Origin of the sequence: Enterobacter sp. PTB, from assembly GCF_051130085.1 — a bacterium.
Taxonomy (GTDB): Bacteria; Pseudomonadota; Gammaproteobacteria; order Enterobacterales; family Enterobacteriaceae; genus Enterobacter; species Enterobacter ludwigii.
The window spans coordinates 57,672-170,916 of sequence record NZ_JBDKEE010000003.1; the positions used below are offsets into that span (position 1 = coordinate 57,672).

Below are 113,245 nucleotides of genomic sequence, written 5' to 3' on the forward strand. Positions count from 1 at the left end.
CGGTCATTTTACAAGCAATATCCACACGCGCAACACCAATTTGACTTAAGGCGCAAATAACCCAATATGCTCAAATTACATATAAAGTCCATATCTGGCATCAACAATCGAACGTTTTACGACACCAGTAAATCATATGCAAAATAGGGGTCAAAAAATTAGCATATTGATTTTATGATACCATTATGACATTATGATACCGTTTTTGATACCAATCGAGGGAATGTTATGAGTCGTGTTTTTGCCTACTGTCGTGTTTCGACCAGCGAACAAACAACAGATAATCAGATTCTGGCAATTCGTCAGGCCGGGTATGAGGTCACTGATAATCGTGTAATCTCTGAAATCGTTTCTGGTGGAGTTCAGGCTATGCAGCGCCAGGCCTTCGCTGATATGGTTAATCATAAGCTCGAAGCTGGTGATCAACTGGTTGTGCTGAAACTGGACCGTCTGGGCCGCGACAACATCGATGTACAGCAAACCATCTCAATGCTGGTTGAAAAAGGGATTGACGTAGTATCGCTCGATCTTCCCGTCCGTAATCTTGCAAACGCTGAAGGGAAGCTAATGTTGCAAATGTTTTCCGCTTTCGCTGAGTTTGAAAAATCACGCATTACCGAGAGAACTAAAGAAGGACTTGAACGAGCAAGGAAGGAAGGTAAAAAGTTAGGTCGTCCGGTTGCAACAGATACTCGTAAGCGAGTTCAGGAAGCGAGGAGCAGAGGTCTTAGCCAGTCAAAAGCGGCTGCTGAATTAGGGTTGAGTCTTCCAACCATCAAACGGAACTGGAACCTACAGCAAGCCTGATGCAGCCACTCCCAGCGACCTCGCCAACATAGGAGGTCGCTATGTGTTATACTGAAAAATAATGTGACACAACCCACAAATCAGAAACGCATTAATGAAAAACCAAAATCAATCAGTGATAATGGAAGGATTATCAAACAAATATTGAAAGCTGTTCTAAAACAGCCTGTATGAAGCTATAAGAGGTTTAAATCACGCAGGTAATGCGAACGTACTATAGCAGCCTTAGAAAGGCTTAGAATGCGTTACAGGAAGGATTTTTATTTTCTGTTCAAACTGACCTACACGAAAGATTTTACCACCTGCGTTAATTACTCTCTTTCATTCTGAGCTTAGACGTTGAAAAGATCCTCTGCCCTTCCCCAGATGAAAACTTACCGCTGTTTTTCGCGAGGTACGATATACGCTCAACAAAATCCACAAGACTATCGTGATCACCCCTTACAATAGAGTATCGACTATTCTCGGCTAAATGCACGCGACTGATATTGTCTGTTAATTCATCCCAAAGCTCACTTATCAACCCAATCATGCCTGTGTTACCAAAGCCAGCAGTTTGAACCTGGAAGTAAGGTAATGCAATCCAGCAGTGGTAATGAACCTGGTTAGCCACTTTCTTTTCTCGAACCCAGCCATAAGCAAATTTTTTGATCGGCTGTTCATTCCACGCCTTCTTTTTGAAACGACCTCTCAGCCGCTCAAAAAGATTACTCACTAAGACATTACTTTCCGCAACGGACATTCCTTCCGGCACCGATAAGTCGAATCGGAAAGCAAAAATCTTACTGTAGTGCGATTGCATAGCCTGTAACTGCTTAATGAATGCATCAATGATTTCTTTCCTGATCGGATGGTAGCCCTCCTTCAAAGGGTCATAATTCAAACGATACATTAGCCCATCAAGCACATATTCAGAGCTATGGATAAGCGAGTAACGGCCATCATCACGATGACTGGTTATTTTTTGAGCAAAAAGAGAGAGGAGATCAGAAGACATAAAACCAACGCTATACAACAGATATTAATATTTACCAGTAAGCACAGACGAAAATACGCGCGTAGGCGCGCCGCGCCGTTGCTAAAACGAGCGAGATATATGTTCACCCCCGGAAACTCCGAAAAGTTTCCAATGCAAATCTTTCTAAATTTACACTGAAAAAACCTTTAAGGCAATGACTTTTTATGCTGAAGTCTGTCTTTCGAGGTGAATTTTCAGCATTACAGTAGGCTGATTGCTCCACGGGCACATCGAAAATTTCAATTACACCTATTACACTTAAGTGAATACCGACGGCAACGTCATCGACTTTGTGGTGTTCGGGATCCTGCACGGGTTGTCGACTAAGTGGTACCTGGTACCGGTGGTCGCCGCTATCTGGTTCGCGGTGTACTACGGAATTTTCCGCTTCGCCATCACCCGCTTTAACCTCAAAACGCCTGGGCGGGATACCGATACCGCCAGCAGCGTTGAGCAGGCTGTTGCAGGTACCGTGGGTAAGTCCGGCTATAACACCCCTGCTATTCTGGCGGCGCTGGGCGGTGCGGATAACATTACCTCTCTGGATAACTGCATCACCCGACTGCGCCTGTCGGTGGCGGACATGTCGAAAGTGGACACCAACGCCCTGAAAGCCAACCGGGCCATCGGCGTGGTACAGTTAAATCAACATAATTTGCAGGTGGTTATCGGCCCGCAGGTTCAGTCAGTGAAAGATGAGCTGGCAACCCTGATGCGTACAGTGGAAGCCTGATGCCTCACCCCCTCGCGCTGAGGGGGTTTTTCTTTAAGGACTTGAGTAATGTTCGATTTTTCAACCGTCGTGGATCGACACGGCACCTGGTGCACGCAGTGGGACTATGTCGCCGACCGCTTTGGCGCGGCCGATCTGCTGCCCTTCACCATCTCCGATATGGACTTCGCGACCGCGCCCTGCATCACCGAAGCGCTGCACCAGCGTATTCATCACGGGGTGTTTGGCTACAGCCGCTGGAAAAATGAAGAGTTTCTCGCCGCTGTGGCGCACTGGTTCCGGCAGCGCTTTAACAGCCACATTGATACCGAATCGCTCGTGTACGGGCCTTCCGTTATTTATATGGTATCCGAACTGATTCGCCTCTGGTCAACTCCCGGCGACGGCGTGGTGGTCCATACCCCCGCTTACGATGCGTTCTATAAGGCCATCGAGGGGAATGCCCGCCAGGTGGTCGGCGTGGCGATGGAAAAACATGCCACGGGCTGGCAGGGAAATAGGGCCGCACTTGAGGCGGCGCTGGCAAAACCGGAAAACAAAATTTTGCTGCTGTGCAGCCCGCAAAATCCCACGGGTAAAGTCTGGACCCGTGAAGAGCTGAGTCACATGGCAGAACTGTGCGCCCGTTATGACGTGGCGGTGATCAGCGATGAAATTCATATGGACATGGTGTGGGGAGGCCGTTGCCATACGCCGTGGAATGAAGTGGCACGCGGTAAATGGGCACTTCTGAGCTCTGGTTCAAAAAGTTTTAACATACCGGCGCTCACCGGTGCCTGGGGGCTGATTGGCGATGAAGAGAGCCGTAACGGTTACCTCAGCGCATTAAAAGGTCGTGACGGGCTCTCTTCCCCTTCCGTACTGGCGCTGACGGCCCACATTGCTGCCTATCAGCAGGGAGAGCCATGGCTGGATGCATTGCGGGCGTATCTGGAGGAAAATCTGTTGTACATTGCACGCGAATTACACCGCGCGTTTCCGACGCTCAACTGGCAGCCACCCGAAGCCACGTATCTGGCCTGGATCGATTTACGCCCACTCAACCTTGACGATAAAATGCTACAAAAAGTCCTGATTGAGCAGCAAAATGTCGCCATCATGCCGGGATATACCTACGGCGAAGAGGGTAACGGTTTTGTCCGTCTGAACGCGGGATGCCCGCGTAGCAAGCTTGAGCAAGGGGTTCAGCGGCTGATCGCCGGCATAACGACGCTCCTGTAATCAGATTGCGCAACGGAATATTCCCTTGCGCAAATAGCTTTTTACGTCGTTTTGTTTTTATAATATGACGCACTTTAACCAGAAAAGAGTGCGACCATGATTGATACACGCCTGCCACTAACTGATATTCACCGCCATCTTGACGGTAACATTCGTGCCCAAACCATCCTCGATCTTGGCCGCCAGTACAATCTCACGCTCCCTGCACAAACGATTGAGACCCTAATCCCCCACGTTCAGGTCACCTCAAATGAACCGGATCTGGTCAGTTTCCTGAGCAAACTCGACTGGGGCGTGAAGATGCTGGCCTCGCTGGATGCCTGCCGCCGTGTTGCTTTCGAAAATATTGAAGATGCCGCCCGTAATGGCCTGCACTACGTTGAACTGCGCTTTTCGCCAGGCTATATGGCGATGACCCACAACCTGCCCGTTGCAGGCGTGGTTGAAGCGGTAATTGACGGCGTGCGCGAAGGGTGTAAAACCTTCGACGTTCAGGCTCGCCTGATTGGCATTATGAGCCGCACCTTCGGTGAAGCGGCCTGTCTGCGGGAGCTGGAAGGGTTACTGGCGCATCGTGATGCGATCGCTGCCGTTGACCTGGCGGGTGATGAACTCGGCTTCCCGGGCAGTTTGTTCCTTTCTCATTTCAACCGCGCGCGTGACGCCGGCTGGCACATTACCGTGCATGCCGGTGAAGCGGCAGGCCCTGAAAGCATCTGGCAGGCCATCCGAGAGCTGGGTGCAGAGCGTATAGGTCATGGTGTCAAAGCCGTTGAAGATCGCGCCCTGATGGATTTCCTTGCCGAGCAGCGTATTGGTATTGAATCGTGTCTGACGTCCAATATTCAGACCAGCACAGTGGCATCACTGGCGCATCACCCGCTGAAAACCTTCCTGGAGCACGGTGTTCTGGCCTCACTGAACACGGACGATCCGGCAGTACAGGGCGTGGATATTATTCATGAGTACACCGTCGCCGCACCGCAGGCTGGCCTGAGTCAGGATCAGATCCGCCAGGCGCAGATTAACGGCCTGGACATCGCTTTCCTGACGCCAGCAGAGAAACAGGCGCTGCGGGATAAGGTCGCCCGCGGCTAAGCCCGTTGCCGGGTGGGCGCTTCGCCTTACCCGGCTTTGCCAGAATCACGCCAGACAGAGCGTTGCGCGGTGTTTGGCTGATTCAATCCCCAGTTCAATCAATTCCATAATCTGAATCGCCTGGCTGGCCGGAACCGGGTTATCCCCCGTCCCGTTTAGCGCATCACGGATAGCGGCATAATACGCCGGATAGTTACCCGGGATCGTCAGTAACGTTTCTTCAACCCTCTCTTCGCCTTCCACCCGCGTCACAACCCCGTCCCGCATGTCATAGCCCCAGTCTTCCTGCGGCAAACGCTCGCCGTTTTTCAGGCGTTCTTCCTGAGGATCGAGACCAAACTTCACATAGCTCCCGCGCGTACCGTGAAGGATATAACGCGCTGATTCGGCGGCTGCCACCATTGTCCCGTGCAGTACAATACGCCGCTGCGGGTAACTCAAGACGGCATGAAAGTAGTCGGTGGTTTGCGCTCCGGGTCTGAGCTGGGCCAGATCGACCGTCATACTGACCGGCAGGCCAAACAAATTTACGGCCTGATCGAGAAGATGCGGCGCTAAATCGTACCAGATGCCGCTGCCCGGCCCGGCTTGCTCACGCCAGCGGTTTCGGACCTGAGGGCGGAACCGGTCAAAGTGCGATTCAAAAAAGAGGATTTCGCCCAGCGTACCTTCATTAAGGAGCGCTTTTACCGTCAGGAAATCACTGTCCCAGCGGCGGTTATGAAATACCGAAAGCACTCTTCCAAAACTTTTTGCCAGCGCATCCAGTTCGCGCGCCTGTGACAACGTCACCGTGAAAGGTTTATCGACAATAACGTGCTTACCGGCTTCCAGTGCGGCCTTTGCCAGCGGAAAATGCGTGTCATTGGGGGTGGGAATGACGATCAGATCAATATTAGGGTCGTTAAAAAGATGCTTAGGTTCAGAAACAACCGGCACGGAGGGCCAGTCGGCATGCACTTTCGTGGAATCGCTACTGGAAACTGCCGCCAGCGCCATGCCCGGCGTCCCGGCAATCAGAGGCGCATGAAAAGTCTTGCTCGCGTACCCGTAACCAATAAGCCCGACGCGGATGCTATCACTCATAATGTTGCCCTCTTTTATGACTATCTTATTTCACACTGGCTACTCTGACGTTCTTACAGATTAATCATGTGCCATATGACGTAAAATAGCAGGCTATGCCGGTTGTTTTTGTTACATAGATTTAACGTTCTGATTTTGTTTAGGGGAACCGTTCCCAAAGCACTTGCCGCGGGGGAAACGGCGCTGTAACATTTGCAACCTGTATTTATGGATAAATTACACGTACCAGTCATGACGTCAATTATTAATCGAATCATTGAATTAGCGGGATGGATTGTCCTTGGGGTATCGGTCATTTTGCTTGGCGTTGCCAGCCATATCGATAACTACCAGCCGCCGGAGCCTGTCACCGTCGCCCAACCTAAGTAACCGGTTACCGCAATAAAGAGTGACATAATATGTCAGTTACTTATTGCCAGCCCTGGTGAACACGGTTAACCTTCTCTTCCAGGCATCGTCTGATGCCTGTACTTTCAGCAAAGAAAACTCCTAATTTAGTCGCGTTATCTGAGTGGGCTGTTTACGTCTTTATTAATCCGTTTATTATTCGGACGAATTACCTTAACTGGTATTACTCACTTTTATATGGAAACTTATTAATATGACAGTTCAGGACTATTTATTAAAATTTCGCAAGATCAATTCGCTTGAGAGCCTGGAAAAACTGTTTGACCATCTGAACTACACGCTGTCGGATAATCAGGAAATCATCAATATGTATCGCGCCGCTGACCACCGCCGTGCGGAGCTGGTCTCCGGTGGCCGTTTGTTCAACGTCGGTGAAGTGCCTAAGTCTGTATGGCGCTACGTTTTATAAGAAAGTAGCCATCCGCGCGAAATGTTATATACTCTCCGCCCTGCAAACTGGCTGTACAACATTTCGCGCAGATTATGGGAGAGTTCATGACCGCAACGCCTGGAGAACGAATTGGAGGCTGGTTAATCGCCCCACTGGCATGGCTGCTGGTTGCCTTATTAAGCGCATCACTTGCGCTGCTGCTTTATACCACCGCACTGATTACACCTCATGCAATCCAGACCCTGATGTCGCAAAGTGTGCTTAATATTACGATGTGGTTTGTGTCGTTCGTTTTTGCGATCGGGATGTGGTACTACACGCTATGGCTGACCATTGCCTTCTTTAAGCGCCGTAAGGGTGTCCCTAAACACTACATTATCTGGCTGCTGATTTCGGTCCTGCTGGCGGTGAAAGCCTTTGCTTTTTCGCCAGTTTCTGATGCCCTGGCCGTTCGCCAGCTGCTTTTCCCGTTACTGGCCGCGGCGCTGCTGGTGCCCTATTTCAAACGTTCGACGCGGGTGAAGAACACCTTTGTGAACCCGTAATAACCTTACAGATAACCTGTTGTCGCCTGCGGTGGTTTGTCCGATAATAGGCGGCTTTTTTATTTCAGGCTAAATAATGACCGATTACTTACTGCTCTTTGTCGGCACTGTGCTGGTTAACAACTTCGTCCTGGTGAAGTTCCTTGGCCTGTGTCCATTTATGGGGGTTTCCAAAAAGCTGGAAACTGCGATGGGCATGGGGCTGGCCACCACCTTCGTGATGACGATGGCGTCTATCTGCGCGTGGTTGATTGATAACTGGATCCTCATCCCGCTGGATTTAATCTATCTGCGTACGCTGTCCTTTATTCTGGTCATCGCGGTGGTAGTGCAATTCACAGAAATGGTGGTGCGTAAAACCAGCCCGGCTCTCTATCGCCTGCTGGGTATCTTCCTGCCGCTGATTACCACCAACTGTGCAGTACTTGGCGTGGCGCTGCTGAACATCAACCTTGGGCATAACTTCATGCAATCGGCGCTGTACGGTTTTTCTGCCGCCGTCGGTTTCTCTCTGGTGATGGTGCTGTTCGCCTCGATTCGCGAGCGCCTGGCAGCAGCGGATATCCCTGCGCCATTCCGCGGTAACGCGATCGCCCTGGTGACAGCAGGTTTAATGTCTCTGGCCTTTATGGGCTTTAGTGGTCTGGTGAAGTTGTAATGAGTACTATCTGGATAGCCATCGCCTCTATCAGCGTGCTGGGGTTGGTGTTTGGCCTTATTCTGGGTTACGCCTCCCGCCGTTTCGCGGTAGAGGACGACCCTGTTGTAGAAAAAATCGATGAGCTTCTGCCGCAAAGCCAGTGCGGTCAGTGTGGCTATCCTGGCTGCCGTCCCTATGCCGAAGCGGTAGGCGTGCAGGGTGAAAAAATTAACCGCTGCGCACCCGGCGGTGAAGCGGTAATGCTGAAAATAGCCGCCCTGCTTAACGTTGACCCGCAACCTGTTGACGGCGATGAAGATGTGCAGGAGCCGGTTCGCGCCCTCGCCGTGATTGACGAAGCGAACTGCATCGGCTGCACAAAATGCATTCAGGCATGCCCTGTCGACGCCATCGTTGGCGCAACCCGTGCCATGCACACCGTCGTGGCGGATCTGTGCACCGGCTGTAACCTCTGCGTGGCACCCTGCCCGACGCAATGTATAACGTTGCGCCCGGTTGAACCGACTACCGAAAGCTGGAAGTGGGATCTTCAAACCATTCCGGTTCGCATCATTCCTGTGGAACAACATGCTTAAGTTATTTTCTGCTTTCAGAAAAGAGAAGATTTGGGACTTTGACGGTGGTATCCATCCACCTGAAATGAAAACCCAGTCCAACGGCACGCCGCTGCGCCAAATTCCGCTGGCGTCCCGTTACGTCATGCCGCTGAAACAGCATATCGGTGCTGAGGGTGAACTGTGCGTGAAAGAAGGCGATACCGTCCTTCGCGGCCAGCCGTTAACGTTCGGTCGCGGACGTATGCTGCCGGTCCACGCTCCGACGTCCGGTACAGTGGTGGCGATCGCCCCCCATACCGTAGCACACCCCTCTGCGCTCTCCGAACTGAGCGTCATTATTGAAGCCGACGGAGAAGACCGCTGGATAGAACGTGACGGCTGGAGCGACTACCGCAACCGGAGCCGCGAAGCGCTTATCGAGCGTATTCATCAATTCGGCGTTGCCGGCCTGGGCGGCGCAGGGTTCCCTACCGGCGTCAAACTGCACGGCGGCGGCGATAAAATTCAGACCCTGATCATCAATGCAGCGGAATGTGAACCCTACATCACCGCCGACGATCGTCTGATGCAGGACTGCGCCGCGCAGGTCGTGGAAGGGATCCGCATTCTTGCCCATATTCTGCAGCCACGCGAAGTGCTGATTGGCATTGAAGATAATAAGCCACAGGCTATTTCGATGCTGCGTGCCGTCCTCAACGGCAGCCACGATATCGGCCTGCGCGTTATCCCAACCAAGTACCCCTCTGGCGGTGCCAAACAGCTGACGCAAATTCTGACCGGCAAGCAGGTTCCGCATGGCGGACGCTCTTCGGACATCGGGGTGCTGATGCAAAACGTCGGGACAGCCTACGCCGTGAAACGTGCGGTGGTGGACGGTGAACCGCTGACCGAGCGCGTGGTTACGCTGACCGGTGAATCTGTCGCACGTCCGGGCAACGTCTGGGCGCGTCTGGGTACGCCGGTTCGTCATCTGCTGGAACAGGCTGATTTTTGCCCGGGCAGCGACCAGATGGTGATCATGGGTGGCCCGCTGATGGGCTTTACCCTGCCGTGGCTCGATGTCCCGGTAGTAAAAATCACAAACTGCCTGCTTGCCCCCTCCCCGACCGAAATGGGTGAAGAGCAGGAGGAGAAAGGCTGTATCCGCTGCAGCGCCTGTGCCGATGCCTGTCCGGCGGATTTACTTCCGCAACAATTGTACTGGTACAGCAAAGGTCAGCTGCACGATAAAGCGCAGGCCCATAACCTGGCCGACTGCATCGAATGCGGTGCCTGCGCCTGGGTCTGCCCAAGTAACATTCCTCTGGTGCAGTACTTCCGCCAGGAGAAGGCCGAGATTTATGCCATCTCCATGGAAGAGAAACGCGCAGCCGAAGCGAAAGCGCGTTTTGAAGCGCGTCAGGCGCGTCTGGAGCGTGAAAAACTGGCCCGTCAGGCGCGTCACAAACAGGCAGCAGTTCAGCCCGGCGAAAAAGACCAGGATGCGATTAATGCCGCACTGGCACGCGTGCGGGAGAAAAAAGCGACGGCAGCCCAGACCGTGGTGATCCCGGCCGGTGAAAAACCGGATAACAGCGAAGCGATTGCCGCCCGCGAAGCGCGTAAAGCGGCTGCGCGCGCCCGTCAGGCAGAAAAAGCACAGTCAGCCTCCTCTGACGCTGAGATCGATCCGCGTAAAGCCGCCGTTGAAGCCGCCATTGCCCGCGCCAAAGCCCGTAAGGCCGGCGAGCAAAACGTGGTAGTTGAACAAGAAGCGGAGGCCGTAGATCCCCGTAAAGCGGCTGTTGAAGCGGCGATCGCGCGCGCTAAAGCGCGCAAAGCAGCGGCGCAGACTGAAACTGCTACGCCTGAAGCCCCCGTCGACCCGCGTAAAGCGGCTGTCGAAGCCGCCATTGCCCGTGCCAAAGCGCGTAAAGCGGCGGCGCAGCCTGAAGCCGCTGAACCTGAAGCACCTGTCGACCCGCGTAAGGCGGCTGTTGAAGCCGCCATTGCCCGCGCCAAGGCCCGCAAAGCAGCACAGCAGGAAGAACAGCAGCCGGCCGCAAACGACGACCCACGTAAAGCCGCAGTCGCCGCCGCCATTGCGCGCGTTCAGGCGAAGAAAGCCGCACAGCAAGCAGTTAACGAGGATTAAATGGTTTTCAGAATCGCAAGTTCCCCTTACACCCATAATCAGCGCCAGACATCACGCATCATGATGCTGGTGTGCCTGGCGGCGCTGCCGGGCATTGCCGTTCAGTGCTGGTTTTTCGGCTGGGGAACGCTGTTCCAGATAGTGCTGGGTTGTGCCAGCGCCTTAGGGGCAGAAGCCCTGGTGCTTAAACTGCGTAAGCTGGCGGTTTCCCGCATCCTTGCCGATAACTCAGCACTGCTGACTGGCCTGTTGCTGGCAATCAGTATTCCACCGTTTGCTCCGTGGTGGATGGTGGTGCTCGGTACGGTGTTTGCAGTCATTATTGCCAAACAACTTTATGGTGGGCTGGGCCATAACCCGTTCAACCCGGCGATGATTGGCTACGTCGTACTGCTCATCTCCTTCCCGGTTCAGATGACCAGCTGGTTGCCGCCGCATGACATTGCCGCGACGGTACCCGGCTTTATGGATGCCCTGCACGTTATCTTTACCGGCCATACCGCGCTCGGTGCGGATATGAACGCGCTGCGTATGGGCGTGGATGGCATCAGCCAGGCCACACCACTCGATACGTTTAAAACCTCCCTGCATGCCGGGCACTCCGTCGATCAGATTATGAAATCTGCCATCTTCAGCGGCATGCTGGCGGGCGCGGGCTGGCAGTGGGTGAACCTTGCTTATTTGCTGGGCGGGCTGTTCCTGCTGCAGCAGAAAGCGATCCGCTGGCATATTCCGGTCAGCTTCCTCGTGACGCTGGCGGTCTGCGCCACACTGGGATGGGTGTTCTCGCCGGAATCGCTCGCCAGCCCACAGATGCATCTGCTCTCGGGGGCAACCATGCTGGGTGCGTTCTTTATCCTGACCGATCCGGTAACGGCATCTACCACGAACCGTGGCCGCCTGATCTTCGGTGCACTGGCCGGCTTGCTGGTGTGGCTCATCCGCAGCTTTGGCGGTTACCCGGACGGTGTGGCATTCGCGGTTCTGCTTGCAAACATCACCGTTCCGCTCATCGACTACTACACGCGTCCGCGCGTGTACGGCCACCGTTAAGGGTTTCGCGATGCTGAAAACAATGCAAAAACACGGCGTCACGCTGGCCATTTTCGCCGCGGTCCTCACCGGACTGACGGCCCTGGTGAACAACCTGACCAAATCGACCATCGACGAACAGGCGGTGAAGCAGCAAAAAGCCCTGTTCGATCAGGTGATCCCCCCTGATTTCTACGATAATGACCTGCAGAAAAGTTGCTTCGTGGTCCAGGCACCTCAGTTAGGCAAAGGCCCGCACCGCGTCTTTATTGCCCGTAAGGGGGATAACGCGGTAGGCGCGGTAATGGAAGCGACGGCGCCCGATGGCTACTCCGGGGCGATTCAACTGCTGGTCGGCAGCGATTTCTCCGGTACCGTGTTGGGTACGCGCGTGACGGAACATCATGAGACGCCAGGCCTGGGGGATAAAATTGAAACCCGTCTGAGCGACTGGATTTTGCATTTTGCCGGAAAAGTGATCCACGGCGAAGCGGATCCTGCATTTGCTGTGAAAAAGGATGGCGGCGAGTTTGACCAGTTCACGGGGGCAACCATTACCCCACGGGCCGTGGTCAATGCCGTAAAACGAGCCGGGCTGTATGCGGAAACGCTGCCCGCGCAGATGAACAATCTTCCGGCCTGTGAGGAGTAATCATGAGCCAGGTTAAAGAGGTTATCGTCCAGGGATTGTGGAAAAACAACTCCGCGCTGGTACAGCTGCTGGGGATGTGTCCGCTGCTGGCAGTGACATCCACCGCCACCAACGCGCTGGGTCTGGGGCTGGCAACCACGCTGGTTCTCACCCTGACCAATCTGTCCATCTCTGCCCTGCGCCGCTGGACGCCATCGGAAATCCGTATTCCGATTTACGTCATGATCATCGCGTCGGTGGTGAGTATCGTCCAGATGCTGATTAACGCTTATGCGTTCGGTCTGTATCAGTCGCTCGGGATCTTTATTCCCCTCATCGTAACCAACTGTATTGTGGTCGGGCGCGCGGAAGCTTTTGCCGTAAAAAACAGCCCGGCGATGTCGGCTCTGGATGGTTTCTCTATTGGTATGGGGGCAACCGGTGCCATGTTCGTGCTCGGCTCAATGCGTGAGATCCTGGGTAACGGAACGCTGTTTGATGGCGCAGATGCGCTGCTCGGCGGCTGGGCTAAAGCGCTGCGCATCGAAGTCTTCCACACCGATACGCCGTTCCTGCTGGCCATGCTGCCGCCAGGCGCGTTTATTGGCCTCGGCATGATGCTGGCGATAAAATACCTGATTGATGAAAAACGTAAGCGTCGCGCGGCTGAGCGCAGCGTACAGGAAGGGATACCCGAGAAGGCCTCATGAATAAAGAAAAGCGCATTGCGATCCTGACCCGTCTGCGGGATGAGAACCCACACCCGACGACGGAGCTGAATTTTAACTCCCCGTTCGAGCTGTTGATCGCCGTGCTGCTCTCTGCGCAGGCTACCGACGTGAGCGTTAATAAGGCGACCGCCCTGCTTTATCCGGTCGCCAACACGCCAAAAGCGATGCTGGAACTGGGCGTGGACGGGGTGAAGTCCTATATCAAAACCATTGGACTCTTTAACAGCAAGGCTGAGAACGTGATCAAAACCTGCCGGATCCTGCTGGAACAGCATGGGGGTGAAGTGCCGGAAGATCGCGCCGCGCTGGAAGCATTACCCGGCGTGGGACGTAAGACTGCGAATGTGGTACTTAACACCGCGTTTGGCTGGCCGACTATCGCCGTTGATACCCATATTTTCCGCGTCTCTAACCGCACTAACTTCGCACCGGGCAAGAATGTCGAGCAGGTTGAAGAGAAACTGCTAAAGGTGGTTCCCGCCGAATTTAAGGTGGATTGCCATCACTGGCTCATTCTCCATGGCCGTTATACCTGTATTGCCCGTAAGCCTCGCTGTGGCTCCTGTATTATCGAAGATCTTTGCGAGTACAAAGAGAAAGTGTATCCCTGATATCTTCCACTTTTCGTTTTATGTCGCAACGGCAATTCCTTACCAAAAGAGGGTCTACCAGAAGACCTTCTTTTGACCATAATTTATCCGCCTTCATTACCGCTTCCCTTATCACTTGTTCGAGCCTTTAACGCTCAAACAGGTTAATACTTTTTTCATAGCCGAAAATTTCTATACATCTGTGATCAAGATCACCCTGATAACTTCGTGTTGAATTTTTGTTGTTAAAAGCGGCGTACACCCTTTGCCAGACAAGATCAAACTCATCATGAGCAACACATAAGACCAGCTATTTTTCAGAATATGGGCTATATCACTGCAATAAACCTCAAATAGCAGAACATATCGCCATTGAGGGCAAAATACGGGTGAATGCCAGTCAAAAAAACTCCCTTTACAGATCGTATGAAATTTAACGCTGAATAACATTTGTATGAACCGCCGATTATAGCGGCCCAGTTATATGTAACAGATTATTACAAACGTATTGCCAGACGGTGCAGGATAGTGAACATTACCCGCCGTTTCTCCTCCCAATATAACTATAAGGCGGATGGACTACGGCCATCACGCGATGAACACCCCCGTTAATATGGGATGTAAAAAAAGAGGTATATGTGTCGACTGCAAACAATAAACCAACAGATGAAAGCGTAAGTCTTAACGCTTTTAAACAACCTAAAGCGTTCTATCTCATCTTCTCTATCGAGTTATGGGAACGTTTTGGTTATTACGGCCTGCAAGGGATCATGGCGGTTTACCTGGTAAAACAGCTGGGTATGTCCGAAGCAGATTCCATTACGCTGTTCTCCTCTTTCAGTGCCCTGGTGTACGGTCTGGTCGCTATCGGCGGCTGGCTGGGTGATAAAGTCCTCGGGACTAAACGTGTCATTATGCTGGGTGCGATTGTCCTGGCCGTTGGCTATGCACTGGTTGCATGGTCTGGTCACGATGCCGCTGTGGTGTATATGGGTATGGCGACTATCGCCGTCGGTAACGGTCTGTTCAAAGCGAACCCGTCTTCCCTGCTCTCTACCTGTTACAACAAAGATGACCCGCGTCTGGACGGTGCATTCACCATGTACTACATGTCCGTGAACATCGGTTCCTTTTTCTCCATGCTGGCAACCCCGTGGCTGGCCGCTAAATTCGGCTGGAGCGTTGCGTTCTCCCTGTCCGTTGTCGGTATGCTGATCACCGTGGTTAACTTTGCCTTCTGCAAACGCTGGGTGAAAGACTACGGCTCCAAACCAGACTTCGAACCGGTTCACATCGGCAAACTGCTGGCGACCATTGTCGGCGTGGTGATCCTCGCGGCAATCGCGACCTGGCTGCTGCATAACCAGGGCATCGCGCGTGCCGTTCTGGGTGTGGTTGCGCTGGGTATCGTGATCATCTTCGCGAAAGAAGCCTTCGCCATGCAGGGTGCCGCTCGTCGTAAGATGATTGTGGCCTTCATTCTGATGCTGGAAGCGATTATCTTCTTCGTTCTGTACAGCCAGATGCCAACGTCTCTGAACTTCTTCGCTATCCGTAACGTTGAACACTCAATCCTGGGTATCGCGTTCGAGCCGGAACAGTATCAGGCCCTGAACCCGTTCTGGATCATGATTGGTAGCCCGATTCTGGCTGCTATCTATAACAAGATGGGCGACCGTCTGCCGATGCCGCACAAATTTGCTATCGGTATGCTGCTGTGTTCTGGCGCATTCCTGGTACTGCCGCTGGGTACGAAATTTGCGACTGACGCCGGTATCGTCTCCGTTAACTGGCTGATCCTGAGCTACGCGCTGCAGTCTATCGGTGAACTGATGATCTCCGGTCTGGGTCTGGCGATGGTTGCACAACTGGTTCCTCAGCGTCTGATGGGCTTCATCATGGGTAGCTGGTTCCTGACCACTGCGGGTGCCGCCATCATCGCAGGTAAAATTGCAAACCTGATGGCCGTGCCGGATAACGTGACTGACCCACTGGTCTCTCTGAACGTCTACGGTACCGTGTTCATGCAGATTGGTATTGCTACTGCGGTTATCGCGGTTCTGATGATGCTGACTGCGCCGAAACTGAATCGCATGACTCAGGACGACGACAAGACGGCGAAAGCGACCGAAACCGCTACCGCATAATGTCACTGAGAAACGACTGAACAGAAGCCGCTAATGTATTAGCGGCTTTTTTTTTACCCGTTCGCGCACTAACATAGCTGAAACCTCAGCAAAAAGGAGTTACCGATGAAACTGTTCTACAAACCGGGCGCGTGCTCTCTTGCTTCCCACATTACCCTGCGCGAGAGCGGCAAAGATTTCACGCTGGATGGCGTTGACCTGATGAAAAAACGCCTGGAAAACGGCGATGATTTTTTTGCTATTAACCCGAAGGGACAAGTTCCGGCTCTGCTGCTGGATGACGGTACCCTACTGACCGAAGGCGTGGCGATTATGCAATTCCTCGCCGATAGCGTGCCCGACAGGCAATTGCTGGCACCGGTAAGCACGGTTTCTCGCTACAAAACGCTGGAGTGGATGAACTACATTGCGACCGAGCTGCACAAAGGCTTTACCCCGCTGTTCCGTCCGGAGACGCCGGAAGAGTACAAACCGACCGTACGTGCTCAGCTGGAGAAAAAACTGCAGTACGTTAACGCATCGCTGAAAGACGATCAGTGGATTGGAGGCGCGCGTTTTACAATTGCTGATGCCTATCTGTTCACCGTGCTGCGCTGGGCGCGGGCCATTAAGCTCAACATGGACGGGCTGGACCACATTGCATCGTACATGGATCGCGTAGCCGCGCGTCCTGCGGTGGCTGCAGCGCTTAAAGCAGAAGGGTTGAACTGACCGGCGCACTGTATTGCCGGGTGGCGCTGTCGCTACCCGGCTGACAGGAATGTGAACCGTTATAACCGGGTCGCGCTGAAGTAATGCTCCGGTTTCGCGATACGATCCTGTGCCGCGACCACCTGCAGTTCATACTCCTGCATCTCTTTCGTCGCCTTCATGATTTCGTACACCGCAGCAGTCACATGCTCAAGCGCATCCCGCAGCGTGGCCCCCTGAAGTAATTTCACCAGCAGCAAACCGCTTGTCACATCACCGACACCCACCGGCTGACGCATGCCGAAGTCCACCAGCGGACGGCTGATATGCCAGGCTTCGTCTTTCGTCACCAGCAGCATCTCAAAACGGTCCCTGCTCAGCCCTGCGCGCGCGAGATGTTTCACCAGGACAATCTCCGGCCCCTGGGCTATTAGCTCGCGAGAAGCGCTTACCGCCTCTTCTACGCTATTCACCGGATGCTCGCAGAGAATTTCCAGCTCAATCAGGTTCGGCGCAATAATATCGCTGGCCGGCAGCGCGTGACGCACATGGAATTCAGCCACGCCGGGGGCCACGATACAGCCTTTCTCCGGATGCCCCATAACAGGATCACAAAAGTATTTCGCCGCCGGGTTTGCCGCTTTCACCTGGTGGACAATGCCCAGGATATGCTCTCCCTGCTCTGCCGAACCGAGATATCCGCTCAGTATCGCATCACAGCGTTTTAGCTGATCGATATTGGCAATGCCCTGCACAATGTCGGTGAGGTGCGAAGGCGGCATCACGCAGCCGGTCCATTGACCGTATTGTGTATGGTTTGAGAACTGCACGGTATTGAGGGGCCAGACGTTGGCACCGAGGCGGCGCATCGGAAATTCCGCGGCGCTGTTGCCAGCATGCCCAAAGACAACGTGGGACTGAATGGCGAGGATGTTCTTCATTTTTACTTACCAAAGCCTGAAAAAACAAAAGGGGCGTGGTTTCCCACGCCCCTGGATACTTTTAATTATTTCCAGCAGACCAGACAGTAGTTTTTCTTACCGCGACGCAGAAGCGTGTAGCGGCCATACAGACGATCGCTGTCAGCGAAGGTGTATTCCGGGTCGGCCTGTTTTTCACCGTTAATGGTGATAGCGTTCGAGGCGATGGTTTTACGCGCCTGACCGCGGGATGGCTGCAGCTCGGAGTCCACCAGCGCCTGCATCAGGTCGGCACCTTTTTCCATCTCAACCATCGGCACGCCATCCTGCGCCAGCTGTTCGAAGTCCGCTTCGCTCAGATCGCTCAGCGTCCCATTGAACAGGCTTGCAGTAATGCGTTTTGCCGCGGCCAGACCTTCTTCACCGTGAACCAGTTTGGTCACTTCATCAGCCAGTACGTACTGAGCGCGTGGCGCTTTACCGCTGTTTTTGTCCTCTTCTTCCAGAGCATTGATCGTCTCAATGTCCATAAAGGTGAAGAACTTCAGGAAGCGATAAACATCGGCATCCGCCGTGTTAATCCAGAACTGGTAGAATTTGTACGGGCTGGTTTTCTTCGGATCAAGCCATACCGCGCCGCCTTCGGTTTTGCCAAATTTGGTGCCGTCGGCTTTGGTGATCAGTGGAACGGTCAGACCGAAGACCTGGTTCTGGTGCAGACGACGCGTCAGATCGATACCCGACGTGATGTTGCCCCACTGGTCAGAGCCGCCAATCTGCAGGCAGACGCCGTGCAGTTTATTCAGGCAGGCAAAGTCATAACCCTGCAGCAGGTTGTAGGAGAACTCGGTAAAGGAGATGCCCTGGTCGTCACGGTTCAGACGCTGCTTCACCGCTTCTTTGTTAATCATCTGGTTAACAGAGAAGTGTTTGCCAATGTCGCGCAGGAAGGTCAGCACGTTCATGCCGCCAAACCAGTCATAGTTGTTGGCCGCAATCGCAGAGTTGTCACCGCAGTTAAAGTCGAGGAAAGGCGCAACCTGTTTGCGGATCTTATCCACCCACTCCTGCACGGTGTCTTCGGTGTTCAGTTTACGCTCGGCAGCTTTGAAGCTTGGGTCGCCAATCAGACCGGTCGCGCCGCCAACCAGTGCGACCGGCTTGTGGCCCGCCATCTGGAAGCGTTTCAGGCATAACAATGGAACAAGATGCCCCAAATGCAAGCTGTCAGCGGTAGGATCGAAGCCGCAATAGAGCGCGATCGGGCCTTGCGCCAGTCGCTCTGCTAACGCTTCCTCGTCCGTCACCTGAGCCACAAGGCCCCGCTCTTGCAATTGTTTAATCAAGTTACTGCTTGCCATCAAATTCTCCATGTATAAACGACTGCACCTTTGCCGGTACACGACTTTTCGCCTGATGCGAAAGGTACATAGAATAAAGCGCAAGCGCGGCCTGCGCTAGCGCTTAAATCAACAAATTTCGGCGATTACGGTGCCAGCCTGTCGATTTTCCAGCCGCCATTTTCACGCTGGTATAAAAAGCGGTCATGCAGACGGTGTTCGCCGCCCTGCCAGAATTCCATCTGCTCGATCGGAATGCGGAAGCCCCCCCAGAAACTGGGCAACGGAACTTCGCCCTGCTGGAATTTCTGCTTCAGTTCGAGGAATTTGCTTTCAAGCACGCCACGCGCCGAAATACGGCTGGACTGTTTTGAGACCCAGGCACCAATCTGGCTGTCACGCGGACGGCTGTGGAAATACTTCACCACTTCCAGCGTGGAGAGACGCTCTGCTTTGCCGGTGACCATCACCTGACGCTCCAGCATATGCCACGGGAACAGCAGGCTGATACGAGGATTGTTTTCTAAATGGTGTGCCTTACGACTGCCCAGGTTGGTGTAAAACACCAGGCCTTTCTCGTCATAATGTTTGAGCAGGACGATACGCTGATACGGTTGACCGTTTTCATCTACCGTTGCGACAACCATTGCCGTTGGGTCGGCGAGTTTCGCTTCGCAGGCCTGTTTCAGCCAGCGTTCAAAAAGCACGAGGGGTTCGGCGGGAAGATCCTGGCGACGCAGGCCGCCTTTGGTGTATTCACGGCGCAGATGCGCAATTTGCTGCAGTTCGTCGTTATCTGACATGGCGTTAGCTGACATTGACATTGGGTGGCGCTATTGTGCGCCGCCCCTGTAAAAATCTCAACGCTTCGGATTTTCGAGCTGGCAATTGTTCAGCACAATACGGTCGCGTTTGTAGACGGTGGCACTGTCGCCTTTCGACCAGAAGACATAAATTCCGTCCGTGTAGCGTGCGCCGGAGGCAGAAATGCCCTGCTTGAGGGTGAGCAATTTGTTGTCGTAGACAAAACTGGCTTCCTGACGCGGATTGTTCAGCTTAACGGTCAGCGGTTTTTCATCACAGCGATACTCCAGGGTATCGGTCTGCATGCGATCAAGGAACTGGTTGTAGACGCTGCATCCTGACAGCAATAAAGGCGCGGCAATAAGAAGAAGTTTTTTCATGGGCGTATTCCGAAGACTTTCCTGGTCCTGGAGGGCATGGCTGCCCTCCTGTTTCATTCCATTCTAACGACCACACGCCGCGCTGAATTTCAGTTAACTCTGATTATGACGTGGATTCGCCGGGAAAATGGCCCCGAGGACGCTGGCCTCACGTGCGCCAGTCACCGACGGCAAATTGCCCGGCAGCCCGGCAATGGTGCGCCAGGCAAGCCAGGCAAAGGCCAGCGCTTCCATATCATCGCCGCTGATGCCGGCTTCATCGGTGGTCGTCACCTCGGTACCCGGCAATAACCCGGCAAGACGTGCCATCACCAACGGGTTACGACTGCCGCCGCCGCACACCAGCAGGCGTTCGCATCCACCGCTGAGAAGAACCTGTTCCGATATCGAAACTGCCGTTAACTCGGCGAGCGTCGCCTGGACATCCTGCGGTGCAAGCGCCGGGAACTGCGCCAGCTGACGTTCGAGCCAGCCATAGTTGAAATATTCGCGCCCCGTGCTTTTGGGCGCCGGTAAAGCGAAGTACGGATCGCTTAGCATGGACTGCAACAGCGGGATGATCACTTTGCCTTCGCTGGCCCACTGCGCGTCTTTATCATACGCCTGACCACGCTGACGCCAGATCCAGGCATCCATCAGCATGTTACCCGGGCCGGTGTCATAGCCGCGTACGGGTTGATCCGGGATAAGCAGAGACAGGTTGGCGATACCGCCAATGTTCAGCACCATTCGGCGCTCTGTCGGATGGGTCAACAATGCCTGATGAAAAGCGGGCACCAGCGGCGCGCCCTGCCCGCCAAGCGCAATATCGCGACGCCGAAAATCACCGACTACGGTCACGCCCGTCTTCGCCACAATCTGGTTGTTGTCGCCGATTTGCAGGGTATGCGGTGCATCGCCGACCGGCTCATGCCAGACCGTTTGTCCGTGACAGCCGATGGCGACGACATCCTGCGGGCGAAGCTTTTCTTTATGCATCAGAGCCAGTACCGCATCGGCAAACAGCGCCCCCAGCCGCACATCAAGCTGACCAAACTGAGAAAGCGTCAGTTGCTGCCCCTGACAGACACTGAGAATGTCCTCTTTCAGCGCCAGGGGGATAGGCCAGGTCAGGCTCGCCTGCTGTGCCACCATGTTTTCATCAATAGCGGCCAGAACGACGTCTACGCCATCCAGACTGGTACCCGACATCACACCAATGTAGCGACCCGATTTCATGCGCTTTCCTTACGTTGCGTGGGCTAATGCTCTCCACTCAACCATAAACAGCGCCGCTTTGCTATCCGGCGATAATATTTTTTAACAATCTCAAACAGGTGACCTGCCGGGTGCCCGTTTATGTCTCGTTAAGTTAAATTCAAGTACAATTTTCTTATTGTTAGTGCAAAGATATGAACTATGGCCCCTTATGCCATATAATTTAGCCATAACGGATGCCCGCCATCGGGCGTTTTTGGTGAACAGGAGATTCAAATGATTTTACGTGTACTGGGCGTTTCGCTGATCGGTTTAACCCTTGCAGGCTGTGTGAATGACAGTTCACTTTCTGGCGACGTGTACAGCGCTTCTGAAGCCAAACAGGTTCAGAGCGTCACTTACGGTACCGTTGTTAACGCACGCCCTGTACAAATTCAGGGTGGCGATGACAGCAACGTGATGGGTGCCATCGGCGGTGCTGTGCTGGGTGGCTTCCTCGGTAATACCGTAGGCGGTGGCACGGGTCGTTCGCTGGCCACGGCAGCAGGTGCCGTTGCGGGTGGTGTTGCAGGCCAGGGCGTTCAGGGTGCAATGAACAAAAGCCAGGGCGTAGAACTGGAAATCCGTAAAGATGACGGCAGCACCATCATGGTAGTACAGAAACAAGGTAATACCCGTTTCTCTGCTGGCCAGCGCGTTGTTCTGGCGAGCAACGGAAGCCAGGTCACCGTTTCTCCACGCTAATTCAAACTGGATGTGGTCATCAGACCACATCCATTTAACAAATCCATTTAACAAATCCGTTTAGCGAAGCCAGTAAACAAATCTATTTACATATAATATAATTATCAGCAATATATTTACAAAAAACATTCCCGCCATGAATCATTAAGCGCGGTATATCTTGTTCCTGCGCAAAGTATTTACTCTCCACGCCTGTTACTCTCTTTCTTACTTTACATTTTTTAATTTTATTATTCCGTCAAATCCCTATGCTTGCACTACAACGATATTTTAAAAACCCTTATATTACATTCTGTTTTGGATGCATCGTCGTCGTTGGAATATTACAAGGTCTCTTTGTAAAACTGGTCGAATTAGTCCCTTCATTCTCACCGCTGCTATTCCCGACACTTACCATATTTTTGCTGGTATTCCACCTGTTTATTGCCTGCTTCATGGTCATGAAATACTGGTGCGACAGACGGCGGTTGTACCTTATCGCCCTCGCCTCGGCCTTTGCCGGGTCGACGATGCTGATGGCCGGTACCCTGTCCAGCTTCCCGTCATGGCTGGATCTCTATCAGTTCAATGTTGTCGACTATAACGACGCCATGATCTTCTTTATGTTCCGTCATATTCTTATGGCGGTGCTGATAATAGTCTCAGCCTTGCTCTATTCTATTCGGGATTATCCCCTTTCACGCCCCGCGCATATTGCCGTGGTTATCGGTACAATGCTGTTTACGGTTTCTATGGTCGCCCTGGCCTGGTTCTGCTCCAGCCACTCGGCACTGATAACGCTGGATCTGGTGGATAATGAAACCCGGCAATTTATGGTTCTCTGGAGCCAGGTCATAAATATCTTTTTGATTCTTCTCTGGGTTGTGGCATTAGCAACGTTAATGACGATTACCCGGGTGCGGAATCTTTTTTGGGTTGGCGGTAATTTCTTATGTGTTTGTTATGTCCTGACGCTCTCATTACTGTTAGCCGGCGGGCATGCTGAGGACACGTCCTGGTATCACGCTCGCTTATTCGAAACCGTGGCGACGCTGATGATTATTTTTGTCCTGCTGTACGACGTCTTTAACCTGTATCGCGACTCGCACATAAAGTATCAGCAGTCTTATCAGAACTCGATCCGCGACCCGCTGACGCGCCTCTACAACCGCAGTTATTTTTACGACGCCTTAAATCAGGCACTCAGCATCAGCAAAGCCAACCACCCTGTGTCGGTTATCGTCAGCGATCTCGACCGTTTTAAGCGCATCAACGACTGCTACGGCCATCTGCAGGGAGACAAAGTATTGCAGTTTGTCGCCAACCTGCTGATGGATTCCGTCCGCCCGCAGGACATCGCGGCACGTATTGGTGGGGAAGAATTTGTCCTGATGCTGACCAATACTTCGTCGGAAGCAGCGTACCAGGTGGCTGAACGCATACGGCTAAAGCTGAGCAGTTTTGATAAGGTCAGCAGCGGGGGTCAGTTACCTGAATCCATCACGATTAGCATGGGGGTGTTTACCGCCACCTCTCCGACGACGACCGCTGAAGCGTGCGTGGAGAATGCTGACAAGGCGATGTATGAAGCGAAAGAGACCGGGCGTAACCGTGTCGTTGTGTCGAGGTAAAAAAGGCCTTGCTGCTGCAAGGCCTTGTGATGGTGTCAGTCGCGTGACTGCAGCTCATGGATGTTCTGCTCGAGGCGTCCAATGAGGCTGATGAGCAGTTCAAGCTCTGCGGGTGAAACCCCGGAAAGGATTTCGCCGCGCGTTTTGGTGATAACGGCTTCCATTTCAGTAATGATAGGGGCCGCTTTCTCAGTGAGCTTAATCCGCTTAGCGCGACGATCGCTGGCGCAGGTTTGCCGGGAGATGAGTCCTTTCTCTTCCAGTTGGTCAAGCGTACGTACCAGTGACGGTTGCTCAATGCCGATCGCTTTTGCCAGTTGAATTTGTGACTGGTCGGGTGGCAGCTGATGAATGTTATGCAGCGTGACCCAGTGCGTCTGTGTCAATTCCAGAGGTTTCAGGCGATGGTCAATCAGAGCACGCCAGACGCGTACCAACCTTGCCAGATCAGAACCTAATGGCGATTCCAATTTCATCTCCTTATAATTAGCTTGCTAAGTTATTATACTGATTTTAGAATAGTGTGCAGCATTTGTATTGGCAAAACAAATGCAATACTGCATTCATCGAACTTAAAAGGATGACTTACACTGAATTGTGATGTTCCATCAGATTAAGACTCGCCCTCGCGGCATTTTGTTCACTGCAAAGGATCTCTGCCCGTGACGTTTTTTCAAAGCTCCGTGGGACTCCCCCTTCAGGACCTGATTTTCGGTGCGTCAGTCTACTTTCCGCCCTTGTTTAAGGCCGTCCTGGTCGGCTTTATGATTTGGCTCATAGCCCATCGCCTGCTTCGCGACTGGATGTACTCCGGCGAGATTTGGCACCCCATGTTAATGGACCTCTCCCTGTTTGCCCTTTCCGTATGCCTGGGCCTTGCTGTCTTGATTGTGTGGTGAATATGCCCCTGAAAACGCTGAAGTACTTTTCCACGCTGATTGTTCTTGCCCTGGCCCTGGTTGCCGGGTGGTGGCTCTGGAATTTTTATATGCAGTCACCCTGGACACGTGACGGCAAAGTGCGGGCTGAGCAGGTCAGCATTACCCCTCAGGTATCGGGCAGCATCACGACGCTTGTTGTGAGAGATAACCAGTACGTTAAAAAGGGTGACGTGTTATTCCGTATCGACGACACCCCCTATCATATTGCGATCCTTAACGCCCAGGCACAGCTGGCGAAGGCCCAGTCTGATTTAGCAAAAGCCAATAACGAAGCCAATCGCCGCCGGCATTTGTCGCGCAACTATATTTCCGCAGAAGATTTAGATACTGCCAATATCAACGTTAAGGCCATGCAGGCGAGCGTGAACGTCGCGGAGGCTACGCTCAAACAGGCGCAGTGGGAGCTGACACAAACCGTTATTACCGCGCCAGTCGATGGATGGATCACCAACCTGTCAGCCCGCGTGGGGAATTATGCCACCGCCGGGCAACCCGTTTTCGCCCTTGTCGACAGCCACTCGTTCTATGTGGTGGGTTATTTTGAAGAGACCAAGCTTCGCCATATTCGCGAAGGGTCTCCCGCTACCATTACGCTTTACAGCGGCTCGCAGAGGTTACAGGGTCACGTCTCCAGCATTGGCCGCGCCATCTACGATCAGAGTGTTGAAATGGATTCAGGCCTGGTACCGGACATCAAACCGAACGTGCCGTGGGTGCGTCTGGCCCAGCGCGTACCGGTTCGTGTGGAGTTTGACCATTTACCGCAGGGCATGACGCTGGTCTCCGGCACAACCTGCACCGTCGCCATCGGGACCCGTTGATGAACCTGCAGGCCTTCTCCTGGCGAAATACGCCGTGGATGAAAGCGACACGTCCGCAGTGGCGCTATGCGCTGCGTAATGGCATTGCGATGTGTCTGGCGCTGACTGTCGCCTATTACCTCAACCTTGATCAGCCCTACTGGGCAATGACCTCTGCCGCGGTGGTGAGTTTCCCCACCGTCGGCGGGGTGATCAGCAAAAGTCTTGGACGTATTGCTGGCAGCCTGTTGGGTGCCACCGCAGCGTTAATCATTGCAGGTCATACGCTGAACGATCCGTGGCTTTTTTTGTTGAGCATGGCGATATGGCTGGGCTTTTGTACCTGGGCCTGCGCGCACTTTACGAATAACGTTGCCTATGCCTTCCAGCTGGCTGGCTATACCGCCGCCATTATCGCCTTTCCGGTGGTGAATGTGCTCGATACCACCGAGCTGTGGGACATCGCTCAGGCGCGCGTCTGCGAAGTAATTGTCGGTATTCTGAGCGGCGGTTTCATGATGATGATCCTGCCGAGCACTTCCGATGGCACCGCGCTTATTACCGCCCTGAAGACCATGCATACTCGTTTACTGGAGCACGCAAGCCTGCTCTGGCAACCGGATACCAACGACGACATCCGTCTTGCGCACGAAAAGGTGATCGGCCAGATCCTGACCATGAATCTGTTACGCATTCAGGCCTTCTGGAGCCACTATCGCTTTCGTCGTCAGAACACCCTGCTGAACTATCTGTTGCATCAGCAGTTGCGTATGACCAGTTCAATCTCCAGCCTGCGCCGGATGCTGCTCAACTGGCCTACACCCCCTGCGCATACGCGCACCGTGATTGAAACGCTGCTTGCGGCGCTTGCACGCCCGGATGCCGACATCTACACCGTCGCGAAGATTATCGCCCCGCTCGCGCCAGTAGATGAGTACGATTACCGTCACCGCGCCTTCTGGCAGCGTCTCAACTATTTTTGCCGGTTGTATCTGCGCAGCAGCCGCTGGATTAACGCCGTGGAAAATGCCACCCCGGTCACCGAGTTCGCTGTCCCCGGTAGCCCGGCGCTGGCACGACACACAGACTCGATGGAGGCACTGTGGAGTGGTTTTCGTACCTTTTGCGCGCTCACGCTGGTTGGCGCGTGGAGTATCACCACCCAGTGGGAGTCAGGCCCTGCGGCCCTGACGCTTGCTGCTATCAGCTGCGTGCTGTACTCCGTCGCCGCGTCACCGTTCAACTCCCTCACGCTGCTGCTACGCACCCTGGTGCTGCTTTCGCTGTTTAGTTTTGCCGTGAAGTTTGGGTTGATGGTGCAGATAAGCGACCTGTGGCAGTTCCTTCTGTTCCTGTTCCCGCTGTTAACCACCATGCAGTTGCTGAAGCTGCAAATGCCCAAACTCGCGGGGCTGTGGGGACAGCTGATTGTATTTATGGGCTCGTTTATCTCCGTCACTAACCCGCCGGTTTATGACTACGCCGATTTTCTCAATGATAATCTGGCGAAGATCCTTGGCGTTGGGCTGGCGTGGCTGGCATTTGCGGTGTTACGTCCGGGTTCAGATGCGCGCAAGAGTCGCCGGCATATCCGCGAGTTACGCAGAGGTTTTGTCGACCAGTTGAGTCGAAAACCGCATTTACGTGAAAGTGAGTATGAATCGCTGGTCTATCACTATGTCAGCCAGCTCAATAACAGCCAGGACTCCCTTTCGCGCCGCTGGCTGTTGCGCTGGGGCGTGGTGCTGTTGAACTGCTCTCACGTGGTCTGGCAACTTAGGGCATGGGAAACACGTTCCGACCCGCTGTCGCAGGTTCGTGATGTCTGCATCACCCTGCTACGCGATGTCATGAGCGAACGCGGTGTCCAGCAACGGCCACTGGAAACCACGCTTGCTGAACTTCAGCGAATTTGCGATACCCTTGCGCACCACCACTCGCCTGCAGCACGAGATTTAGCCTCGATAATCTGGCGCCTGCACTGCTCACTGTCGCAGCTGGAACAGGCACCGGCTCCGGGTACAATTGGGGATCACATCACCCCGCAGGCATAGCGAGCCCCGCCACCGCCAAGCGGTTTTGGCTGATCGGACATATTGTCGCCGCCGACGTGGATCATCAGCGCCTTGCCTTTCACTTCATCCAGCTTTTTCAGCCGCGGCGCGACGACGGGATCCGTGGCTTTGCCGTCGTTATTCACCACCAGCACCGGCAAATCGCCCAGATGTCCCATACCGTCAGGACCTTCATGCTTACCGGTATGTTGTGGGTCGAGGTGGCCGCCTGCCGCCTCCGCAGCCGAGGCTTTACCCTCTTTTAATGCGGGCTGACAGCTACCGTTGGCATGGACATGGAAACCATGTTCACCAGGAGGAAGGGCTTTGAGATTGGGCGCGAATTCCAGTCCCTTGTCGGTTTCAGTGATTTTCACCGTGCCGATGGACTGACCTACACCCTGAGAGGTGACGAGATTCATTTCCACTTCATCACTGGCCGCCTGCGCACCTGCACAGACCACCAGCGTGACGAGAGCCAGAGTAAAACGCTTCATATGACCTCCACGGGTTGTTTTTTGCCCCTTAAGTTTATACCAGGGGGAAAAGATTTCACCGGAAAGTCACGTTTTACCGGTTACGGGACGTCGTAACCCAGCGCCGCTTTGCGGATGCGGAACCACTGCTGACGGGTCATCTGCAACTCTTCCGCGGCAATGGCGGCGCGTACGCGTTCAATTTTGCCCGAGCCAATGATCGGCAGTGGTTTTGACGGCAGACGCAGGATCCACGCGTACACCACCTGTTCGATGCTCCCGGCATTCAGTTCGCGGGCAATGGTCTCAAGCTCAGTGCGCAGCGGCTGGAATTCATCATCATTAAACAGACGTCCGCCGCCCAGACACGACCACGCCATCGGACGGATACGCAACTGCTGAAGCTGATCGAGCGTGCCATCCAGCAACAGCGGCTGATGAACCGGAGAAATTTCAACCTGGTTGGTGGCCAGGGTAAACGGCAGACGAGACTGCAGCAGCGCAAACTGTGCAGGGGTAAAGTTTGATACGCCGAAATGACGCACTTTGCCGCTTTGATGCAGATTCAGAAACGCTTCGGCCACCTCATCGGCATCCATCAACGGATCGGGGCGGTGGATCAGCAACAGATCGATATGATCGGTCGCCAGGTTAACCAGCGACTGTTCGGCGCTCTTAATGATGTGCGCGCTGTCGGTAATGTAATGGCCGAGAGCATGTTCCGGTTTTGCCGTCGTGGCAATCCCGCATTTGGTGACGATCTCCATGCGTTCGCGTAACGCAGGAACCAGTTTGAGTGCCTCGCCGAACGCGGCTTCACACTGATAGCCACCGTAAATATCAGCGTGATCGACCGTGGTGATCCCTAAGTCGAGATGCTCTTCAATAAAGCTTGCCAGCTGGAGGGGGGACATATTCCAGTCCATCAGGCGCCAGTAGCCCATCACAAAGCGGGAGAATTCTGGCCCCTGGGGGGCAAGGGTAATTCGCTGAACCATAACATTTTCCTCAAGGACGTGATGTCATGAGTATACGCAATTACCGTGTTAAAACAGTGAAGGTTGCTGGGGTTCTTCGGTGTCACCGGCTTTGTTTGCGCGTATTTTGCGCAGAAGTCGCTGTCGACAGAGACGGAGCACCTCCTGTTTCTGCGTGTCGCTGAAGTGTTGCCAGTTAAAACGCTCATCGCGCGTGCGCATGCAGCCACGGCAATATCCGCGTTCATCCACCTGACAAATACCCCGGCACGGGCTCTGGATGGGGAAAAACTCCAGTTGCTCTGCCACACTCACCTCCCGATAACGACTATCACCTACAGTGAAGACGCTAAACGTCCCGCGTGCAAGGGCTTTACCACAGTTTTGTGGCATTAAGGTTTCACTAATCTTCGTTCTCTATACTCGCCCCATCATTAAAATTGCAGGTTTTCTGATCGATGTGGCCAATCAAAAAGTTACAATGTAACGATATAAAATTTACTCTGGGCTGTGCACTTTTCTTTACCGTATTAAACGCGCTGTTTATTCAGCGTAGCTGGGCAATTATCGCGCCCGCGCATATCCATGACGTCCTCTTTGCCGCGTCCGTTCCACTGGTGCTGTTTTGCGGCTGGGTCATTGTTTTTAGTCTGCTTAATATCCCGTTTATCCGTAAGCCGCTGCTGATTGTCTTGACCGTCGGATGCGCCGCCGCGACCTACTTTATGTATACCTACGGCGCGGTTATCGATCAGAACATGATTGTTAACGTGTTTGAAACCAACTCTCAGGAAGCCACTGCCCTGGTGACGCCGCAGATGATCCTGTGGATTGTCGTTGCCGGTCTTGTTCCGTCCGTGGTACTGGCCATGACCCGCATTCGCACCGGGAAATGGTGGTACGCCCTGCTGACCCGTTTTGCCGCAATGCTCGGCGCCCTGCTGGTTATCATCCTCATCGCCGCCCTGTTTTATAAAGACTATGCGTCGCTGTTTCGCAATAACAAAAGCATCGTCAAAATGGTGACCCCCGCGAACTATGTCAGCGCGATGGTCAAATACAGCAAAATGCGCTGGTTTGCAGGCGATCAAACGCTGGTCCGGATCGGTGAAGATGCCCATAAAGGGCCGCTGATTGCAGGCCAACAAAAGAAAACCGTTCTGGTGCTGGTCATCGGCGAAGCGTCACGTGCCGCGAACTACTCGTTGAATGGCTACGGGCGTGAAACAAACCCCGAGCTGAAAAAGCAGGATGTGATTAACTTCCCGCAGGCCTCCTCCTGCGGCACCGAAACAGCCGTCTCCGTGCCCTGCATGTTCTCCGGTATGACGCGCAGTAAATACGATGCCGACCTGGCCCATCACCAGGAAGGGTTGCTGGACGTGCTCGCCCATGCGGGGATCAATATGCTGTGGCGTGACAATGATGGCGGTTGTAAAGGCGCCTGCGATCGCGTTCCCCATACCGACATGACCCAGTGGAAACTCGATCAGTTCTGCAAAGACAACTCCTGCATTGACGATGTGAACTTCACCCGTCTGGATAATGTCCTGGATGGCCTGAAGCAGGACTCCGTACTGGTCATCCACCTGATGGGCAGCCACGGCCCGGCATACTATCGCCGTTATCCGGATAATTTCCGCAAATTTACGCCAACCTGCGATACCAATGAAATTCAGGATTGCGATCACCAGGCGCTGATGAATACCTATGACAATACCATCCTGTATACCGACAGCATGGTCAGCAAAACCATCGATGCTCTGAAAGCGCGTCAGGCGAGCATGAATACAGCCCTGATTTACCTTTCGGATCACGGGGAGTCGCTGGGCGAAAGCGGGATTTATCTGCACGGCACGCCGTATCTGCTGGCACCAGAGCAACAAACGCACATTCCGTTTATGTTCTGGCTATCACCAGACTATGCGAAAAATTTCGGCGTCAACGCGCAGTGTTTACGTGACTATGCAGCAAAAAATGCGGTTTCGCAGGACAATTTGTTCTCTACTGTATTGGGTATGATGGACATTAAATCAAAGGTTTATCAACAGCAGCTGGATATTCTGAACGCATGTCGCCACTGAACACGCTTGCAATAGACCGAACGGTCTATTAGAGTGCGGCCATGAGCAGAAATACAGAACACGATACCCGAGAACATTTACTGGCGACCGGCGAGCGACTTTGCATGCATCGCGGGTTCACCGGTATGGGGTTGAGCGAGTTATTAAAAACCGCTGAGGTACCGAAGGGGTCATTTTATCACTACTTCCGGTCCAAAGAGGCGTTTGGCGTGGCAATGCTGGAGCGGCACTATGCCAGCTACCATCAGCGCCTGGCAGCTCACTTTGCCACGGGCGAAGGTAATTATCGCGATCGTGTTCTGCACTTCTATCAGGAAACGCTGAACCAGTTCTGTCAGCAGGGCATCATCAGCGGTTGCCTGACGGTAAAACTTTCTGCCGAAGTGTGCGATCTTTCAGAAGATATGCGCACAGCAATGGATAAAGGGGCCCGCGGGGTTATCGCCCTCATGGCACAGGCGCTGGAGAAAGGCCGCGATGAAAAAACGCTGACTTTTCCCGGCGAACCCTTAACCCAGGCGCAGGTTTTATACGCCCTCTGGTTAGGCGCGAACCTGCAGGCCAAGATTTCACGCAGTGCGGTGCCGCTTGAAAGCGCACTGGCACATGTAAAAAGCAGCATTACTACGCCTCGCGTATAGCAGGCGTTTTTATTTACGTAATTACTAGACGACTGGTCTACTCAGGAGCCTTTATGTCCGCTGAAAAATTATTTACCCCCTTGAAAGTGGGTGCCGTTACCGCGCCAAACCGTGTGTTCATGGCCCCGCTTACCCGTCTGCGCAGCATTGAGCCGGGTGATATCCCTACCCCGTTGATGGGTGAATATTACCGTCAGCGCGCAAGCTCTGGCCTGATCATCACCGAGGCCACCCAGATTTCTGCTCAGGCTAAGGGTTACGCTGGCGCACCTGGTCTGCACAGCCCGGAACAGATTGCCGCGTGGAAAAAAATCACGGCTGGCGTTCACGCTGAAGAGGGTCGTATTGCCGTCCAGCTGTGGCATACCGGTCGTATCTCTCACAGCAGCATCCAGCCTGGCGGTCAGGCACCGGTTTCCGCCTCTGCCCTGAGCGCGAACACCCGCACCTCCCTGCGTGATGAAAACGGCAATGCGATCCGTGTTGATACGTCTATGCCGCGCGCTCTTGAACTGGACGAGATCCCGGGGATTGTTAACGATTTCCGCCAGGCCGTGGCGAATGCGCGTGAAGCCGGTTTCGACCTGGTTGAACTGCACTCCGCGCATGGCTATCTGCTGCACCAGTTCCTGTCACCGTCCTCTAACCATCGTACCGACCAGTACGGCGGCAGCGTTGAAAACCGTGCGCGCCTGGTGCTGGAAGTGGTGGATGCCGTATGTCAGGAGTGGAGCCCGGACCGCATTGGTATCCGCGTGTCCCCGATTGGTTCTTTCCAGAACGTTGATAACGGCCCGGACGAAGAAGCGGATGCCCTTTATCTGATTGAAGAGCTGGCAAAACGGGGTATCGCGTATCTGCATATGTCCGAGCCAGACTGGGCCGGTGGTCAGCCTTACACTGAAGCCTTCCGTCAGAAAGTACGCGAACGCTTCCACGGTGTGATCATCGGTGCAGGTGCATATACCCCTGAGAAAGCTGAAGATCTGATTAGCAAAGGTTTGATCGACGCCGTTGCATTTGGTCGCGATTTTATCGCTAACCCTGATCTGGTCGCCCGTCTGCAGCAGAAAGCCGCGCTGAACCCTCAGCGTCCGGAAAGCTTCTACGGCGGCGGCGCTGAAGGTTATACCGACTACCCTACCCTGTAATCTCTTCATTGCTCATTGATAGCGGCGACCTTTCGCCGCTATACTAAAACATCGTTTCTGTTCAAATAGATATTCTATTCCATTGGTTAATGAGGAAATTATGCGCCTACTTCACACCATGCTGCGCGTTGGCGATCTGCAACGTTCTGTCGATTTCTACACTAACGTACTGGGTATGAAACTGCTGCGCACCAGCGAAAACCCGGAATATAAATACTCGCTGGCGTTTGTGGGTTACGGCCCGGAAACGGACGAAGCGGTCATCGAACTAACCTACAACTGGGGCGTGGACAGCTATGAGCTGGGCACCGCTTATGGTCATATCGCGCTGGAAGTGGACAACGCAGCCGAAGCCTGTGAACGTATTCGCAGCAACGGCGGTAACGTGACGCGTGAAGCTGGCCCGGTCAAAGGCGGCACCACCGTGATCGCGTTTGTTGAAGATCCGGACGGCTACAAAATCGAACTGATTGAAGCCAAAGACGCTGGTCGCGGTCTGGGCAACTGATCCCGCAGGGCGCAACATGCGCCCGTACTTTTACTGCATCCCCATCCAAAATTTGCCATAATGCGCACTGCTTTTTTCCCCATGTAAGAGACCCTGATGTCCGATAACGCTCAATTTAGCGGTCTGTGCGACCGTTTTCGTGGTTTTTATCCTGTTGTGATCGATGTTGAAACAGCCGGATTTAACGCTAAAACCGATGCGCTGCTTGAAATTGCCGCCATCACGCTGAAGATGGATGAACAGGGATGGCTTACACCGGACACCACGCTGCATTTCCACGTTGAACCGTTTGAAGGGGCCAACTTACAGCCCGAGGCGCTGGCCTTTAACGGCATCGATCCGCATAATCCGCTGCGTGGTGCGGTAAGTGAATATGACGCGCTGCACGCCATTTTTAAAATGGTGCGTAAAGGCATGAAAGAGAGCAACTGCAGCCGCGCCATTATGGTGGCGCATAACGCCACGTTCGATCACACCTTTACGATGGCCGCCGCTGAGCGCGCGTCGCTCAAGCGTAACCCTTTCCACCCGTTTGTGACCTTCGATACCGCGGCACTGAGCGGTCTGGCGTTGGGACAAACGGTATTATCAAAGGCCTGTATTACGGCAGGCATTGAGTTTGACGGTACGCAGGCGCATTCCGCACTTTATGACACCGAGCGGACGGCGGAGCTGTTTTGCGAAATTGTGAACCGCTGGAAGCGTCTGGGCGGCTGGCCACTGCCGATGGGTGACAGTGAAGAATAAAAAAAAGCGACCTCATGAGGTCGCTTTTTTGTCTTCGCAGACAACTTACTCCGCGTCTGGCTCTTCCGTTTTGTACTTCGCAGCCGTTTCTTTGATTAGCTGCTGCAGTTCGCCGCGCTGATACATTTCGATCAGGATATCGCAACCGCCGACCAGCTCACCGTCTACCCACAGCTGTGGGAACGTCGGCCAGTTAGCGTATTTAGGCAGCTCAGCGCGGATGTCCGGGTTCTGCAGGATATCAACGTAAGCAAAACGCTCACCACAGGCAGACAGCGCCTGAACCGCTTGCGCGGAGAAGCCACAGCTTGGCAGCTTCGGAGAACCTTTCATATACAGCAGAATCGGGTTTTCAGCGATCTGGCGCTGGATTTTTTCAATAGTGGTGCTCATGTCTTGCTTCCTTTAACTTCTGTTACGGCATTCGTCTGTCATTGTAGCGGTTCAGACTGCCATCGGAAAATAACATTTTTGTCACGTCTTTCTTATTTTACCGCGAGTGATGAAAAGTTGCATTGCAAATGGTGTTTAACCCTGCGGCACTCAGGGTTTTGTTTAGGGAGTGAACAATAGTGCGACAGATTGATGAATTTTTTTGCACTTGCTAACGAAACAGGATTGTAGATTGAAAAATGCTATTAACTTATCGGGTTTTTATAGATTAGAATCGACGGGCTTTGTAAATCATTCGCGGGTATTATTGATGACCTGCATTTATCAGGGGACTGCCCAGTGGCGCGGATAAATAAAATCTCGATCACGCTCTGTGCTTTACTGTTTACAACACTCACTTTCACGCCAGTGGCGAACGCCTCTCAACAGGCGCGGCACTCTGCTGTACAAAAAACGCATCTGGCCAAAACCACAGACCGTAAGAAAAAAACCACCAGCAAGAACGACAAAAAAAAGACCACCACCCAGACTAAAAAGACCGCCTCCAGCAAGACGAAAACAAAACCTTCCCGCACTGCCCACGCAACCAAAAGCAAAGCCTCGCAAACTGCAGCTAATCTCGTGACGGAAAAATGCATCCCCCGCAAAGGTCATAAAGCGAAATGCACGAAGGTCACGAAAATAGCGGAAGTGCATAAGGTTCGCGTGCAGAAAGCGCAAAAAACGGCGTTGAACAAACTGATGGGGCAGATTGGCAAACCCTATCGCTGGGGCGGCAGCTCACCGCGTACCGGTTTCGACTGCAGCGGCCTCGTCTATTACGCCTACAAAGATCTGGTGAAGTTCCGAATTCCACGTACCGCCAATGAGATGTATCACCTGCGCGACGCGTCACCGGTCAACCGCGGTGAACTGGAGAATGGCGATCTCGTCTTCTTCCGCACTCAGGGGCGCGGCACGGCTGACCACGTTGGCGTATATGTAGGCAACGGGAAATTTATCCAGTCCCCACGTAGCGGCCAGGACATCCAGATAACCTCTCTCAGTGAAGACTACTGGGTACGTCACTATGTCGGCGCACGCCGCGTGATGACGCCAAAAACCATTCGCTAACCCCTGCCCTGCCACAGCCGTGGCAGGGTAAGTTCCTCTTTTGCATACCCTTTCAATTTGCTATTCTGTCCCTGTTGTCTGTGTGGTTATTGGCAACATAAAAAACAATAAGGAGAGAAGCAATGTCGTTCGAATTACCTGCACTACCATATGCAAAAGACGCCCTGGCCCCGCACATTTCTGCGGAAACCCTGGAGTATCACTACGGCAAACATCACCAGACGTACGTCACCAATCTGAACAACCTGATCAAGGGCACCGATTTTGAAGGCAAAACGCTGGAAGAGATCGTCCGCAGTTCAGAGGGCGGTGTCTTTAACAATGCCGCTCAGGTGTGGAACCACACCTTCTACTGGCACTGCCTGGCACCGAATGCAGGCGGCGAACCTACGGGTGAACTGGCTGGCGCGATTAACGCGGCGTTTGGCAGCTTTGCTGATTTTAAAGCGAAGTTTACGGATGCTGCAGTCAAGAACTTCGGTTCTGGCTGGACGTGGCTGGTGAAAGACGCGGACGGCAAACTGGCTATCGTTTCCACCTCGAACGCGGGTACGCCACTGACCACCAGCGCAACGCCGCTGATGACCGTGGACGTCTGGGAACACGCTTACTACATTGATTACCGTAACGCGCGCCCGAACTACCTGGAGCACTTCTGGGCACTGGTTAACTGGGCGTTTGTGGCGAAGAACTTCGCCGCGTAAGAGACACGCAGAAGGGGTTGCCCTTCTGCGTTTTTTCATTATTTAGCAGCGCACGCTGCTTCCGGCTGTTTACGGCCAGACATCATCACTAACAGCAGGCCGAGCGCGGCAATTATCGCCCCCATCACCGGCACAAAGCTGTATCCCAGGCCGCCAGAAATGACGGCACCACCGGCAGCGGCACCGAGCGCATTGCCAAGGTTAAACGCGCCAATATTGACCGACGACGAGAGACCCGGTGCCTCATGGGCAACGCGCATCACGCGCATCTGCAGCGGCGGAACCACGGCAAAGGTCGCAGCCCCCCAGACAACCATCGCCATCGCCGCCCCGACTTCATTACGCGCCAGCCATGGAATGGCGATCATGATGACAATCAGCAGCGTTAAAAAGCCTTTCAGCGTCCCGCTCACGGAACGATCGGCGAATTTCCCGCCGAGATAGTTGCCTATAGAGAACCCGACACCAATCAGCACCAGCATCGCGGTCACAAAGAGAGGCGTCGCGTGGGTGATATCGTGCAACACCGGTGAAATATAGGTGTACAGAGTAAACATGGCGCCCGCCCCCAGTACGGTGGTCAACAGCGCGGAGAGCACCTGCGGGCGCATCAGTACCGACAGCTCTTTGCGGACGTCAGGACGTTCACCAGCGCTGCCTTTCGGCAAGGAGAAGTACAACGCCACCATGGCGATAACACCCAGCACGGCCGTCGCCAGGAACGACATGCGCCAGCCTATCGCCTCACCCAGCCAGGTTGCGGCAGGTACACCGCCAATGTTGGCAATCGTCAGACCCATAAACATGGTTGCCACGGCACTCGCCTGCTTGTGTTTTGGCACCACGCTTGCGGCCACAACCGATCCCAGCCCAAAGAACGCGCCGTGGTTAAGGCTGGTCAGAATGCGGGACAACATCAGGGTGGTGTAATCCGGCGCAATCGCGGAGAGCACGTTGCCCAGCGTAAATATCGCCATCAGGAAAATCAGCGCATTGCGGCGCGCGCGGTGTGAAAGCAGAAGCGTCATGAGCGGTGCCCCCACCATCACGCCAATGGCGTAGGCGCTGATGAGCATCCCGGCCGCCGGGATAGAAACATCCACGCCCCGGGCGATAACAGGCAGTAACCCCATCGGGGAGAATTCAGTGGTGCCAATCCCAAAAGCGCCAATCGCCAGGGCAAGCAGGGGAAAATTGATTTTCATGCGTCAACTCCGGATGCCGTGTCATGTCGTGACACAGAACAAAGAAGCCGAAATCATGACATCAATCACAAAAAATGAGAAGTTAACAAATTGGCAAAAGATTTTTGCCGCAGGCGTAACAATCAGGAAAACTGAGAGGGAGAGAGCTCTCCCTCCGTGTAAATCAGTGCAATGCAGCCGTCAGACCCGCCGCAACAATCAGAGCCAGTACAATAACGGTGGTCACCAGCGAAAACTTCAGATCGTAGCTCATCAATTTTTCTCCTTTTAATCTCCCCACGAAAAGTGAGCCTGCTCATTTTTACACAGTTTAGTTCAAAAATCTTCCTGGATTTAAACTGATAACCACTTTAGCTCTTCCCCTTTTCATCAAGATAGGACAAAATTCCACGCTAAATTTATTAGCGTACCGGCCATTGACCCCCTCCTGACGTCCTGTGTCGTTTTCCCGGCGTGCCGCAATTCAAGATTGCGTGATAAGGGTGAGAGAAGGCAAACGTTTACCTTCAAGTTTTTCAGGAGTTTAGGATATGGTCTGGAGTGACATTTAATGGCAACAATTAAAGACGTAGCAAAACGCGCAAACGTTTCCACTACAACCGTATCACATGTAATTAACAAAACCCGCTTTGTGGCGGAAGAGACGCGCAACGCCGTCTGGGCGGCAATCAAAGAATTACACTATTCACCGAGTGCGGTGGCGCGCAGCCTCAAAGTTAATCACACCAAATCCATTGGTTTGCTGGCAACCAGCAGTGAAGCGGCCTATTTTGCCGAGATCATTGAAGCGGTCGAGAAAAACTGCTTCCAGAAAGGCTATACCCTGATTCTGGGCAACGCGTGGAACAGCATTGAAAAACAGCGCGCTTATCTCTCCATGATGGCGCAAAAGCGTGTGGATGGCCTGCTGGTGATGTGTTCAGAGTATCCGGAGTCCGTGCTTTCCATGCTGGAAGAGTACCGCCATATTCCTATGGTAGTCATGGACTGGGGCGAAGCACGTGCAGACTTCACCGACTCCGTCATCGATAACGCGTTTGAAGGCGGCTATATGGCAGGCCGTTATCTGATTGAACGCGGTCACCGCGAGATTGGTGTGATCCCGGGTCCACTGGAGCGCAACACCGGAGCCGGGCGTCTGGCCGGGTTTATGAAAGCCATGGAAGAGGCGCTGATTACCGTGCCGGAAAACTGGATCGTGCAGGGTGACTTTGAACCGGAATCCGGTTACCGCGCAATGCAGCAGATTGTCTCCCAGTCGCATCGCCCGACAGCCGTTTTCTGTGGCGGTGACATTATGGCGATGGGTGCTCTCTGTGCCGCCGATGAACTGGGTCTGCGCGTGCCGCAGGACATTTCCGTGATCGGGTATGACAACGTGCGCAACGCGCGCTTCTTTACCCCGGCGCTGACCACCATCCACCAGCCAAAAGACTCGCTGGGTGAAACGGCCTTCAATATGCTGATGGACAGGATCGTCAACAAGCGTGAAGAGTCTCAGTCCATTGAAGTTCACCCGCGTCTTATCGAACGCCGTTCCGTTGCGGATGGTCCGTTCCGCGACTATCGTCGTTAATCTTTTACGGGGCCAGTTATACTGGCTCCCGTAGCCATTCCCGGTTAAGCGTCTCACTGTCTCCCAGGTAATCCAGAAGCCAGGCCATTGCGGGCGACACATCATTTTGTTGCCAGGTGAGGCAACAGGCCGCATCCGGAAAAGGATTTTCCAGCGTCAGTTCAACCCATTCACCGGTGTCGATTCGGGGCCGCGCAAAATGGCCAGGGACCATGGCAACGCACAGCCCTGCGCTGAGGCATGTTGCTGAGGATTCCCAGTCCGGCGCAACCACCCGTCGCTGGTTATCCAGCAGCCAGGTAATGCGTTTGGGCAACGAACGCGAGGTATCTTCCAGCACCAGCGATGGCCAGTTACGCAGCGTTTCGTCGCTGAGCGGCCCGTCCAGGTCAGCCAGCGGATGATCGCTTGCCACCACACATTTCCAGCTGAGCATGCCCATGTCGCGAAAGGCAAAGCGTCCCCCAACCGGAATCGCCTGCGTGGCACCGATCGCCATCTCTGCCCTGCCATCCGCCAGCGCATCCCAGACGCCGTTAAACACTTCCTGGGATACCCGCAATTCGACATCCGAGAAATGGCGATAGAAATCGACAATCATCTGCCGGGTACGTTCCGGTTTTACGATGTTATCCACGGCAATGGAAAGATGTCCTCGCCAGCCGTTAGCGATCTGCTGACACTGTTCGCGGGTGATCTGCATTTTTTTGATAACAGAACGCCCTTCTTTCAAAAACCATGCCCCGGCGGGCGTTAATTCCACATCACGGTGACGCCGTTCAAACAGCGGAACGGCCAGCCATTCCTCAAGCTGACGCACCGTATAGCTGATTGCCGAGGGGACGCGGTGCAACTCCTGCGCTGCACCGCTAAAGCTGCCGTTGCGTGCAACAGCATCGACCACTTCAAGAGAATAATCTGACCACATTTTCTGCCTGCAAAAATTTTGAATGCACTCGCCAAATATTAGCGTTTCACAAGCTGCTTTGCACTCCCTACACTCTGCGCAAACATAGACCTGCCTCCCTCAGGAGAAAAAAACAATGCAACCCAGGAAAGGATTTTTAGTCTGGCTCGGTGGTTTAAGCGTGCTGGGCTTTTTAGCCACTGATATGTACCTGCCCGCCTTCGCCGCAATGCAGGAAGATTTACAGACCCCGGCGGCAGCCATCAGCGCCAGCCTGAGCTTATTCCTCGCGGGCTTTGCCTTCGCGCAGCTGCTCTGGGGGCCTCTCTCTGACCGCTTTGGCCGTAAACCGGTGCTGTTGCTGGGGCTGGCTATCTTTGCCGTCGGCTGTCTGGGAATGTTATGGGTACGCGATGCAACCTGGCTGCTGGTACTGCGCTTCGTGCAGGCCGTTGGCGTCTGTGCTGCTGCGGTGACCTGGCAGGCGCTGGTCACCGACTACTATCCGGCCAACCGTACAAACCGCATTTTCGCCACCATTATGCCGCTGGTAGGGCTTTCGCCTGCCCTCGCCCCGCTGCTCGGGAGCTGGATCCTGGCGCATTTCGACTGGCAGGCCATTTTCGCTACGCTGTTTGCCATCACGCTGGTCCTGATGATCCCGGCATTCACACTCAAGGCGGCACATAAGAAAGAGACGCCTGCTGACACGACACCGGTGACCTTCACCTTTCTGCTGAGCACCAAAGCGTACCGCGGTAATGTCCTGATTTATGCCGCCTGCTCGGCGAGTTTCTTCGCGTGGCTGACCGGTTCGCCGTTCATTCTTCACGATATGGGTTACAGCCCGGCCGCCATTGGTCTGAGCTATGTCCCGCAGACCATCGCGTTTCTGGTCGGGGGCTATGGCTGTCGCGCGGCGCTGCAAAAATGGGAAGGCCAGCAGATGCTGCCCTGGCTGCTGGTACTCTACGCGCTGAGTGTGATCGCCACCTGGGCTGTGGGCTTTATCCCGGGCGCAGGTCTGGCAGAAATTCTGATTCCCTTCTGCGTGATGGCCGTGGCGAACGGTGCGATTTACCCTATCGTCGTGGCCCAGGCGTTACGTCCGTTCCCACAGGCAACAGGTCGTGCGGCCGCGCTTCAGAATACCCTGCAGCTGGGTCTGTGCTTCCTGGCAAGCCTGGTGGTCTCTGCGCTGATTGCCACGCCGCTCCTGACCACCACCAGCGTCATGCTGGTTACGGTTGCGCTGGCCCTTCTGGGATACCGTATGCAGTCAGCGGCACAACGTGAGCTGGATGACCGCGCAGAGGTGAAAACCTCGCATGCATAATCGCGCCAGAAATTATGTTAAATATCAGTGATTAGGTTGCTAAGAATTTTCTATTGAATCACCAAATTTTGAGGCCTATACTAAATTTGGTTCGATTAAATACGATAAATATTAAGTGTTAACGGGAGCCGGAGCGCTCCCGTTTTACCATGGAAGGCATTTCGGCAAGGGTTATCTCCCTTCCTCTGTTCTACGTCGGATACTAGCCTCACGGGGAAATACCGTGAGATTTCTCACAAACCATAAAAAGCGTCTACGCTGTTTGAAGGTTCTGATCACAGTAAGGTGATGGAGAAGCTATGAGTTCATCGTGTATAGAAGAAGTCAGCGTTCCGGACGATAACTGGTCCCGGATCGTCAGTGAACTGTTAGGTCGTGCAGGCATCACTATTAATGGATCTTCACCATCCGATCCACAGGTTAAGCATCCCGACTTTTTTAAACGCGTATTGCGAGAGGGATCGTTAGGCCTGGGGGAAAGTTATATGGACGGCTGGTGGGAGTGTGAACGGTTGGATATGTTTTTCTCCAGCGTTTTACGCGCCGGTCTGGAAAACCAGCTCCCCCGCAATCTGAAAGATACATTACGTGTCGCCTCCGCCCGGCTGTTTAATCTGCAAAGCAAAAAACGGGCGTGGATCGTCGGCAAGGAGCATTACGACCTCGGTAATGACCTGTTCAGCCGCATGCTCGATCCTTTCATGCAATATTCCTGCGCCTACTGGAAAGAGGCCTCAACCCTTGAAGAAGCCCAGCAGGCTAAGCTGCGTCTGATTTGTGAAAAACTGCAGCTACAGCCGGGCATGCGTGTGCTGGATATCGGCTGTGGATGGGGTGGTCTGGCCTATTTTATGGCGAAGCATTATGGTGCCAGCGTGGTCGGTGTGACCATTTCAGCTGAACAGCAAAAAATGGCACGGGAGCGCTGCCAGGGCCTTGATGTGGATATTCGCCTTCAGGATTATCGCGACCTGAACGAGCAGTTTGATCGCATAGTCTCCGTCGGCATGTTCGAACACGTGGGGCCGAAAAACTATGACACCTACTTCAGCGTGGTGGACCGTAACTTGAAACCTGACGGCATCTTCCTGCTGCACACCATTGGTTCTAAGCGCACCGACAATAACGTCGATCCGTGGATCAACAAATACATCTTTCCGAATGGCTGTTTGCCGTCCGTTCGCCAGATTGCTAACGCCAGTGAACCTCATTTCATTATGGAAGACTGGCATAACTTTGGCGCGGATTATGACACCACGTTGATGGCATGGCATTCACGTTTCCAGGAAGCCTGGCCAGAAATTGCGGACAACTATTCTGAACGGTTTAAACGGATGTTCAGCTATTATCTCAATGCCTGCGCAGGCGCCTTTCGCGCGCGTGATATTCAACTTTGGCAGGTTGTTTTCAGCCGAGGGATAGAACACGGTTTGCGGGTCGCACGCTAAAAAAAACCCCGGATTTCCGGGGTTCATTTTATTCTTCTTCTGCGGTCTTTATTATTGCGGCTTCTTTTGCCGCCAACAGCCGCTCAACGGTATCCACAACCGCCTGAGTCTGCGGATCGATTTCGATATTAACCCGATGCCCCAGTTTTTTCGCCCCCAGGGTTGTACGCTGGAGAGTTTCAGGAATTAAATGCACGCAGAAACGGGTCGGCGTCACTTCCCCAACCGTCAGGCTAATCCCATCAATACCAATAAATCCTTTATACAGGATGTATTTCATTAATGAAGGATCCTGCACTTTAAACCAGATTTGACGGTTATTTTCCGAGGTGACAATCTTCGCCACTTCCGCGGTGGTCATAATATGGCCTGACATCAGATGGCCGCCAATCTCATCGCTGAACCTGGCCGCACGCTCTACGTTTACGGTATCCCCTACCACCAGCTCGCCCAGGTTGGTGATGCGCAGCGTCTCTTTCATTAAATCAAAGCTAATCTGGTTCCCGTTAATTTCGGTTACCGTCAGGCAACAGCCGTTATGTGCAATCGAGGCGCCAGTTTCAATGCCATCAAGCATATATTCCGGAAGCTCAACCACATGAGTTCGGAAATTAGGTTTTTCATCAATGGACACCACTTTGGCGGTGCCCTGCACAATACCAGTAAACATGCTTACAACTCCTGTTTTTTCCGGACGGTGGTGACACCGTTTAATCCCACCACAATAACAGTTGGAAAAACAGGTTGCCAGCGGAGCGCATTTTGTGGCGATTTTTTCACTAGATAAATAGCTAAACCCCGCTACAATAGCTGGCACCCCCCTGCATTTTCTTCTTGCTGCCAGTTACGGCGGCCTTTTTAGTCTCTCAAATAACTAGAATATAAAGGTGTTCACGTGCAGAAGTACATGAATGAAGCGCGCCAGTTATTGGCACTGGCTATACCAGTGATCATCGCGCAAGTAGCCCAGACCGCAATGGGATTTGTGGATACGGTAATGGCGGGTGGCTACAGCGCCACCGATATGGCCGCCGTGGCAATAGGCACCTCGATCTGGCTTCCGGCCATCCTGTTTGGCCACGGCCTGCTGCTCGCCCTCACCCCGGTTATCGCTCAGCTAAATGGCTCAGGGCGACGTGAACGTATTGCCCATCAGGTTCGACAGGGGTTCTGGCTGGCAGGGTTTGTCTCCGTGCTGATAATGGTTGTGCTGTGGAATGCCGGTCATATCATCCGCGCCATGCATAATATTGACCCGGCACTGGCTGACAAAGCCGTCGGCTATCTGCGGGCCCTGCTGTGGGGTGCGCCTGGCTATCTGTTCTTCCAGGTCGCGCGTAACCAGTGTGAAGGTCTGGCGAAAACCAAGCCCGGAATGGTAATGGGCTTTATCGGCTTGCTGGTGAATATTCCGGTGAACTACATCTTCATCTATGGTCACTTCGGTATGCCGGAGCTCGGCGGCGTCGGCTGCGGCGTGGCGACGGCTGCCGTCTATTGGGTGATGTTCTTCAGTATGATCTCCTATGTGAAACGTGCCCGTTCAATGCGCGATATCCGCAATGAACGTTCGTTCAGCACGCCGGACTGGAACATCATGACGCGTCTGGTGCAGTTAGGCCTGCCGATTGCGCTGGCGCTGTTCTTTGAAGTGACGCTGTTTGCCGTGGTCGCCCTGCTGGTTTCTCCGCTCGGCATTGTGAATGTAGCCGGTCACCAGATTGCGCTGAACTTCAGTTCCCTGATGTTCGTATTGCCGATGTCGCTGGCCGCAGCGGTGACCATTCGCGTGGGCTTTCGTCTGGGGCAAGGTTCGACACTGGATGCGCAAACGGCGGCCCGCACGGGGCTTGGCGTCGGTGTCTGTATGGCCATCTGTACGGCACTGTTTACCATCACGCTGCGTGAGCAAATTGCCCTGCTTTACAACGACAACCCGGAAGTGGTGGCCCTGGCCTCCCATCTGATGCTGCTTGCCGCGGTGTACCAGATCTCCGACTCCATACAGGTGATTGGCAGCGGCGTACTGCGTGGGTATAAAGATACGCGTTCGATCTTCTTTATCACCTTCATCGCTTACTGGGTGCTGGGTCTGCCGTGTGGTTATATCCTGGCGCTTACCGACCTGGTGGTTGACCGCATGGGGCCGGCAGGATTCTGGATGGGCTTTATCATCGGCTTAACCTCTGCGGCAATTATGATGATGCTGCGCATGCGCTTCCTGCAACGCCAGTCATCCGCGGTAATATTGCAACGCGCTGCACGTTAAATACACAGTAGCCGCCAGCTGGCGGCTACTTTCTCTTCACTTTGCGCGGTAATAAAGCAATCGCGTGAAATCAGAGAGAAAAATGCATTTTCCCTCTTGCCTCAACGATGCTGTGCCGCTAATATTCGTCCCCGTTGTCACCGACAACACGTTGCGTTCATAGCTCAGTTGGTTAGAGCACCACCTTGACATGGTGGGGGTCGTTGGTTCGAGTCCAATTGAACGCACCATTCTGCGTCCGTAGCTCAGTTGGTTAGAGCACCACCTTGACATGGTGGGGGTCGGTGGTTCGAGTCCACTCGGACGCACCATTTCAGTCCTGAAATGGTGCAAATCCTCTTCTTAATGCCTGATTTTTCTTAATACCCCAATTTCATCATTATTCTCCTGCTACGCTTTTCTTATGGAAAAAAAAACAGGAAGACTGTCGATGAAGAAAATCGCCATTATCGGCTCCGGCCCTACAGGGATTTACACCTTTTATTCTCTTCTTAAGAACGCGTCGCCGCTCTCTGTCTCCGTTTTTGAACAGGCAGACGAAGCTGGCGTGGGAATGCCCTACAACGACGACGATAACTCTCGCCTGATGCTGGCCAACATTGCCAGCATTGAAATCCCGCCCCTTTTTATGACCTACCTCGACTGGCTTAAGCGCCAGAGTGAAGCCCATCTGGCGCGCTTTAAGGTTGATAAAGCCACCTTGCATGACAGACAGTTTTTGCCCCGTATTCTGCTGGGCGAGTATTTTCGCGACAGTTTCCAGACGATAGTCCAGGAAGCTAAGAGGCGGGGATTTCAGGTTGAGATCCACACGTCTGCCACCGTCACCGATGTTGCCCCGTCCTCCTCCGGCGTGACGCTTTCGGTCAATGACTCGCCGTTTCCGGAACGATTCGATCTCGCCGTGATCGCCACCGGGCATGTCTGGCCAGAAGAAGAGGAAGCCACGCGCGCGTATTTCCCAAGCCCGTGGTCAGGGTTGATGGATGCCCGCATCCGCCCCTGCCGCGTCGGTATTATGGGAACATCCTTAAGCGGGCTGGACGCGGCGATGGCCGTGGTCATGCAGCACGGTGAGTTTCGCGACGGCACATTCCTCCTCGATAAAGGAAGTGAAGCGTTAAAAATTGTACTCATGTCCAGGACCGGGATTCTGCCAGAGGCCGATTTTTACTGCCCTATTCCGTACGAACCGCTGTCGGTATTAACCGAATCGGTACTCGAAGCCGAAATCGCCAAAGGATCAGACGGTCTGCTTGACCGCATTTTCGCCCTGATGGTGAAAGAGCTTGAACTCGCCGACCCGGCCTGGTGTGAGAAAATATCGCTGCGCATGCAGACGGCGGACAGCCTTCGCGAAGCGTGGTTTGAGGATCGAAAACAGCACGGTCCGTTTACCTGGGCTGAAGAGAACCTGAATGAGGTCGAGCGGAACAAACGTGACCGGCGCACGGTGGCCTGGCGCTACACCGTGCTTCGGCTGCATGAAGTGGTTCAGGAGATGGTTCCTCATCTTACCGAGGAGGACGCTGAACGCTTTAAAAACGGGCTGGCGCGCGTCTTTATCGACAACTATGCCGCCATTCCCCCGCAGTCGATTCGCAGGCTTCTCGCGCTTCGTGAGGCCGGCATCATTAGTGTTGTGGCGCTGGGTGATGATTACACGCTGGATATTGGCAGCGCGCAGACGGTGATCGCCACTAAAGAGACGACCTACCGTTTCGACGTCTTTATTGATGCCCGCGGGCAAAAGCCGCTTAAAACAAAAGATCTGCCCTTCCCTACGCTGCGCAAGCAGCTACAGGCGACGGGCGATGAGATCCCGGATATTGGCGAGGATTACACGTTAAAAGTGCCGGAAATGCTTCGCGGACGCATTGCATTTGGCGCAATCCCGTGGCTGATGCACGATCGCCCTTTTGTTCAGGGACTGGCGGAATGTGCAGAGATAGCAGAGGCGATGGCAAAAGCCGCAGAGAAAACCGCATCGGGTTCAAGAAGGAAATTACCGTACAGTGATGACTGACAGGGCATCCGTGCCCTGCAACGCGGGATTACTCGAAGTAAACCTGCGGGTTATCGGATAAAGAGACGAAGGTTTTCGTCTCTTTATCCAGTGCAAGAATTTTGCCGCTTTCAATGTCATACACCCAGCCGTGAAGGCGGATGGCGTTGTTGCGCAGGCCCACCGCCACTGACGGGTGAGTCTTAATGTTGCTCAGCTGCGCAAACACGTTTTCCTGCACCATCGCATTCACTTTATCGATTGGCTTATCCCAGGTTTTCTTCTCAACCACCGCTTTTGCCGCATCGGAATAGCGTAACCAGTGAGAAACCGCCGGCATAGGTTCGAGGTCCGCATTGTCGGCAATGGCTTTCATCGCCCCACAGTTGGAGTGGCCGCAGATAACAATATCGGTCACGCCCAGCGCAACAACCGCGTATTCAATCGTTGCGGATACACCGCCTGGCTCAGGGCCGAACGGTGGCACGATGTTGCCAGCATTACGAATGACAAAGAGTTGTCCTGGCTCTTGCTGAGTGACCAGTTCTGGGACCAGACGGCTGTCGGAGCATGAGATGAACAGCGCTTTGGGATTCTGGCTGGACGCTAAACTGCGGAAGAGCTCTTTACGTTGCGGGAAAATCTCTTTTTGAAAGCTGAGAAAACCTTCAATGATATGTTGCATAGCAATTTCTCTTTTATCTGTTTTAGTTTAGGTATGATCGGGATCACACAAGTAAAGTTTACCCACCGGACTTTACTTCAGACAAGCAATATATTTCTGGCCCGACCGCTGCACAATCTCATCCGCATTCGCCAGGATATTTTGCCCTTCAAAAGCGCCGTACAGGCGAGCGAATTTTTTCCCCACCAGCCGCCCGGTCACGTCTTCGACGCTGCGGGCGGGCAACGGCAGCATATTCGGATAGCTCCACATAAACGAGACGGCATCTTTGCCCGGCGTGACCTGTAGAATATCGCCTGCCAGCAAGACACCATCACCCCCCTGCCAGTGCAGCACCGTTCCGCCAGCGAAATGTCCTCCGAGGCGTAATAACGTTACCGCGGGGAAAATGTCCAGCGTATCGCCCTGCCAGAAGTGGAGCATCGGGCTGTCGCGCATAACCCACTCGCGATCGTTCGCGTGCAGGTAAACCGGCGCATCGAAAGCCCCGGCCCACTCCTGCATCGTGGTGTAGTAGTGAGGGTGTGAAATCGCGATCGCGCTGATACCGCCGAGCGCCGTGATGATGGTTCTGGTTGCCGGGTCGAGATTCGCAATGCAATCCCAAAGGATATTGCCGTGGGGGGTACGCAGAAGCAGCGCGCGCTGGTTGATGGCAAAAGCGGGCACCGTTTTGATGCTGAGCAGCTGCGGCTCAAGCTGCTGCCATTTATTGCTGTGTGTGGCCGTCACCGTCGCAAAATCACTCCACGCCTGGCCGCTGGCCGGAACATACTGGCGTTCATCCTCGCACACAGGGCATCGCGCCGGCGTTGCGTCATAAGAGGTACCGCAGGTTTTACACAGTGTAATCATGAGCTCTCCTCAGCGATAAAGCACTGAGTATGGCAGGGATTATCGTTATGTGCTGCGCGGTACATTGCCGGCTCTTTTTGCCCTATACTGTGCCAGTATCAAAAACCGAACAAAGCAGGTGCCATATGGAAATTGATCTCGAAAACTTGGTCTTTAACGGGCTGGATGAAGCTGAAGAGCGTAACGCGGAACGTCTCGACGACGCTGATAAAAAAGCGCAGTCGATTATCGCCGATGACGACTGCGGTGATGCCTGCAAGATCTGATGATAAAGCACCGGAAAACCCGGTGCTTTTTTATATTATTTCTTCAGCCCGTCAATCGCCGCCTGCGCGCACGCTTCATCCAGATGACCACCCGGCGCACCGCCGATCCCTATTGCGCCAATCACCTCATCCCCCTCTTTCACCGGCAGACCACCGGCCAGCAGCAGGAAGCCCGGAATATCACGCATGTTTTGTGCGCCGGCATTGCTCTGCGCGGCTTCCATAACCTTGCCTGACGCGTTTTTTGCACTCAGCGCGGTATAGGCTTTCATTTCGCTGGCTTTTACCGTGTGGGGCCCGGCATTGTCGGTACGCTGCACCGCTTTGACCACACCGGCGCGGTCCACCACGGTGACCGTCACCTGGTAGTTTTTCGCTACGCAGGCCTGAATAGCGGAGGTCGCCAGCGCGTTGGCCTGCGCCAGGGAGAGATTTTTCTGGTTCAATGCGTCGGCCTGTGCCGTCAGGCTTACGCTACCGGCGACAAGCGCGGCTGCCATCATTACTTTTTTCATCGCACGTCCTCGAATGATTGAATACCGTTCGATCGTACTCAGACGCGCGATGAAGCGTAATTCGGTTGATTACGCAATTATCCTGGTAGTTATACGGATTGTAATTTGTCGTAATCGCGGATTGCCTGCACCAGGCTGGTCACGCCAAGCTTGGCGAACGCCGCGGCCCGGTGCGCTTCAACCGTTCTGGGCGAGAGGTTCAACTGCAGGGCCACCTCTTTATTGCTGCGTCCTTCCATCAGCACCGCCAGCACCTCGTGCTCACGCGCCGTCAGTTGTTCGAAACGCGCTTTAATCCGCGACGTTTCCTGCCAACGGGTCAGTCGTCTCTGGCTCTCTTCGAAGGCGAGCCCCACCGTTTCAATGAGCTTATCGGCATCCAGCGGCTTGGTGAAAAACTCAAAGACGCCATTGCGAAAGGCGCGGCGGCAGGCATCAACGGTGCCGTGTCCGGTCATGACGATAACCGGCAGCAGCGGCCAGGGCCATTTGCCCTCCTCCAGCCAGGTCAGCCCGCCTTTTCCCGGCATGCGCATATCCAGCAGCAGACAGCCGACGAGCGCCGCGCGCCCACCGTGCGCTGACGTAAACGCGTCCACGCTTTCAAACCCATTGACCTGCCAGCCCATTCCCGAGAGTAAGAAGGCCAGCGACTCACGGATGGATTCATCGTCATCAATCAGCCAGACTGTGTTATCCACGCGTATTTACCTCTCCACTCGCCAGTTGTAACCGAACCTGCGCCCCGCCCTGGGGCGCGTTGCCCAGCGTGATTGTTCCATTCATGCGCGTCATCAACGACTCCGTTAACGTCATTCCCAGCCCTATTCCTTCCGTCCGTCCGCTGTAAAACGGCATAAAGGCGTTCTGCAAGGCCTCCGGGCTAAAGCCAGGTCCGCCATCAGTTATGGTGATATAAATCCAGTTTTCCCGTTTCTCGCTGGTTATTTTCACCCACCCTTGCGCGCACTCTTGCTGGGCCTGAATGGCATTACTGAGCAGATTATGCAGCACCTGTTCAAGCCAGAGTCGGTCTGCCAGAACCCGCGTGGCACCTGCCGCGAACGCATGGCTCACCGCGATATGCTCAGAGCGGCGTTCATGTTCCAGGAGATCGACCACCTGCTGCCAGCACGGTTTCAGGTCGATGTCGCGCAAGGTGACTTTTTCCTGAACCACATGTTCGCGAAAGCGGGTTAAGAGCGCGCTGATACGCTGGGTTTGTACCAGCGCGGCAGCCAGCGCCTGCGATACGGCCTGCGGATTCGCCTGCTGTTGCTGGCGCTGAGCACCCTGAATCCAGGTCTGAACAGCAGTCAGCGGCTGGTTAATCTCATGCACGATCCCAGCGGTGATCTCTCCCAGGGTGTTGAGCCTTGCATGCTGGTAATAGTGTGCGCGCTGTTCGGCGTGCTGGCGCTGCCGCCGTTGCCAGAGCAGCAGGCTGGCCGCGGCGATAAGCACTGCCCAGCCGAAGAACAGGAACGGATATACCCACCAGGAGACGGCCAGCCAGTGCGGCTTTGCCGTGGCCATAAGGGTAAAAGGTTGTGTGGGTTGCGTGAAGGTCCGCTGCCAGTGCCAGAAAGCCCCGGCAGGGGGCGCGTTATTTGCGTCATTGAAGCGAATGGCAAGTGCATCAAAGGTATGTTGGGTGCTGAGCAGCGGCGCAAGATCGATAAGTACGCGGATCTGACGCCAGGGATTATACAGCCAGTACTGACAATCGCGGGTCGATTCCACACGGGCGGCGTTCAGCGCACGGCCTGAGGTTTTCTCAAGGGCGAGGATGTGCGGGAATTTTTTGCGCAGGGCCGCGAGGTCTTCCTCGCCGTTGAGTAACGGCAAAACAGATTCATTTTGTGTCAGCACGGCGCTAAGGGTGGAATAGCGTGTCGAAAACTCACGATCGCGTTCCCAGAACTGGCGGCGGATCTGTTCGGCATAAAGCAAAACGCCGCTGATGAGGCACGCCAGCAGCCAGACAATAACCGTGCGCCTGAAAAGAGTGTTATTCATTCCGTTAACGGGTCAGGAGATTCATCCTGCCGACATTAGCAGTTAACCGTTGTCAGAACAAAATTTCGCACAGCTCATTCCAGTACATTTCGCGCGTGCGGCGCAGTTCAGCGTGACGTTTTATCATGGAACCACTCCGGATCAATGTTGGCAACGTCCACGCCATAAAGGCTGGCGACAGGCAGTACGGACTCAAGAACACGTTGCGCGCTGTTCTCCGCATTCGCTGGTCGGGTCGCAAAAAACCGCCGTAACGTGTTTATCCACTTTTTCATCGTCTTTCCCCCTTTCGCTTCACTGGACCTAAGTTAAACACCCAACACCCGCACAGGGGAAATACCAAAATCCACTGTCGTTGTGCAGGATTTGCAAATAGCCCTCCATTCTTTTACTCGCCATTAACACCTTGTTCACTAATGCTTTTTTGCTTATAGCAAAGAACGATTTCTTATTTGGCGAGAGCTTTCGCTTATGGGAGCGTAACGGGGTAAAACAAAAACAACGGGATGAACAATCACTATGGCAGCAAACACGAAAGGGTTTAAAAAAAGGACACTGGTGCTGGGCTTACTGGCGGCAGGCGGTCTGTTCTCAATGCAGGTGCAGGCCGATCAACTGGCGGATATTAAAGCCGCAGGCGTGGTCAAAGTTGCCACCTTTGATGCCAATCCGCCGTTTGGCTCCATCGATGCAAAGACCCATGAGATTGTCGGCTACGACGTCGATTTCGCCAGAGCGCTTGCCAGTGCACTTGGCGTGAAGCTTGAACTGGTTGCCACCAACCCGGCTAACCGCATTCCCCTCCTGCAGTCCGGTAAGGCGGATTTGATTGTGGCAGATATCACCATTACCCCGGAACGGGCGCAGGTGGTTGATTTCTCCCTTCCCTATTTCGTGACCGGCCAGCAGTTCCTGGTACCGGTAAAAGCTGCCGATACGCTTGAGGCCTATAGCCGGGCGCGCATTGGCGCGGTAAAAGGCACAACGGGTGAGCAGGCGCTGCACCAGCGTTTCCCGCACGCCCGCGTGCTCTCTTATGATGATATTCCGCTGGCGCTGACGGCCCTGCGCAACGGTAACGTGCAGGCTATCACTCAGGACAGTACGATTCTGGCCGGTCTGCTGGCGCAGGCGCCGGACAAGGCGAACTTCAAAATCCTGCCCGATCTGCTCAGCAAAGAAGAGATTGGCGTGGGGGTAAAAAAAGGCGAAACCGCACTGCTGAAAGCCGTCAACGACGAGCTTGTTAACCTTGAGAAGAACGGTCAGGCGGCAAAAATCTATGACGTCTGGTTCGGTCCGGATACCCCCTCCCCACAGCCTCGTGCCTTTAAAATAGAAGCTCAGTAATATGCTCTCAGCGCTTTTTTCACACTCCGCGGCCGGTGCCGCGGATTTTTCACATCTGGAACACGCCAGCGTCGAGTTTCGCGATGTGCAGAAACATTACGGTAACCATCAGGTCTTAAAGGGCATTAACCTCACCATCACGCCAGGTGAAGTGGTGGCCATTCTCGGGCCTTCGGGTTCCGGTAAATCTACCCTGATCCGGCTTATCAATCAGCTTGAAACCCTGAGCGGTGGGGAGATCCTGATCGATAACAAACCCACAGGACGGCTCGCCGGTACCGCGCTGCGTCAGTTGCGCAGCCGCGTCGGGTTTGTGTTTCAGCAGTTCAATCTTTACGCCCATCTCACCGCCAGTCAAAACATCACTCTGGCGCTGGAGCATGTTCACGGCTGGAAGGCCCAGCCAGCTCAGGCGCGGGCGCTGGCACTGCTGGAAAAAGTGGGGATGCTGGAAAAAGCACACCATTTCCCTGCCGAACTTTCCGGCGGTCAGCAACAGCGCGTGGCGATTGCCCGCGCGCTGGCCTCTTCACCGCAAATCATTCTGTTCGATGAGCCAACCTCCGCGCTTGACCCGGAGATGATTGGCGAAGTGCTGTTCGTGATGAAGGCGCTTGCGCACAGCGGGATCACCATGATTGTGGTGACGCATGAGATGCAATTTGCCCGGGAAATTGCCGACCGGATTGTGTTTATCGACGCCGGGCACGTTCTTGAAACCGCGCCACCGGAGCAATTTTTCAGGCAACCGTCGCACCCACGCGCTCAGCGATTCCTGCAAAAAGTCCTGAACCCGCTGCATCAGGAGCATCTCTAATGCCCACACTTGACTGGCAGGGCGTGCTGACCGGACAGCCCCTGCAGTGGATCGTATCCGGATTTCTCACCACCCTGTGGGTGACGCTCGCGGGGATGCTGCTGGCAACCCTGCTCGCGCTGCTTTTTCTGCTTCTGCGCCTGACGGGTGGACGCGTCGGGAACGCGGTCGTCAGTAGCTGGGTGTCGCTGTTTCGCAATACGCCGCTGCTGGTGCAACTGCTGTTCTGGTATTTCGCCGCCTGGAACGGGTTACCGCAGGCGTTCCGGGATGCCGTGAATGCGGATCACCGCTGGTCCGTTTTGCCCGGTGACGTCTGGTGGTTTACCCCCGAGTTTTTATGCTCTGCATGGGGGTTAGGCGTATTCACCTCGGCTTTCTTGATTGAGGAAGTGGCATCGGGACTACGTTCAGTCCCTGCCGGGCAACGGGAAGCGGCGCTCGCACAGGGATTTTCCGCGTGGCGCTTGTTTCGTTACATCCTTCTGCCGCAAGGGCTGGCCAACGCCTGGCAACCCGTTGTCGGGCAGTATCTCAATCTGATGAAACTCTCATCGCTCGCCAGCGGCATTGGCTTTGCCGAATTGACCTATCAGGTGAGACAGATTGAAAGCTACAACGCCCATGCGCTGGAGGCGTTTACCGTCGGCACCGTCCTGTACCTGCTTACCGGTATGCTGATGGGGGCGGTGCTGGTGCGCCTCGGCCCAATCTCAGGGAGGGGAAACCATGCTTGCCGGACTTAATGTCATTACCGATAACCTGGATTACCTGCTCTGGGGACGTGCGGCAGTTGGGGAGCCTGGCGGGGTCTTGCTCTCATTGCTGATGGCGCTGGGCGCGGCGGCTCTCGCCCTGCCCGGTGGAATTGCTCTCGCGTGCCTGGCCTGGCGTTTTACGGGGCTTGTGCGCAAGGCGCTCTTTGTATGGGCGGAATTAATTCGCGGGATCCCGCTAATCTTTGTGATTTTCTGGATGTGGTATCTGCTGCCGCTCATCACCGGCGGCGATCTCCCGGGGGCGCTCACCGTCACGCTGGCCCTGGCCTGGTTTACCGCGGCCTCGGTTATGCATTCAGTACTGGCCGGACTCAGCGCCTTACCGTCAGGGCAGTACGAGGCCGCCCTGTCTCAGGGTTTCAGTACCCGGCAAACGCTGTCGCGCGTGCTGCTGCCGCAGGCGATGCGCAATATTCTGCCGTCACTGGTGGGGATTTTTATCAGCCTGCTGAAGGATACGTCGCTGGCGTTTATTGTGAATGTCCCTGAGCTCACCACGGTGGCCGGCCAGGTGAACAACCGGGTGCAAATTTACCCGGCAGCCATTTTTATCTTTACGGGTGTGGTCTATTACCTGCTCTGCTGCTCCCTTGAGCAGCTTGCGAAACGCTGGCGCTTCAACCGGCCAGCGCTTTGACCACGGTTTCCATTGCCTGGGTGGTTAACTCGCTACGTTTTACGCGCTGGTTCGCCAGCGCCGTACGCAGCACCCCCGCAATGACAATATGCTTCGGCTCCTGCCCCAAATCACGCATCTCCAGAACGACCTTCCCGACCACCCGACACATCTCCTGATACAGCGCTTCGTCTTTGGTCACATTACCCATCGTCATCACTCCATTGCCCTAAACTCTCAGCTTAAATGATTCATCGCCCGGATACAAAAAAGAAGCCCGGCGAGAGTCCCGCCGGGCTTCATTCGTAAAATCAATAAATTAGTTGTTTACCGGGATCACTGCGCCTTTGTATTTGGTGCGGATCCAGTCCTGGATCGCTTTGGAGTGCAGAACGTTCACCAGCGCGACGATATCTTTCTTCTTCTCGTCACCACGATGCACGGTAATGATGTTGGCATACGGGTTATTTTCACCACTCTCTACCGCAATCGGGTCATGTACAGGATCAAGGCCCGCATCAATCGCGTAGTTGGCGTTAATCACGACCGCGTCACCTTCGTCATTGTTGTACATCTGTGGCAGCAGAGAGGCTTCCACGTTAGGCGTAAACTGCAGTTTTTTCGGGTTTTCCACGATATCGCTGATACGCGCGGTCACTTTGTCGATGCCCGGCTTCAGTTTGATCACCCCCTCTTTTTCGAAGATAGAGAGAATGCGGCCTTCTTCAGACACAGCATCACGCATGATGATTTTGCCGCCCTGCGGCAGATCTTTCAGGGATTTGTATTTTTTGGAATAGATCCCGATTGGCTCGATGTGGATCGCGCCCGCGCTGACAAAATCATAATCCTTATCACCAGCGTGATCTTTCAGCACGCTGTTCAGGTAAGGAATATGCTGGAAATAGTTAGCGTCAATATCATGACCCGCCAGCGCGGTGTTGGGCAGAATGTAGTCCTGGAAAGGTTTGATCTCCAGATCGATACCCTGCTTCGCCAGGATAGGCTTCGCCTGCTCCAGAATTTCGGCGTGCGGCGTGTTGGATGCCCCCACGGTCAGGGTATCAGCCCAGGTGGCAAAGCTCAGGGCGCTCAGGGTTGCTGCGGCGATCAGTGTCAGTGTTTTTTTCATGATGATGGTTCCTGTGTGTTATTAGAGATTATCGTTTATCTAACAGTGAGGTCAGGACGTCGCCGCAGAACTGGATAATGAAAACGATGATCAGAATGGTCACCGTCGCCACTAGCGTGACGTCGCCATGGTTGCGCTGGAATCCTTCCAGATAAGCCAGATTTCCCAAACCGCCTGCGCCAATCACCCCCGCCATGGCGCTGTAACTCACCAGCGCAATCAGCGTTACCGTAATACCTGATACCAGTGCAGGTGATGACTCCGGCAGTAAAACCCGAAACACCAGGGTGCTCAGCCGTGCGCCCATTGAGCGCGTGGCCTCAATAACCCCCTTGTCCACTTCACGCAGGGCAATTTCGACCAGGCGAGCGTAGAACGGCGCCGCACCGACAATCAGAGCCGGCAGCGCCGCGTTGGCGCCAAGAATGGTGCCGACAAGGGTTTTCGTGAACGGGATCAACAGCACAATCAGAATGATGAACGGGATAGAACGAAACACGTTCACCACAATTGAAATCACGCTGTAGACCGCGCGGTTGTGGAACAACCCGCCGCGCGCGGTTAAAAACAGCGCCAGGCCAAGGACGATCCCAAGAACAAAGGTTGCCACGCCGGAAAGGGCAGTCATGTACAGCGTTTCCAGCGTCGCCGCCCAGAGTTGCTCCCACTTCAGATGAGGAAAAAGCGTCTCAGCCATGTTTAATTACCTCGCCTTCAATATCGCTGTGCTTCAGGTCGGCGAGGATATTGCTCAGTTGTTCATCCGATGCCACGACGTGTACCCAGAGTTGCCCAAATACGCCGTGGGCCGTTTGGGTCATTTTTCCGTGCAGAATGTTAAACGGCAGGCCGTAGCGCAGAGTCAGCTCGCCCACGATCGGCTTATGGGTGCTGTGGCCCGTAAAGGTCAACCTGATGACGCTACCTTCAAGGTCCGCTGCCAGCTCCGTATTAAACGTCTCTTCCTCGGCATACTGGCTCACCTGGCGGACAAACTGCTGAGTGATAGGCTGCTGCGGACGGGTAAAGACGCTCAGCACCTCCCCCTCCTCCACCACTTTGCCGTTCTCCATCACCGCCACGCGGTCGCAAATTTTGCGCACCACGTGCATCTCGTGCGTGATCAGCACAATGGTCAGCCTGAAGCGGCGGTTAATGTCCAGCAGCAGATCGAGGATTTGATCGGTGGTCTGCGGATCGAGGGCTGACGTGGCTTCATCGCAAAGCAATACGTCGGGGTTATTGGCCAATGCACGCGCAATCCCCACACGCTGTTTTTGCCCGCCACTCAGCTGCGAGGGATAGGCGTTCTCGCGTCCCTTCAGCCCAACGAGATCGACCAGTTCGGCCACGCGGGCCTTAATGTTGGCTTTTGGCACACCGGCGATTTGCATTGAGAACGCGATATTCTCACTCACCGTGCGCGACCAAAGCAGATTGAAGTGCTGGAAGACCATGCTGATCTTCAGACGCGCCTGGCGCAGTGCTTCGCCCTTTGCGGCAGAAATGTCCTGTCCGTTGATGGTCACGCTGCCGCGAGTGGGTTTTTCCAGTCCATTCAGCAAACGAATAAGAGTACTTTTACCCGCGCCGCTGTAACCGATAATGCCGTATATCTGCCCCTGCTCTATCGTCAAATTGACGTTATCAACGGCAGTGAGTGCAACCTTCCCGTTGTCAAAAACCTTCGAAATATTGCTGAGTACAATCATTCTTATGTGTAATCCGTCCCGCGCATGGCGGTTTAGCAGTATGGATGTCCAAATGATAGTAAACAGGCGTTATCACCTTTTAAATGAACAAAAAGGAATTTGTTATAACTTGCAGGAATAAATAGCGATTTTCGTACCGGCAGGCATTTAGACCAATTTCAGAAATGATTATCTGCCTTGTGCATATCAGCGGTTCATCACCTGATGAAAACGGTTAATTTTGCAGCATTTTTGACTGATATAGCCATCCTCACATCCAGAGCACTTTACGTCTTGCTATCCCTCCATCCAAAAACGGCATTTATATTCTTTTCTGTTCTAAAACGGAGTGAAGGATTCTTTAAGGGGTTAATTTCCCCGCCCTATCATCCTGTCATGACCTCCTGAAAGGAAAACACCATGACGATTTACCACTCCGTCACCGAACTGATTGGCCACACCCCGCTTATCCAGCTGCATAAGCTTGATACCGGTCTCTGCTCGTTGTTTCTGAAGCTGGAAAACCAGAACCCGGGCGGTTCGATTAAAGACCGCGTTGCACTGTCGATGATTAACGAAGCGGAGCGTAACGGCCAGCTCCAGCCAGGCGGTACCATCATTGAGGCGACGGCGGGAAATACCGGTCTTGGCCTGGCCTTGATCGCCGCGCAGAAGGGTTATTCGCTGATCCTGGTGGTGCCAGACAAAATGAGCCGCGAGAAGATTTTCCACCTGCGGGCACTGGGGGCTCAGGTGGTACTGACCCGCTCCGATGTCAATAAGGGCCACCCTGCCTACTATCAGGATTACGCGCAACGTCTGGCAAATGAACTGCCGGGGGCGTATTACATCGATCAGTTTAATAACGAAGCCAACCCGCTGGCGCACCGCACCACCACCGCGCCTGAACTGTATGAACAGCTTGACGGTAAGATTGACGCTATTGTCGTCGGCGTGGGGTCTGGCGGGACGCTGGGTGGGCTACAGGCGTGGTTCGCTGAGCACTCACCGCAGACTGAATTTGTGCTGGCCGACCCGGCCGGTTCGGTCCTGGCCGATCAGGTAGAAACGGGACGCTATCAGGATGCGGGTTCGTGGCTGGTTGAGGGGATTGGTGAAGACTTTATTCCTCCGCTGGCACACATCGAAGGGGTGAATCGTGCCTGGCGCATCACCGATCGCGAAGCTTTCACCACCGCCCGCGAGCTGCTGAAAACGGAAGGCATCCTGGCAGGCTCCTCCAGCGGCACCCTGCTGGCGGCTGCGCTGAAATATTGCCAGGCCCAGACCACCCCGAAACGGGTTGTGACCTTCGCCTGCGACAGTGGTAACAAATATCTCTCAAAGATGTTCAACGATGACTGGATGCGCCAGCAGGGTTTGATCTCCCGGCCGCAGGCTGGCGATCTCTCCGACTACATTGCCCTGCGCCACGATGAAGGCGCAACCGTCACCGCCGCGCCGGATGACACCCTCTCCACCGTACTGGCGCGGATGCGTTTGTATGACATCTCCCAGCTGCCGGTCCTGGAGAACGGCCAGGTCGTGGGCATCATCGACGAGTGGGATCTTCTGCGCCATATCGGTGGCGATGGCGACCGCTTCTCGCTTCCCGTGACCGCGGCAATGACCCGTCAGGTGGAGTTCCTCGATAAAAACGCCCCGGAAAGCGCCCTGAACGCCATTTTCGATCGCGGTCTGGTGGCGGTCATTAATGACAATGACCGCTTCCTGGGCCTGATTACGCGCAGCGATGTTCTTACCGCCTGGCGCAACCGTCTTCAGCAATAAAGGAATACATGATGAAAAATCTGGCAACCCTGAGCGTACACAGCGGTGAGTTTAACGATCGGCATGGCGCGGTCATGCCCCCGATTTACGCCACCTCCACGTTTGCGCAACCGTCACCCGGCGAGCACACCGGCTATGAATATTCGCGCAGCGGCAACCCGACCCGCCATGCGCTGGAAACCGCCATCGCCGAACTGGAAGGCGGGACCCGCGGCTATGCCTTCGCTTCCGGCCTCGCCGCCATCTCTACCGTGCTTGAACTGCTGGACAAAGACAGCCATATCGTCGCCATTGACGATGTCTACGGCGGGACCTGGCGCCTGATTGAAAATGTGCGCAAACGTAGCACCGGCCTGCAGGTGAGCTGGGTCAAGCCGGACGATTTGGCCGGTCTTGAAGCCGCCATCCGGCCGGATACGCGAATGGTATGGGTTGAAACGCCAACCAATCCGTTGCTTAAACTGGCGGATCTGGCGGCTATCGCCGACATCGCCCGTCGTCATCACGTCATCAGCGTGGCCGATAATACCTTCGCATCGCCCGTCATCCATCGTCCGCTGGAAACGGGTTTCGACATCGTCGTGCACTCTGCCACCAAATACCTGAATGGTCACTCGGACGTGGTCGCCGGACTGGCAGTTGTGGGGGATAACGCCGCGCTGGCGGACAAGCTTGCCTACCTGCAGAACGCGGTCGGCGGTGTACTGGATCCGTTTAGCAGTTTCCTGACGCTGCGCGGTATTCGTACGCTGTCGCTGCGGGTAGAAAAACACAGCACCAACGCGCTGGCCATTGCGCAATGGCTGGAGCAACAGCCGCAGGTCGAAAAGGTATTTTATCCGGGGCTGGAATCACACCCGCAATATTCGCTTGCCCGCACGCAGATGGCGCTGCCGGGCGGCATGATTTCTCTGGTGGTGAAAGGCGATGCGCAACGGGCCACAGAGGTGATCCGCTCACTGAAATTATTCACCCTCGCCGAAAGCCTGGGTGGCGTGGAAAGTCTGGTCAGCCAGCCTTACAGCATGACTCACGCTTCGATTCCGCTTGAACAGCGGCTGGCCAACGGCATAGTACCGCAGCTGATTCGCCTGTCCGTGGGCATTGAAGATGCCAAAGATCTGATTGCCGACCTCAGCCAGGCGCTGAAAAACTAAGCAAAACGCGGCAGGTCACGCACCTGCCGCGATAAGATGTCATCTAACCTTAACGCCTTGATAACAATCTCATGTGGATCTGCACAGATTATTTTTGAAACGCTGTTTTCATTTTCCTTTTATCTTAAAATCAGCGTATAATGCGCGCCTAATCCCTGGTGAATGGTTTCAGCGCTTGGAATACAAAAAACAACGTACAACTACTCCTCTCCTTCGTTGGGCTGTCACTCAGGCACACTTTCTTCTGCACGCTCATTTGATGTCTCCTATCCTTAGTGCGTGTCATATACTCTTTTGCAACACAGGTTTGACTCCGCGGCGGTGCGCCCCCGGAGCGAGATTTCCATATCCTTCCCAACTTAAAGACTAAGACTGTCATGAAAAAGACGAAAATTGTTTGTACTATCGGCCCGAAAACCGAATCTGAAGAGATGCTGAGCAAAATGCTGGACGCCGGCATGAACGTTATGCGTCTGAACTTCTCCCACGGTGACTATGCTGAACACGGTCAGCGTATTCAAAACTTGCGCAACGTGATGAGCAAGACCGGTAAAAAAGCAGCCATCCTGCTGGATACCAAAGGTCCAGAAATCCGCACCATCAAACTGGAAGGCGGTAACGACGTCTCTCTGAAAGCGGGCCAGACCTTCACCTTCACCACTGACAAGACTGTTGTCGGTAACAACGAAATCGTTGCGGTCACCTATGAAGGTTTCACCAGCGACCTGTCCGTTGGCAACACCGTGCTGGTAGACGATGGTCTGATCGGCATGGAAGTGACCGCCATCGAAGGTAACAAGGTTATCTGTAAAGTGCTGAACAATGGCGACCTGGGTGAAAACAAAGGCGTTAACCTGCCAGGCGTTTCCATCGCGCTGCCAGCCCTGGCTGAAAAAGACAAACAAGACCTGATCTTCGGTTGCGAGCAAGGCGTCGACTTCGTTGCGGCATCCTTCATCCGTAAACGTTCCGACGTGGTTGAAATCCGTGAGCACCTGAAAGCGCACGGCGGCGAGAAGATCCAGATCATCTCCAAAATCGAAAACCAGGAAGGCCTGAACAACTTCGACGAAATCCTCGAAGCGTCAGACGGCATCATGGTTGCACGTGGTGACCTGGGTGTTGAAATCCCGGTTGAAGAAGTTATCTTCGCGCAGAAGATGATGATCGAGAAGTGTGTTCGCGCGCGTAAAGTGGTTATCACCGCAACGCAGATGCTGGATTCCATGATCAAAAACCCACGCCCAACCCGCGCAGAAGCTGGCGACGTGGCTAACGCCATCCTCGACGGCACCGATGCAGTCATGCTGTCCGGCGAATCCGCGAAAGGTAAATACCCGCTGGAAGCCGTTGGCATCATGGCGACCATTTGCGAACGTACTGACCGCGTGATGACCAGCCGTCTGGACTTCAACAACGACAGCCGCAAACTGCGTATTACCGAAGCAGTCTGCCGCGGTGCGGTAGAAACTGCTGAGAAACTGGAAGCGCCTCTGATTGTGGTTGCCACCCAGGGCGGTAAATCTGCTCGCGCAGTCCGTAAATACTTCCCGGACGCGACGATCCTGGCGCTGACCACCAACGAAACCACTGCCCGTCAGCTGGTGCTGAGCAAAGGCGTGGTTGCGCATCTGGTGAAAGAAATCGCGTCTACCGACGATTTCTACATTCAGGGTAAAGCGCTGGCGCTGGAAAGCGGCCTGGCACAGAAAGGCGACGTTGTGGTCATGGTTTCTGGTGCGCTGGTACCAAGCGGAACTACCAACACAGCATCTGTTCACGTGCTGTAATAATTCCCGAACGAATTAATTTTCATAAAAAGCGTCCTCCGGGACGCTTTTTTTATTTCATGCATTAGCCAAAGTCATTCAAAAAGCAAATCGGGTTTCTCTATTTAATTGCGAATTATCTAAGATGAATCCGATGAAAAATGCCTTTTTTTACAGAGCTTTTTGCCAAAAAAGGGCCGATTCGATGCTTCTTTGAGCGAACGATCAAAAATAGGCGTATTCCCATCAAAAAAATATTCTCAACCTAAAAAACTTTGTGTAATACTTGTAACGCTACATGGAGATTAACTCAATCTAGAGGGTATTAATAATGAATCGTACTAAACTGGTACTGGGCGCGGTAATCCTGGGTTCTACTCTGCTGGCTGGTTGCTCCAGCAACGCTAAAATCGATCAGCTGTCTTCTGACGTTCAGACTCTGAACGCTAAAGTTGACCAGCTGAGCAACGACGTGAACGCAATGCGTTCCGACGTTCAGGCTGCTAAAGACGACGCAGCTCGCGCTAACCAGCGTCTGGACAACCAGGCTACTAAATACCGTAAGTAATAGTACCTGTTAATAAAATGGCGCACATTGTGCGCCATTTTTTTTGTCTGCGTCAAACCCCTACTGCGTCACCTTCTCACCGTCATTTTCCGCGACTACAGCGGATGTCCGACTGTTCTGTACTGACAACACGTTCTGACGCGCTGACGCGCCGTTATCGGCCGACACGGCTACCGGGATCCCCGCGCGGCGTGACAAGGCTTTATCGATAAGCGCTTTATCACTTCCTGACTGCGAGACAAACGTCGCAAAGTCTGCGGAATGCGAAATGGGTGTCATCTGGGGGTTTTCACCCTCAACCTGCGCCAGCGGACGATGCACTTCAATATAGCGTTTACCGTCAGGCTCAACGGAGAACTTCACCGGCTCATTAATGATTTGCACCCGCGTGCCGACCCGCACCTGCTCAAACAGCGCTTTGATATCCGGCGCGTTCATGCGCATACAGCCGGAGCTGACCCGCAGGCCGACGCTGTCCGGCGCACTGGTGCCGTGGATCAGGTATTCCCCGTGCCCCACGCCTAAACGCAATGCAAAGCGTCCTAGCGGGTTATTTGGCCCGGCCGGGACCACGGGCGGTAATTTAATACCCTGCTCCAGAGAGCGCGCTCTGATGCCCGGTGTTGGGGTCCAGGTAGGATTAGGGATCTTCTGGCTGACCCGGGTGGTGGTGACCGGCGTTTCAAGTCCCAGTTGCCCAATGCCGAGCGGGAAAACCTGAACGATGTTTTCGCCCGGCGGGAAGTAGTAAAGCCGCAGCTCCGCCAGGTTCACGACAATCCCCTCACGGGGCGTGTCGGGCAACAGCATCTGCGAAGGGATCGTGATCACCGTCCCCGGCGCAGGGTTTACCGGCGCAATAGTATTATTGGCTTCAAGGATAAGCTGTGCTGCAGTATTAAACCGGCGAGCGATGGTCTGAAGTTTATTATCCTCTTCCTGTATCGTGTAGGTTTGATTTTGCCCAATCAGACGGCTGCCTGCGGGCGGCAACGGGTAATCCATCGCGCGGGCCGAATTAAGAGCACCGAGCGAACCCAGGAGTAATAGAGTTATTAGAGACGCGCGCTTCATGCTGAGATTCCTTATTCACTGGCCGGATGCCAGAAAGCTGAAAAACCAGCGAGGCGGGAACCACCTCGCGAAACAGAATGAATGCTGTTCTGTTAGTCTAGCTAAGGATTGCAGCTTTGGCGCGGATGGCGCGAATCATCGCTTCCAGCCCCTGGGAACGGGACGGGGTGAGGTGTTGGGTCAGGGCCATTTTTTCAAACCACGGGCGGACATCAAAAGCGACAATATCCTGCGCTGACATCTGGTGATAGAGAATAAATACCACCGCAATAAGCCCTTTCACAATAGCGGCATCGCTGTCGCCCTGTAATTTGATCACGCCGTCGCGCGTCTGCTCCATCACAATCCAGACCTGGCTCTGACAGCCCTGAATAATATTTTCCGGGTTGTGTGCCTCTTCGCTGAGCGGCGGTAAACGCTGGCCCAGTTCAATGATATAGAGGTACTTCTCTTCCCAGTTTGCGCAACGCCCGAAGTTACGCAGTAATTTTTCTTTATCCGGCAAATCTGCCATCTTTCGCCTCTCCGTTAGCCCAGCAACTGGTGAATGCGTTTAAGCCCCGCCACCAGCCTGTCGACCTCTTCCGTTGTGTTGTACATCACCAGCGATGCGCGGCACATCGCCGGCACCTGGTAAAACGCCATCAACGGCATAGCACAGTGGTGTCCGGTACGCACGGCCACGCCGTAATTATCGAGGAAACTGCCCACATCGTATGCATGGTGTTTACCGAGATTGAACGCAATTACCCCCTGGCGGTCCGCCGGGCCATACAGGGTCAGCGCCGGTACGCTGGCAAGCTCCTGCAGCGCGTAGTGCATCAGCAGTTGTTCGTACTCCTGAATCGCGTCAAGGCCAACAGACGTGACATAGGCGATGGCCGCCCCCAGCCCGATAATCCCGCCGGTATTCGGCGTGCCAGCTTCAAAGCGCCACGGCGCGCGTGCGTAGGTGGTCCCCTCCGAGAGACTGACGGTCGCGATCATCGAGCCGCCCCCCTCCCACGGCGGCATCGCCTGCAGAATATCTTCTTTCACGTACAGCACGCCAATTCCGGTCGGCCCATAGAGTTTGTGCCCGGAGAAGACGTAGAAATCGCAGTCCAGCGCCTGGACGTCGACCGCGTGGTGCATGACCGCCTGCGCACCATCAATCAGCACCTTCGCGCCAGCCTGGTGGGCTTTCTCAATAATCGCTGCCACCGGGTTCTCGGTTCCCAGCACGTTAGAAACCTGGGTCACGGCCACCAGCCGCGTACGCGCATCCAGCAACGCGTCAAGTTGCTCAAGCTGCAGGGTGCCATCAACGTTCAATGGGATCACCCTCAGTTGCGCACCAACACGCTCACAGAGCATCTGCCACGGCACGATATTGGCATGGTGCTCCATCTGGGTGATGATGATGTTATCCCCCGCGTGGACCTGCGCGTTGCCCCAGCTGTTGGCGACGAGGTTGATCCCCTCGGTGGTACCGCGCACAAACACCAGTTCCTCTGGCGAGCGTGCATTGAGGAAAGCGGCGATTTGGGTACGCACATTTTCCATACGCTGGGTCGCCTCCGCACTCAGGGTGTGGATCCCCCGGTGCACGGCGGCATAACCGTGGCGGTAGAATTCCGCTTCCGCTTCGATCACCTGATTCGGTTTCTGCGCGCTGGCCGCACTGTCCAGATACGCCAGGGGCAGACCGTTCACTTCACGGGTCAGAACCGGAAAATCTGCCCGTACTTTCTCTACGGGAAAACTCATGCTTCGCCTCCAGGCAGACGCTGCCCGATACGGGCCAACACCTGCTGTTTTAACAGGCCATCGTGCAGCGCTTCCGTCAGTTCAGCGGCAAACGCATAGATAATCATTTGCTGCGCCGCCTGCTGGTCGATACCGCGGGAGCGTAAATAGAACATCTGTTCGTCATCAATTCGCCCGACCGTCGCGCCATGGCTGCACTTCACGTCATCAGCATAGATTTCAAGCTGTGGTTTGGTGTCCACTTCCGCCAGGCGTCCCAACAGCAGGTTGTTGTTGGTCATCTGCCCGTCGGTTTTAATCGCGTGCTGCGCCACGTTAATCAGGCCGTTAAACACCGCTCGCCCTTTGTCGCTGACAATGGTTTTGTGCAGCTGGCGACTGTTACAGTAGCCTTTGTTGTGCTCAAGCCAGGTGCGTGTATCGCACACTTGCGTTTTAACCGGCATCGCCAGGCTGTTGATGCGAAGCGTTGTATTCTCGCCGTTAAGCTGCGTGCTGGTGTTGTGGCGCAGTACCGCGCCGCCCAGCAAAAAGCTGTGGCTGTATGCCGCGGCATCTTGTCCAAGCAGCATGTCGTTATGTGCAAAGTGGTGGCTATGCGGGTTTTCAAACGCCAGTTTGATATGGTGAAGCTGGGCATTGGCGGCAACATGCATTGTCAAACGCGCCCCGGTAAAGTGCCGGGCCTCGTTGAGGCTGACGTAATGCTCAATCACCGTGGCCTCCGCCCCTTCCGCCAGCTCAAGATGGTGGCGGTAGTGAGCAGTGTTGATCTCGTCGCCGTCTGCTCCCTGGGTGATGTGCATCAGCAGCAGCGGTTTTACCGGACGCTGGTTACGCTTAACGCGAATATGCGTCACGCTCCGCGCCAGGCTCTCGGTGAGATGCAGGAAGACCTCGGGCTGTACCGGGGTGCTCAGGCTCTGACGGTCATCGTTAATGGCAATCTCAAATCCACAGTCCTGGGTGCTGTCACTCAGTTCAGGGCGGAACTGACCATCGACGAAGACCAGACGCACGGCATCCACGGTCAATGCCAGGGCATCGCGCTGCGCCGGGCTGATGTCTGCCAGGAGGGTGACAAACTCCCCGTTCAGCAGGCCATCAAGCGGCGTGTATTTCCAGTTCTCCTGCTTGCGTGACGGCAAACCGAGACGCAGCATCTGCTGCAGGTGCTGTTGCGCCTGTTCCGAGCGCGTATTGCCCTGCGCTTCAAACAGACGGTGCCACTGCTGGAGCGCATTACTGCTGTTCGGTAAGCCAGCCATAACCCTGCTCCTCCAGTTGTTTAACCAGCGTGAAATCACCGGATTTCACAATACGCCCCTGGTAAAGCACATGGACGTAATCCGGCTTGATGTAATCCAGAATACGCTGGTAGTGAGTGACGATGATGAACGCGCGTTTGCCGTCGCGCAGGGAGTTCACCCCATCGGCGACAATCTTCAGGGCATCGATATCCAGACCGGAGTCGGTCTCATCCAGAATACACAGTTCAGGCTCAAGGACCGCCATCTGCAGAATGTCGTTACGCTTTTTCTCACCGCCTGAAAAACCGACGTTGACCGAGCGGGTCAGCAGGTCTTCCGGCATTTTCAGCAACTTAATCTTCTCTTCCATCAGGTCCTGGAAATCAAAGCGGTCCAGCGCCTCCAGTCCGCGATATTTACGTACCGCGTTCAGCGCCGTTTGCAGAAAGAACTGGTTACTCACCCCCGGGATCTCCACCGGATACTGGAAGGCCATAAAGATACCTTCACCGGCCCGCTCTTCCACCGACATCTCCAGCAAATCTTTGCCGTTAAACTCGACCGACCCGTGGGTCACTTCGTAATCTTCGCGTCCTGCCAGCGTCGCGGAGAGCGTACTTTTCCCGGAGCCATTGGGCCCCATAATGGCGTGGACTTCACCCGGTTTGACGTCAAAATTGAGACCACGCAGGATCTCTTTGTCTTCCACGCTAACCTGTAAATCTTTAATACTTAACATGTGCTTTCCTTAACCGACGCTGTGTTCAAGACTAATGGCGAGGAGTTTCTGGGCTTCAACGGCAAATTCCAGCGGCAGTTCAGAGAACACATCCTTACAGAAGCCGTTCACAATCATTGAGATGGCATCCTCCTCACTGATCCCGCGCTGCAGGCAGTAGAAGAGCTGATCTTCCCCAATACGTGACGTCGTCGCCTCGTGCTCAAGCTGGGCGGTATTGTTACGGCATTCAACGTACGGGAAGGTGTGTGCCCCGCAGTCTGCGCCAATTAACATTGAGTCACACTGGGTAAAGTTTCGGGCATTGGTGGCCGTCGGCATGATTTTGACCAGCCCACGATAGCTGTTCTGACTGTGCCCGGCGGAGATGCCTTTGGAAATAATGGTCGACCGGGTGTTTTTACCGATGTGGATCATCTTGGTACCCGTATCTGCCTGCTGATGGCCGCTGGTCAGCGCCACGGAGTAGAACTCACCGATCGAGTTATCCCCACGCAGAATACAGCTCGGGTATTTCCAGGTGATCGCAGAGCCGGTTTCCGACTGGGTCCAGGACATTTTGCTGTTTTCGCCTTCGCACAGCGCACGCTTGGTCACGAAGTTCAGAATACCGCCGGTGTTGCCATCGCCCGGGAACCAGTTCTGCACCGTGGAGTATTTCACCTCGGCATCTTTATGGATGATGACTTCAACCACCGCGGCGTGAAGCTGGTAGCTGTCACGGACCGGTGCAGAGCACCCTTCAATGTAACTGACGTAGCTGCCTTCATCGGCCACCAGAATGGTGCGTTCGAACTGACCGGTTTTTTCCGCGTTGATGCGGAAATAGGTCGACAACTCCATCGGGCAGCGAACGCCTTTTGGCACGTAGATAAAGGTGCCATCAGACGCTACCGCCGCATTAAGCGCGGCAAAAAAGTTATCGTTACTTGGCACCACGGTGCCGATGTACTTTTTCACCAGCTCAGGGTGCTCGTGAATCGCTTCGCCGAAGGAGCAGAAAATAATCCCCTGTTCTGCCAGTTTTTCACGGTAGGTTGTCGCCACTGAGACGGAGTCAAAAATGGCGTCCACCGCCACCTCTTTCCCTTCGCGAACGGGCACACCCAGCTGGTTAAACGCCTCTTCCACTTCTTTGCTCAGGAAGCTGTTGTCCGCACCGGTTTGCTGCACCGCGCCAGGCTGTGAGGCGCAGGTGTCGTCGCAACTCCCGCAGGATGGCGCAGAGTAGTAGCTGTAATCCTGATAGTTCAGCTTGTCATAATGCGCTTTCAGCCAGTGAGGTTCCTCCATTTCCAGCCACGCCCGGAAGGCGCTCAGCCGAAACTCCAGCATCCACTCAGGTTCATTACGCTTGGCCGAGATCGCCCGGACGACATCTTCATTGATGCCTTTCGCCAGTTCATCGGTCTGCAGCTGGGTAAAGAACCCCTCTTTATAATTGAGGTGGCCGCCACTCCAGGTGTTAACATCACTCGTTGCTTCAGTATTACGAGACATAGTACCGCCTATACCCCAAAGCTTTCGCCGCACCCACATTCGTTCTGGGCTTTCGGGTTATGAAATTTGAATAACTGGTTTAAACCTTCACGTACGTAGTCCACTTCCGTGCCGTCAATAAACGGCATGGCCTGCAGGGCGACATACAATTTTGCGCCGTCAGTTTCGAATACCAGATCATCCTTCTCGGGTTCTGTGACGGTATCGAGCACGTAACCGAATCCTGCGCAGCCGGTCTGTTTCACCCCCAGGCGCACGCCGAGGATCTCTGGCTTTTTCGCCACCAGTTCGTGAATATGTGCCGCCGCCGCTGGCGTGAGCGTTAAGCCACGCCAGGCGAAGTCGGCAGGATTGAAGGTTTCTGAATGCAGTTCCATAGGTCCACCTCATCTAATAAGCCCCAGGGCATAACACCATGTTAGTGATAACGATTATCACTTCAACCCTCTGTCAGCAGGGGCATTGGGCTAAATCGCCCTTTTTGCATACTTTTATTAAGCATAGACCCTGTCAGCGGATGCGGGCGGGATGGATTTAATTGTTCAATACTTTGAAAAATAATGGGTTATCGAATCAGAAAAGCGGAGTAAAGGGGAAAAATAAAATATGCATCGGAAATGCCTATTTTTAAGATAGATTTTATCCAGGGGAACGACGAGCAAAAAAAAAGGCCTTCAAGGCCTGCGGAAATTAATGATGAAAGGAGACAACAAAACCCTGTTCACGCCAGTGGTCAAGCAGTTCCTGCTGACGCGGCGTCGGCGCTTTACCGGTCCAGACGAAAATTCTTTGCCCAGGGAAAAGCTCCGGACGAGGGGAATCAATCGGGTCGGCCAGCACGTCAATATGCCACCCCTTCTGTGCCAGACGCGCAGCCTCAAGCCACAGGTGGGTGCGGTCATCGCACTCCCAGCCAATAAGCAGAGCATCTTTACCGGCTTTCTTACGTGACTCCGCCAGGCTTGCGACAGCAAATTCTATCAGCACACCGTCAAGCAGGCTCGCCATATGACGCACCGTATTTTGATCCTGATTCATTCGCTGACGAACGGGAGAAATAATATTATCGATAAGCGCATCCATCGCGTGATCGCGGCGGAATTCGCCTATTTTGGCGCGCAGCTTTGCCGGGCTGGCATAACGCAAAACCGTCATCATCTCTTCCTGGATTGATGCCCAGTTACCCTGAGTCATCACTTCTTTGTTTTCCAGCAAGCCTTTGACTTTGCCGACCGAAACGCCGCTTTTCATCAGGCGTTTGATCTCTTCAATACGCAGGATATCTTCATCGTCAAACTGACGATGGCCCCCTTCGCTTCGCTGCGGCTTCAACAATCCATAACGGCGCTGCCAGGCACGCAGCGTAACGGGGTTGATACCGCATCGTTCGGCCACTTCGCCGATACTGTAATAGGCCATTAACTCCCTCACGCTTAGAACTTCCATACCCAACCAGACCAACCTTATCAGATTGTACAAACCATTTGTATAACTAAGGCCTCTTTTTGAGCGGGTGAAGGGTATACAAGTTCCTTCACCCGTTAATGTATTGTTGTACAAATTTTGCCGCGCGTACAGTCAAGCTTGCAGGTTTATGTACAGCTTTCTCAAAATTCAAACTTCTTCTCTGGCCACGCGATCGCCGGAATTCCCCCGTGACGCGGGCTGGCAAACAGGTGCCCCTGGAACTGGGAAATGCCTGCAGACTCCAGCCACATCCACTCTTCAGGCTTCTCAACGCCGACGGCACAGAACTGGATCTCCAGCGAGGAACAGCAGGTGATAATCGCCTGAATGATGGCCTGCCGCGGGCCGCTTTTGTGCACATTCGCGACCAGATCGCGGTTAATCTTAATTCTGTCAGGCTGGAATTGCGCCAGTAACTGCAGACCGGCAAAACCGGCACCAAAGTGATCGATGGTTACGCTGATACCGGCACTTTTTAGCTGCCTGACCGAATGGGTAAACTCTTCAAAACGGGAAATCGCTTCGCTCTCGGTGAATTCCACCACAATCTGCTCCGGCACAAAGCCATTCGCGTCAATGGCCGTCAGCAGGAAATCCACGGCGCCAGGCACGTTGACCAGCGTCATGGGCAGCAGGTTAATGGATAATGTCTGATCCTGTAATCCTAGTGCGCTCGCCATGGAGAGCGCAACCTGCTTGCTTTTCAAATCAGAGGCGTACACCTCTTCACGAGGAATTTGGGCAAAATAGGCCCCGGGCGATTCACCGGTGGGCGTGCGGATCAAGGCCTCCCAGGAGACGACCTGCTGCATAAACGGATCCACGATAGGCTGGAACGCAAAGCTGCAATCCGCGCCTTTAGCCACCACCTCCGGTTGCGCCGATAAAGGCGTCTCTTCCGGGATAAAATCCCAGGCATCTGCAGGGGGCAGTTCAAAATAGTTGGCTTTCTCCGTGGCCTCCACGAAGGTGCGGAAAAACTGCAGGGCGCGATCGCTATATGTCAGTTGATACCTGCTGGTGCCTTTGTCGAGAACCTGCTGAAGCACCTCTTCCCTGTCGAACTGACGCAAGTCAAAAAGCTCCATGCCAACCTTGCCGAAGCGTCGGGAGGGGCCGTGATCGCGCATCAGCTCCACCACGTTATGGTGGCGCGTGTCCTGGCAAATCTGCTCGTAAATGGATGAAACGTTTTCCGCTGGGCCTTCGAGCAACTGAAAAAAATGCGTGCCGTTAAACAGCAAGATCCCCGTGACATTGGATTGCCGGTTTTTACTATTTGCAGCAGCTACCATGTTTTCCAGCGCTTTCACTGGAACGTCCTCGCAGATATGACTGCGGTATATGATGGTTGTAAGCATGCTTATCCTGAAGGGGGTTAGGGGTTGGCCACAAAACACGTCGGTAAACATCTGTTATAGCATATTAATTACGTGACAAATAATTTACATCTCAACCATTTACGACACCTAATGCAACCGTTTCCTGCGTTGTACAACTTATCCATCACCGTGCGTATTGTACAATATATTCTGTAACGGAAACGCTTCATTTTTATGACTCAACAGACTGATAAACATAGAATTTATAAAATATATCACAATTATTTTAAAAAATTGTACATTTTCTATGTACAGATTTGGAAATTGTGTATACCTTAAATGTAACGTTAGTGATTACATTTTTTTACAGGAGCGAAACATGCAGCAGAAGGACTATGTCGCAGATTCAGCAGCAGCGATCGCGCACTACTTCGAGAAGGCCGCGCTTCCTACCCAACAGGAGACGCTCGGTCAGGTCGTGGTTGAGATTCTTAGCGACGGGCGAAATCTGAATCGCAAATCGCTCTGTACCAAACTCTTAAGCCGCCTCGAAAAGGCCGATGGGCCTGAAGAGGAACAGCATTACCACATGCTGCTTGGTCTGCTTTTCGAACGGTAATGTTATGAACAGCAGTGATGCAGACCGACTGATTGACCAGCTTATCGGTGAAGCCGTTCTTTCTCTTTTGAAAGAGCGAGGCCCCGTCACAACCGAAGCTCTGGTTCAGCGTCTGCGGGATATGAAAGCGCATGAAAAGGATCCCCAGCGGCGGGAGACACTTGCGATGGTGATTGCCGACATCGGTTCAAACAACATCGCCCTGAAACGTCGCAGAACCGCGCAAGGACGAACCGATAGAGAGGGATCTCTCAACGTTAAAAGAGACAATGTAGTGCCGTTATTTGGAAATGGAAAACCGTCCGATCCCAGAAAAATACATTGACTGCAATTTTACAGCTACGGTGAGAACAAATGAGACAAAATATTCAGCTTCAACCCGAATACCATTCCGCTTTTTTAGAAAGCGCGCTGTCGGAATATTTCCGTCACGCAGGCGATCGTTTTGCTGAAGAGTCCGCTGTTTTTTCTACTGCAGTACGCTGTGTTCTGGCTTCTGAAGGACACCTGTCCAACAAAGCGATCATTTTGTGGCTGATCCAGACGCTGGAATCCACAAACGACGTTGTGCAGGCAGATGTCATTCGTAAGACCCTGGAAATCGTTGTGGGTCACACCATGGACGATCTCTAAAAACCCTCCCCTCTGTGAAGGCTAACGTGTCATCGTCAAAACTGACGATCGGGCTGACGATGACACCTTCCCTCCTCGTATAACACCCTGTAAAACCTACAAAGTAAATGTGGCATGGTTCCTGCTTACTCCCGTTTACGGGACTGGGCTACCCAGTCAACTTTGCTTCATTTCTTAACAGGTCTGTTATTGATGAAAAAAATCGCCAGCGTCTGCCCCTACTGTGGTGCAGGCTGCAAATTAAACCTTGTCGTCGAAAATAACCGTATCCTCCGTGCCGAAGCGGCCGAAGGCGTAACAAACCAGGGCACCCTGTGCCTGAAAGGCTTTTATGGCTGGGACTTCCTGAACGATACGCGTCTGCTTACCCCCCGTCTGACTCAGCCCATGATCCGCTACCACAAGGGAGAGGCTTTTACCCCCGTCACCTGGGAAGAGGCGATCCGCTATACCGCCCATAAACTCAGGAGCATAAAAGAGCAGTATGGCCCGCGGTCCATCATGACCACCGGTTCCTCCCGGGGAACAGGGAATGAAACGAACTATGTGATGCAAAAATTTGCCCGTGCGGTGCTGAATACCAACAACGTGGACTGCTGCGCGCGCGTCTGTCACGGCCCTTCTGTTGCCGGGTTACAGGAAACCCTCGGCAACGGTGCAATGAGCAATTCCATTAACGATATTGAAAACTCAAAATGCCTGCTGGTGTTTGGCTATAACTGCGCCGATTCGCACCCCATCGTCGCCCGTCGGGTCTTAAAAGCCCGCGAAAATGGCGCGAAAATCATCGTCTGCGATCCCCGTCGCATTGAAACCGCACGCATTGCCGACCAGCACCTGCAGCTGAAAAACGGCAGCAACATGGCGCTGGTCAATGCGTTTGGCTATGTCCTTCTGGAAGAGGAGCTGTACGACAAAAACTACGTCGCTCGCTTTACCGAAGGGCTTGACGCTTATCGAGAAACGGTTAAAGACTACGCGCCCGAAAACGTCGAACATCTCACCGGCATTCCAGCCCGGGATGTGCGTCAGGCGATGCGGACGTTCGCGGCTGCGCCTTCCGCCACCGTCATGTGGGGCATGGGCGTAACGCAATTTGGTCAGGCTGTAGACGTGGTCAAAGGTCTCTCCAGCCTGGCGCTGCTGACCGGAAATCTTGGTCGACCTGCCGTCGGCGTTGGGCCAGTACGTGGTCAAAACAACGTTCAGGGCGCATGTGATATGGGCGTTCTGCCCAATATGTTCCCGGGGTATCAGGACGTTACGGACCCGGCGGTCCGGCAGAAATTCGCCACTGCCTGGGGAATCGATGTCGGGATTATGGACAAAGAGGTTGGAACGCGTATCACCGAAGTCCCTCACCTTGCGCTGGAAGGTAAGGTAAAAGCCTATTACATCATGGGCGAGGATCCGCTGCAGACTGAAGCCGATCTGGGGCTGGTGCGCCGCGGTTTTGAAGCACTCGATTTTGTGGTGGTTCAGGACATCTTTATGACGAAAACGGCGGAAGTGGCGGATGTTCTGTTACCTGCCACATCGTGGGGAGAACACAGTGGCGTCTTTACCTGTGCCGACCGCGGTTTCCAGCGTTTCGGTAAAGCCATTGAGGCCAGCGGCAACGTGAAACGGGACTGGGAGATCATCAGCCTGCTTGCTACCGAAATGGGCTACCCGATGCATTACGCATCCAACCAGCAGATCTGGGACGAGATGCGCGAGCTCTGTCCGCTGTTCTATGGCGTGACATACGAAAAAATGGGTGAAATGGGCCATGTGCAATGGCCGTGTCCAACGCTCGATCACCCGGGGACGCCGTATCTCTATAAAGATAACCAGTTCGATACGCCGAGCGGCAAAGGCCAGCTTTTTGCGGCAGCCTGGCGCGCGCCAGCCGAGATCCCGGACGAAACGTATCCGCTGGTGCTCTGCACCGTGCGTGAGGTCGGCCACTACTCCTGCCGGTCAATGACCGGCAATTGCGCCGCGCTGCAAAGCCTTGCCGACGAACCAGGCCGTGTACAAATGAACCCCCTCGATGCGGACAGCCTGGGCATTAAAGACGGGCAGCTGGTGTGGGTGCATTCCCGTCGGGGCAAAGTCATTACCCGTGCCAGCATCAGCGAGCGCATCAACGCCGGTGCGGTTTATATGACCTACCAGTGGTGGATTGGCGCCTGTAACGAACTGACGCAGGATAACCTTGACCCGGTCTCCAAAACCCCAGAAACCAAGTATTGTGCGGTTAAGCTTGAGGCGATTGAAGACCAACGCTGGGCGGAAGACTTTGCGGCGTCGTCTTATCAGACCATGAAGACGCGGTTAATCACGGCAGTAAACGTCTGAGGAAAAAGAGGCTCGCCACGGCGAGCCTCTTTATACGTTTGCTTATAATCATATGTAACATCGCTAAATATCAGTAGTCATAGATTTTTTGTTCTTTATATAAACGCCTCAAAACAAGGGCGGTCCTGGAAACCCTGTCTCACAGAATCACGAAAAATATTGGGGGTGCCGTTTTTCTTCACCATCCTGTTGAGCAGCGCGATAAGCTCATAATCACTTCGCAGGTTAAATTTTTGCATGATCATGTACTTGTGCGCAAAAACGGTCTTATAGCCGATCTGTAACACGTCTGCCGTCTGCATAACGGATAAGCCTTTATACAGGTTCATGACGATGCGTATTTGCTGCGGTGATAATATCTTATGCTCGCAATCGAAACAGGACGTTTTCTGCAGCACATGCCCCTTCAACTGCGCTTTACGCCACGCGCACCATACCGTCTCACCAATCATGTCAAGAGAGGCCCTGCGGGAGATGAAAATAATATCCTGATAACAGGATTGCGACGCCGTAGAGCGTTGCTCATCATCAACCCAGCCGATCACAATGCCTTTTTGCCGTGACTGTAATTCCGGAAAACAGGTCAGGGTTTCTCCCTGGCATAAAGAGAGGACAATAATATCCGCCGTGCTGACGTTATGCGGCGTCATTTCATAATCAAAATGAATACAGTCATTAAAATTACGCCAAAAGAAATCCATAAAAAAATACTGCAGACCAGACTGAAATAACGAATCCGTCTCGCTAATTAAAATATTCAACATAGACCACACCGACGGGAAGCAAAAATGCGCGTGAAATCCCGCGCGACTTAATTGTATTGCAGCGTAATGACCACCACTGCGCTGAGGGTGCCGGGCGTCGCCCTGCCTCCGGTGGATATAACCGCAGCCTGCATCGCCATCTTCGCCGTCCGGTCTGAGGCGATATATTCCGTCATGCTGGAGCCGTTCCCTTTCAGTATGCCACTTCCGGCCTCGCGCATTGCTATCGCCACGTGGGTGGCCGTACCGCGGTTAATGTAATAGTCGGCGCCGGCAACAGGGTCGGGTGTACCCGTAAAGGTAGCGGTGACGCTACGCGTCCCCACCGGACATTGGGTAAATAACAGATCAAACGTAACCGGGTCTGAGGATGATCCTGGCGTCACCATATTACTTGCCTGGATATTGCCCAGATTAATATCGAGATTCGTATTGCCGTTATTAAACAGGCAGGGTGAGGCCACGATATTTCCGGTGACCCCGATATTTACGCTGTCTGCACATAGCGCTTTGCCGCACAGTAAACCCGACACAAGCAACGCCGCGGGAATTATTTTCATCATCTCACCGGTTATTGATAGGTTATCGTGAGCGTGGCTGACGCATTTGCCGAGCCTGATTCCACGGTGGTTAACGTCTGGTAATAGCGCGCGGTTAACGGGAGCGTCTCCTGTCCTCCCGCAGACTGTTTTAATAACAGGCGACCGTTCATTACCAAAGGAGAGCCGTTATAAAGTAGCTGAACCCCTACCCCTTTTGCCGTACCGGCATTCCCCTGACCGGTTAATGCCATGACGCTGGTATTGGCGCTGTCCGGATTTTGCATACCGCTGAGTGACACACTGATATTGGTGCCGGCACTGCAGGTTAACCCCAGATTTTGCGTATTTTGGGCGCCGGATGGCGTGGTTCCAATAACGGAGCCAAACGATGAGGCCGGAATATCGCCTATCGGGAACGTCAACTGCGCCGTCGTTATCGTGCATGCCAGCGCATTAATTGTGCCGTCAGTTAACTGGACCGTCAGACCGTCACGATAAACACCGTCACTTCCCTGAAGCGCCACGGTTCCGATAACGCCCGGCGTTAAAGCGCCCGACGTTACCGGGCCGGTCACCACCAGCTCAACTTTTCCACCAAACCAATCTACATACGACGTCACCGCGTTATACGAAAACGTGTAAACCGGGTTTTCGAAATAATTCCCCGAGGAAAAGCGAATACCAATACCGCTGACATTGGTGGCATAAACATGGTTACCGTAGCTGCTCAGGTTCCCATTGTTATATCGCATACTGAATCCCAGCATCAGCGGGTTAGAGCATCCCGTTAAATAGGTTCCCGTTGATGAGGCGGCGCGAGAAAAAATAATGGTGCCCACGGGGGCATCACGCTGCACGTTAATCGTGCCCACAGATATCGTCGATATTTGCGGCGTGATGGTTGTACAGGTGCCGGCACGGGCGCTATTCCACCCGCTCAGTAAACAGAGCAGGATCAGAGATAAAGCAAATTTCATTTTTAACCTTCCTGGCGGCAAAGCGCGTTAACGTCGGTTATTCCGCCGTAGGTGGGTTGTGCAGGCAGGCTAAACTGCGCGCGGCACTGCTGACCGGGTTGATTTCCCCAGGTTGCCACGATTTCTCCCTGCCCGGGCAGTCCCGTTAAATAGACCTGACCACGGTCGCCCACAATAAAGCTGCTGTTGCTGTCGCCTTTGAGCGTGACGACCGCACCAAACGGAACGGCATACTGCCCGTCGGACAGGGTCATTAACACCCGGCGCCCGATTTTAGACACATAATCGGCTTCCACTATCGCCCCGCGGGTCGGTGTTACGGTGCGCGTATTAATCTCAAGCTCCACGTCATCCGGCATAGTTTCCGGCTCAAGAGTGATGTCGTTTTTTCGGTATACCGACAGATTGTTAACCACCGTATACCCGCGGTAATCCGTACGAACCCCGGGTTGATTGCGAATATCGACACCGTGTGCACCCGGCGCTTTCACCAGGATATTGGTTTCACCGAGCGGCTGCGAAAGCGTGATGCCGTCACGGTGAGCAATGACGCCCCCCTGCAACCCGTAATTCAGGCGCTCGCTGTGTTTGTCGTAGCTGTAGCCCGCGACAATTTCGCCATAGGTGCCTTTATAGTCGCCGTTCAGGTTGCCGGTATTTCCCGTGCCCTGTGTGCCATAACCTTGCTGCACGTTCCAGTTCAGGGCACTGTTTTCCAGAGACACGCCGTTCAGCCCGACCACGTGCGTCGTGCCGTTGTGCTTACTGGCGTTCATGCCATAGTTAGCCCAGGTACGCGGCAAGAATTTGTCCAACGGTACGCTGACGTTAAAGGCCAGCAACCGATCGTGGTCCGCGTTTTGTGCGCTCCCGCGTCCATTCTTGCTGTAGGTCCAGGTCAAACCGTAACTGACGTTGTTCCAGTCATTGTTATAGCCCACGCTCCAGGAGGCCATCGCCTGACCAGAATTCCAGTAATCTTCGCGTGCGGCGCTGAGCGTCAGTGAACCCAGCGCGCCGCCCAGCGTCTGGCTCATGGTCAGTTCAGCACGGTTACGCCGCCGGTCCTGCAGGGCGCTGCTGTCGCCGTAGGAATCCAGCACGTCCTGCATCCCGTAATAGCCACGGGTTGAATATCGGTATCCCGCAATTGAAAAGTTTGTCCCGGTCTTCGCCATATTTTTGCTGTAACGCGCGCGCAAGGACTGACCGGATGTTTTGTCGGTGTTATTCGGCGTTGACCAGGCCTGGGTCACGTCGGCAGAGATCGCGCCGATATCCCCCATGTTTTTACCGATGCCAAACGCCACTGAACGGTATTTATCAGCCCCCTGCATCCCACCGTAAAGGGTGATGCCGTGCTGAATCCCATAAATACCGGTGATTTGACCAAAAGACGTTTTCTCCACGCGGCTGTTGTAGGCGCGATACTGCCCGGCCGTCACCGCATACTTCAGTCGTCCTTCCCGCTGCAGGACCGGCAGCGAGGCATAAGGCAGCGTGAAATGCTGCTCACTCCCGTCAGCCTCTTTGATGGTCACATCCAGATCGCCTGCGCCGCCGGTGGGATACATGTCCGAGATTTCAAACGCGCCTGGCGCCACGTAGCTCTGATAAATTTGATAACCATTCTGGCGGACCACCACCTGCGCATTGGTTCGCGCGATGCCGCGGACCACGGGCGCATAACCTTTAAGAGAGTCCGGCAGCATGTCATCATCCGAGGCCAGTTGACCGCCGCGAAATGGCATACTGTCGAAAACATCCGCCGGTGCGGTACTGTCCCCGATAATCAGCTGTGCTTTCAGCGGAATAACGGCGCGCTGCGCATAGGTATACACGTTGTCCCACCGATCCTCACCGGTGGAATCCCGTGACCAGGTAGTGTAATTACGTAAGCGCCACGGCCCGATATTGACCCCGGGGCGCAGGTTGGCGTACTGGCTATCATTCTGGCTGCCGCGAGTGTTCTTCGCCCACGCGTTTGCGCCGCTCAGACTGTAATTAAGCATGGCGGCATTAATCCCCTCATCCCACATCTCTGGCGGAACCGCGTCCCTGGCTGGCAGGTCGATGGCGGCCTGAGGAATGCTGATCACCAGCCGCTGTGCGCCAAACTGAAAATCGCTACTGGCCTGCGGGATCGCCTGAAGGTTTGCGCATTCACCGTTGTTCGCCGCCAGCTGCGGGAAAAGCGTGGTTCTTACGCCCCACTGTTTTAACTGGTCAAGACTCAGGCACGGCCGGAGGACGTCATTGCCCTTTTCGTCTTTTACTGCAGTAAAGGTGATATCGCGGGTCGCCATTAGCTGGTCATCAAGAACAATATCGACGTGATAGGTGCCGGGTGCCTGCGATCCGGATTCAAATGCCGATAAATCCGTTCTCCCTCTTCCTGGATTATCAAGTTCAACCAGTTCGGCATTAAATGTCTCACCGGCAAAAAGCGCCTGCGATGAACCTGCAAGTATTAATCCGATCACTGTCGCCAGGGGTGCAGGTCGAGCCCGAAAATAGTGTATTGCCATCGCTTTTAACTCATTTATGACAGGCAATGCCCGCGTTTCACAGGTTATAAGGTTGCCTGATGCGCGCCCCCAGGGCTGCCGAAGTCATTAATCACTTTAAACGTCAGTACGCTGCCGCTGGCCCCTTGCGGTAACGTGAAACGGACTGAGCCACCGGGTAAGACATACGACACGTCATCGATTTTTTTACCCCCAAGGGTGATTTCATTAAAATTGATGACATACGCGGTCGGGTTATTAACCTGAAGTTCATTCCCGGTTCTGCGCCAGCGTAATTGACTGGCCTGTTCGTCAGGCGTGGACGCGTGCAGCTCAGCGGGCCGATAAATCAGTTTGATGCGCGTTTTAACCGCAATTTGTAATGCGTTCATCTGCGTTGAGGCAGACGGAATCGCTTTAATATTCAGCCAAAATAAACTTTCCCGATCCTGAGGCAGTGCCCCCGTCATCACGATGCGCTCAACGTTTTTTTGCCCGCCATCCAGACGATACAAAGGCGGCGTAATAATAAAAGGCACCTTGCCTGACGCCCCTTCCTGCACGTCGATCCATGACTGAATTAAATACGGCGTACCATCAGGGTTATTCACACTGAGTGACGTTTCCTTTTTAGCGCCATCAAAAATAATGCGCGTACCACCAATAATGACGCCGGCATGAGCCGTTGACAGCATCAGAGATAACAACGCTGTTGTCAGTAAAGGGGTTCTGAAAAAATACATTCTGTTCCTCATAAAATTGGGGGCCGGGGCGGCCCCGACGTTCAGGCAAAGAGCTAGTTATAAACCACCGAGAAGTTGGCGACAGAATTCGCCGGGCCCGCCGTGACGCTGGCCGTGGTCGAAATATACTGGGCATAGAAATTGAGCGTATTGTCTGCGGAGCTGCTGAGCATGTAGGTGTAACCATTGCTGCCATGCAAAGGCAGGTCGGCTTTATCCGCGGTCATCAGGTTGATCGCCACGCCCGTTGCGGCCCCCGCCACGGAGGTGTCAATCGCCAGAAGATTGCTATTAGACGCATCCGGAGTACCGTCAAAGCGCACTTTGGCATTCGTGACCGAGACCGGACAGTTTTTCAAAATAATATCGAATTTCGTTGCCGCGGTTCTCGCCCCCGTCGCGGTAAACTCTGTTTTATAATAATCCCCAAGTACAACCACCTGGTTCTGCGATGCCACATCAACATCACAGGCAGAATCCAGAATATTTCCGTTAAAATTAACGGTACCTGCAGCGGCAAACGCATTGGCCATTGTCAGTACGGAACCTGCTGCGATCGTTGCCAGAAGAAGTGTTTTTTTCATCATGCTATATCCTGTATCACTTTATTTATTATTAACATTCAGACAAAAAGACGCGTCGGTTTTTTTCACCCGCTTAATGTTTTGTCTTTTACAGACAGCAGCAAAAAAATGAAATAACTTTATTTCATTAAACGTCTGAAGACGCATATGACTTGCTGTCGATGAAATAAAATTTATACAACTCCGTTGACGTCGACAATCATTTTCGGAGTCTTTCCGTAGACCCGTAATTAACAAAAATAAAACATTGTAAATAAGGAATGCCTTATGCATATAACAGGCAGTCTATTAATAGACCGGGGTGTTAAGATCATTAAATTCAAAATGTTAGTCAGGATAATATTGAAAGTCTACTTTTAGACCTGTGCTGCATATTCCCGTAGTCGCTGTTTTTTAAGATAATTCTCTACGCCGGTCACCCATGATCGCAATGAAAGCAGTGGAGCACCTTATGAACACGCGAATGACAGCGGTCCTCACCGATGTAAAATCTACCGTACTGGATTTAAAGCCGTATGCCCATATTGATAAGTTAATCAGTACTGTGCTGCCTTTTACGGAAAGGCATATTCTCGCGAAAGGCGAAATTATTCAGTATCACAATAATGATGTTCGCCTCTGTTTTTTGCTGTTACACGGCAGCGTTGCGCTGCATCGTCGTGGCGATGGTATTGTTTTAAACTCAGAGTCCTCACCTTTTATTCTGGGTGTCAGCAGCCAGTTCTCCTCTGAACATCTGTACGTCAGAGCGCTTGAAACCTCAGAAATAGCGCATGTCTCTCTGGATAATTTTAATAAGATCGTGGCGGAAAAAAACTTATGGGAACATTTTTCAAAGCTACTCATCTATACCGCCTCCCGGGTATACGAGCACTGCGCGCAAATATCGCAGATGTCAGCCTATGACATTATCCGGTTCCAGCTGGTCGAACTGATGCAGGAGCCAGATGCCGTACGGAAAAACATCACGGCGGCAGCGTATATCAAGAGTCGAACCTACCTTTCACGCAGTGGGATTATGCGTATTCTCGCGGAACTGCGTACCGGAAAGTACATCACGATGGAGCGTGGCGTGCTGCTGGAAATCCGTCATTTACCACGTAAATACTGATTGGCCTCGTGTTTACGATAAGGAGTAACGCTATAATCAGGGGGGTTATCGCTACGGGTTATAGGTTATGTCCTCTACTGAAAAAATGCATCGTGGTTCTCCTTACGCGCGAGAACTGATTTCATTCCTGCAACCCTACTGTACCACGCGCAATGTTGCTCCCGGCGAACAGCTGGATCTCCAGGTGAATGGCCAGAGCATGTGCTATTTGATCCTCGAAGGCACCGTTGCTATCTACCGCAGAAGCGACAACATGATGCTCACCACCGCACGTAGCCCGGCGCTTTTTGGCCTCGCCAATCTGACAGACATCTACTTCAATGATTATCTTAAAACCGTGACCCCCTGCCTGACGGGTATGCTTACCACCGCTCAGGTGGAAGCCGTTATCAAAGAGAATGGGTTATGGGGGTTGTTGTCTAAGCACCTGATGTTTGTTTATAACCGCCTATACAATAATGTGATGCCTCAGGGCGCGCCCACGGCCTATGAGATGATTCGCCAGCAATTGATAAAGCTGATGGATGAAGATGAGAGTTATCGCAACGCCATCACCGCAGAGCGGTATATTCGCGAAAAAACCCAGCTGTCGCGCAGTGGGGTAATGCGTATTCTGGCGGATTTAAAAACAGGCGGGTTCATTGAGATAGAAGATGGCAGGCTCGTTAAAATCAATAAACTTCCTGCCCGGTACTGAACGTCAGATACAAAAAAGACCGCTGACGCGGCCTTTTTTTTACTGTCACGATCAATGGACGTGAACGCCCAACCGCCAGGCAAAGTAGATCTCTTCTTTAAGCTCATTTGAAGAGAGCGCCAGCAAATCTGTGAACTCCAGTTCAAGCTGTTTCAGCTTTTTCAGGTACTGCGCCGGAGACAGGTTGCTTTTATCACGACGTAAATATTCAATTGCCAGCTGTGTTGGGGTTATTTCAGTATCCATGATGTCCTCGCTTATGTACAAAACCTGACCAGTATATCACAAGAGGCTGGCTAGTTTTTGACCAAAGGCAAAACATCTGAAAACTTTACACGACCGCCGTCGTCAGTCGCGACGAGCAGCAGAGCCGATCCTGCTCGTCAAGAATGTCAATCTGCCACACCTGATGGCGGCTACCGGCGTGTAGTGCGCGACAAACGCCGCGCACCCGTCCACTTCGCACCGAGCGAATATGGTTCGCGTTCACCTCCAGCCCGACGACCTTTTGCTCCCCTTCGGTGCAAAGATAACCCGCCACGGACCCCAGGGTTTCGGCCAGCACGACGGATGCGCCGCCGTGCAATAAACCAAACGGCTGATGCGTGCGATGATCGACAGGCATCGTGGCCTCCAGTTCATCCTCGCCAATACGCGTGAACTGAATGTCCAGCAGCCCTACCATATTCCCCTCGCCCATGGCATTCAGCGCCTGCAGCGTCACGGCTCGTTTCCAGATCATCCAATTATCTCCAGTAAAGCCTGTAATGGGTGACGCACTCCGTTCCCTTCAACCCGTTTCACCTGGCTTCGGCAGGAGTAGCCCGTGGCCAGACAGCGGTTCCTCGGCAAACGCTGCATCGCCTGATGCCACGACAACTCATAGATACCGAGCGAGTTCGCGTGGTTTTTCACTTCGTGCCCGTAGGTACCTGCCATGCCACAGCAGCCCACGTTGACGCTCTCAAGCTTCGCCCCGAAGCGGGCAAAGATAGACGCCCACTGCGCCGGGGCGCCCGGCAGTGCCGTCACTTCCGTGCAGTGACCGAACAGATACCACGATTCACCGCTCACATCCTTCACGGTCGCCTGTTGCAGCGCCGCCGGCAGCCACTCGTGCACCAGCATGACGTGGAAATCACCGCGTTGCTCCCCCAGCGTCTGCTTATACTCATCGCGGTAGCAGAGCACCAGCGCCGGATCGACACCAACCATAGGCATCCCTAGCTGCGCCACCCGGTTGAGGAAGTCAGCGGTTTTCCGCGCCGTTTTCGCAAAACGGGTAAGGAAACCTTTAATGTGCTGCGCTTTGCCGTTTGGTGAGAACGGCAGTACCACCGGCTGATAGCCCAGTTTTTCTACCAAACGGATAAAATCGGCCACCACCTGGGCATCGTAGTAGCTGGTAAACGGATCCTGCACCACCAGCACCACATTGGCTTTCTGCTCAGGGGTCAGCGCCTCAAGCTGCTCCAGCGTCATGTTCGCCGAGCGGTGCCCCACGAGCTGACGCTGTAGCGAAGGGACTGACAGCAGCGGCAGGTCCACCATCCCGATATGTTTTTCGGAAAGCTTTCGCACCAGCGGCTGATTGATGAAGAAGTTAAAGGTCTTCGGCGCACGCGCCATCAGCGGGGCATAGCTCTCCACCGTCGCCACCAGATGGTCACGCATTGGACGCAGATAGCGGGTATGGTAAAGCTGCAGGAAGCGTGAGCGAAACTCCGGCACATCAATCTTGATCGGACACTGGGTTGAGCAGGCTTTACAGGCCAGGCAGCCGGACATGGCTTCCTTCACCTCGTGGGAGAAATCATACTCGCCTTTGTTCGCATGCCAGCTGTTGCGGGTACGTTCAATCAGCGAGCGCAGACTGGCGCGTTTTTCCGGTAATTCCTGTTCCAGCTTCAGCGGATCAACCCCGCGGTCGGCCAGCAGACGCAGCCATTCGCGGACCAGCGTTGCGCGGCCTTTGGGCGAGTGAATGCGGTTACTGGTAATTTTCATCGACGGGCACATTGGGCTTTTCACGTCGAAGTTGAAACACAGACCGTTACCGTTACACTCCATTGCACCACGCCAGGAGGCGCGCACCGCAATCGGGATTTGTCTGTCATAGGTGCCGCGCTTGACGGCATCCACCTGCAGCATTGGGGCATCGACGCCCTCTGGTGGGCAAATTTTACCCGGGTTGAGACGGTTATCCGGATCGAATGCCGCTTTGACCTTACGCAGCTCAGCGTAGAGCGCTTCACCGAAGAACGCCGGGCTGTACTCCGCGCGGAACCCTTTCCCGTGTTCTCCCCAGAGCAGACCGCCATATTTCGCGGTCAACGCCACCACATCGTCGGAGATCTGTTTCATCAGGATCTCCTGCTGCGGATCGCACATGTCCAGCGCCGGACGCACGTGCAGCACCCCGGCATCCACGTGGCCGAACATGCCATAGCTCAGACCGTGGCTGTCCAGCAGGGCGCGGAACTCAACGATGTAATCCGCCAGATGCTCAGGCGGGACGCAGGTGTCTTCAGCAAAGGGAATCGGTTTGGCCGCCCCCTTCGCGTTGCCCAGCAGCCCCACTGCTTTTTTACGCATCGCGTAAATACGCTCAATGCCGGAGAGTTCGCTGCAAAGCTGCCAGCCAATCACCCCACCTTCACCTGCTGCAATCAGTTCGTCCAGCCGCTGACAGAGCGTGGTGACCTGGCTTTCAATCAGCGCTTCGTCATCGCCGGCAAATTCAACGATGTTGAGACCCAACATCTCTTTATCAGGTACATCGGTGATAAGCTCACTCACCGAGTGCCAGACGATGTCTTCCCGAGCCAGGTTAAGCACTTTAGAGTCGACGGTTTCCACCGACAGCGCCCGCGCGTCAACCATAAAGGGTGCATTTCGCAGGGCAGAATCGAAGGAGTTGTATTTGACGTTCACCAGCCGACGCACTTTCGGCAGCGGCGTAATATCCAGCCGCGCCTCGGTAATAAATGCCAGCGTCCCTTCGGAGCCGGTCAGCACGCGGGTTAAATCAAACTGCGTCAGGTCATCGTTAAAGACATGACGCAGATCGTAACCGGTTAAGAAGCGGTTCAGTTTAGGGAATTTGTCGAGGATCAGCTGGCGGTTATCGCGACAGCGCTCAAGCACGGTGCGGTAAATCCGCCCGTTGGCCGTGTTGTCTTTACCCAGCGTTTCCGCCAGTTCGACCGGCATCGGCTGGGTATCCAGGATATCGCCGCCCAGCAGCACCGCGCGCACGCCAAGAACGTGATCGGAGGTTTTACCGTAGACCAGCGACCCCTGCCCGGAGGCATCGGTGTTAATCATCCCACCGATTGTCGCACGGTTGCTGGTAGAGAGCTCGGGGGCAAAGAAGTAACCATAAGGCTTGAGGTACTGATTAAGCTGATCTTTGATGACGCCCGCTTCGACACGCACCCATCCTTCTTCGGGATTGATCTCAATGATGCGGTTCATATAGCGCGACATATCAATGATGATGCCCTGGTTCAGCGCCTGACCATTGGTGCCGGTGCCGCCGCCGCGTGGCGTGAACACCAGCGAGGTAAATCGCTCCTGCATTGCCAGTCGCGCAATAAGCGCCACATCGGCCGTTGAACGGGGAAACACGACTGCATCGGGAAGAAGCTGGTAGATACTGTTGTCGGTCGCCATTGTCAGCCTGTCGGCATAATGTGTGGCGGTATCACCTGTAAAACCCTGTTGCTCCAGTGCCTGCAAAAAATTAAGCACCAGCTGAACGACGCCAGGTGCCTGAGAAATCTGTGGGATCATTACTGTCGACCCTAATTAGAGGTGTGAAATCGTTTGCGTGTATCGTAAAAGTTTTATCACATTTTTTTCTTATACGCTCTGCAGAATTACAGGCAGAATTCGCCTGTCAAAAATCGCTGAAATCATTAATGATTAGAGAATCGCGGTTTTCCGTTCCCGCCAGCCACGCTGGTGTTCAATTAAGGAAAGTTTCATTTATGGTCAATCTTCGCCAGCCCAGGGATGTTGCGCAAATTTTGCTGTCGGTGCTGTTCCTGGCCCTCATGATTATTGCGTGTTTGTGGATCGTTCAACCCTTCATTCTCGGCTTCGCCTGGGCTGCAACCGTTGTGGTTGCCACCTGGCCTTTACTGTTACGGTTGCAGAAACTGCTCTTCGGACGTCGTGGGCTGGCGGTCCTGGTGATGACGTTGCTGTTGTTCCTGCTGTTCATTATTCCCGTTGCGCTGCTGGTCAACAGCCTTGTCGACTCCAGCGGCCCGGTGATTCGCGCCGTGACCAGTGGCGATCTGACGCCGCCGGATCTCGCCTGGCTTAACAGCATTCCGGTTGTTGGCGCAAAACTTTACAGCGGCTGGCATGGCCTGCTGGAGATGGGTGGCAGCGCGCTGATGGCGAAAGTGCGCCCGTATATTGGCACCACCACCACCTGGTTTGTGGGTCAGGCGGCGCACATTGGCCGCTTTATGATGCACTGTACGCTGATGCTGGTCTTTAGTGCCCTGCTGTACTGGCGCGGTGAGCAGGTGGCTTTGGGCGTTCGTCATTTTGCCACTCGCCTGGCGGGCAAACGGGGTGATGCCGCGGTTCTGCTGGCGGCGCAGGCCGTGCGCGCGGTTGCGCTTGGCGTCGTGGTAACGGCGCTGGTTCAGGCGGTGCTGGGCGGTATTGGTCTTGCGATTTCTGGCGTGCCGTACGCCACCGTCTTCACCGTGGTCATGCTGATGACCTGCCTTGCGCAACTGGGTCCGTTGCTGGTGCTGGTACCCAGCATTATCTGGCTGTACTGGACCGGCGATACCACGTGGGGCACCGTTCTGCTGGTCTGGAGCTGCGTGGTCGGCACCATGGATAACGTTATTCGTCCCATCCTTATTCGCATGGGCGCAGACCTGCCGCTGATCCTTATTCTCTCAGGCGTAATTGGTGGATTGATTGCCTTTGGGATGATTGGTCTGTTTATTGGCCCGGTGCTTCTGGCCGTGACCTGGCGTCTGTTCTCCGCCTGGGTGCACGAAATCCCGCCTCCGGGAACGGACCCGGACGTGATTTTGAGCGAACTGGAAGAGCTGGAAGATAAGAACAAGCAGTAATGGACAGGCCGGGTAACGCAGTCGCGTACCCGGCCTACATATCCCCCTTCAATACTTAAACGTTGCTAAAGTATTTATTCGTTGCGCACTGGTCAGACCCGCTATTACGGCCCTAAGTCCCCTATTAACCTCAAGAAATCTTTACGTCTCTTTAACTATTGAGACGAATCTGATCGACGCTAAAAGCTGACATGCCTACTATTAGGACACGGTTATAAATCAACACCTTGATTTATAAGCATGGAAATCCCCTGAGTGAAACAACGAATTGCTGTGTGTAGTCTTTGCCCATCTCCCACGATGGGCTTTTTTTTATCCTGATTACGCGCGGCTGACGTCACAGGTGCTGAGCATCCGCCATTCCGTTGACAATACACGGGTTTCCCCAGTCACATTGACCGTCACCACCTCGCGAATATCCGCCGACGATGCACCAATCTGCAGCTCAAATTCACCCGGCTCGACGATCCGTTTGCCGTCACGACGGGTAAAGTTGAACATCTCAACGGGCAACGTAAAGGTGAGCGTGGCGGTTTCACCCGGTGAGAGCGTGACGCGCTGGAACGCCTTCAACTCCTGCAGGGGCCGCACCTGCGTGGCGACGTTATCCCGGACATAGACCTGTACCACCTCGCTGCCGCTGCGCTCACCGGTATTGGTGATATCCAGGCTTACGACCACCTCGCCGTCGATCGGAACGCGGGGTTCAGCCACGCGCGCCGTTCCCCAGCTAAACTGCGTCCAGCCGAGACCGAAGCCAAAGGGATAGCGGGAGCCAAAATGGAAAGCGAACGGTGTGCCGCCACTTTTGAGCTTGTGGTTGTAGTAATAGGGCATTGCTCCCGCGCTTTTCGGCACGCTGACCACCAGACGTCCCTGCGGTTCAGCGCGGCCCGTTAATACATCCGCAATCGCCCAGCCGCCCTCCTGCCCTGGCGCCCAGGCCATCATCAGTGCGGCGACGTTATCTTCCAGCCCCTGAAGGTTGTAAGGCCTCCCGCCGGTCATGACCACGATAACCGGCTTGCCGGTGGCCACCAGCGCAGCCAGCAATTGTTGCTGTACGCCCGGCAGATCCAGAGAGTCGGTATCAGAGCCTTCCCCGACGGTTCCACTCTGGAACAGCCCGGCGAGATCGCCAACGCAGGCCACCACCACGTCACTCTCCTGTGCGACTTTCACAGCTTCAGGGATCAGGTCGGTACGCTGCGAGACCGGAGATTGCTGCATGGGTTTACCGCCGCTGTCACCCGGAAACACCGGCGCACCCGCCATCCGTTTTTCGATAATGTGACAGCCTTTAGCATAACGTACCTGCGAGGCCCCCAGATACTGCTCAAGCGCCGCGCGCGATGTCGTGACCTGCGAGGTCTCTTCCACCATGTCGCTAATAATTAGGTGCACCGGAAAACTGTAACCGCTGAGGAGCGCCAGCGGATCGTCTGCCGTTGGCCCGACGACCGCCACGCGAGGGTTGCCGCCGAGGGGCAAAATGCCGTTATTCTCAAGCAGCGTCAGCGAACGGGTCGCCACTTCCCTTGCAACCTGACGCGTTGCCTCATTTTGCAAATCGATGCCCTGTTCATCGGCATACGGTTTTTCAAACAAGCCAAGACGGAATTTTTCGGTCAGGACGCGTGCCACTATTTCATCGACTTTCGCCATGGAAATCAGTCCGCGCTCAACGGCTTCTGCCAGATGACGCGCGCAGTCATCTTTTGGTAGTTCGACATCCAGCCCGGCATTGAAGGCCAGCGCTGCAGATTCGGCGGCATCGTGCGAGATGCCATGATGCTGGTGCAGCAGGCTCACGCCGCCGTAGTCCGCAACGATGATCCCATCGAACCCCCACTGTTCACGCAGCACGGTTGTCATCAGGAAGTGGTCGCTGTGTCCGGGCTGGTTATCGATATCGTGATAGGCAGGCATCACCGAACCGGCATTGGCCAGCTTCACCGCCATCTCAAACGGCAGCAGGAAGGTGTCGTTCAGTTCGCTAAAGCCAAGATGCACCGGCGCGTGGTTCCGTGCCCCTTCGCTGAAGGAGTGGCCCACATAATGTTTGAGCGTTGCCAGAAGATCGCGCTTATCGCCCTGCAAACCCTTCACGTATGCCGTAGCCATCACCCCCACCAGCCACGGGTCTTCTCCGAAGGTCTCTTCGGTGCGTCCCCAGCGAACGTCGCGAGAGACATCCAGCACCGGGGCCAGCCCCTGCTGGCAGCCAACGGAACGTGCTTCTTTGCCAATCTGTTCTGCCGCACGCTGCACCAGCTGCGGATCCCAGGTCGAACCGTAGTTCAGCGACGACGGGAACAGCGTGGCATCTTTGCACAACAGCCCCACCAGGCACTCTTCATGGAACAGCGCCGGAATACCGAGGCGCGTCTCTTCCATCATCATGCGCTGCAGGCGGTTAGCGGCACGCACGCCTGTTTTCGCATCAACGATATGGGTGCCCAGTGGACGCGTAATCTGTCCCACCCCCAGTTTCAGCCGTTCGCTAAGCGCAGCCTGTTCGCTCACACCCGCGAATTCATCGCTCAGATCGCTGCGTTCGCGGTGGTTACCGTTTTCATCGAGGATCAACCAGTAGGCATGCATCTGGGCGAACTTCTCTTCCGGGGTCATGCGTGCCAGTAGGTCGGCGACGCGTTCATGCACGGGACGTCCCGCGTCCTTATAAATCGCAGTCATGTGTTACTCCTGTATTGCGGAATGGGTGGCCGGGGTGAGTTGTCCTGTCTCGTCTCGCACCTCGCGTTTGCTGGCCAGCTCGCGGGCGATGGAATTGACGAGCTTGCTGTTGAGTTTGTAAATGGTCAGCAGCGCGACCATACAGAGGAACAGCACGCAGGGGATGAGGGTGAAGAGCGCATTAATGGTAGAGAGCACGTGCGGTGCCTGGGTTGCCTGACCGGGTGCATAATCCACCATCCCGAGAACCCAACCGACCACCGCCCCACCCAGCGCCAGACCAAATTTGATGGCAAACAGCGCGGTAGAAAAGACCAGACCATCCAGACGACGACCGCTGCGATGCTCCTCATAATCGACCACATCAGAGAACATGGTCCACTGCAGCGGCGTGGTCAGGTTCTGAATAAAGCTAAAGATAATGTTGAGGCCAAAAATCAGCCAGATCTGCGAAGGCGGCAGGAAGAAAATCAGCGCGCCGAAAATCACGAAGGAAATAATGGTCCACTGATAGGCACGGACGCGGTCAAATTTCCCCAACAGACGTTCAGATAATAATGCCCCCGTTAAGGACGCCACCATCCCGGAAACAATAAAGGCAAATACCAGCTCCGGGCGCAGAAGCACATATTTCACGTAATACATGGTGGCAGAACCACGCGTCACCACTGCGGTTAACAGCAAAATATTAAACAGGAAAACAATTCGCCACTGGCTATTTCCGGCCAGCAGTTTTAAATCGCCGATCATCGAACCCGAGGTGTCATTGCGCGGGGAATAACGCTCGCGGGTCATCAGAAAACAGCAGAAGAAGAGAATAATACCCAGCAGGCCCATCATGCTCATGGCATAGAAATAGCCTTTCTGAACGTTGCCCTGGCCTAACAGCGAGACCAGCGGTAAGGCGATCACCGTCACAATCAACCCGCCGATGAACGACAGGCCGAAGCGCCAGGACTGCAGCGAGTGACGCTCACGCGGATCCAGCGTCAGCGCCCCGGGCATAGCGCAATACGGGACGTTAATCGCGGAATAAATAAGGCTTAAGATGGCGTAAGTGACGCAGGCATAGACGATTTTCGCCGTCGGCCCGACGTCCGGCACATAGAAGGTGATAAGGCAGCTTACGCCAAATGGGATGGCAAACCACAGCAGCCAGGGACGAAAGCGACCGTGCCGCGTCTGGGTGCGGTCGACCAGCGCGCCGATGCAAGGGTCGACAAAAGCATCCACCACGCGCACCACTAAAAACATGGTACCCATGATGGCCGCCGGCAAACCGAAAACATCCGTATAGAAATAGGCGAGAAATAAGGTTGCCGTTTGCCAGACCAGCGCACTGGCCATATCACCTAAGCCATAACCTATTTTATCTTTGGTACGCAATACAGAGGAGATTGTCATTGTTATTTGCCTTTTTATCAGGTTAAAACGTATTTCAACCAGTTGCGCATCAGCGAGGGAAATGCGCGGTAAGGCTCAAGTATTAGCAACGCTTTGCGCGCTAACAATTGTCTAAATTAACAGACAAATTATGATATTTGGTTTTTTACTTTATTTGTGATGGGGAGCAAATAAGGCATGAAATAAAAAAAGGCGAGGAATATATCCTCGCCTTTTTCTGGTGCTGATGGCGTTACTTGTTGAGTTCGGCCAGGCTCAGCCAGGTTTGCACCACGGTGTCCGGGTTCAGGGACAGGCTGTCAATCCCCTCTTCCATCAGCCATGCGGCAAAGTCTTCATGGTCAGACGGACCCTGACCGCAAATCCCGACATATTTACCCTGTTTCTTCGCCGCGCGGATGGACATCGACAGCAGCGCTTTCACCGCCTCGTTACGTTCATCAAACAGTTCAGAGACCACGCCGGAGTCACGGTCAAGACCGAGCGTCAGCTGCGTCATGTCGTTCGAGCCGATAGAGAAGCCGTCGAAGTACTCCAGGAACTGCTCAGCCAGCAGGGCGTTGGACGGAATTTCACACATCATGATAATCTTCAGCCCGTTTTCGCCGCGCTTCAGACCCTGACGTGCCAGCTCCTCCACCACCGCTTTCGCCTGATCCACGGTACGCACGAACGGGATCATGATCTCAACGTTGGTCAGTCCCATGTCGTTGCGCACGCGCTTCACGGCATCACATTCCAGCGCGAAGCAGGCACGGAAGCTGTCGGAAACATAACGTCCGGCGCCACGGAAGCCGAGCATTGGGTTCTCTTCTTCTGGCTCGTAACGCTCACCCCCCACCAGATTCGCGTATTCGTTTGACTTAAAGTCGGACAGACGGACGATCACGCGCTTCGGATAAAACGCCGCGCCCAGCGTGGCGATCCCCTCGGTCAGACGACCGACGTAGAACTCTTTTGGCGAGTCGTAACCTTTCATCATCTCGCGGATTTCGTTCTGCAGCTTCGCGTCCTGGTCGTCAAATTCCAGCAGCGCGCGCGGGTGAACGCCAATCATACGGTTGATGATAAATTCCAGACGCGCCAGGCCAACGCCTTCGTTCGGCAGGCAGGCAAAGTCAAACGCACGATCCGGGTTACCAACGTTCATCATGATCTTCAGCGGCAGATCCGGCATGGTATCGACGCTTGAACTCTTCACGCTGAAGTCGAGAATATCGGCATACACGTAACCGGTATCGCCTTCCGCACAGGAGACGGTCACTTTCTGATCGTCCTTCATGCGTTCGGTCGCATCACCGCAACCGACAACGGCAGGGATCCCCAGCTCACGGGCGATGATTGCCGCGTGGCAGGTACGGCCACCGCGATTGGTGACGATGGCCGCCGCTTTCTTCATGATCGGTTCCCAGTCCGGGTCGGTCATGTCGGTCACCAGCACATCGCCTGGCTGAATGCGGTTCATCTCGCTGATGTCATGGATCACTTTGACAGGACCGGCACCGATGCGATGACCAATCGCGCGGCCTTCCGCCACGATTTTGCCCTGTGCGTGCAGGGTATAACGCTCCATCACCTGACCGCGGGAGCGGACAGTTTCCGGACGCGCCTGCACGATAAACAGCTTGCCGGTGTTGCCATCTTTGGCCCATTCGATATCCATCGGACGGCCGTAGTGTTTTTCGATCTGTACCGCCTGTTTCGCCAGCTCCTGCACTTCTGCATCGGTCAGGGAGAAACGGTCACGCATTTCCTGCGGTACGTCTTCAATCTTAACCTGCTTGCCATGCTCCTGCGTCGGAGCATAGATCATGCGGATTTTTTTCGAGCCCATCGTGCGGCGAACAACCGCCGGACGGTTTGCAGCCAGCGTCGGCTTATGAACGTAGAATTCGTCAGGGTTCACCGCGCCCTGTACTACCATCTCACCCAGACCCCACGCCGAGGTGATGAACACCACCTGGTCGAAGCCGGATTCGGTGTCGATGGAGAACATCACGCCGGAAGAGCCCACGTCGGAGCGCACCATGCGCTGTACGCCAGCAGAAAGCGCCACGCCGCGATGGTCATAGCCCTGGTGCACGCGGTAAGAGATGGCGCGGTCATTGAACAGGGACGCGAAGACGTGCTTCACCGCCACCAGCACGGCGTCATAACCCTGGACGTTAAGGAAGGTTTCCTGCTGTCCGGCGAATGACGCATCGGGCATATCTTCCGCGGTGGCAGAAGAACGCACGGCAAACGACGCCTGGGCATCATCCGCTGAGAGCTGGTTATAGGCTTCGTGAATGGCTTTTTCCAGTTCCGGCTGGAAAGGTGTGTCGATAATCCACTGGCGGATTTGGGCACCGGCTTTCGCAAGCTCGGTCACATCATCAATATCCGTTTTATCCAGCAGGTCATAAATGCGCTGGTTTACACCGCTCTGGTCTAAAAACAGGTTAAAGGCATCGGCGGTTGTGGCAAACCCGTTCGGTACGGAGACACCCATACCCGACAGATTTGTAATCATTTCACCCAGGGAGGCATTTTTGCCCCCAACTCTGTCTACATCATTCATGCCGAGTTGGTTATACCAAAGCACCAGCGGTGACGAGCCATTGTTGGACATCGAAACAATCCTTTTGTGATATTTGATCGGAGTAAGAAACACCTGACTACGTATTTATACTGGCATAATTATTTCCGCTAAAAAAACGGTGAATCGTGTAAGCAATTTAAATTTTCAACTTTTCGGATACTTTCCCACCATCCGCTAACCCGATGATTCCTATATATTCAGCCAAAAACCCTAAAAATAAAGTCGCTAATTGAAAAATGAAATCCACTTTTCAGGAAAATCAAAAACGCCGTTTCATTTATAATTAGGATAAGTTCTTTGCTGTGTAATTTACTTTTTTAATTTATGCTTTCAGACAATTACGTACGATATTCAGGGTGGGTAAAATGGATAATGCTGTCGATCGCCACGTTTTTTATATTTCTGATGGTACGGCGATTACCGCCGAAGTGCTGGGACATGCGGTGATGTCGCAGTTCCCCGTTTCGATTAACAGCATCACGCTGCCGTTTGTGGAAAATGAGAGCCGTGCAAAGGCGGTGAAGGACCAGATTGACGCCATCTTCCAGCAGACGGGGGTCCGCCCGCTGGTCTTCTACTCCATCGTGATCCCTGAAATTCGCGCGATTATTTTGCAAAGTGAAGGGTTTTGTCAGGATATCGTCCAGGCGCTGGTGGCCCCGCTGCAGAGCGAACTGAAACTCGATCCGACGCCTATCGCTCACCGAACGCATGGGCTGAACCCCGGCAACCTGACCAAATACGATGCGCGTATCGCCGCCATTGATTACACCCTGGCGCACGACGACGGTATTTCGCTGCGTAACCTCGACCAGGCGCAGGTGATACTGCTTGGCGTCTCGCGTTGCGGGAAAACCCCGACCAGCCTTTACCTGGCGATGCAGTTCGGTATCCGCGCCGCCAACTACCCCTTTATTGCTGACGACATGGACAATCTGGTGCTGCCAGCCGCCCTTAAGCCGCTCCAGCACAAGCTGTTTGGCCTGACCATCAACCCGGAACGGCTGGCGGCAATACGTGAAGAACGCCGTGAGAACAGCCGCTACGCCTCAATGCGCCAGTGTCGAATGGAGGTTTCCGAGGTGGAAGCGCTGTACCGCAAAAACCAGATCCCGTGGCTAAACAGCACTAACTATTCGGTAGAAGAGATCGCCACCAAAATCCTCGATATCATGGGGCTCAACCGACGCATGTACTAACATGCTAGTACAATAACTCAGAATCGGGTATCATCACCACATCCTCGGCGCGCAGGCGCGCCGAACTTGAATTCAGCAGGGATTGGTTTAAGGTGATGCCCATCACTTCCCGGTAGTCTGCCGATGAAGCAAAAATTTTTCTGAGACATTTCATGAATAAAACCGATGAACTCCGCACTGCGCGCATTGACAGCCTGGTCACACCGGCTGAACTGGCACAGCGGCATCCTGTTTCCGCGGGTGTAGCGGAACATGTCACGGCATCCCGCCGTCGCATTGAAAAAATCCTTAATGGCGAAGACAAACGTCTTCTGGTGGTGATTGGCCCTTGCTCCATCCACGATCTGGATGCCGCAATGGATTACGCAAAACGGCTTCAGGGACTGCGGGACAAGTACCAGCATCGCCTTGAAATTGTCATGCGCACCTACTTTGAAAAACCGCGCACCGTCGTGGGCTGGAAAGGGCTGATTTCCGACCCGGACCTGAACGGCAGTTACCGTGTTAATTATGGTATTGAGCTGGCGCGTAAACTGCTTTTGCAGGTCAATGAGCTGGGCGTACCGACGGCCACCGAGTTTCTCGATATGGTGACCGGACAGTTTATCGCCGATCTCATCAGCTGGGGCGCTATCGGTGCGCGCACCACGGAAAGCCAGATCCACCGTGAGATGGCCTCTGCCCTCTCCTGCCCGGTTGGTTTTAAAAACGGTACCGATGGCAACACGCGAATTGCCGTTGACGCGATCCGCGCATCGCGTGCCAGCCATATGTTCCTGTCGCCGGATAAGCGCGGTCAGATGACCATTTATCAGACCAGCGGCAACCCATACGGGCATATCATCATGCGTGGCGGGAAAAAGCCTAATTACCACGCGCAAGATATTGCTGCGGCGTGTGAAACGCTGGCCGAGTTCGACCTGCCGGAACACCTGGTGGTGGATTTCAGCCACGGCAATTGCCAGAAACAGCATCGCCGCCAGCTGGACGTGTGTGATGAGATCTGCCAGCAGATCGTCAGCGGTTCAACCGCCATCGCGGGCATTATGGCCGAAAGTTTTATCCGGGAAGGCACGCAAAAAATCGTAGCCGGACAGCCAATGGTTTATGGCCAGTCGATCACCGACCCGTGCCTGAGCTGGGAAGACAGCGAACAGCTGCTGGAGAAACTGGCGGCAGCGGTCGATTCACGTTTTTAGTCCTCGCCTTTTACCCTCTCCTGCGGGAGAGGGTCTACGTTCGCGCAAGGCCACATCCTCTTCTGTTTTGATCCCATCACAGTTTTTTCACAAAAACGCTTGCCGTGAATTTTCACTTTGTTGATAATGATTATCATTGTTACATTGATTGTTATTTATAAACATTATGTCACGTACGGATAACAACGCGGCAACGCCCGAAAACACACACACAGCACCTGCCCCAGCGCGCACCGATCGTCGGATCGACAGTAAAAGCCTGCTGGGGGACGAGGGACGCGTGATCATCGAGCATGACGGCCAGCTTTATCTGTTGCGCCAGACCCATGCCGGGAAGCTGATCCTCACCAAATAAATACCACAAAACCTTCGCCAGCCACCCAGGTGATCCCCAGGCAGCCAGCGCTTTCGATTCTTTATGGAGAGTTGCTATGCCACACCTGCATTCCGCATTTTTGCGCCCGTCCTGCGTTGCGCTATCCGTTGTCAGCGTCCTGCCGGGCGTCGCGTTTGCGGCCACAGATGATATGACCGTTATCGCCACCGGCAACGCCCGCAGCGCCTTCGAAGCCCCGATGATGGTCAGCGTGATTGACACCGCAGCCCCGGAAAACCAAACCGCCAGCTCGGCCGCCGACCTGCTGCGCTACGTCCCAGGCCTGATGCTTGACGGCACCGGGCGCACCAACGGTCAGGACGTCAACCTGCGCGGTTACGACCGCCGCGGCGTGCTGGTGCTGGTGGATGGCGTGCGCCAGGGGACCGACACTGGCCACCTGAACAGCACGTTCCTCGACCCGGCTCTGATTAAACGTATCGAAGTGGTTCGCGGCCCGTCAGCCTTACTGTACGGCAGCGGCGCGCTGGGGGGCGTGATCGCGTATGACACCGCCGATGCAAATGACCTGCTGGAACCGGGCAAAAACAGCGGCTACCGCGTGTTTGGTACGGGCGCGACGGGCGATCACAGTCTGGGCATGGGGGCCAGCGCTTACGGGCGTACCGAAACCCTGGACGGACTGGTTGCCTGGTCGAGCCGCGATCGCGGCGATCTGCGCCAGAGCGACGGTGGAACAGCACCGAATGACGAATCCATCAACAACATGCTGGCAAAAGGCCGCTGGGCCATCGACCCGGCCCAGACGCTGAGCGGATCCCTGCGCTATTACAATAACGCGGCGCAGGAGCCAAAAAACCCGCAAACCCCCGCCGCAGACGCCAGCAGCAATCCCATGACCGATCGCTCCACCATTCAGCGAGACGCTCAGCTGGGCTATCACCTGGCTCCCCAGGGCAACGACTGGCTGAATGCCGATGCGAAACTCTACTGGTCTGAAGCGCGCATTAACGCCCAGAACATTGACGGCACCGGCGAGTTTCGCAAGCAGACCACCCAAGGTGGCAAAGTGGAAAACCGCACCCGTCTGTTCAGCGACACGTTTGCCTCACATCTTCTGACCTATGGCGGCGAATACTACCGTCAGGAGCAACATCCGGGGGGCACCACCACCGGCTTCCCGGAGGCTAAAATCGATTTCAGCTCCGGCTGGCTGCAGGACGAGATCACCCTGCGCGACCTGCCGGTCACGCTTCTCGGCGGTACCCGTTACGATAATTACCGCGGGAGCAGCGAAGGATACGACGATGTGAACGCGGACAGATGGTCCTCCCGTGCCGGACTGACCGTCAGCCCGACCGACTGGCTGATGCTGTTCGGCTCTTACGCACAGGCCTTCCGTGCGCCGACCATGGGTGAAATGTATAACGACGCCAAACACTTCTCCATCGGCCGCTTTTACACTAACTACTGGGTACCGAACCCGAACCTGCGTCCGGAAACCAATGAAACGCAGGAGTTTGGCTTCGGACTGCGCTTTGACGACGTCATGCTTGCTAACGATGCGCTGGAATTCAAGGCCAGCTACTTCGACACCAAAGCCAAAGACTACATCTCCACGAGCGTCGATTTTGCGGCTGCGACCACCATGTCCATGAACGTTCCCCACGCCAAAATCTGGGGCTGGGACGTGATGGCGAAATACACGGCCGACCTGTTCAACCTCGACGTCGCCTATAACCGCACCCGGGGAAAAGATACCGATACGGGCGAGTATATCTCCAGCATCAACCCGGATACCGTCACCAGCAAGCTGGATATCCCGGTGGCGCAAAGCGGTTTCTCCGTCGGCTGGATCGGCACCTTCGTCGATCGCTCAACCCATATCAGCAGTAGCTACAGCGAACAGCCGGGCTATGCGGTTAACGATTTCTACGTAAGTTATAAAGGCCAGGAGCAGCTCAAAGGGGTAACCACGACGCTGGTGCTGGGTAACGCGTTCGACAAGGCGTACTGGTCTCCTCAGGGCATTCCTCAGGACGGACGCAACGGTAAGATTTTTGTGAGTTACCAGTGGTAATCCCCACGCCCCGGCCTGCCGGGGCCCTTATTCGAAAGGAAGAGACAATGAATCACTACACACGCTGGCTTGCGCTGAAAGAAGAAAATCCGGGTCAATACGCACGTGACATCGCAGGCTTAATGAACATCAGCGAAGCAGAGCTGACCTTCGCCCGCGTGGGCCACGACGCCTGGCGCCTGCACGGCGACATCCGCGAAATCATCGGCGCGCTGGAAGCCGTGGGCGAGACCAAATGCATCTGTCGTAACGACTATGCAGTTCACGAGCAGGTGGGCGCGTTTACGCATCAACACCTTGGCGGCCACGCCGGGCTGGTACTGAATCCGCGGGCGCTGGATCTGCGCCTGTTTCTCAACCAGTGGGCGAGCGCGTTCCACATCAGTGAAACCACCGCCCGCGGTGAGCGTCAGAGCATTCAGTTCTTCGACCTTCAGGGCGATGCCCTGCTGAAAGTTTACACGACCGATAACACCGATATTTCTGCCTGGGGCGACCTGCTTACGCGCTTTATCTTTGCCGATAATCCGCCACTGGCACTGAAGCATGCCGATGTCCCTGCCCACAACGAAAAGGCTGATGCCGCCCTCGTTGACCAGGAGTGGCGCGCCATGACCGACGTGCATCAGTTCTTCGGCCTGCTGAAGCGCCACAATCTGAGCCGCCAGCAGGCGTTTCGTCTGGTGGGCGACGATCTGGCCTGCAGGGTAGACAACACCGCTCTGGCACAGCTGCTGGAAACGGTCCGCCTGGAGGGGAATGAAATGATGATCTTCGTCGGCAACCGCGGCTGCGTGCAGATCTTTACCGGCGTGGTGGAAAATGTCGTCCCGATGAAAGGCTGGCTCAACATCTTCAACCCAACCTTTACCCTGCATCTGCGGGATACGTCCATCGCCGAAACATGGGTGACGCGTAAACCCACCGCTGACGGGCACGTCACCAGCCTGGAGCTCTTCGCCGCCGACGGGACGCAAATCGCTCAGCTGTACGGTCAACGCAGCGAAGGTGAACCAGAGCAGCGTCAGTGGCGCAGCCAGGTCGACGCCCTGACCCGAAAAGGGCTGGCCGCATGAAAAAATGGCTCGCCCTGATCTGCGCCCTGCCGCTGGTGACGTTCGCGGCCACACCGCAGAAAATTGTCGCCCTGGGGGGTGACGTGACTGAGATTGTTTATGCCCTTGGTGCGGGATCGTCACTGGTTGCCCGCGACAGCACCAGCCAGTGGCCGCAGGCCGCGAACGCCCTGCCCGACGTCGGCTATTTGCGCCAGCTTAACGCGGAGGGGATCTTATCCATGCGCCCGACGCTGGTACTGGCCAGTGCTCAGGCGCAGCCCTCTCTGGCGTTAAAACAGGTCGAGGAAAGTCACGTCAGTGTCGTCACCGTTCCCGGCAGTCATGACCTGAGCGTGATTGACGACAAGGTGCGAGTCATTGCCGAAGCGACGCATCGTGAAGCACAGGGTGACGCACTGCGCGCTACGCTGCGCCAGGCGCTGGCAGCCCTGCCCACCTCGCCACTCGACAAACGGGTGCTGTTTATCCTCAACCACGGCGGGATGACCGCGATGGCTGCCGGACAACAGACCGCCGCGGATGCAGCCATTCGCGCAGCGGGTTTGCAAAACGCGATGCAGGGCTTTACCCGTTATCAGCCGCTGTCCCAGGAAGGCGTGATTGCCAGCCAGCCTGACCTTGTCGTGATTTCGCAGGATGGCGTAAAGGCATTGGGTGGCGAAGCGAATGTGTGGACACTTCCCGGCCTCGCGCAAACGCCGGCGGGACGGAACAGGCAGGTGCTGGCCATCGACGATATGGCGCTGCTCGGCTTTAGCGTGCGCACGCCGCAGGCAATACAGCAATTGCGCACCCGGGCGGAGCAACTGCCCTGATGTCCCGACGGATCGCGTTGTCGCTGTGGATGCTGGCCGCCATCCTGACGGTCATGACGCTGGCGGCCTCCGGGGCTGGCGCACTGCATCTGCCGGTCAGTCTGCTGTGGCGCGGCAGTGATGAAACCCTGCGTCAGATCTGGCTGACCATTCGCCTCCCCCGGGTCCTGCTGGCGCTGGTCACCGGCGGCTCGCTGGCGCTGGCAGGTTGCGTTATGCAGGGGCTTTTTCGTAATCCGCTGGCGGACCCGGGACTGCTTGGGATCAGCAGCGGCGCGGCGCTGGCCGTGGCGCTGTGGGTGGTTATTCCCCTCTCGCTCCCCGCGCTGATGATGCTTTACGCTCCCATGATCGTGGCATTTGGGGGTGCGCTGGCGGCCACCTTCGTCATTTTTGTCCTTAGCCAGCAGCGTAACAGCACACTTTCACGGCTGTTACTGGTGGGCATTGCCCTCAATGCCCTGTGCGGTGCGGCAGTCGGCGTACTGTCATGGCTCAGCAATGATGCCCAGCTTCGCCAGCTCTCCCTCTGGGGCATGGGCAGCCTGGGTCAGGCGCAGTGGTCTACGCTGCTGGCCGTCACCTCGCTGATGGTGCCAGGCGTTCTGATTATCTGGCGTCTTGCCTGCGCGCTCAATTTACTGCAGCTGGGTGAAGAAGAAGCGCACTACCTTGGCGTGGCGGTAGCAAAGGTACAGCGGATCCTGTTGCTGTGCAGCGCCTTACTGGTTGCCGCCGCGGTTGCCGTCAGCGGGGTGATTGGTTTTGTCGGTCTGGTGGTGCCGCACCTGATACGGATGTGGCTGGGCGCCGATCACCGGGCCGTGATCCCCGGCTCCGTACTGGCCGGAGCGTCGCTGCTGCTGGTTGCCGATACGGTGGCGCGCACGCTGGTCGCACCGGCTGAAATGCCGGTCGGTTTACTGACCAGTCTCTTCGGCGCGCCGTGGTTCCTGTGGCTCATTTTTCGTCGTGGAGGCGCACATGGCTGAACGCTACTGCGCGGAACGTCTTATTTATCAGGTCGGGCAACGGACGCTTATCAACGACGTGTCGCTGGCATTATCTCCGGGGGAAATGGTGGCGTTGATTGGGCCTAACGGTGCCGGAAAATCGACGTTACTGCGCCTGCTCACGGGCTATCTCACGCCTTCTGGCGGGCAATGCAGCCTGGCGGGTACGCCGCTTGAGGCGTGGCGCCCGCAAAAGCTTTCACGCCGCCGGGCAGTGATGCGCCAGAATACGCAGCTCGGGTTCGACTGGCCGGTCGACGCGGTGGTGGGTATGGGCCGCGCGCCCTGGACGCGCTACCCGGAAGCCCCGGTTGTCGAAGCCGTAATGGCGATAACGGGCTGCCTGCCCCTCGCAGACCGACGCTTTTCGGCCCTCTCCGGTGGCGAGCAACAACGGATCCAGCTCGCCCGCGCCCTGGCGCAGCTCTGGCATGACGGCGGTCCGCGCGGCTGGCTGTTTCTCGATGAACCCACTTCCGCGCTGGATCTTTACCACCAGCAGCATCTGCTGCGGTTGTTGAAATCCCTGACCCGTCAGGGCGATTTTCACGTGTGCGTGGTGCTGCACGACCTCAATCTGGCAGCGCTGTGGGCGGACCGGATCCTGCTGCTGCATAACGGCACGCTGGTTTCTCAGGGCACGCCGGAAACGGTTTTACAGGCCGATGCGCTGGCCCGGTGGTATGGCGCGCAGGTATACGTTGGCCCACATCCGGTTCACGCCTCGCCGCAGGTGTTTCTCGCCCCCTGACCGGGCTGATAAAAATCTTTCAGCGTCTCAAGCAGGGCATGCGCCGCTTTTGAAAGCTGCGTGTGCCCGGGGTGGATCACGCCGATGCATTTTTCAATCGGCGGGTTATCGAGTGGAATACAGACCGCGCCTAACGAGGTCATCTGCGCCTCGCACAGTGCCGGGACCGCACTGCCGCCCAGGCCGCTGGCGACCATTCTGCCCACCGTCACCAGCTGATGGCTCTCCAGCGCCACATCCAGTTTACGACCGCTGCGGGCCAGCTCTTCTTCCATCATCAGACGAACGGCCGAAGGGCGCTGCAGGGTAATGAAATCCAGCGTCAGTAGCGCCTCCCATGACAGGCGTTTTTTGGCTGCCAGAGCGGACGATTTCGGCACAATGGCGACAAATCGATCGAGACCCAGCGGCGTAAAAAGCAGGTTATGAGTCGGCGCCGGTTCAAACGCGATCCCCATCTCGACCCGCCCTTCACGCACCATTTCAATTACCTGCTCGTTGATAACATCGTGCACGGTGACGTTGATCCCGGCGTGGCGATCGCGAAATGCCTTGAGCACCTCCGGCAGGACATTCGCCGCAAATGACGGCATCGCCGCGACTGAGATTTTGCCGCGCTGCAGCGTAAAGCACTGATGCATGGCCTCTTCGGCGTTATCCCAGTCCGCCAGCAGCTGCCGCGCCATCGGTAAAAAGGTCTCCCCCTCCTGCGTTAGCGCCACCTTGCGGGTGCTGCGCTGCAACAGCGGTCCCCCCAGCGCCTCCTCCAGGCCTTTAATCGTCAGGCTAAGCGCCGGCTGGGAAAGATTCAGCCGTTCACTGGCATGCGCGAAATTCAGAGTGTGAGCTACCGCTAAAAACGCGCGTAACTGTTTGACACTCATTCTCATTTTTCACCTTGTTAACTAATTGAAAAAATTTAGTTAACAGGAAATTAATAAAAAAACCAAATGAGTGGGTCACAAATTCAAAATTAACAAATGAGTCGCCGCCCCTAATGATACCGGCACGGATAACGGGAGGGATGATTATGGCGGGACTGGATAAGCGCGTCGGCAGCTATGCGCAGGCGCTGGACGGGCTGACGGACGGAATGACATTGCTGGCAGGCGGCTTCGGCCTGTGCGGCATTCCTGAGAACCTGATTGCCGAAGTCAGACGCCGTCAGGTGCAGGGGCTGACGGTGGTTTCAAACAACTGCGGCGTCGATGGTTTTGGTCTCGGGATACTCCTTGAGACGCGCCAGGTACGAAAAGTGGTGGCGTCGTACGTGGGCGAAAACGCGCTGTTTGAGCAACAGGTGTTGAGCGGCGAGCTGGAAGTGGAACTCACCCCACAGGGAACCCTGGCAGAAAAGGTTCGCGCTGGCGGAGCGGGAATTCCGGCGTTTTACACGGCCACCGGCTATGGCACCCCCGTGGCTGCTGGCAAGGAAGTTCGCCAGTTTGCCGGCAAGCATTATGTCCTCGAAGAGGCCATCACCGGCGATTTTGCGCTGATCAAGGGCTGGAAAGCGGACTGGTACGGCAACGTTATCTATCGCCATACCGCGCAAAACTTTAACCCGCTGATGGCCACCGCGGGCCGGATAACGGTAGTGGAAGTGGAAGAGATCGTCGCCCCGGGCGAACTGCCCCCGTCGGCCATTCATACCCCGGGGATCTACGTTGACAGGCTGATTGTCGGCCAGTTCGAGAAACGCATTGAACAGCGCACGCTGCGCGCAGAGGGAGTCTGAAGATGTTAACCCGTGAACAGATGGCCATGCGCGTCGCCCGAGAACTGCGCGACGGTTACTACGTCAACCTGGGGATAGGGATCCCGACCCTTGTGGCGAACTATATTCCGGCGGGAATGGACGTGATGCTCCAGTCTGAAAACGGCCTGCTGGGGATGGGAGCCTTTCCGGATGAGCAGAGCCTTGACGCCGACATGATCAACGCCGGTAAGCAGACCGTCACCGCGAGGATCGGTGCCGCCATTTTCGACTCGGCCCAGTCGTTCGCCATGATCCGGGGCGGTCATGTTGACCTGACCGTACTCGGGGCGTTCGAAGTGGATGTCGAAGGCAACATCGCCTCGTGGATGATCCCGGGCAAGATGGTGAAAGGGATGGGAGGCGCGATGGATCTGGTCGCCGGGGCGCAGAACATCATTGTGGTGATGACCCATGCCGCAAAAAACGGAGAGTCAAAACTGCTGCCGCGCTGCACGCTGCCGTTGACCGGCGCTGGCTGCATCCGTCGGGTGTTAACCGACCTTGCGTTGCTGGAGATTGAAGACGGCGCGTTCATTCTGCGGGAATACGCCCCCGGCGTCAGTATTGACGACATCGTCAGTAAAACAGCCGGGAAAATCATCGTGGCGGACGACGTGCGCGAGATGCGCTTCAACTGAGGAGTGAACATGAATGAGGTCATGATTGTCGGGGCCACGCGAACCCCTGTAGGCAGTTTTCGCGGATCGCTCTCCTCCCTTTCCGCGGTTGAACTGGGTGCCGTAGCGGTTCGTCGCCTGCTTGAGAACAGCCGGCTGTGCGCAGATCAGGTAGACGAACTGATTTTCGGTCAGGTGCTGACGGCAGGGTGCGGACAAAACCCCGCCCGTCAGACCGCTCTCACGGCCGGATTGCCCGTCAGTACGCCCGCGACAACCATCAATCTGGTGTGTGGTGCCGGCTTAAAAGCGGTGCAGCTCGCCGCGCAGGCTATCCGCTGCGGCGACGCCGACGTGGTTATCGCTGGCGGCCAGGAGAGCATGAGCAATGCCCCTTACCTGCTGGACGGTGCGCGGTCAGGGTTGCGTTTTGGTCATACAGGAATGCAGGACAGCATGATAACGGACGGCCTGTGGGACGCATTTAACGATTATCACATGGGCATCACCGCGGAAAACGTTGCCCGCCAGTATGGCATCTCCCGTGAGCAGCAGGACGCTTTTGCCGCCCGGTCGCAGCAAAAAGCGGCGTCGGCCATTGCGCGCGGTCTGTTTAACGCGGAGATGGCTCCGGTTACGGTGAGCGAGGGTAAAAAGCCGCCGCGCCTGGTCAGCAGTGATGAACAACCCCGGCCGGGAACCACCGCTGAGCAACTCGCTCAGCTGCGCCCTGCCTTTCGTCGTGAAGATGGAACGGTGACGGCGGGTAATGCCTCAACCCTGAACGATGGTGCCGCTGCGGTGCTGTTAATGAGCGGTGAAAAAGCGCGGGAAAGCGGATTACCGATCCTGGGACGGGTCGTGAGTTATGCCGTGACCGGCGTTGATCCATCGGTGATGGGCATCGGGCCGGTCAGCGCCTGCCAGGCGGCTCTGGCCCGGGCTGGCTGGGCGCTGGATGAGGTGGACGTCATTGAAGCGAATGAAGCCTTTGCCGCGCAGGCGCTGGCCGTTGGCAAACTGCTCGGCTGGGATGAACGTAAGGTGAACGTAAACGGTGGTGCGATTGCGCTTGGCCACCCCATCGGCGCTTCTGGCTGTCGGATCCTCGTCACGCTGCTGCATGAGATGCAACGCCGCGACGCGAAAAAAGGGCTCGTCACCCTGTGTGTGGGAGGGGGGCAAGGCATTGCATTAACCCTTGCGCGCTAACCGCGCCCGGACATCTCGTTGGTACCCGAATATAACAATGATAGTGAGGAGTCATAATGAGTGTGTTGATTGCCCTGGCGGCGCTGGCATTGCTGATGCTCGCGGCTTATCGCGGATACAGCGTTATTCTGTTTGCCCCCATCGCGGCGCTGGGTGCCGTGCTGCTGACCGACCCGGGGGCCGTCGGCCCGACGTTTACCGGTCTGTTTATGGAAAAGATGGTCGGCTTCGTCAAGCTCTACTTCCCGGTGTTCCTGCTGGGTGCCGTGTTTGGCAAGCTGATTGAGCTTTCCGGTTTCTCACGCGCTATCGTCGCTGCAGCGATCCAGATCCTCGGGCGCCGCCATGCGATCCCGGTCATTGTGCTGGTGTGTGCATTGTTAACGTACGGCGGCGTTTCGCTCTTCGTGGTGGCGTTTGCCGTCTATCCTTTTGCGGCCGAACTGTTCCGCCAGAGCGGCATCCCCAAACGTCTTATCCCGGCAACCGTGGCTCTGGGTGCGTTCTCGTTTACCATGGACGCCCTGCCCGGTACGCCGCAGATCCAGAACATTATCCCCACCAGCTTCTTTGGCACTAACGCCTGGGCCGCGCCGTGGCTTGGGTTGATTGGCTCGCTGTTTATCCTCTGTTTTGGCCTGATCTGGCTGGAGCGTCAGCGGCGAAAGGCGCTCAACAACAATGAGGGCTACGGTTCCGATCTGAAAAATGAACCTGAAACGCCGGACAACATTAATCTGCCCCATCCGCTGATCGCCATTTCCCCTCTGCTGCTGGTCGGGATCCTCAACCTGCTGTTTACCCGCTGGATCCCCGGCTGGTACGGGACGCGCCATGAACTTACCCTGCCCGGGCTGGCGAAGCCGATTGTCACCGAGGTCAGCAAAATCACCGCCATCTGGGCCGTGGAAGCGGCGCTGATCGCGGGTATTGTCATGGTACTGCTTTTTGGATTTCGCAATATCCGGGGACGGCTGGCAGAAGGCAGCCGGACGGCGGTCAGCGGCGCCATTCTGGCGGCAATGAATACCGCGTCTGAATACGGTTTCGGGGCGGTGATCGCTGCGCTGCCCGGTTTTCTGGTCTTATCCAAAGCGCTCGCCGCTATCCCGAACCCGTTGCTCAACGAAGCCATCAGCGTGACCGTGCTTGCCGGGATCACCGGTTCGGCGTCGGGCGGGATGAGCATCGCCCTTGCGGCCATGGCCGATACGTTTGTCGCGGCCGCCCACGCAGCCAATATCCCTCTGGAGGTTCTCCACCGCGTGGCCTCGATGGCCAGCGGCGGCATGGATACGCTTCCCCATAACGGGGCCGTGATTACGTTGCTTGCCATTACGGGTCTGAGCCATCGTCAGGCGTATGGCGGCATTTTCGCTATCACCCTCATCAAAAGTCTGGCGGTGCTTTTTGTCATTGCCGTGTTCTATCTCACCGGCATTGTGTAAGGAGAATAAAATGAATCTGAACGGTAAAACCGCACTGGTGACCGGCTCGACCAGCGGTATTGGACTTGGGATCGCTGGCGTGCTGGCGAAGGCCGGCGCACAGTTGATTCTTAACGGTTTCGGCGACAGTGAATCGGCAAGAGACGAAATCGCGAAACGGGGTAAAACGCCGGGCTATCACGATGCGGACCTGCGTGACGTCCAGCAGATTGAAGCCATGATGCACTACGCCGAAACCCGGTATGGCGGAGTCGATATTCTGATCAACAACGCCGGTATACAGCACGTCGCACCTGTTAATGCGTTCCCGGTGGAGAAATGGAACGACATTATCGCCATCAACCTCTCTTCCGTCTTTCACACCAGCCGGCTGGCGCTGCCTGCAATGCAGGCGAAAAACTGGGGGCGCATCATTAATATCGCCTCCGTGCATGGGTTGGTCGCGTCGAAAGAGAAATCCGCCTATGTTGCCGCCAAGCATGGCGTGGTGGGCTTTACCAAATCCCTGGCGCTGGAGACCGCCCGCACCGGTATAACCGCCAATGCCATCTGCCCGGGCTGGGTGCTGACCCCGCTGGTGCAGCAGCAAATCGACAGACGTATTGCCGATGGCGTCGCACCGGATGTCGCTCGTGAGCAACTGCTGGCAGAGAAACAGCCCGCCGGTGAGTTTGTTACGCCGGAACAGCTAGGCGAACTGGCGTTGTTTTTGTGCAGTGACAGCGCCGTACAGGTCCGCGGCGCCGCCTGGAATATGGATGGCGGATGGGTCGCACAGTGACCGCGGTATCGGCATAAAAAAACCTGGCACCGCAAGGTGTCAGGTTTTGTCCGCCCGGGCTAGCTCGAACAGCTCACTTCAAGGCGTTTTCCCCAGTCCGGCGGACGGCTGACATAGTCGTCATCACGGTCAGCAAACGGCGTACGCAGAGCCACATGCAGGCGATGTAGTTCGTCATACTCCCCCTGCTCTGCCTGTTCAATGGCCCGCTGCGCCAGCCAGTTGCGCAACACCATCGCCGGGTTCGCCGCGTTCATTTGCGCCTGCCGGGTTGCGTCGTCGACCTGCTCTTGCTGCAACCGCGCACGGTAAAGCGCAAACCAGTCGTCAAAGCCCTGCCTGTCAATGAACTCGTCGCGCAGCGGTGAGGCACTACTGTGTTGCTCAGTCTGGCTCAGCATCCGGAAGGTGCGGGTGTAATCGCTGCCTTCACGTTCCATGAGTGCAAACAGAGCGTTCAGGATGTCGTTATCGCCCCTCTCCTGCGTCACCAGCCCCAGCTTGTTGCGCATCAACGCGCCATATTCACGCAGTAAAATGTCCTGGTAGCTGTCGAGCGCATCATTCAGGGCATCAACGTCGATAAACGGCGACAGAGTTTGCGCAAGGCGCTGCAGGTTCCACAGGCCAACAGCCGGCTGATTGTCGAAACTATAACGTCCCTGATAGTCAGAATGGTTGCAGATGTACCCCGGCTGATAGTCATCAAGAAAGCCGAACGGACCGTAATCAAAGGTCAACCCGAGAAGCGACATGTTGTCCGTGTTCATCACCCCATGGGCAAACCCGACCGTCTGCCAGCGGGCAATCATGGTTGCGGTACGGGCTACCACATCGCGGAACCAGAGAATGTACTTATCGGCCTCGTCCTGGAAATGAGACCAGTGATGACGAATGGCATAATCCGCAAGCTGGCGGACTTTTTCCGGCTCACGACGATAATAAAAGTGTTCAAAGTGGCCAAAACGCAGATGGCTTTGCGCAACGCGCATAAGCATCGCCCCTTTTTCCATCGTTTCACGAGCCACCGGGGTGTCACTGGTTACAATCGACAGTGCGCGGGTGGTGGGGATCCCCAGCGCATGCATCGCTTCTGATGCCAGACATTCGCGAATAGTCGAACGCAATACCGCGCGCCCGTCGCCCATTCGAGAGTAAGGGGTCAGGCCGGCCCCCTTCAGGTGCCAGTCCACCGTCTCCCCGTTGGGCAGCCGTTGTTCGCCCAGCAGAATCCCCCGGCCATCGCCCAGTTGTCCTGCCCAGACGCCAAACTGATGTCCGCTATAGACCTGAGCCAGAGGCTGCATACCGGCAAGCAGCGTTTCGCCTCCCCAGACGCCAGCGCCGTCGGAGGGCTGAAACATCTCAGGTGGAACAGCCAGCTCATCTGCCAGCCGATCGTTATGCCAGATAAGACGGGAATTTTGTAACGGTGTGGGTTTGAGTGCGGTATAAAAACCCGGCAACTCGTCATGCCAGTGAGCAGTAAAAGACAGGGTCATAGGTCCTCCTGCTTTTAGTGTAGAGGGTTTACCCGGACTTAAACACGGGCGAAAGAGAGGGTTATCACTGAACGAGCGTGGTGACGTGCTCTGCAGAGACGGCTGGCCAGAGCGCCCCCTGCATTGCGCCAAAGTTAAAGGACAAGACGCGCTGCAATAAACCGTGGTCATCAATGCCGCCGACGAGCACGGACTGACAGTGAGGCGTTATTTGCCAAAGGATTGCGCGCATAAAAGGCTCAAAAGAGAGTTCAGAAGCACGCTGCTGGATAAATCCCTTGTCGAGAATGACCCGTTTAAACAATCCATCATAAACGGCTTTCAACGACGCTGCGCCTGCGCCAAAGTTTGCCAGCACCAGCGGAAAATGGATTGCCATTCTCGCCAGTTGCAGATCGTCCTTCCCGTTATTTAAACCTGGATAATTCTCATTAACAGTAAACTCAAGAAACGGATAACGCTCAAGTATTGAAACAGCGTTCCCATTACTTAATAAAAATTCAACAATTACAGGTGTAATATTGATCCATGCAATTAACTGATGCTGAATAAAAAACAGTTTACAGGTATCAAGCAATTGCAGTTTCTCGTTAAACAACGCTAACTCTTCTTCAGCAGAAAGCCGCGGGATAACGAGTTCGGTGGGGATCCGAACGTGGGTACCGACGCCAGTAAAGTTAACCAGAACCTCTAAACCTTTAAGCTCGCCGGCGCTATTTCGGGCAGGCAGAAGCATCAGTTCAGACTGGTAAGCATTATCTAGCGTAATAATCATTGCACTCGCCCCGCATTAAAGATGAGAGAGGACATCCTGGAGCAATTGCCGACACAATTCCACTGTCTTGATTTTAATAAGATTAATTTCATTAGTTCCGTATTATTTTTCAGATTTATCCCTGAATCTAAAATAATCTTATCCTGGTTGCTCAGTAATAGCCAGTTTTAGATAAAACAGACACCTGAGGAGATAAGTCATTTTTCGTAAATTTAACTTTAAAACTCTTATTTGAGAAAAAATGGCATGATTTATTAGTTATCATGCCATCATAAGAGACTGCTCTTTGACAGACTAAATACGTCGTGCCTGCCAGAAGTTTTTACGCCAGTAAACATTATCGAGCGACGAGCGCATCACCCCACGGCTGGTCGAGGCGTGAATAAACTGATTATCGGTATCATAAATACCGACGTGAAGCCCACTGTCACCCGAGCCGGTTTTGAAAAAAACCAGGTCGCCGGGCAGCAAATCATCTTTATCGATTTCCGTGCCAATTTCCGCCTGTTTGCGCGTTTCGCGCGGAAGCTGTAAATCAAACTTATCGCGAAACGTCATCAGAACAAAGCCAGAACAATCCACGCCCCCACGGCTCATGCCGCCATAACGATAGGGCGTGCCGCGCCAGTTGCTCAGCTGATCGTTAAGGCTGGCAATGACGGTAATAGAATCTGAAAGCCGCGGGTTAGGCGGCGGCGCACGATGGCTACTGCATCCCGCAAGAAATAACGCGGCCATCAGGAGAAACCAGAATCGCATTTTCAGACGAATCCTCTGCTTTTTTTGTTCTTTTCGTAATTTAGCGTGCAACGGCGTTAACAGGCAAGAAACGGTTACGCCTGCGCGGTAGAAATCAGCATCTTATGCCCTTCTATATCCAGCCTGCGGAAAGACATATTGTACGCGCGGGCAAGATTTGGCGGCGTCAATACCGCATCGCGCGTGCCGCTGGCAATCATCTTTCCTCGCGCCAACAGCCACACCCGGTGGGCGTGACGCAGCGTATGGTTCAGGTCATGACTGCTCATGACCACGCCGATCCCTTTTCTGCTCAGGGAGCTTAACAGGGTGTCCAGCGCGGCCTGCTGTGCCACATCCAGACCGCTCATCGGTTCATCCAGAAGCAGCAGTCTGCCATGTGGATTGCCGGCCGGGTGAATCTGCAAAATGACGGCCGCCAGACGCACGCGCTGCCACTCGCCCCCCGAAAGCTGGCTGGCATGCCGGGACAGTTTATCTTCTAGTCCTAATCCCGCCGCCACCTCAGTGAGCAGCGACGTATGCTGTTTATCGTGCAGATGCAGCATCAGGTAGTGCCAGACGGGCATCGCAAAGGGCGGGACCTGCTGCTGCACCAGATAGCTGCGCCTGTGCGCCAGCGAGACTGGCGACCAGTCAGCAAGGTTATGCTCCAGCAGGGTTATCTCCCCCGCGCCGGCGGTCAGCC

Annotated in this window: 114 protein-coding genes, 2 tRNA genes, 1 other RNA gene and 1 pseudogene (1 of these 118 running past the window's edge); 66 read left to right on the forward strand and 52 right to left on the reverse strand. The window is 54.7% G+C overall.

The features are described 5' to 3' along the window. Positions 1–228 precede the first annotated feature (228 nt). Positions 229–807: a recombinase family protein gene (locus AAIR21_RS04395; protein ID WP_373225282.1), complete on the forward strand. Its 579-nt coding sequence runs from the start codon at positions 229–231 to the stop codon at positions 805–807. 307 nt (positions 808–1,114) lie between these two features. Here AAIR21_RS04395 and AAIR21_RS04400 read toward each other — a convergent pair whose 3' ends face one another. After that, positions 1,115–1,804, reverse strand: a complete 690-nt coding sequence (locus tag AAIR21_RS04400) for a YagK/YfjJ domain-containing protein (protein ID WP_434680088.1) — start codon at positions 1,802–1,804, stop codon at positions 1,115–1,117. A 286-nt stretch (positions 1,805–2,090) separates the two neighbouring features. Between AAIR21_RS04400 and AAIR21_RS04405 the strand changes: the two are divergent. The 3 genes and pseudogenes from AAIR21_RS04405 to add all read left to right on the forward strand — a co-directional run. Continuing rightward, positions 2,091–2,558: pseudogene (locus AAIR21_RS04405) on the forward strand (glucose PTS transporter subunit EIIB); the annotation flags it as partial. A gap of 48 nt (positions 2,559–2,606) precedes the next feature. Then, positions 2,607–3,779, forward strand: a complete 1,173-nt coding sequence (locus AAIR21_RS04410; protein WP_163304226.1) for a MalY/PatB family protein — start codon at positions 2,607–2,609, stop codon at positions 3,777–3,779. A gap of 96 nt (positions 3,780–3,875) precedes the next feature. Continuing rightward, positions 3,876–4,877 (forward strand): adenosine deaminase, encoded by a 1,002-nt coding sequence (add, locus tag AAIR21_RS04415; RefSeq protein ID WP_163304227.1) that lies wholly within the window; start codon positions 3,876–3,878, stop codon positions 4,875–4,877. A gap of 45 nt (positions 4,878–4,922) precedes the next feature. Here add and AAIR21_RS04420 read toward each other — a convergent pair whose 3' ends face one another. Continuing rightward, complete coding sequence (locus AAIR21_RS04420) at positions 4,923–5,963, reverse strand: oxidoreductase (protein WP_163304228.1); 1,041 nt, start codon at positions 5,961–5,963, stop codon at positions 4,923–4,925. 243 nt (positions 5,964–6,206) lie between these two features. Here AAIR21_RS04420 and blr point away from each other — a divergent pair, with 243 nt between their 5' ends. The 12 genes from blr to gstA all read left to right on the forward strand — a co-directional run bounded on the left by blr (position 6,207) and on the right by gstA (position 16,501). Next, positions 6,207–6,332, forward strand: coding sequence for a division septum protein Blr (blr, locus tag AAIR21_RS04425; protein ID WP_168112406.1), 126 nt, complete (start codon positions 6,207–6,209; stop codon positions 6,330–6,332). Positions 6,333–6,564: 232 nt separating this feature from the next. After that, positions 6,565–6,780, forward strand: coding sequence for a transcription modulator YdgT (gene ydgT / locus AAIR21_RS04430; protein WP_006174966.1), 216 nt, complete (start codon positions 6,565–6,567; stop codon positions 6,778–6,780). An 86-nt stretch (positions 6,781–6,866) separates the two neighbouring features. Then, positions 6,867–7,307 carry a DUF2569 domain-containing protein gene (locus AAIR21_RS04435; RefSeq protein WP_025204344.1) on the forward strand — a complete coding sequence of 147 codons (441 nt, stop codon included), beginning with the start codon at positions 6,867–6,869 and terminating at the stop codon, positions 7,305–7,307. A gap of 76 nt (positions 7,308–7,383) precedes the next feature. Next, positions 7,384–7,965: an electron transport complex subunit RsxA gene (gene rsxA / locus AAIR21_RS04440; RefSeq protein ID WP_014169803.1), complete on the forward strand. Its 582-nt coding sequence runs from the start codon at positions 7,384–7,386 to the stop codon at positions 7,963–7,965. Further along, complete coding sequence (gene rsxB / locus AAIR21_RS04445; RefSeq protein WP_014169802.1) at positions 7,965–8,543, forward strand: electron transport complex subunit RsxB; 579 nt, start codon at positions 7,965–7,967, stop codon at positions 8,541–8,543. Before rsxA ends, rsxB begins: the two co-directional genes overlap by 1 nt. Further along, positions 8,536–10,659, forward strand: a complete 2,124-nt coding sequence (gene rsxC / locus AAIR21_RS04450; RefSeq protein WP_431835352.1) for an electron transport complex subunit RsxC — start codon at positions 8,536–8,538, stop codon at positions 10,657–10,659. The genes rsxB and rsxC overlap by 8 nt, the downstream gene beginning before the upstream one ends. Continuing rightward, positions 10,660–11,712: an electron transport complex subunit RsxD gene (rsxD, locus tag AAIR21_RS04455; protein WP_014169800.1), complete on the forward strand. Its 1,053-nt coding sequence runs from the start codon at positions 10,660–10,662 to the stop codon at positions 11,710–11,712. Between the two features lie 10 nt (positions 11,713–11,722). Next, complete coding sequence (gene rsxG / locus AAIR21_RS04460) at positions 11,723–12,343, forward strand: electron transport complex subunit RsxG (RefSeq protein WP_020884325.1); 621 nt, start codon at positions 11,723–11,725, stop codon at positions 12,341–12,343. A gap of 2 nt (positions 12,344–12,345) precedes the next feature. Then, positions 12,346–13,032, forward strand: a complete 687-nt coding sequence (locus AAIR21_RS04465; protein WP_020884326.1) for an electron transport complex subunit E — start codon at positions 12,346–12,348, stop codon at positions 13,030–13,032. Next, on the forward strand, positions 13,029–13,664 hold the full coding sequence (gene nth, locus AAIR21_RS04470) for an endonuclease III (RefSeq protein WP_014169797.1): 636 nt from the start codon (positions 13,029–13,031) through the stop codon (positions 13,662–13,664). Before AAIR21_RS04465 ends, nth begins: the two co-directional genes overlap by 4 nt. Positions 13,665–14,281: 617 nt before the next feature. Then, positions 14,282–15,790, forward strand: a complete 1,509-nt coding sequence (gene dtpA, locus AAIR21_RS04475) for a dipeptide/tripeptide permease DtpA (protein WP_014169796.1) — start codon at positions 14,282–14,284, stop codon at positions 15,788–15,790. A 105-nt stretch (positions 15,791–15,895) separates the two neighbouring features. Then, positions 15,896–16,501, forward strand: a complete 606-nt coding sequence (gstA, locus tag AAIR21_RS04480; protein WP_014169795.1) for a glutathione transferase GstA — start codon at positions 15,896–15,898, stop codon at positions 16,499–16,501. 59 nt (positions 16,502–16,560) lie between these two features. Here gstA and pdxY read toward each other — a convergent pair whose 3' ends face one another. From pdxY to anmK, 5 genes are all read right to left on the reverse strand, one after another. Continuing rightward, complete coding sequence (gene pdxY, locus AAIR21_RS04485; RefSeq protein WP_138013773.1) at positions 16,561–17,421, reverse strand: pyridoxal kinase PdxY; 861 nt, start codon at positions 17,419–17,421, stop codon at positions 16,561–16,563. 65 nt (positions 17,422–17,486) lie between these two features. Further along, positions 17,487–18,761: a tyrosine--tRNA ligase gene (tyrS, locus tag AAIR21_RS04490; protein WP_020884327.1), complete on the reverse strand. Its 1,275-nt coding sequence runs from the start codon at positions 18,759–18,761 to the stop codon at positions 17,487–17,489. 125 nt (positions 18,762–18,886) lie between these two features. Continuing rightward, complete coding sequence (gene pdxH, locus AAIR21_RS04495; RefSeq protein ID WP_025204349.1) at positions 18,887–19,543, reverse strand: pyridoxamine 5'-phosphate oxidase; 657 nt, start codon at positions 19,541–19,543, stop codon at positions 18,887–18,889. Between the two features lie 57 nt (positions 19,544–19,600). Beyond that, positions 19,601–19,924 (reverse strand): C-type lysozyme inhibitor, encoded by a 324-nt coding sequence (mliC, locus tag AAIR21_RS04500; protein ID WP_020884329.1) that lies wholly within the window; start codon positions 19,922–19,924, stop codon positions 19,601–19,603. Positions 19,925–20,017: 93 nt separating this feature from the next. Beyond that, on the reverse strand, positions 20,018–21,142 hold the full coding sequence (gene anmK, locus AAIR21_RS04505) for an anhydro-N-acetylmuramic acid kinase (protein WP_079231116.1): 1,125 nt from the start codon (positions 21,140–21,142) through the stop codon (positions 20,018–20,020). 255 nt (positions 21,143–21,397) lie between these two features. Here anmK and slyB point away from each other — a divergent pair, with 255 nt between their 5' ends. Then, positions 21,398–21,865, forward strand: coding sequence for an outer membrane lipoprotein SlyB (gene slyB, locus AAIR21_RS04510; protein ID WP_014169789.1), 468 nt, complete (start codon positions 21,398–21,400; stop codon positions 21,863–21,865). Between the two features lie 248 nt (positions 21,866–22,113). Then, on the forward strand, positions 22,114–23,475 hold the full coding sequence (locus tag AAIR21_RS04515) for a sensor domain-containing diguanylate cyclase (protein ID WP_047744553.1): 1,362 nt from the start codon (positions 22,114–22,116) through the stop codon (positions 23,473–23,475). 35 nt (positions 23,476–23,510) lie between these two features. On the opposite strand, the gene slyA is transcribed toward AAIR21_RS04515, so the two are convergent. Then, complete coding sequence (slyA, locus tag AAIR21_RS04520) at positions 23,511–23,951, reverse strand: transcriptional regulator SlyA (protein ID WP_014169785.1); 441 nt, start codon at positions 23,949–23,951, stop codon at positions 23,511–23,513. 186 nt (positions 23,952–24,137) lie between these two features. Between slyA and AAIR21_RS04525 the strand changes: the two genes are divergently transcribed. Genes AAIR21_RS04525 through AAIR21_RS04535 form a run of 3 tightly spaced genes read left to right on the forward strand, consistent with a single transcriptional unit; the run spans position 24,138 to position 27,270 of the window. Continuing rightward, positions 24,138–24,374, forward strand: a complete 237-nt coding sequence (locus AAIR21_RS04525) for a DUF1656 domain-containing protein (protein WP_020884333.1) — start codon at positions 24,138–24,140, stop codon at positions 24,372–24,374. A gap of 2 nt (positions 24,375–24,376) precedes the next feature. Continuing rightward, positions 24,377–25,237, forward strand: coding sequence for an efflux RND transporter periplasmic adaptor subunit (locus AAIR21_RS04530; protein WP_183516418.1), 861 nt, complete (start codon positions 24,377–24,379; stop codon positions 25,235–25,237). Next, positions 25,237–27,270 (forward strand): FUSC family protein, encoded by a 2,034-nt coding sequence (locus tag AAIR21_RS04535; protein ID WP_020884335.1) that lies wholly within the window; start codon positions 25,237–25,239, stop codon positions 27,268–27,270. The genes AAIR21_RS04530 and AAIR21_RS04535 overlap by 1 nt, the downstream gene beginning before the upstream one ends. On the opposite strand, the gene sodC is transcribed toward AAIR21_RS04535, so the two are convergent. The 3 genes from sodC to AAIR21_RS04550 all read right to left on the reverse strand — a co-directional run bounded on the left by sodC (position 27,249) and on the right by AAIR21_RS04550 (position 29,032). Further along, positions 27,249–27,767 (reverse strand): superoxide dismutase [Cu-Zn] SodC, encoded by a 519-nt coding sequence (sodC, locus tag AAIR21_RS04540; RefSeq protein WP_020884336.1) that lies wholly within the window; start codon positions 27,765–27,767, stop codon positions 27,249–27,251. The two genes, AAIR21_RS04535 and sodC, sit on opposite strands and share 22 nt — an antisense overlap. Before the next feature lie 80 nt (positions 27,768–27,847). Beyond that, the gene (locus tag AAIR21_RS04545) at positions 27,848–28,744 is read right to left on the reverse strand and encodes an aldo/keto reductase (protein ID WP_014169781.1); all 897 of its coding nucleotides are present in this window, start codon (positions 28,742–28,744) and stop codon (positions 27,848–27,850) included. Between the two features lie 48 nt (positions 28,745–28,792). Next, positions 28,793–29,032, reverse strand: a complete 240-nt coding sequence (locus AAIR21_RS04550; RefSeq protein WP_020884337.1) for a DUF1289 domain-containing protein — start codon at positions 29,030–29,032, stop codon at positions 28,793–28,795. 149 nt (positions 29,033–29,181) lie between these two features. On the opposite strand from AAIR21_RS04550, the gene eptA reads away from it, so the two are divergent. From eptA to rnt, 5 genes are all read left to right on the forward strand, one after another. Further along, complete coding sequence (gene eptA, locus AAIR21_RS04555) at positions 29,182–30,807, forward strand: phosphoethanolamine transferase EptA (RefSeq protein WP_047955503.1); 1,626 nt, start codon at positions 29,182–29,184, stop codon at positions 30,805–30,807. A gap of 41 nt (positions 30,808–30,848) precedes the next feature. Next, a complete protein-coding gene (locus tag AAIR21_RS04560; RefSeq protein ID WP_014169778.1) occupies positions 30,849–31,448 on the forward strand; it encodes a TetR/AcrR family transcriptional regulator in 600 nt (199 codons plus the stop codon). Positions 31,449–31,501: 53 nt separating this feature from the next. Then, the gene (locus tag AAIR21_RS04565) at positions 31,502–32,599 is read left to right on the forward strand and encodes an alkene reductase (protein WP_020884339.1); all 1,098 of its coding nucleotides are present in this window, start codon (positions 31,502–31,504) and stop codon (positions 32,597–32,599) included. 100 nt (positions 32,600–32,699) lie between these two features. Beyond that, complete coding sequence (gloA, locus tag AAIR21_RS04570; RefSeq protein ID WP_020884340.1) at positions 32,700–33,107, forward strand: lactoylglutathione lyase; 408 nt, start codon at positions 32,700–32,702, stop codon at positions 33,105–33,107. Between the two features lie 96 nt (positions 33,108–33,203). Next, positions 33,204–33,854 (forward strand): ribonuclease T, encoded by a 651-nt coding sequence (gene rnt, locus AAIR21_RS04575; RefSeq protein ID WP_014169774.1) that lies wholly within the window; start codon positions 33,204–33,206, stop codon positions 33,852–33,854. Between the two features lie 45 nt (positions 33,855–33,899). Here rnt and grxD read toward each other — a convergent pair whose 3' ends face one another. Next, on the reverse strand, positions 33,900–34,247 hold the full coding sequence (gene grxD, locus AAIR21_RS04580) for a monothiol glutaredoxin 4 (RefSeq protein ID WP_003832760.1): 348 nt from the start codon (positions 34,245–34,247) through the stop codon (positions 33,900–33,902). A 339-nt stretch (positions 34,248–34,586) separates the two neighbouring features. Between grxD and AAIR21_RS04585 the strand changes: the two genes are divergently transcribed. Both AAIR21_RS04585 and sodB read left to right on the forward strand, forming a co-directional pair. Continuing rightward, positions 34,587–35,360 (forward strand): C40 family peptidase, encoded by a 774-nt coding sequence (locus AAIR21_RS04585; RefSeq protein WP_014169773.1) that lies wholly within the window; start codon positions 34,587–34,589, stop codon positions 35,358–35,360. 122 nt (positions 35,361–35,482) lie between these two features. Beyond that, on the forward strand, positions 35,483–36,064 hold the full coding sequence (gene sodB / locus AAIR21_RS04590) for a superoxide dismutase [Fe] (protein WP_020884341.1): 582 nt from the start codon (positions 35,483–35,485) through the stop codon (positions 36,062–36,064). A 38-nt stretch (positions 36,065–36,102) separates the two neighbouring features. Here sodB and AAIR21_RS04595 read toward each other — a convergent pair whose 3' ends face one another. Both AAIR21_RS04595 and AAIR21_RS04600 read right to left on the reverse strand, forming a co-directional pair. Beyond that, positions 36,103–37,269, reverse strand: a complete 1,167-nt coding sequence (locus AAIR21_RS04595; RefSeq protein ID WP_020884342.1) for an MFS transporter — start codon at positions 37,267–37,269, stop codon at positions 36,103–36,105. 163 nt (positions 37,270–37,432) lie between these two features. Further along, positions 37,433–37,522 carry a YnhF family membrane protein gene (locus tag AAIR21_RS04600; protein ID WP_032670423.1) on the reverse strand — a complete coding sequence of 30 codons (90 nt, stop codon included), beginning with the start codon at positions 37,520–37,522 and terminating at the stop codon, positions 37,433–37,435. Between the two features lie 297 nt (positions 37,523–37,819). Between AAIR21_RS04600 and purR the strand changes: the two genes are divergently transcribed. Then, the gene (purR, locus tag AAIR21_RS04605) at positions 37,820–38,845 is read left to right on the forward strand and encodes an HTH-type transcriptional repressor PurR (protein WP_014169769.1); all 1,026 of its coding nucleotides are present in this window, start codon (positions 37,820–37,822) and stop codon (positions 38,843–38,845) included. A gap of 16 nt (positions 38,846–38,861) precedes the next feature. On the opposite strand, the gene punR is transcribed toward purR, so the two are convergent. Next, positions 38,862–39,773: a DNA-binding transcriptional activator PunR gene (gene punR / locus AAIR21_RS04610; protein WP_025204357.1), complete on the reverse strand. Its 912-nt coding sequence runs from the start codon at positions 39,771–39,773 to the stop codon at positions 38,862–38,864. A 115-nt stretch (positions 39,774–39,888) separates the two neighbouring features. On the opposite strand from punR, the gene punC reads away from it, so the two are divergent. Then, on the forward strand, positions 39,889–41,088 hold the full coding sequence (punC, locus tag AAIR21_RS04615) for a purine nucleoside transporter PunC (protein WP_183516421.1): 1,200 nt from the start codon (positions 39,889–39,891) through the stop codon (positions 41,086–41,088). Between the two features lie 299 nt (positions 41,089–41,387). Further along, positions 41,388–42,536 (forward strand): cyclopropane fatty acyl phospholipid synthase, encoded by a 1,149-nt coding sequence (cfa, locus tag AAIR21_RS04620; RefSeq protein ID WP_014169766.1) that lies wholly within the window; start codon positions 41,388–41,390, stop codon positions 42,534–42,536. Between the two features lie 28 nt (positions 42,537–42,564). On the opposite strand, the gene AAIR21_RS04625 is transcribed toward cfa, so the two are convergent. Beyond that, the gene (locus tag AAIR21_RS04625; protein ID WP_020884345.1) at positions 42,565–43,206 is read right to left on the reverse strand and encodes a riboflavin synthase; all 642 of its coding nucleotides are present in this window, start codon (positions 43,204–43,206) and stop codon (positions 42,565–42,567) included. Between the two features lie 225 nt (positions 43,207–43,431). On the opposite strand from AAIR21_RS04625, the gene mdtK reads away from it, so the two are divergent. From mdtK to AAIR21_RS04645, 4 genes are all read left to right on the forward strand, one after another. After that, entirely contained in the window at positions 43,432–44,805 is a 1,374-nt protein-coding gene (gene mdtK / locus AAIR21_RS04630) for an MdtK family multidrug efflux MATE transporter (protein ID WP_106503985.1), read from the forward strand. A 153-nt stretch (positions 44,806–44,958) separates the two neighbouring features. Beyond that, positions 44,959–45,035, forward strand: a tRNA-Val gene (locus tag AAIR21_RS04635). Between the two features lie 4 nt (positions 45,036–45,039). Continuing rightward, positions 45,040–45,116 (forward strand) — tRNA-Val (locus AAIR21_RS04640). A 119-nt stretch (positions 45,117–45,235) separates the two neighbouring features. After that, entirely contained in the window at positions 45,236–46,831 is a 1,596-nt protein-coding gene (locus tag AAIR21_RS04645) for an FAD-NAD(P)-binding protein (RefSeq protein ID WP_183516422.1), read from the forward strand. A 28-nt stretch (positions 46,832–46,859) separates the two neighbouring features. Here AAIR21_RS04645 and AAIR21_RS04650 read toward each other — a convergent pair whose 3' ends face one another. Together AAIR21_RS04650 and AAIR21_RS04655 are read right to left on the reverse strand one after the other, a co-directional pair. Beyond that, positions 46,860–47,495, reverse strand: coding sequence for a carbonic anhydrase (locus tag AAIR21_RS04650; RefSeq protein ID WP_014169762.1), 636 nt, complete (start codon positions 47,493–47,495; stop codon positions 46,860–46,862). Positions 47,496–47,567: 72 nt separating this feature from the next. Further along, a complete protein-coding gene (locus tag AAIR21_RS04655) occupies positions 47,568–48,350 on the reverse strand; it encodes an MBL fold metallo-hydrolase (protein ID WP_183516423.1) in 783 nt (260 codons plus the stop codon). Between the two features lie 125 nt (positions 48,351–48,475). Between AAIR21_RS04655 and AAIR21_RS04660 the strand changes: the two genes are divergently transcribed. Beyond that, complete coding sequence (locus AAIR21_RS04660; RefSeq protein WP_020884349.1) at positions 48,476–48,616, forward strand: hypothetical protein; 141 nt, start codon at positions 48,476–48,478, stop codon at positions 48,614–48,616. Positions 48,617–48,651: 35 nt separating this feature from the next. Here AAIR21_RS04660 and AAIR21_RS04665 read toward each other — a convergent pair whose 3' ends face one another. From AAIR21_RS04665 to AAIR21_RS04680, 4 genes are all read right to left on the reverse strand, one after another. Next, a complete protein-coding gene (locus AAIR21_RS04665; RefSeq protein WP_020884350.1) occupies positions 48,652–49,131 on the reverse strand; it encodes a GlcG/HbpS family heme-binding protein in 480 nt (159 codons plus the stop codon). 89 nt (positions 49,132–49,220) lie between these two features. Then, positions 49,221–49,832: a response regulator transcription factor gene (locus tag AAIR21_RS04670; protein ID WP_014169758.1), complete on the reverse strand. Its 612-nt coding sequence runs from the start codon at positions 49,830–49,832 to the stop codon at positions 49,221–49,223. Further along, entirely contained in the window at positions 49,825–51,150 is a 1,326-nt protein-coding gene (locus AAIR21_RS04675; RefSeq protein ID WP_063925048.1) for a sensor histidine kinase, read from the reverse strand. The genes AAIR21_RS04670 and AAIR21_RS04675 overlap by 8 nt, the downstream gene beginning before the upstream one ends. A 107-nt stretch (positions 51,151–51,257) precedes the next feature. Next, entirely contained in the window at positions 51,258–51,425 is a 168-nt protein-coding gene (locus AAIR21_RS04680; RefSeq protein ID WP_014169756.1) for a hypothetical protein, read from the reverse strand. 244 nt (positions 51,426–51,669) lie between these two features. Here AAIR21_RS04680 and AAIR21_RS04685 point away from each other — a divergent pair, with 244 nt between their 5' ends. Genes AAIR21_RS04685 through AAIR21_RS04700 form a run of 4 tightly spaced genes read left to right on the forward strand, consistent with a single transcriptional unit; the run spans position 51,670 to position 54,733 of the window. Next, positions 51,670–52,500, forward strand: coding sequence for an ABC transporter substrate-binding protein (locus AAIR21_RS04685; protein ID WP_020884352.1), 831 nt, complete (start codon positions 51,670–51,672; stop codon positions 52,498–52,500). A 1-nt stretch (position 52,501) separates the two neighbouring features. Beyond that, positions 52,502–53,317: an amino acid ABC transporter ATP-binding protein gene (locus tag AAIR21_RS04690; protein WP_063925049.1), complete on the forward strand. Its 816-nt coding sequence runs from the start codon at positions 52,502–52,504 to the stop codon at positions 53,315–53,317. Next, on the forward strand, positions 53,317–54,063 hold the full coding sequence (locus tag AAIR21_RS04695) for an amino acid ABC transporter permease (protein WP_032681174.1): 747 nt from the start codon (positions 53,317–53,319) through the stop codon (positions 54,061–54,063). Before AAIR21_RS04690 ends, AAIR21_RS04695 begins: the two co-directional genes overlap by 1 nt. Then, the gene (locus AAIR21_RS04700) at positions 54,047–54,733 is read left to right on the forward strand and encodes an amino acid ABC transporter permease (RefSeq protein WP_047744540.1); all 687 of its coding nucleotides are present in this window, start codon (positions 54,047–54,049) and stop codon (positions 54,731–54,733) included. Before AAIR21_RS04695 ends, AAIR21_RS04700 begins: the two co-directional genes overlap by 17 nt. On the opposite strand, the gene fumD is transcribed toward AAIR21_RS04700, so the two are convergent. The 4 genes from fumD to AAIR21_RS04720 all read right to left on the reverse strand — a co-directional run bounded on the left by fumD (position 54,714) and on the right by AAIR21_RS04720 (position 57,556). Then, positions 54,714–54,923: a fumarate hydratase FumD gene (gene fumD, locus AAIR21_RS04705; RefSeq protein WP_014831602.1), complete on the reverse strand. Its 210-nt coding sequence runs from the start codon at positions 54,921–54,923 to the stop codon at positions 54,714–54,716. The two genes, AAIR21_RS04700 and fumD, sit on opposite strands and share 20 nt — an antisense overlap. 108 nt (positions 54,924–55,031) lie before the next feature. Continuing rightward, positions 55,032–55,844, reverse strand: a complete 813-nt coding sequence (locus AAIR21_RS04710) for a MetQ/NlpA family ABC transporter substrate-binding protein (protein WP_014169750.1) — start codon at positions 55,842–55,844, stop codon at positions 55,032–55,034. A gap of 28 nt (positions 55,845–55,872) precedes the next feature. Next, entirely contained in the window at positions 55,873–56,541 is a 669-nt protein-coding gene (locus AAIR21_RS04715; protein ID WP_025204366.1) for a methionine ABC transporter permease, read from the reverse strand. Continuing rightward, on the reverse strand, positions 56,534–57,556 hold the full coding sequence (locus AAIR21_RS04720; RefSeq protein WP_020884357.1) for a methionine ABC transporter ATP-binding protein: 1,023 nt from the start codon (positions 57,554–57,556) through the stop codon (positions 56,534–56,536). Before AAIR21_RS04720 ends, AAIR21_RS04715 begins: the two co-directional genes overlap by 8 nt. Before the next feature lie 399 nt (positions 57,557–57,955). On the opposite strand from AAIR21_RS04720, the gene AAIR21_RS04725 reads away from it, so the two are divergent. The 5 genes from AAIR21_RS04725 to lpp all read left to right on the forward strand — a co-directional run bounded on the left by AAIR21_RS04725 (position 57,956) and on the right by lpp (position 62,820). Then, positions 57,956–59,326 carry a pyridoxal-phosphate dependent enzyme gene (locus AAIR21_RS04725; RefSeq protein WP_014169746.1) on the forward strand — a complete coding sequence of 457 codons (1,371 nt, stop codon included), beginning with the start codon at positions 57,956–57,958 and terminating at the stop codon, positions 59,324–59,326. Positions 59,327–59,337: 11 nt separating this feature from the next. Continuing rightward, on the forward strand, positions 59,338–60,483 hold the full coding sequence (locus AAIR21_RS04730; protein ID WP_040017288.1) for a trans-sulfuration enzyme family protein: 1,146 nt from the start codon (positions 59,338–59,340) through the stop codon (positions 60,481–60,483). 73 nt (positions 60,484–60,556) lie between these two features. Continuing rightward, positions 60,557–60,853, forward strand: a complete 297-nt coding sequence (gene ynhH, locus AAIR21_RS04735) for a protein YnhH (protein ID WP_419145756.1) — start codon at positions 60,557–60,559, stop codon at positions 60,851–60,853. 7 nt (positions 60,854–60,860) lie between these two features. Then, entirely contained in the window at positions 60,861–62,273 is a 1,413-nt protein-coding gene (pykF, locus tag AAIR21_RS04740) for a pyruvate kinase PykF (protein ID WP_014169744.1), read from the forward strand. Between the two features lie 310 nt (positions 62,274–62,583). After that, entirely contained in the window at positions 62,584–62,820 is a 237-nt protein-coding gene (gene lpp / locus AAIR21_RS04745; protein ID WP_001082307.1) for a murein lipoprotein Lpp, read from the forward strand. 60 nt (positions 62,821–62,880) lie between these two features. Here lpp and ldtE read toward each other — a convergent pair whose 3' ends face one another. From ldtE to AAIR21_RS04790, 9 genes are all read right to left on the reverse strand, one after another. Further along, positions 62,881–63,894, reverse strand: coding sequence for a L,D-transpeptidase LdtE (gene ldtE / locus AAIR21_RS04750; protein ID WP_183516424.1), 1,014 nt, complete (start codon positions 63,892–63,894; stop codon positions 62,881–62,883). Positions 63,895–63,991: 97 nt separating this feature from the next. Further along, complete coding sequence (gene sufE, locus AAIR21_RS04755; RefSeq protein WP_149376631.1) at positions 63,992–64,408, reverse strand: cysteine desulfuration protein SufE; 417 nt, start codon at positions 64,406–64,408, stop codon at positions 63,992–63,994. 14 nt (positions 64,409–64,422) lie between these two features. After that, entirely contained in the window at positions 64,423–65,643 is a 1,221-nt protein-coding gene (gene sufS / locus AAIR21_RS04760) for a cysteine desulfurase SufS (RefSeq protein WP_032681180.1), read from the reverse strand. Next, a complete protein-coding gene (gene sufD, locus AAIR21_RS04765) occupies positions 65,640–66,911 on the reverse strand; it encodes a Fe-S cluster assembly protein SufD (RefSeq protein WP_138613817.1) in 1,272 nt (423 codons plus the stop codon). The genes sufS and sufD overlap by 4 nt, the downstream gene beginning before the upstream one ends. Beyond that, complete coding sequence (gene sufC, locus AAIR21_RS04770) at positions 66,886–67,632, reverse strand: Fe-S cluster assembly ATPase SufC (protein WP_020884365.1); 747 nt, start codon at positions 67,630–67,632, stop codon at positions 66,886–66,888. The genes sufD and sufC overlap by 26 nt, the downstream gene beginning before the upstream one ends. A gap of 9 nt (positions 67,633–67,641) precedes the next feature. Beyond that, a complete protein-coding gene (gene sufB, locus AAIR21_RS04775) occupies positions 67,642–69,132 on the reverse strand; it encodes a Fe-S cluster assembly protein SufB (protein WP_020884366.1) in 1,491 nt (496 codons plus the stop codon). Between the two features lie 8 nt (positions 69,133–69,140). Further along, a complete protein-coding gene (gene sufA / locus AAIR21_RS04780; protein ID WP_008500631.1) occupies positions 69,141–69,509 on the reverse strand; it encodes a Fe-S cluster assembly scaffold SufA in 369 nt (122 codons plus the stop codon). Between the two features lie 313 nt (positions 69,510–69,822). Next, positions 69,823–70,551, reverse strand: coding sequence for a MerR family transcriptional regulator (locus tag AAIR21_RS04785; protein WP_020884367.1), 729 nt, complete (start codon positions 70,549–70,551; stop codon positions 69,823–69,825). Positions 70,552–70,739: 188 nt separating this feature from the next. Further along, on the reverse strand, positions 70,740–71,960 hold the full coding sequence (locus tag AAIR21_RS04790; protein ID WP_025204373.1) for a diguanylate phosphodiesterase: 1,221 nt from the start codon (positions 71,958–71,960) through the stop codon (positions 70,740–70,742). Positions 71,961–72,300: 340 nt separating this feature from the next. Here AAIR21_RS04790 and ycgZ point away from each other — a divergent pair, with 340 nt between their 5' ends. The 4 genes from ycgZ (at position 72,301) to fdhF (ending at position 75,516) form a co-directional block, all read left to right on the forward strand. Next, positions 72,301–72,540, forward strand: a complete 240-nt coding sequence (gene ycgZ, locus AAIR21_RS04795) for a regulatory protein YcgZ (RefSeq protein ID WP_020884368.1) — start codon at positions 72,301–72,303, stop codon at positions 72,538–72,540. Between the two features lie 4 nt (positions 72,541–72,544). Continuing rightward, a complete protein-coding gene (locus AAIR21_RS04800) occupies positions 72,545–72,865 on the forward strand; it encodes a hypothetical protein (RefSeq protein WP_020884369.1) in 321 nt (106 codons plus the stop codon). Between the two features lie 29 nt (positions 72,866–72,894). After that, entirely contained in the window at positions 72,895–73,173 is a 279-nt protein-coding gene (locus tag AAIR21_RS04805) for a biofilm development regulator YmgB/AriR family protein (protein WP_014169732.1), read from the forward strand. 192 nt (positions 73,174–73,365) lie between these two features. After that, a complete protein-coding gene (fdhF, locus tag AAIR21_RS04810; protein WP_183516426.1) occupies positions 73,366–75,516 on the forward strand; it encodes a formate dehydrogenase subunit alpha in 2,151 nt (716 codons plus the stop codon). Between the two features lie 95 nt (positions 75,517–75,611). On the opposite strand, the gene AAIR21_RS04815 is transcribed toward fdhF, so the two are convergent. From AAIR21_RS04815 to AAIR21_RS04840, 6 genes are read right to left on the reverse strand one after another with little or no spacing between them, the layout of a single operon-like run. After that, positions 75,612–76,280 (reverse strand): LuxR C-terminal-related transcriptional regulator, encoded by a 669-nt coding sequence (locus AAIR21_RS04815; RefSeq protein ID WP_148575823.1) that lies wholly within the window; start codon positions 76,278–76,280, stop codon positions 75,612–75,614. Between the two features lie 47 nt (positions 76,281–76,327). Then, positions 76,328–76,843, reverse strand: coding sequence for a fimbrial protein (locus AAIR21_RS04820; RefSeq protein WP_080471947.1), 516 nt, complete (start codon positions 76,841–76,843; stop codon positions 76,328–76,330). 8 nt (positions 76,844–76,851) lie between these two features. Further along, the gene (locus tag AAIR21_RS04825) at positions 76,852–77,799 is read right to left on the reverse strand and encodes a fimbrial protein (protein WP_106503971.1); all 948 of its coding nucleotides are present in this window, start codon (positions 77,797–77,799) and stop codon (positions 76,852–76,854) included. 2 nt (positions 77,800–77,801) lie between these two features. Beyond that, positions 77,802–80,327, reverse strand: coding sequence for a fimbria/pilus outer membrane usher protein (locus AAIR21_RS04830; protein WP_106503970.1), 2,526 nt, complete (start codon positions 80,325–80,327; stop codon positions 77,802–77,804). A 44-nt stretch (positions 80,328–80,371) separates the two neighbouring features. Continuing rightward, the gene (locus AAIR21_RS04835; protein ID WP_151712228.1) at positions 80,372–81,049 is read right to left on the reverse strand and encodes a fimbrial biogenesis chaperone; all 678 of its coding nucleotides are present in this window, start codon (positions 81,047–81,049) and stop codon (positions 80,372–80,374) included. Between the two features lie 53 nt (positions 81,050–81,102). Further along, positions 81,103–81,633 carry a fimbrial protein gene (locus AAIR21_RS04840; RefSeq protein WP_020884377.1) on the reverse strand — a complete coding sequence of 177 codons (531 nt, stop codon included), beginning with the start codon at positions 81,631–81,633 and terminating at the stop codon, positions 81,103–81,105. A gap of 451 nt (positions 81,634–82,084) precedes the next feature. Between AAIR21_RS04840 and AAIR21_RS04845 the strand changes: the two genes are divergently transcribed. Continuing rightward, positions 82,085–82,744 carry a winged helix-turn-helix transcriptional regulator gene (locus AAIR21_RS04845; RefSeq protein WP_025204381.1) on the forward strand — a complete coding sequence of 220 codons (660 nt, stop codon included), beginning with the start codon at positions 82,085–82,087 and terminating at the stop codon, positions 82,742–82,744. Positions 82,745–82,811: 67 nt separating this feature from the next. Continuing rightward, entirely contained in the window at positions 82,812–83,441 is a 630-nt protein-coding gene (locus AAIR21_RS04850; protein ID WP_151712227.1) for a winged helix-turn-helix transcriptional regulator, read from the forward strand. Between the two features lie 51 nt (positions 83,442–83,492). On the opposite strand, the gene AAIR21_RS04855 is transcribed toward AAIR21_RS04850, so the two are convergent. The 3 genes from AAIR21_RS04855 to ydiJ all read right to left on the reverse strand — a co-directional run bounded on the left by AAIR21_RS04855 (position 83,493) and on the right by ydiJ (position 87,236). Further along, positions 83,493–83,687 carry a YdiH family protein gene (locus AAIR21_RS04855; protein ID WP_003857766.1) on the reverse strand — a complete coding sequence of 65 codons (195 nt, stop codon included), beginning with the start codon at positions 83,685–83,687 and terminating at the stop codon, positions 83,493–83,495. An 85-nt stretch (positions 83,688–83,772) separates the two neighbouring features. Further along, positions 83,773–84,183 (reverse strand): 1,4-dihydroxy-2-naphthoyl-CoA hydrolase, encoded by a 411-nt coding sequence (menI, locus tag AAIR21_RS04860; protein ID WP_020884381.1) that lies wholly within the window; start codon positions 84,181–84,183, stop codon positions 83,773–83,775. Further along, complete coding sequence (gene ydiJ, locus AAIR21_RS04865) at positions 84,180–87,236, reverse strand: D-2-hydroxyglutarate dehydrogenase YdiJ (protein WP_079231132.1); 3,057 nt, start codon at positions 87,234–87,236, stop codon at positions 84,180–84,182. Before ydiJ ends, menI begins: the two co-directional genes overlap by 4 nt. A gap of 197 nt (positions 87,237–87,433) precedes the next feature. On the opposite strand from ydiJ, the gene ydiK reads away from it, so the two are divergent. Continuing rightward, entirely contained in the window at positions 87,434–88,549 is a 1,116-nt protein-coding gene (gene ydiK, locus AAIR21_RS04870) for an AI-2E family transporter YdiK (RefSeq protein WP_020884383.1), read from the forward strand. Positions 88,550–88,757: 208 nt separating this feature from the next. Then, an RNA gene (gene rprA, locus AAIR21_RS04875) (antisense sRNA RprA) lies at positions 88,758–88,865 on the forward strand. Positions 88,866–88,870: 5 nt separating this feature from the next. Here the strand turns inward: rprA and AAIR21_RS04880 are convergent. The 3 genes from AAIR21_RS04880 to ppsA form a co-directional block, all read right to left on the reverse strand. Next, positions 88,871–91,246 (reverse strand): glycoside hydrolase family 3 N-terminal domain-containing protein, encoded by a 2,376-nt coding sequence (locus tag AAIR21_RS04880; RefSeq protein WP_151712226.1) that lies wholly within the window; start codon positions 91,244–91,246, stop codon positions 88,871–88,873. Positions 91,247–91,249: 3 nt separating this feature from the next. Beyond that, a complete protein-coding gene (locus tag AAIR21_RS04885) occupies positions 91,250–92,650 on the reverse strand; it encodes an MFS transporter (RefSeq protein ID WP_020884385.1) in 1,401 nt (466 codons plus the stop codon). 232 nt (positions 92,651–92,882) lie between these two features. Then, positions 92,883–95,261: a phosphoenolpyruvate synthase gene (ppsA, locus tag AAIR21_RS04890; protein WP_020884386.1), complete on the reverse strand. Its 2,379-nt coding sequence runs from the start codon at positions 95,259–95,261 to the stop codon at positions 92,883–92,885. Between the two features lie 335 nt (positions 95,262–95,596). On the opposite strand from ppsA, the gene ppsR reads away from it, so the two are divergent. The 8 genes from ppsR (at position 95,597) to AAIR21_RS04930 (ending at position 103,704) form a co-directional block, all read left to right on the forward strand. Further along, entirely contained in the window at positions 95,597–96,430 is an 834-nt protein-coding gene (ppsR, locus tag AAIR21_RS04895) for a posphoenolpyruvate synthetase regulatory kinase/phosphorylase PpsR (protein WP_020884387.1), read from the forward strand. Positions 96,431–96,582: 152 nt separating this feature from the next. Then, positions 96,583–97,629, forward strand: a complete 1,047-nt coding sequence (aroH, locus tag AAIR21_RS04900) for a 3-deoxy-7-phosphoheptulonate synthase AroH (RefSeq protein WP_014169714.1) — start codon at positions 96,583–96,585, stop codon at positions 97,627–97,629. A 166-nt stretch (positions 97,630–97,795) separates the two neighbouring features. Next, on the forward strand, positions 97,796–97,984 hold the full coding sequence (hemP, locus tag AAIR21_RS04905) for a hemin uptake protein HemP (protein ID WP_020884389.1): 189 nt from the start codon (positions 97,796–97,798) through the stop codon (positions 97,982–97,984). A gap of 76 nt (positions 97,985–98,060) precedes the next feature. Then, positions 98,061–100,046 carry a TonB-dependent hemoglobin/transferrin/lactoferrin family receptor gene (locus tag AAIR21_RS04910; RefSeq protein ID WP_183516428.1) on the forward strand — a complete coding sequence of 662 codons (1,986 nt, stop codon included), beginning with the start codon at positions 98,061–98,063 and terminating at the stop codon, positions 100,044–100,046. Positions 100,047–100,093: 47 nt separating this feature from the next. Beyond that, positions 100,094–101,122: a hemin-degrading factor gene (locus AAIR21_RS04915; protein WP_044867859.1), complete on the forward strand. Its 1,029-nt coding sequence runs from the start codon at positions 100,094–100,096 to the stop codon at positions 101,120–101,122. After that, positions 101,119–101,940 (forward strand): heme/hemin ABC transporter substrate-binding protein, encoded by an 822-nt coding sequence (locus AAIR21_RS04920; protein WP_183516429.1) that lies wholly within the window; start codon positions 101,119–101,121, stop codon positions 101,938–101,940. The genes AAIR21_RS04915 and AAIR21_RS04920 overlap by 4 nt, the downstream gene beginning before the upstream one ends. After that, the gene (locus tag AAIR21_RS04925) at positions 101,940–102,932 is read left to right on the forward strand and encodes a FecCD family ABC transporter permease (RefSeq protein WP_183516430.1); all 993 of its coding nucleotides are present in this window, start codon (positions 101,940–101,942) and stop codon (positions 102,930–102,932) included. Before AAIR21_RS04920 ends, AAIR21_RS04925 begins: the two co-directional genes overlap by 1 nt. After that, complete coding sequence (locus AAIR21_RS04930; RefSeq protein WP_183516431.1) at positions 102,925–103,704, forward strand: heme ABC transporter ATP-binding protein; 780 nt, start codon at positions 102,925–102,927, stop codon at positions 103,702–103,704. Before AAIR21_RS04925 ends, AAIR21_RS04930 begins: the two co-directional genes overlap by 8 nt. Here AAIR21_RS04930 and AAIR21_RS04935 read toward each other — a convergent pair. Beyond that, the gene (locus AAIR21_RS04935) at positions 103,671–104,594 is read right to left on the reverse strand and encodes a LysR family transcriptional regulator (protein ID WP_020884395.1); all 924 of its coding nucleotides are present in this window, start codon (positions 104,592–104,594) and stop codon (positions 103,671–103,673) included. The genes AAIR21_RS04930 and AAIR21_RS04935 overlap by 34 nt on opposite strands. Positions 104,595–104,734: 140 nt before the next feature. Between AAIR21_RS04935 and AAIR21_RS04940 the strand changes: the two genes are divergently transcribed. From AAIR21_RS04940 to AAIR21_RS04960, 5 genes are read left to right on the forward strand one after another with little or no spacing between them, the layout of a single operon-like run. After that, positions 104,735–105,442 carry a CoA transferase subunit A gene (locus tag AAIR21_RS04940; protein WP_032677981.1) on the forward strand — a complete coding sequence of 236 codons (708 nt, stop codon included), beginning with the start codon at positions 104,735–104,737 and terminating at the stop codon, positions 105,440–105,442. 2 nt (positions 105,443–105,444) lie between these two features. Further along, entirely contained in the window at positions 105,445–106,101 is a 657-nt protein-coding gene (locus AAIR21_RS04945) for a CoA transferase subunit B (protein ID WP_014169704.1), read from the forward strand. A 9-nt stretch (positions 106,102–106,110) separates the two neighbouring features. Beyond that, on the forward strand, positions 106,111–107,292 hold the full coding sequence (locus AAIR21_RS04950; protein ID WP_183516432.1) for an acetyl-CoA C-acetyltransferase: 1,182 nt from the start codon (positions 106,111–106,113) through the stop codon (positions 107,290–107,292). 53 nt (positions 107,293–107,345) lie between these two features. After that, positions 107,346–108,740 (forward strand): GntP family permease, encoded by a 1,395-nt coding sequence (locus AAIR21_RS04955; protein WP_183516657.1) that lies wholly within the window; start codon positions 107,346–107,348, stop codon positions 108,738–108,740. A 10-nt stretch (positions 108,741–108,750) separates the two neighbouring features. Further along, positions 108,751–109,521 (forward strand): 3-hydroxybutyrate dehydrogenase, encoded by a 771-nt coding sequence (locus tag AAIR21_RS04960; RefSeq protein ID WP_025204395.1) that lies wholly within the window; start codon positions 108,751–108,753, stop codon positions 109,519–109,521. A 59-nt stretch (positions 109,522–109,580) separates the two neighbouring features. On the opposite strand, the gene selO is transcribed toward AAIR21_RS04960, so the two are convergent. From selO to btuD, 4 genes are all read right to left on the reverse strand, one after another. Then, a complete protein-coding gene (selO, locus tag AAIR21_RS04965; RefSeq protein ID WP_041162548.1) occupies positions 109,581–111,023 on the reverse strand; it encodes a protein adenylyltransferase SelO in 1,443 nt (480 codons plus the stop codon). A 64-nt stretch (positions 111,024–111,087) separates the two neighbouring features. Further along, a complete protein-coding gene (locus tag AAIR21_RS04970; RefSeq protein WP_020884402.1) occupies positions 111,088–111,798 on the reverse strand; it encodes an EAL domain-containing protein in 711 nt (236 codons plus the stop codon). 294 nt (positions 111,799–112,092) lie between these two features. Continuing rightward, positions 112,093–112,557 carry an NlpC/P60 family protein gene (locus tag AAIR21_RS04975; RefSeq protein ID WP_020884403.1) on the reverse strand — a complete coding sequence of 155 codons (465 nt, stop codon included), beginning with the start codon at positions 112,555–112,557 and terminating at the stop codon, positions 112,093–112,095. 74 nt (positions 112,558–112,631) lie between these two features. Continuing rightward, positions 112,632–113,245: the 3' portion of a vitamin B12 ABC transporter ATP-binding protein BtuD gene (btuD, locus tag AAIR21_RS04980; RefSeq protein ID WP_020884404.1), read on the reverse strand. 142 nt of this gene lie beyond the right edge of the window; only the last 614 of its 756 coding nucleotides appear in the window; its start codon lies off the right edge, out of view; it ends in the stop codon at positions 112,632–112,634.

Coding starts and splice junctions, on each gene's coding strand:
- AAIR21_RS04395 (WP_373225282.1), top strand. CDS start 229: ATGAGTCGTGTTTTTGCCTACTGTCGTGTTTCGACCAGCGAACAAACA.
- AAIR21_RS04400 (WP_434680088.1), bottom strand. CDS start 1,804: ATGTCTTCTGATCTCCTCTCTCTTTTTGCTCAAAAAATAACCAGTCAT.
- AAIR21_RS04410 (WP_163304226.1), top strand. CDS start 2,607: ATGTTCGATTTTTCAACCGTCGTGGATCGACACGGCACCTGGTGCACG.
- add (WP_163304227.1), top strand. CDS start 3,876: ATGATTGATACACGCCTGCCACTAACTGATATTCACCGCCATCTTGAC.
- AAIR21_RS04420 (WP_163304228.1), bottom strand. CDS start 5,963: ATGAGTGATAGCATCCGCGTCGGGCTTATTGGTTACGGGTACGCGAGC.
- ydgT (WP_006174966.1), top strand. CDS start 6,565: ATGACAGTTCAGGACTATTTATTAAAATTTCGCAAGATCAATTCGCTT.
- AAIR21_RS04435 (WP_025204344.1), top strand. CDS start 6,867: ATGACCGCAACGCCTGGAGAACGAATTGGAGGCTGGTTAATCGCCCCA.
- rsxA (WP_014169803.1), top strand. CDS start 7,384: ATGACCGATTACTTACTGCTCTTTGTCGGCACTGTGCTGGTTAACAAC.
- rsxB (WP_014169802.1), top strand. CDS start 7,965: ATGAGTACTATCTGGATAGCCATCGCCTCTATCAGCGTGCTGGGGTTG.
- rsxC (WP_431835352.1), top strand. CDS start 8,536: ATGCTTAAGTTATTTTCTGCTTTCAGAAAAGAGAAGATTTGGGACTTT.
- rsxD (WP_014169800.1), top strand. CDS start 10,660: ATGGTTTTCAGAATCGCAAGTTCCCCTTACACCCATAATCAGCGCCAG.
- rsxG (WP_020884325.1), top strand. CDS start 11,723: ATGCTGAAAACAATGCAAAAACACGGCGTCACGCTGGCCATTTTCGCC.
- AAIR21_RS04465 (WP_020884326.1), top strand. CDS start 12,346: ATGAGCCAGGTTAAAGAGGTTATCGTCCAGGGATTGTGGAAAAACAAC.
- nth (WP_014169797.1), top strand. CDS start 13,029: ATGAATAAAGAAAAGCGCATTGCGATCCTGACCCGTCTGCGGGATGAG.
- gstA (WP_014169795.1), top strand. CDS start 15,896: ATGAAACTGTTCTACAAACCGGGCGCGTGCTCTCTTGCTTCCCACATT.
- pdxY (WP_138013773.1), bottom strand. CDS start 17,421: ATGAAGAACATCCTCGCCATTCAGTCCCACGTTGTCTTTGGGCATGCT.
- tyrS (WP_020884327.1), bottom strand. CDS start 18,761: ATGGCAAGCAGTAACTTGATTAAACAATTGCAAGAGCGGGGCCTTGTG.
- pdxH (WP_025204349.1), bottom strand. CDS start 19,543: ATGTCAGATAACGACGAACTGCAGCAAATTGCGCATCTGCGCCGTGAA.
- mliC (WP_020884329.1), bottom strand. CDS start 19,924: ATGAAAAAACTTCTTCTTATTGCCGCGCCTTTATTGCTGTCAGGATGC.
- anmK (WP_079231116.1), bottom strand. CDS start 21,142: ATGAAATCGGGTCGCTACATTGGTGTGATGTCGGGTACCAGTCTGGAT.
- slyB (WP_014169789.1), top strand. CDS start 21,398: ATGATTTTACGTGTACTGGGCGTTTCGCTGATCGGTTTAACCCTTGCA.
- AAIR21_RS04515 (WP_047744553.1), top strand. CDS start 22,114: ATGCTTGCACTACAACGATATTTTAAAAACCCTTATATTACATTCTGT.
- slyA (WP_014169785.1), bottom strand. CDS start 23,951: ATGAAATTGGAATCGCCATTAGGTTCTGATCTGGCAAGGTTGGTACGC.
- AAIR21_RS04530 (WP_183516418.1), top strand. CDS start 24,377: ATGCCCCTGAAAACGCTGAAGTACTTTTCCACGCTGATTGTTCTTGCC.
- AAIR21_RS04535 (WP_020884335.1), top strand. CDS start 25,237: ATGAACCTGCAGGCCTTCTCCTGGCGAAATACGCCGTGGATGAAAGCG.
- sodC (WP_020884336.1), bottom strand. CDS start 27,767: ATGAAGCGTTTTACTCTGGCTCTCGTCACGCTGGTGGTCTGTGCAGGT.
- AAIR21_RS04545 (WP_014169781.1), bottom strand. CDS start 28,744: ATGGTTCAGCGAATTACCCTTGCCCCCCAGGGGCCAGAATTCTCCCGC.
- eptA (WP_047955503.1), top strand. CDS start 29,182: ATGTGGCCAATCAAAAAGTTACAATGTAACGATATAAAATTTACTCTG.
- AAIR21_RS04560 (WP_014169778.1), top strand. CDS start 30,849: ATGAGCAGAAATACAGAACACGATACCCGAGAACATTTACTGGCGACC.
- AAIR21_RS04565 (WP_020884339.1), top strand. CDS start 31,502: ATGTCCGCTGAAAAATTATTTACCCCCTTGAAAGTGGGTGCCGTTACC.
- gloA (WP_020884340.1), top strand. CDS start 32,700: ATGCGCCTACTTCACACCATGCTGCGCGTTGGCGATCTGCAACGTTCT.
- rnt (WP_014169774.1), top strand. CDS start 33,204: ATGTCCGATAACGCTCAATTTAGCGGTCTGTGCGACCGTTTTCGTGGT.
- grxD (WP_003832760.1), bottom strand. CDS start 34,247: ATGAGCACCACTATTGAAAAAATCCAGCGCCAGATCGCTGAAAACCCG.
- sodB (WP_020884341.1), top strand. CDS start 35,483: ATGTCGTTCGAATTACCTGCACTACCATATGCAAAAGACGCCCTGGCC.
- AAIR21_RS04595 (WP_020884342.1), bottom strand. CDS start 37,269: ATGAAAATCAATTTTCCCCTGCTTGCCCTGGCGATTGGCGCTTTTGGG.
- AAIR21_RS04600 (WP_032670423.1), bottom strand. CDS start 37,522: ATGAGCTACGATCTGAAGTTTTCGCTGGTGACCACCGTTATTGTACTG.
- purR (WP_014169769.1), top strand. CDS start 37,820: ATGGCAACAATTAAAGACGTAGCAAAACGCGCAAACGTTTCCACTACA.
- punR (WP_025204357.1), bottom strand. CDS start 39,773: ATGTGGTCAGATTATTCTCTTGAAGTGGTCGATGCTGTTGCACGCAAC.
- punC (WP_183516421.1), top strand. CDS start 39,889: ATGCAACCCAGGAAAGGATTTTTAGTCTGGCTCGGTGGTTTAAGCGTG.
- cfa (WP_014169766.1), top strand. CDS start 41,388: ATGAGTTCATCGTGTATAGAAGAAGTCAGCGTTCCGGACGATAACTGG.
- AAIR21_RS04625 (WP_020884345.1), bottom strand. CDS start 43,206: ATGTTTACTGGTATTGTGCAGGGCACCGCCAAAGTGGTGTCCATTGAT.
- AAIR21_RS04645 (WP_183516422.1), top strand. CDS start 45,236: ATGAAGAAAATCGCCATTATCGGCTCCGGCCCTACAGGGATTTACACC.
- AAIR21_RS04650 (WP_014169762.1), bottom strand. CDS start 47,495: ATGCAACATATCATTGAAGGTTTTCTCAGCTTTCAAAAAGAGATTTTC.
- AAIR21_RS04655 (WP_183516423.1), bottom strand. CDS start 48,350: ATGATTACACTGTGTAAAACCTGCGGTACCTCTTATGACGCAACGCCG.
- AAIR21_RS04660 (WP_020884349.1), top strand. CDS start 48,476: ATGGAAATTGATCTCGAAAACTTGGTCTTTAACGGGCTGGATGAAGCT.
- AAIR21_RS04665 (WP_020884350.1), bottom strand. CDS start 49,131: ATGAAAAAAGTAATGATGGCAGCCGCGCTTGTCGCCGGTAGCGTAAGC.
- AAIR21_RS04675 (WP_063925048.1), bottom strand. CDS start 51,150: ATGAATAACACTCTTTTCAGGCGCACGGTTATTGTCTGGCTGCTGGCG.
- AAIR21_RS04680 (WP_014169756.1), bottom strand. CDS start 51,425: ATGAAAAAGTGGATAAACACGTTACGGCGGTTTTTTGCGACCCGACCA.
- AAIR21_RS04685 (WP_020884352.1), top strand. CDS start 51,670: ATGGCAGCAAACACGAAAGGGTTTAAAAAAAGGACACTGGTGCTGGGC.
- AAIR21_RS04690 (WP_063925049.1), top strand. CDS start 52,502: ATGCTCTCAGCGCTTTTTTCACACTCCGCGGCCGGTGCCGCGGATTTT.
- AAIR21_RS04695 (WP_032681174.1), top strand. CDS start 53,317: ATGCCCACACTTGACTGGCAGGGCGTGCTGACCGGACAGCCCCTGCAG.
- AAIR21_RS04700 (WP_047744540.1), top strand. CDS start 54,047: ATGCTTGCCGGACTTAATGTCATTACCGATAACCTGGATTACCTGCTC.
- fumD (WP_014831602.1), bottom strand. CDS start 54,923: ATGGGTAATGTGACCAAAGACGAAGCGCTGTATCAGGAGATGTGTCGG.
- AAIR21_RS04710 (WP_014169750.1), bottom strand. CDS start 55,844: ATGAAAAAAACACTGACACTGATCGCCGCAGCAACCCTGAGCGCCCTG.
- AAIR21_RS04715 (WP_025204366.1), bottom strand. CDS start 56,541: ATGGCTGAGACGCTTTTTCCTCATCTGAAGTGGGAGCAACTCTGGGCG.
- AAIR21_RS04720 (WP_020884357.1), bottom strand. CDS start 57,556: ATGATTGTACTCAGCAATATTTCGAAGGTTTTTGACAACGGGAAGGTT.
- AAIR21_RS04725 (WP_014169746.1), top strand. CDS start 57,956: ATGACGATTTACCACTCCGTCACCGAACTGATTGGCCACACCCCGCTT.
- AAIR21_RS04730 (WP_040017288.1), top strand. CDS start 59,338: ATGAAAAATCTGGCAACCCTGAGCGTACACAGCGGTGAGTTTAACGAT.
- pykF (WP_014169744.1), top strand. CDS start 60,861: ATGAAAAAGACGAAAATTGTTTGTACTATCGGCCCGAAAACCGAATCT.
- lpp (WP_001082307.1), top strand. CDS start 62,584: ATGAATCGTACTAAACTGGTACTGGGCGCGGTAATCCTGGGTTCTACT.
- ldtE (WP_183516424.1), bottom strand. CDS start 63,894: ATGAAGCGCGCGTCTCTAATAACTCTATTACTCCTGGGTTCGCTCGGT.
- sufE (WP_149376631.1), bottom strand. CDS start 64,408: ATGGCAGATTTGCCGGATAAAGAAAAATTACTGCGTAACTTCGGGCGT.
- sufS (WP_032681180.1), bottom strand. CDS start 65,643: ATGAGTTTTCCCGTAGAGAAAGTACGGGCAGATTTTCCGGTTCTGACC.
- sufD (WP_138613817.1), bottom strand. CDS start 66,911: ATGGCTGGCTTACCGAACAGCAGTAATGCGCTCCAGCAGTGGCACCGT.
- sufC (WP_020884365.1), bottom strand. CDS start 67,632: ATGTTAAGTATTAAAGATTTACAGGTTAGCGTGGAAGACAAAGAGATC.
- sufB (WP_020884366.1), bottom strand. CDS start 69,132: ATGTCTCGTAATACTGAAGCAACGAGTGATGTTAACACCTGGAGTGGC.
- sufA (WP_008500631.1), bottom strand. CDS start 69,509: ATGGAACTGCATTCAGAAACCTTCAATCCTGCCGACTTCGCCTGGCGT.
- AAIR21_RS04785 (WP_020884367.1), bottom strand. CDS start 70,551: ATGGCCTATTACAGTATCGGCGAAGTGGCCGAACGATGCGGTATCAAC.
- AAIR21_RS04790 (WP_025204373.1), bottom strand. CDS start 71,960: ATGCTTACAACCATCATATACCGCAGTCATATCTGCGAGGACGTTCCA.
- ycgZ (WP_020884368.1), top strand. CDS start 72,301: ATGCAGCAGAAGGACTATGTCGCAGATTCAGCAGCAGCGATCGCGCAC.
- AAIR21_RS04800 (WP_020884369.1), top strand. CDS start 72,545: ATGAACAGCAGTGATGCAGACCGACTGATTGACCAGCTTATCGGTGAA.
- AAIR21_RS04805 (WP_014169732.1), top strand. CDS start 72,895: ATGAGACAAAATATTCAGCTTCAACCCGAATACCATTCCGCTTTTTTA.
- fdhF (WP_183516426.1), top strand. CDS start 73,366: ATGAAAAAAATCGCCAGCGTCTGCCCCTACTGTGGTGCAGGCTGCAAA.
- AAIR21_RS04815 (WP_148575823.1), bottom strand. CDS start 76,280: ATGTTGAATATTTTAATTAGCGAGACGGATTCGTTATTTCAGTCTGGT.
- AAIR21_RS04820 (WP_080471947.1), bottom strand. CDS start 76,843: ATGATGAAAATAATTCCCGCGGCGTTGCTTGTGTCGGGTTTACTGTGC.
- AAIR21_RS04825 (WP_106503971.1), bottom strand. CDS start 77,799: ATGAAATTTGCTTTATCTCTGATCCTGCTCTGTTTACTGAGCGGGTGG.
- AAIR21_RS04830 (WP_106503970.1), bottom strand. CDS start 80,327: ATGGCAATACACTATTTTCGGGCTCGACCTGCACCCCTGGCGACAGTG.
- AAIR21_RS04835 (WP_151712228.1), bottom strand. CDS start 81,049: ATGTATTTTTTCAGAACCCCTTTACTGACAACAGCGTTGTTATCTCTG.
- AAIR21_RS04840 (WP_020884377.1), bottom strand. CDS start 81,633: ATGAAAAAAACACTTCTTCTGGCAACGATCGCAGCAGGTTCCGTACTG.
- AAIR21_RS04845 (WP_025204381.1), top strand. CDS start 82,085: ATGAACACGCGAATGACAGCGGTCCTCACCGATGTAAAATCTACCGTA.
- AAIR21_RS04850 (WP_151712227.1), top strand. CDS start 82,812: ATGTCCTCTACTGAAAAAATGCATCGTGGTTCTCCTTACGCGCGAGAA.
- AAIR21_RS04855 (WP_003857766.1), bottom strand. CDS start 83,687: ATGGATACTGAAATAACCCCAACACAGCTGGCAATTGAATATTTACGT.
- menI (WP_020884381.1), bottom strand. CDS start 84,183: ATGATCTGGAAACGAGCCGTGACGCTGCAGGCGCTGAATGCCATGGGC.
- ydiJ (WP_079231132.1), bottom strand. CDS start 87,236: ATGATCCCACAGATTTCTCAGGCACCTGGCGTCGTTCAGCTGGTGCTT.
- ydiK (WP_020884383.1), top strand. CDS start 87,434: ATGGTCAATCTTCGCCAGCCCAGGGATGTTGCGCAAATTTTGCTGTCG.
- AAIR21_RS04880 (WP_151712226.1), bottom strand. CDS start 91,246: ATGACTGCGATTTATAAGGACGCGGGACGTCCCGTGCATGAACGCGTC.
- AAIR21_RS04885 (WP_020884385.1), bottom strand. CDS start 92,650: ATGACAATCTCCTCTGTATTGCGTACCAAAGATAAAATAGGTTATGGC.
- ppsA (WP_020884386.1), bottom strand. CDS start 95,261: ATGTCCAACAATGGCTCGTCACCGCTGGTGCTTTGGTATAACCAACTC.
- ppsR (WP_020884387.1), top strand. CDS start 95,597: ATGGATAATGCTGTCGATCGCCACGTTTTTTATATTTCTGATGGTACG.
- aroH (WP_014169714.1), top strand. CDS start 96,583: ATGAATAAAACCGATGAACTCCGCACTGCGCGCATTGACAGCCTGGTC.
- hemP (WP_020884389.1), top strand. CDS start 97,796: ATGTCACGTACGGATAACAACGCGGCAACGCCCGAAAACACACACACA.
- AAIR21_RS04910 (WP_183516428.1), top strand. CDS start 98,061: ATGCCACACCTGCATTCCGCATTTTTGCGCCCGTCCTGCGTTGCGCTA.
- AAIR21_RS04915 (WP_044867859.1), top strand. CDS start 100,094: ATGAATCACTACACACGCTGGCTTGCGCTGAAAGAAGAAAATCCGGGT.
- AAIR21_RS04920 (WP_183516429.1), top strand. CDS start 101,119: ATGAAAAAATGGCTCGCCCTGATCTGCGCCCTGCCGCTGGTGACGTTC.
- AAIR21_RS04925 (WP_183516430.1), top strand. CDS start 101,940: ATGTCCCGACGGATCGCGTTGTCGCTGTGGATGCTGGCCGCCATCCTG.
- AAIR21_RS04930 (WP_183516431.1), top strand. CDS start 102,925: ATGGCTGAACGCTACTGCGCGGAACGTCTTATTTATCAGGTCGGGCAA.
- AAIR21_RS04935 (WP_020884395.1), bottom strand. CDS start 104,594: ATGAGAATGAGTGTCAAACAGTTACGCGCGTTTTTAGCGGTAGCTCAC.
- AAIR21_RS04940 (WP_032677981.1), top strand. CDS start 104,735: ATGGCGGGACTGGATAAGCGCGTCGGCAGCTATGCGCAGGCGCTGGAC.
- AAIR21_RS04945 (WP_014169704.1), top strand. CDS start 105,445: ATGTTAACCCGTGAACAGATGGCCATGCGCGTCGCCCGAGAACTGCGC.
- AAIR21_RS04950 (WP_183516432.1), top strand. CDS start 106,111: ATGAATGAGGTCATGATTGTCGGGGCCACGCGAACCCCTGTAGGCAGT.
- AAIR21_RS04960 (WP_025204395.1), top strand. CDS start 108,751: ATGAATCTGAACGGTAAAACCGCACTGGTGACCGGCTCGACCAGCGGT.
- selO (WP_041162548.1), bottom strand. CDS start 111,023: ATGACCCTGTCTTTTACTGCTCACTGGCATGACGAGTTGCCGGGTTTT.
- AAIR21_RS04970 (WP_020884402.1), bottom strand. CDS start 111,798: ATGATTATTACGCTAGATAATGCTTACCAGTCTGAACTGATGCTTCTG.
- AAIR21_RS04975 (WP_020884403.1), bottom strand. CDS start 112,557: ATGCGATTCTGGTTTCTCCTGATGGCCGCGTTATTTCTTGCGGGATGC.